The 115,343-nt window shown below is 71.4% G+C and carries 99 protein-coding genes and 1 tRNA gene (2 of these 100 running past the window's edge); 26 read left to right on the forward strand and 74 right to left on the reverse strand.

The window, feature by feature from the left end; translation table 11 throughout:
- From ABZX65_RS03040 to ABZX65_RS03080, 9 genes are all read right to left on the reverse strand, one after another.
- A protein-coding gene (locus ABZX65_RS03040; protein WP_355333841.1) for a DUF2264 domain-containing protein crosses the window boundary here: on the reverse strand, nt 1-1,025 show its 5' portion. It extends 754 nt beyond the left edge of the window; only the first 1,025 of its 1,779 coding nucleotides appear in the window; the start codon lies at nt 1,023-1,025; its stop codon lies off the left edge, out of view.
- 163 nt (nt 1,026-1,188) lie between these two features.
- On the reverse strand, nt 1,189-1,530 hold the full coding sequence (locus ABZX65_RS03045) for a metal-sulfur cluster assembly factor (RefSeq protein ID WP_188284432.1): 342 nt from the start codon (nt 1,528-1,530) through the stop codon (nt 1,189-1,191).
- Entirely contained in the window at nt 1,527-2,009 is a 483-nt protein-coding gene (gene sufU / locus ABZX65_RS03050) for a Fe-S cluster assembly sulfur transfer protein SufU (protein ID WP_188284431.1), read from the reverse strand. Before sufU ends, ABZX65_RS03045 begins: the two co-directional genes overlap by 4 nt.
- A 10-nt stretch (nt 2,010-2,019) precedes the next feature.
- Nucleotides 2,020-3,267, reverse strand: a complete 1,248-nt coding sequence (locus ABZX65_RS03055; protein WP_355334677.1) for a cysteine desulfurase — start codon at nt 3,265-3,267, stop codon at nt 2,020-2,022.
- A 26-nt stretch (nt 3,268-3,293) separates the two neighbouring features.
- Nucleotides 3,294-4,088: a Fe-S cluster assembly ATPase SufC gene (sufC, locus tag ABZX65_RS03060; RefSeq protein WP_355333844.1), complete on the reverse strand. Its 795-nt coding sequence runs from the start codon at nt 4,086-4,088 to the stop codon at nt 3,294-3,296.
- A 7-nt stretch (nt 4,089-4,095) separates the two neighbouring features.
- Nucleotides 4,096-4,434: a non-heme iron oxygenase ferredoxin subunit gene (locus tag ABZX65_RS03065; protein ID WP_355333847.1), complete on the reverse strand. Its 339-nt coding sequence runs from the start codon at nt 4,432-4,434 to the stop codon at nt 4,096-4,098.
- Complete coding sequence (sufD, locus tag ABZX65_RS03070; RefSeq protein WP_355333849.1) at nt 4,434-5,600, reverse strand: Fe-S cluster assembly protein SufD; 1,167 nt, start codon at nt 5,598-5,600, stop codon at nt 4,434-4,436. Before sufD ends, ABZX65_RS03065 begins: the two co-directional genes overlap by 1 nt.
- 72 nt (nt 5,601-5,672) lie before the next feature.
- The gene (gene sufB, locus ABZX65_RS03075) at nt 5,673-7,094 is read right to left on the reverse strand and encodes a Fe-S cluster assembly protein SufB (RefSeq protein ID WP_355333852.1); all 1,422 of its coding nucleotides are present in this window, start codon (nt 7,092-7,094) and stop codon (nt 5,673-5,675) included.
- Entirely contained in the window at nt 7,091-7,915 is an 825-nt protein-coding gene (locus tag ABZX65_RS03080) for a metalloregulator ArsR/SmtB family transcription factor (RefSeq protein WP_355333855.1), read from the reverse strand. The genes sufB and ABZX65_RS03080 overlap by 4 nt, the downstream gene beginning before the upstream one ends.
- Before the next feature lie 178 nt (nt 7,916-8,093).
- Between ABZX65_RS03080 and ABZX65_RS03085 the strand changes: the two genes are divergently transcribed.
- Nucleotides 8,094-9,020: an ABC transporter ATP-binding protein gene (locus ABZX65_RS03085; protein WP_355333858.1), complete on the forward strand. Its 927-nt coding sequence runs from the start codon at nt 8,094-8,096 to the stop codon at nt 9,018-9,020.
- A gap of 66 nt (nt 9,021-9,086) precedes the next feature.
- Entirely contained in the window at nt 9,087-9,878 is a 792-nt protein-coding gene (locus ABZX65_RS03090) for an ABC transporter permease (protein ID WP_355333860.1), read from the forward strand.
- A 6-nt stretch (nt 9,879-9,884) separates the two neighbouring features.
- Here the strand turns inward: ABZX65_RS03090 and ABZX65_RS03095 are convergent, their stop codons facing one another.
- On the reverse strand, nt 9,885-11,195 hold the full coding sequence (locus tag ABZX65_RS03095) for a glycosyl hydrolase family 28-related protein (protein WP_355333863.1): 1,311 nt from the start codon (nt 11,193-11,195) through the stop codon (nt 9,885-9,887).
- A 145-nt stretch (nt 11,196-11,340) separates the two neighbouring features.
- Between ABZX65_RS03095 and ABZX65_RS03100 the strand changes: the two genes are divergently transcribed.
- On the forward strand, nt 11,341-12,336 hold the full coding sequence (locus ABZX65_RS03100) for a COX15/CtaA family protein (protein WP_355333865.1): 996 nt from the start codon (nt 11,341-11,343) through the stop codon (nt 12,334-12,336).
- Here the strand turns inward: ABZX65_RS03100 and ABZX65_RS03105 are convergent.
- From ABZX65_RS03105 to ABZX65_RS03115, 3 genes are all read right to left on the reverse strand, one after another.
- Nucleotides 12,313-13,440, reverse strand: a complete 1,128-nt coding sequence (locus tag ABZX65_RS03105) for an amidohydrolase (protein ID WP_355333867.1) — start codon at nt 13,438-13,440, stop codon at nt 12,313-12,315. The two genes, ABZX65_RS03100 and ABZX65_RS03105, sit on opposite strands and share 24 nt — an antisense overlap.
- Before the next feature lie 86 nt (nt 13,441-13,526).
- The gene (locus ABZX65_RS03110; RefSeq protein ID WP_355333869.1) at nt 13,527-13,865 is read right to left on the reverse strand and encodes a hypothetical protein; all 339 of its coding nucleotides are present in this window, start codon (nt 13,863-13,865) and stop codon (nt 13,527-13,529) included.
- Nucleotides 13,866-13,917: 52 nt separating this feature from the next.
- A complete protein-coding gene (locus ABZX65_RS03115; protein ID WP_355334680.1) occupies nt 13,918-14,865 on the reverse strand; it encodes a heme o synthase in 948 nt (315 codons plus the stop codon).
- Between the two features lie 312 nt (nt 14,866-15,177).
- On the opposite strand from ABZX65_RS03115, the gene tkt reads away from it, so the two are divergent.
- Genes tkt through pgl form a run of 5 tightly spaced genes read left to right on the forward strand, consistent with a single transcriptional unit; the run spans nt 15,178 to nt 21,783 of the window.
- Nucleotides 15,178-17,280, forward strand: a complete 2,103-nt coding sequence (gene tkt / locus ABZX65_RS03120; protein ID WP_355333871.1) for a transketolase — start codon at nt 15,178-15,180, stop codon at nt 17,278-17,280.
- A 34-nt stretch (nt 17,281-17,314) separates the two neighbouring features.
- Nucleotides 17,315-18,433 carry a transaldolase gene (gene tal / locus ABZX65_RS03125; RefSeq protein ID WP_355333874.1) on the forward strand — a complete coding sequence of 373 codons (1,119 nt, stop codon included), beginning with the start codon at nt 17,315-17,317 and terminating at the stop codon, nt 18,431-18,433.
- Nucleotides 18,434-18,443: 10 nt separating this feature from the next.
- Nucleotides 18,444-19,973 (forward strand): glucose-6-phosphate dehydrogenase, encoded by a 1,530-nt coding sequence (gene zwf / locus ABZX65_RS03130; protein WP_355334683.1) that lies wholly within the window; start codon nt 18,444-18,446, stop codon nt 19,971-19,973.
- Nucleotides 19,970-21,007, forward strand: coding sequence for a glucose-6-phosphate dehydrogenase assembly protein OpcA (gene opcA / locus ABZX65_RS03135; RefSeq protein ID WP_355333876.1), 1,038 nt, complete (start codon nt 19,970-19,972; stop codon nt 21,005-21,007). Before zwf ends, opcA begins: the two co-directional genes overlap by 4 nt.
- Nucleotides 21,004-21,783: a 6-phosphogluconolactonase gene (pgl, locus tag ABZX65_RS03140; RefSeq protein ID WP_355333878.1), complete on the forward strand. Its 780-nt coding sequence runs from the start codon at nt 21,004-21,006 to the stop codon at nt 21,781-21,783. Before opcA ends, pgl begins: the two co-directional genes overlap by 4 nt.
- 84 nt (nt 21,784-21,867) lie before the next feature.
- Here pgl and pgi read toward each other — a convergent pair whose 3' ends face one another.
- From pgi to ABZX65_RS03160, 4 genes are all read right to left on the reverse strand, one after another.
- Nucleotides 21,868-23,526, reverse strand: coding sequence for a glucose-6-phosphate isomerase (pgi, locus tag ABZX65_RS03145; protein ID WP_355333880.1), 1,659 nt, complete (start codon nt 23,524-23,526; stop codon nt 21,868-21,870).
- A gap of 75 nt (nt 23,527-23,601) precedes the next feature.
- Nucleotides 23,602-23,724, reverse strand: a complete 123-nt coding sequence (locus ABZX65_RS03150) for a hypothetical protein (protein ID WP_355333882.1) — start codon at nt 23,722-23,724, stop codon at nt 23,602-23,604.
- A gap of 94 nt (nt 23,725-23,818) precedes the next feature.
- A complete protein-coding gene (locus tag ABZX65_RS03155) occupies nt 23,819-24,583 on the reverse strand; it encodes an SIS domain-containing protein (protein WP_355333884.1) in 765 nt (254 codons plus the stop codon).
- Between the two features lie 230 nt (nt 24,584-24,813).
- Complete coding sequence (locus ABZX65_RS03160) at nt 24,814-25,851, reverse strand: BadF/BadG/BcrA/BcrD ATPase family protein (protein WP_355333887.1); 1,038 nt, start codon at nt 25,849-25,851, stop codon at nt 24,814-24,816.
- A gap of 70 nt (nt 25,852-25,921) precedes the next feature.
- Here ABZX65_RS03160 and ABZX65_RS03165 point away from each other — a divergent pair, with 70 nt between their 5' ends.
- Nucleotides 25,922-26,788: a MurR/RpiR family transcriptional regulator gene (locus ABZX65_RS03165; protein WP_188284199.1), complete on the forward strand. Its 867-nt coding sequence runs from the start codon at nt 25,922-25,924 to the stop codon at nt 26,786-26,788.
- A gap of 108 nt (nt 26,789-26,896) precedes the next feature.
- Here ABZX65_RS03165 and ABZX65_RS03170 read toward each other — a convergent pair whose 3' ends face one another.
- The 11 genes from ABZX65_RS03170 to uvrA form a co-directional block, all read right to left on the reverse strand.
- The gene (locus tag ABZX65_RS03170; protein WP_073497103.1) at nt 26,897-27,232 is read right to left on the reverse strand and encodes an RNA polymerase-binding protein RbpA; all 336 of its coding nucleotides are present in this window, start codon (nt 27,230-27,232) and stop codon (nt 26,897-26,899) included.
- A gap of 170 nt (nt 27,233-27,402) precedes the next feature.
- Nucleotides 27,403-27,639 (reverse strand): preprotein translocase subunit SecG, encoded by a 237-nt coding sequence (gene secG, locus ABZX65_RS03175; RefSeq protein ID WP_355333892.1) that lies wholly within the window; start codon nt 27,637-27,639, stop codon nt 27,403-27,405.
- A 153-nt stretch (nt 27,640-27,792) separates the two neighbouring features.
- Nucleotides 27,793-28,578 carry a triose-phosphate isomerase gene (tpiA, locus tag ABZX65_RS03180; protein ID WP_355333894.1) on the reverse strand — a complete coding sequence of 262 codons (786 nt, stop codon included), beginning with the start codon at nt 28,576-28,578 and terminating at the stop codon, nt 27,793-27,795.
- 4 nt (nt 28,579-28,582) lie between these two features.
- Nucleotides 28,583-29,806: a phosphoglycerate kinase gene (locus ABZX65_RS03185; RefSeq protein WP_355333897.1), complete on the reverse strand. Its 1,224-nt coding sequence runs from the start codon at nt 29,804-29,806 to the stop codon at nt 28,583-28,585.
- A 143-nt stretch (nt 29,807-29,949) separates the two neighbouring features.
- Complete coding sequence (gene gap / locus ABZX65_RS03190; protein WP_355333900.1) at nt 29,950-30,954, reverse strand: type I glyceraldehyde-3-phosphate dehydrogenase; 1,005 nt, start codon at nt 30,952-30,954, stop codon at nt 29,950-29,952.
- Between the two features lie 180 nt (nt 30,955-31,134).
- Nucleotides 31,135-32,112 (reverse strand): DNA-binding protein WhiA, encoded by a 978-nt coding sequence (gene whiA, locus ABZX65_RS03195; protein ID WP_188284204.1) that lies wholly within the window; start codon nt 32,110-32,112, stop codon nt 31,135-31,137.
- Entirely contained in the window at nt 32,103-33,107 is a 1,005-nt protein-coding gene (gene yvcK, locus ABZX65_RS03200; RefSeq protein ID WP_355333903.1) for a uridine diphosphate-N-acetylglucosamine-binding protein YvcK, read from the reverse strand. Before yvcK ends, whiA begins: the two co-directional genes overlap by 10 nt.
- A 2-nt stretch (nt 33,108-33,109) precedes the next feature.
- Nucleotides 33,110-34,036 (reverse strand): RNase adapter RapZ, encoded by a 927-nt coding sequence (gene rapZ / locus ABZX65_RS03205; RefSeq protein WP_355333906.1) that lies wholly within the window; start codon nt 34,034-34,036, stop codon nt 33,110-33,112.
- Nucleotides 34,033-36,123: an excinuclease ABC subunit UvrC gene (gene uvrC, locus ABZX65_RS03210; protein WP_355333908.1), complete on the reverse strand. Its 2,091-nt coding sequence runs from the start codon at nt 36,121-36,123 to the stop codon at nt 34,033-34,035. The genes rapZ and uvrC overlap by 4 nt, the downstream gene beginning before the upstream one ends.
- Nucleotides 36,124-36,236: 113 nt before the next feature.
- The gene (locus tag ABZX65_RS03215; RefSeq protein ID WP_355333910.1) at nt 36,237-36,659 is read right to left on the reverse strand and encodes a Rieske (2Fe-2S) protein; all 423 of its coding nucleotides are present in this window, start codon (nt 36,657-36,659) and stop codon (nt 36,237-36,239) included.
- Nucleotides 36,660-36,850: 191 nt separating this feature from the next.
- Nucleotides 36,851-39,841, reverse strand: a complete 2,991-nt coding sequence (uvrA, locus tag ABZX65_RS03220; RefSeq protein ID WP_355333913.1) for an excinuclease ABC subunit UvrA — start codon at nt 39,839-39,841, stop codon at nt 36,851-36,853.
- Nucleotides 39,842-40,055: 214 nt separating this feature from the next.
- Between uvrA and ABZX65_RS03225 the strand changes: the two genes are divergently transcribed.
- Both ABZX65_RS03225 and ABZX65_RS03230 read left to right on the forward strand, forming a co-directional pair.
- Nucleotides 40,056-40,784 carry a maleylpyruvate isomerase family mycothiol-dependent enzyme gene (locus tag ABZX65_RS03225; protein ID WP_355333916.1) on the forward strand — a complete coding sequence of 243 codons (729 nt, stop codon included), beginning with the start codon at nt 40,056-40,058 and terminating at the stop codon, nt 40,782-40,784.
- Nucleotides 40,785-40,810: 26 nt separating this feature from the next.
- Nucleotides 40,811-41,467: an MBL fold metallo-hydrolase gene (locus ABZX65_RS03230; protein WP_355333919.1), complete on the forward strand. Its 657-nt coding sequence runs from the start codon at nt 40,811-40,813 to the stop codon at nt 41,465-41,467.
- Between the two features lie 111 nt (nt 41,468-41,578).
- Here ABZX65_RS03230 and ABZX65_RS03235 read toward each other — a convergent pair whose 3' ends face one another.
- The 6 genes from ABZX65_RS03235 to uvrB form a co-directional block, all read right to left on the reverse strand.
- Entirely contained in the window at nt 41,579-42,265 is a 687-nt protein-coding gene (locus ABZX65_RS03235) for a DUF3761 domain-containing protein (protein ID WP_355333922.1), read from the reverse strand.
- Nucleotides 42,266-42,366: 101 nt separating this feature from the next.
- Nucleotides 42,367-43,407, reverse strand: coding sequence for a cytochrome c oxidase assembly protein (locus ABZX65_RS03240; protein ID WP_355334686.1), 1,041 nt, complete (start codon nt 43,405-43,407; stop codon nt 42,367-42,369).
- A gap of 154 nt (nt 43,408-43,561) precedes the next feature.
- Nucleotides 43,562-44,560: a TerC family protein gene (locus ABZX65_RS03245; protein ID WP_355333925.1), complete on the reverse strand. Its 999-nt coding sequence runs from the start codon at nt 44,558-44,560 to the stop codon at nt 43,562-43,564.
- Between the two features lie 202 nt (nt 44,561-44,762).
- Nucleotides 44,763-46,697, reverse strand: coding sequence for a TerD family protein (locus ABZX65_RS03250; protein WP_355333927.1), 1,935 nt, complete (start codon nt 46,695-46,697; stop codon nt 44,763-44,765).
- Between the two features lie 81 nt (nt 46,698-46,778).
- The gene (locus tag ABZX65_RS03255; protein ID WP_355333929.1) at nt 46,779-47,357 is read right to left on the reverse strand and encodes a TerD family protein; all 579 of its coding nucleotides are present in this window, start codon (nt 47,355-47,357) and stop codon (nt 46,779-46,781) included.
- Between the two features lie 121 nt (nt 47,358-47,478).
- Complete coding sequence (uvrB, locus tag ABZX65_RS03260; RefSeq protein WP_355333931.1) at nt 47,479-49,575, reverse strand: excinuclease ABC subunit UvrB; 2,097 nt, start codon at nt 49,573-49,575, stop codon at nt 47,479-47,481.
- A 211-nt stretch (nt 49,576-49,786) separates the two neighbouring features.
- Here uvrB and ABZX65_RS03265 point away from each other — a divergent pair, with 211 nt between their 5' ends.
- Nucleotides 49,787-50,290, forward strand: a complete 504-nt coding sequence (locus ABZX65_RS03265; protein ID WP_355334689.1) for a methylated-DNA--[protein]-cysteine S-methyltransferase — start codon at nt 49,787-49,789, stop codon at nt 50,288-50,290.
- Nucleotides 50,291-50,364: 74 nt separating this feature from the next.
- A complete protein-coding gene (locus ABZX65_RS03270) occupies nt 50,365-50,520 on the forward strand; it encodes a hypothetical protein (RefSeq protein ID WP_355333933.1) in 156 nt (51 codons plus the stop codon).
- 81 nt (nt 50,521-50,601) lie between these two features.
- Here the strand turns inward: ABZX65_RS03270 and ABZX65_RS03275 are convergent, their stop codons facing one another.
- From ABZX65_RS03275 to ABZX65_RS03290, 4 genes are all read right to left on the reverse strand, one after another.
- On the reverse strand, nt 50,602-51,573 hold the full coding sequence (locus ABZX65_RS03275) for a slipin family protein (protein ID WP_355333936.1): 972 nt from the start codon (nt 51,571-51,573) through the stop codon (nt 50,602-50,604).
- A 5-nt stretch (nt 51,574-51,578) separates the two neighbouring features.
- A complete protein-coding gene (locus ABZX65_RS03280) occupies nt 51,579-51,947 on the reverse strand; it encodes a tetratricopeptide repeat protein (RefSeq protein WP_188283400.1) in 369 nt (122 codons plus the stop codon).
- Between the two features lie 91 nt (nt 51,948-52,038).
- Complete coding sequence (gene coaE, locus ABZX65_RS03285; protein WP_355333939.1) at nt 52,039-52,647, reverse strand: dephospho-CoA kinase; 609 nt, start codon at nt 52,645-52,647, stop codon at nt 52,039-52,041.
- 326 nt (nt 52,648-52,973) lie between these two features.
- A complete protein-coding gene (locus ABZX65_RS03290; RefSeq protein ID WP_188283398.1) occupies nt 52,974-53,903 on the reverse strand; it encodes a PAC2 family protein in 930 nt (309 codons plus the stop codon).
- Between the two features lie 182 nt (nt 53,904-54,085).
- Between ABZX65_RS03290 and ABZX65_RS03295 the strand changes: the two genes are divergently transcribed.
- Complete coding sequence (locus ABZX65_RS03295; RefSeq protein WP_355333942.1) at nt 54,086-55,081, forward strand: right-handed parallel beta-helix repeat-containing protein; 996 nt, start codon at nt 54,086-54,088, stop codon at nt 55,079-55,081.
- Between the two features lie 107 nt (nt 55,082-55,188).
- Here ABZX65_RS03295 and rpsA read toward each other — a convergent pair whose 3' ends face one another.
- Complete coding sequence (rpsA, locus tag ABZX65_RS03300) at nt 55,189-56,694, reverse strand: 30S ribosomal protein S1 (protein WP_188283396.1); 1,506 nt, start codon at nt 56,692-56,694, stop codon at nt 55,189-55,191.
- A gap of 283 nt (nt 56,695-56,977) precedes the next feature.
- On the opposite strand from rpsA, the gene ABZX65_RS03305 reads away from it, so the two are divergent.
- Nucleotides 56,978-57,850 (forward strand): class I SAM-dependent methyltransferase, encoded by an 873-nt coding sequence (locus ABZX65_RS03305; protein WP_355333945.1) that lies wholly within the window; start codon nt 56,978-56,980, stop codon nt 57,848-57,850.
- Nucleotides 57,851-57,915: 65 nt separating this feature from the next.
- Nucleotides 57,916-60,492 carry an ATP-dependent helicase HrpB gene (gene hrpB / locus ABZX65_RS03310; protein ID WP_355334692.1) on the forward strand — a complete coding sequence of 859 codons (2,577 nt, stop codon included), beginning with the start codon at nt 57,916-57,918 and terminating at the stop codon, nt 60,490-60,492.
- A 173-nt stretch (nt 60,493-60,665) separates the two neighbouring features.
- On the opposite strand, the gene ABZX65_RS03315 is transcribed toward hrpB, so the two are convergent.
- The 4 genes from ABZX65_RS03315 to polA all read right to left on the reverse strand — a co-directional run bounded on the left by ABZX65_RS03315 (nt 60,666) and on the right by polA (nt 66,310).
- A complete protein-coding gene (locus ABZX65_RS03315) occupies nt 60,666-61,691 on the reverse strand; it encodes a DUF3068 domain-containing protein (protein WP_355333948.1) in 1,026 nt (341 codons plus the stop codon).
- 61 nt (nt 61,692-61,752) lie between these two features.
- Nucleotides 61,753-61,887 carry an SPW_0924 family protein gene (locus ABZX65_RS03320; RefSeq protein ID WP_188282936.1) on the reverse strand — a complete coding sequence of 45 codons (135 nt, stop codon included), beginning with the start codon at nt 61,885-61,887 and terminating at the stop codon, nt 61,753-61,755.
- A gap of 196 nt (nt 61,888-62,083) precedes the next feature.
- Nucleotides 62,084-63,355: a lytic transglycosylase domain-containing protein gene (locus ABZX65_RS03325; protein ID WP_355333950.1), complete on the reverse strand. Its 1,272-nt coding sequence runs from the start codon at nt 63,353-63,355 to the stop codon at nt 62,084-62,086.
- Nucleotides 63,356-63,592: 237 nt separating this feature from the next.
- Nucleotides 63,593-66,310: a DNA polymerase I gene (gene polA, locus ABZX65_RS03330; RefSeq protein WP_355333953.1), complete on the reverse strand. Its 2,718-nt coding sequence runs from the start codon at nt 66,308-66,310 to the stop codon at nt 63,593-63,595.
- A gap of 167 nt (nt 66,311-66,477) precedes the next feature.
- Here polA and ABZX65_RS03335 point away from each other — a divergent pair, with 167 nt between their 5' ends.
- On the forward strand, nt 66,478-68,799 hold the full coding sequence (locus ABZX65_RS03335; RefSeq protein ID WP_355333955.1) for an FdhF/YdeP family oxidoreductase: 2,322 nt from the start codon (nt 66,478-66,480) through the stop codon (nt 68,797-68,799).
- 68 nt (nt 68,800-68,867) lie between these two features.
- On the forward strand, nt 68,868-69,353 hold the full coding sequence (locus ABZX65_RS03340; RefSeq protein ID WP_188282940.1) for a hotdog fold thioesterase: 486 nt from the start codon (nt 68,868-68,870) through the stop codon (nt 69,351-69,353).
- A gap of 24 nt (nt 69,354-69,377) precedes the next feature.
- Here ABZX65_RS03340 and ABZX65_RS03345 read toward each other — a convergent pair.
- Nucleotides 69,378-69,460 (reverse strand) — tRNA-Leu (locus tag ABZX65_RS03345).
- Nucleotides 69,461-69,551: 91 nt separating this feature from the next.
- Between ABZX65_RS03345 and ABZX65_RS03350 the strand changes: the two genes are divergently transcribed.
- A complete protein-coding gene (locus ABZX65_RS03350) occupies nt 69,552-70,193 on the forward strand; it encodes a response regulator (RefSeq protein WP_355333958.1) in 642 nt (213 codons plus the stop codon).
- Between the two features lie 87 nt (nt 70,194-70,280).
- Here the strand turns inward: ABZX65_RS03350 and ABZX65_RS03355 are convergent, their stop codons facing one another.
- The 6 genes from ABZX65_RS03355 to pyk all read right to left on the reverse strand — a co-directional run bounded on the left by ABZX65_RS03355 (nt 70,281) and on the right by pyk (nt 78,037).
- Nucleotides 70,281-70,997 carry an ABC transporter ATP-binding protein gene (locus tag ABZX65_RS03355; RefSeq protein WP_355333961.1) on the reverse strand — a complete coding sequence of 239 codons (717 nt, stop codon included), beginning with the start codon at nt 70,995-70,997 and terminating at the stop codon, nt 70,281-70,283.
- Entirely contained in the window at nt 70,994-71,887 is an 894-nt protein-coding gene (locus tag ABZX65_RS03360; protein WP_355333963.1) for an ABC transporter ATP-binding protein, read from the reverse strand. Before ABZX65_RS03360 ends, ABZX65_RS03355 begins: the two co-directional genes overlap by 4 nt.
- 7 nt (nt 71,888-71,894) lie before the next feature.
- Nucleotides 71,895-73,784 carry a branched-chain amino acid ABC transporter permease gene (locus ABZX65_RS03365; RefSeq protein ID WP_355333965.1) on the reverse strand — a complete coding sequence of 630 codons (1,890 nt, stop codon included), beginning with the start codon at nt 73,782-73,784 and terminating at the stop codon, nt 71,895-71,897.
- A 5-nt stretch (nt 73,785-73,789) separates the two neighbouring features.
- On the reverse strand, nt 73,790-74,719 hold the full coding sequence (locus ABZX65_RS03370) for a branched-chain amino acid ABC transporter permease (RefSeq protein ID WP_355333968.1): 930 nt from the start codon (nt 74,717-74,719) through the stop codon (nt 73,790-73,792).
- 111 nt (nt 74,720-74,830) lie between these two features.
- Complete coding sequence (locus tag ABZX65_RS03375) at nt 74,831-76,078, reverse strand: branched-chain amino acid ABC transporter substrate-binding protein (RefSeq protein ID WP_355333970.1); 1,248 nt, start codon at nt 76,076-76,078, stop codon at nt 74,831-74,833.
- A 522-nt stretch (nt 76,079-76,600) separates the two neighbouring features.
- Complete coding sequence (gene pyk, locus ABZX65_RS03380; RefSeq protein WP_355333972.1) at nt 76,601-78,037, reverse strand: pyruvate kinase; 1,437 nt, start codon at nt 78,035-78,037, stop codon at nt 76,601-76,603.
- A 307-nt stretch (nt 78,038-78,344) separates the two neighbouring features.
- On the opposite strand from pyk, the gene ABZX65_RS03385 reads away from it, so the two are divergent.
- A complete protein-coding gene (locus ABZX65_RS03385; RefSeq protein WP_355333975.1) occupies nt 78,345-80,174 on the forward strand; it encodes a 5'-nucleotidase C-terminal domain-containing protein in 1,830 nt (609 codons plus the stop codon).
- Here ABZX65_RS03385 and ABZX65_RS03390 read toward each other — a convergent pair.
- From ABZX65_RS03390 to pepN, 3 genes are all read right to left on the reverse strand, one after another.
- A complete protein-coding gene (locus ABZX65_RS03390) occupies nt 80,143-81,687 on the reverse strand; it encodes a SidA/IucD/PvdA family monooxygenase (protein ID WP_355333978.1) in 1,545 nt (514 codons plus the stop codon). The two genes, ABZX65_RS03385 and ABZX65_RS03390, sit on opposite strands and share 32 nt — an antisense overlap.
- On the reverse strand, nt 81,684-83,180 hold the full coding sequence (locus tag ABZX65_RS03395) for an aminotransferase class V-fold PLP-dependent enzyme (RefSeq protein WP_355333980.1): 1,497 nt from the start codon (nt 83,178-83,180) through the stop codon (nt 81,684-81,686). The genes ABZX65_RS03390 and ABZX65_RS03395 overlap by 4 nt, the downstream gene beginning before the upstream one ends.
- 612 nt (nt 83,181-83,792) lie before the next feature.
- Nucleotides 83,793-86,309, reverse strand: a complete 2,517-nt coding sequence (pepN, locus tag ABZX65_RS03400; protein ID WP_355333982.1) for an aminopeptidase N — start codon at nt 86,307-86,309, stop codon at nt 83,793-83,795.
- Between the two features lie 139 nt (nt 86,310-86,448).
- Between pepN and ABZX65_RS03405 the strand changes: the two genes are divergently transcribed.
- Nucleotides 86,449-87,378: a hypothetical protein gene (locus tag ABZX65_RS03405; RefSeq protein WP_355333984.1), complete on the forward strand. Its 930-nt coding sequence runs from the start codon at nt 86,449-86,451 to the stop codon at nt 87,376-87,378.
- 187 nt (nt 87,379-87,565) lie between these two features.
- Here the strand turns inward: ABZX65_RS03405 and ABZX65_RS03410 are convergent, their stop codons facing one another.
- The 11 genes from ABZX65_RS03410 to ABZX65_RS03460 all read right to left on the reverse strand — a co-directional run bounded on the left by ABZX65_RS03410 (nt 87,566) and on the right by ABZX65_RS03460 (nt 102,703).
- Nucleotides 87,566-89,029: a glutamate synthase subunit beta gene (locus ABZX65_RS03410; RefSeq protein ID WP_355333986.1), complete on the reverse strand. Its 1,464-nt coding sequence runs from the start codon at nt 89,027-89,029 to the stop codon at nt 87,566-87,568.
- A complete protein-coding gene (gene gltB, locus ABZX65_RS03415; RefSeq protein ID WP_355333988.1) occupies nt 89,022-93,587 on the reverse strand; it encodes a glutamate synthase large subunit in 4,566 nt (1,521 codons plus the stop codon). Before gltB ends, ABZX65_RS03410 begins: the two co-directional genes overlap by 8 nt.
- Nucleotides 93,588-94,007: 420 nt before the next feature.
- On the reverse strand, nt 94,008-94,739 hold the full coding sequence (locus ABZX65_RS03420; RefSeq protein WP_355333991.1) for a VIT1/CCC1 transporter family protein: 732 nt from the start codon (nt 94,737-94,739) through the stop codon (nt 94,008-94,010).
- Between the two features lie 176 nt (nt 94,740-94,915).
- A complete protein-coding gene (gene lgt / locus ABZX65_RS03425) occupies nt 94,916-95,887 on the reverse strand; it encodes a prolipoprotein diacylglyceryl transferase (protein WP_355333994.1) in 972 nt (323 codons plus the stop codon).
- A gap of 155 nt (nt 95,888-96,042) precedes the next feature.
- Entirely contained in the window at nt 96,043-96,852 is an 810-nt protein-coding gene (locus tag ABZX65_RS03430; RefSeq protein WP_355333997.1) for a thioredoxin domain-containing protein, read from the reverse strand.
- A 128-nt stretch (nt 96,853-96,980) separates the two neighbouring features.
- Nucleotides 96,981-97,802: a tryptophan synthase subunit alpha gene (gene trpA / locus ABZX65_RS03435; RefSeq protein WP_355334000.1), complete on the reverse strand. Its 822-nt coding sequence runs from the start codon at nt 97,800-97,802 to the stop codon at nt 96,981-96,983.
- Nucleotides 97,799-99,070, reverse strand: coding sequence for a tryptophan synthase subunit beta (gene trpB / locus ABZX65_RS03440; protein ID WP_355334003.1), 1,272 nt, complete (start codon nt 99,068-99,070; stop codon nt 97,799-97,801). The genes trpA and trpB overlap by 4 nt, the downstream gene beginning before the upstream one ends.
- A gap of 921 nt (nt 99,071-99,991) precedes the next feature.
- Entirely contained in the window at nt 99,992-100,798 is an 807-nt protein-coding gene (gene trpC / locus ABZX65_RS03445; RefSeq protein WP_355334006.1) for an indole-3-glycerol phosphate synthase TrpC, read from the reverse strand.
- Nucleotides 100,799-100,958: 160 nt separating this feature from the next.
- Nucleotides 100,959-101,432, reverse strand: coding sequence for a DUF2752 domain-containing protein (locus ABZX65_RS03450; RefSeq protein WP_355334009.1), 474 nt, complete (start codon nt 101,430-101,432; stop codon nt 100,959-100,961).
- An 87-nt stretch (nt 101,433-101,519) separates the two neighbouring features.
- Nucleotides 101,520-101,819: an HGxxPAAW family protein gene (locus ABZX65_RS03455; RefSeq protein ID WP_355334011.1), complete on the reverse strand. Its 300-nt coding sequence runs from the start codon at nt 101,817-101,819 to the stop codon at nt 101,520-101,522.
- 128 nt (nt 101,820-101,947) lie between these two features.
- Nucleotides 101,948-102,703, reverse strand: a complete 756-nt coding sequence (locus ABZX65_RS03460; RefSeq protein WP_355334014.1) for a TIGR02234 family membrane protein — start codon at nt 102,701-102,703, stop codon at nt 101,948-101,950.
- A 386-nt stretch (nt 102,704-103,089) separates the two neighbouring features.
- On the opposite strand from ABZX65_RS03460, the gene ABZX65_RS03465 reads away from it, so the two are divergent.
- Complete coding sequence (locus tag ABZX65_RS03465) at nt 103,090-104,316, forward strand: peptidase S8 (RefSeq protein WP_355334695.1); 1,227 nt, start codon at nt 103,090-103,092, stop codon at nt 104,314-104,316.
- A gap of 112 nt (nt 104,317-104,428) precedes the next feature.
- On the opposite strand, the gene ABZX65_RS03470 is transcribed toward ABZX65_RS03465, so the two are convergent.
- Nucleotides 104,429-105,952: an anthranilate synthase component I gene (locus ABZX65_RS03470; protein ID WP_355334017.1), complete on the reverse strand. Its 1,524-nt coding sequence runs from the start codon at nt 105,950-105,952 to the stop codon at nt 104,429-104,431.
- A gap of 9 nt (nt 105,953-105,961) precedes the next feature.
- On the reverse strand, nt 105,962-106,366 hold the full coding sequence (hisI, locus tag ABZX65_RS03475; RefSeq protein WP_355334019.1) for a phosphoribosyl-AMP cyclohydrolase: 405 nt from the start codon (nt 106,364-106,366) through the stop codon (nt 105,962-105,964).
- A 126-nt stretch (nt 106,367-106,492) separates the two neighbouring features.
- Here hisI and ABZX65_RS03480 point away from each other — a divergent pair, with 126 nt between their 5' ends.
- Nucleotides 106,493-107,437, forward strand: coding sequence for a hypothetical protein (locus ABZX65_RS03480; RefSeq protein ID WP_355334020.1), 945 nt, complete (start codon nt 106,493-106,495; stop codon nt 107,435-107,437).
- Between the two features lie 65 nt (nt 107,438-107,502).
- A complete protein-coding gene (locus ABZX65_RS03485) occupies nt 107,503-108,135 on the forward strand; it encodes a TIGR03085 family metal-binding protein (RefSeq protein ID WP_355334023.1) in 633 nt (210 codons plus the stop codon).
- A gap of 61 nt (nt 108,136-108,196) precedes the next feature.
- On the opposite strand, the gene ABZX65_RS03490 is transcribed toward ABZX65_RS03485, so the two are convergent.
- Nucleotides 108,197-108,568 carry a MarR family transcriptional regulator gene (locus ABZX65_RS03490; protein ID WP_355334025.1) on the reverse strand — a complete coding sequence of 124 codons (372 nt, stop codon included), beginning with the start codon at nt 108,566-108,568 and terminating at the stop codon, nt 108,197-108,199.
- A gap of 48 nt (nt 108,569-108,616) precedes the next feature.
- Here ABZX65_RS03490 and ABZX65_RS03495 point away from each other — a divergent pair, with 48 nt between their 5' ends.
- Nucleotides 108,617-109,438, forward strand: a complete 822-nt coding sequence (locus ABZX65_RS03495) for a zinc-binding alcohol dehydrogenase family protein (protein ID WP_355334027.1) — start codon at nt 108,617-108,619, stop codon at nt 109,436-109,438.
- A gap of 33 nt (nt 109,439-109,471) precedes the next feature.
- On the opposite strand, the gene ABZX65_RS03500 is transcribed toward ABZX65_RS03495, so the two are convergent.
- The 3 genes from ABZX65_RS03500 to ABZX65_RS03510 form a co-directional block, all read right to left on the reverse strand.
- Entirely contained in the window at nt 109,472-109,966 is a 495-nt protein-coding gene (locus ABZX65_RS03500; protein ID WP_355334029.1) for an FBP domain-containing protein, read from the reverse strand.
- A 52-nt stretch (nt 109,967-110,018) separates the two neighbouring features.
- Entirely contained in the window at nt 110,019-111,344 is a 1,326-nt protein-coding gene (locus ABZX65_RS03505; RefSeq protein ID WP_355334032.1) for an MFS transporter, read from the reverse strand.
- A 61-nt stretch (nt 111,345-111,405) separates the two neighbouring features.
- A complete protein-coding gene (locus ABZX65_RS03510; RefSeq protein WP_355334034.1) occupies nt 111,406-112,014 on the reverse strand; it encodes a helix-turn-helix domain-containing protein in 609 nt (202 codons plus the stop codon).
- Nucleotides 112,015-112,123: 109 nt separating this feature from the next.
- Here ABZX65_RS03510 and ABZX65_RS03515 point away from each other — a divergent pair, with 109 nt between their 5' ends.
- On the forward strand, nt 112,124-112,726 hold the full coding sequence (locus tag ABZX65_RS03515; RefSeq protein ID WP_355334037.1) for a class I SAM-dependent methyltransferase: 603 nt from the start codon (nt 112,124-112,126) through the stop codon (nt 112,724-112,726).
- Between the two features lie 58 nt (nt 112,727-112,784).
- Here ABZX65_RS03515 and hisF read toward each other — a convergent pair whose 3' ends face one another.
- The 4 genes from hisF to hisH form a co-directional block, all read right to left on the reverse strand.
- Nucleotides 112,785-113,540, reverse strand: a complete 756-nt coding sequence (gene hisF / locus ABZX65_RS03520; RefSeq protein ID WP_355334040.1) for an imidazole glycerol phosphate synthase subunit HisF — start codon at nt 113,538-113,540, stop codon at nt 112,785-112,787.
- On the reverse strand, nt 113,537-113,941 hold the full coding sequence (locus tag ABZX65_RS03525) for a Rid family hydrolase (protein ID WP_355334043.1): 405 nt from the start codon (nt 113,939-113,941) through the stop codon (nt 113,537-113,539). Before ABZX65_RS03525 ends, hisF begins: the two co-directional genes overlap by 4 nt.
- Nucleotides 113,938-114,663, reverse strand: a complete 726-nt coding sequence (gene priA / locus ABZX65_RS03530) for a bifunctional 1-(5-phosphoribosyl)-5-((5-phosphoribosylamino)methylideneamino)imidazole-4-carboxamide isomerase/phosphoribosylanthranilate isomerase PriA (RefSeq protein ID WP_355334046.1) — start codon at nt 114,661-114,663, stop codon at nt 113,938-113,940. The genes ABZX65_RS03525 and priA overlap by 4 nt, the downstream gene beginning before the upstream one ends.
- 110 nt (nt 114,664-114,773) lie before the next feature.
- Nucleotides 114,774-115,343 carry the 3' portion of an imidazole glycerol phosphate synthase subunit HisH gene (gene hisH, locus ABZX65_RS03535; RefSeq protein ID WP_355334049.1) on the reverse strand. Its footprint extends 78 nt past the window's final position, so only the last 570 of its 648 coding nucleotides appear in the window; its start codon lies beyond the right edge, outside the window — the gene reads right to left on this strand; its stop codon occupies nt 114,774-114,776.

Genomic DNA, 115,343 nt, shown 5'->3' on the forward strand with positions numbered 1-115,343 from the left:
AAGGCGTGGTCCGCGGGCAGGGCCAGCGGCAGGAACGCCTTCATCGCCCAGTACGGCGAGCCCGGCCCGTTGTACTGCTCCGCGACCGCCGGCTGCGGATAGCCGTACCCGATGGTCAGCACCCCGTCCGGCGACGTCAGCGCCGACCGCTCCCGCCACCAGCGCAAGTGCCGCGACAGCAGCCCCTTGGCCTCCCCCGGCGGCACGGCGTCCACCCCCGCGTACGGCAGCGCCCCCCAGAACGAGCCCTGCGCGAACCGGTACGTGAGACTGCGGCCGAACGGCACGGCGGCGCCGTCCGCCGCGAACCAGTGCCGGAAGCCCGGCGCGAAGTCGGCCGCCCGCTGCCGGAAGCGCGCCGCCCGCGCCGGGTCGCCGTCGCCCGCGAGCGCCGCGTAGATCAGGCCGTAGAAGTGCATGGCCCACGGGATGTAGTAGTCGCGCTGCGCGGTGTTCCCGTCGGCGTACCAGCCGTCCTGGCGCGCGTACGTCTCCAGCCGGTCCAGCCGGGCGTGCCGCGCGTCCCGGTCGTGCGCGTACCCCACCCGGTCCAGACCGAGGCTGACCAGCACCGGGAAGAAGTTCCAGTTGTTCTCGGGCGTGTCGGCCCCCAGGAAGCTCGCCAGCCAGGCACCCGCCCGGTCCCGTTCCTTGCCGCTGAGCGGGTCCCACAGCTTCTCCGGCGCCAGCGCCAGCGCGAATCCGACGGCCGCCGTCTCGACGGTCCGCTGGTCGATGCCGGTGGCCGTCCCCCAGTACTCGGGATGCCCCGGGTCCGTCCCCGCCGCCAGCCCCCGCGCCCACAGGTCCCAGTGCGCGAATTCCCCGCCCCCCGCCGCCAACGGCGCCAGCCCCCACAACGGCCGCGCGTATCCCTCCAGGTCGGCCGCGGTGTCGTCATGGTGCGCCGTGTTCACCCCCAGCCGTATCCGAGCGCCCCCCTCGCTCGCGTACCGCACCAGCGGATCGACCAACTCCCGCACATACGCCTGCATCTCCCCACGCGCGCCACTGCCGCTCGCCATCCCAACCGCCTCCCTCACGAAGTTGCGATAATTTTCGCAACACCCCCAAGAGACCGTCAACGGCCCGGACACGGCATCGGGCGGCCACCGCGTGAGACGCGGTGGCCGCCCGATGCCGTGGCGCGGAGCCCTGCGATGCCGAGGCGGAGAGCCCGGAGAAAGATCAGACGTTGAAGCCCAGGGCGCGGAGCTGGTCGCGGCCGTCGTCGGTGATCTTGTCGGGGCCCCACGGGGGCATCCAGACCCAGTTGATCTTGAGGTCGTTGACGATGCCCTCGGTGGCGGAGACGGCCTGTTCCTCGATGACGTCGGTGAGGGGGCAGGCCGCGGAGGTGAGGGTCATGTCGAGGGTGGCGACGTTGGAGTCGTCGACGTGGATGCCGTAGATGAGGCCGAGGTTGACGACGTCGATGCCGAGTTCGGGGTCGACGACGTCGTAGAGGGCCTCGCGGATCTCTTCTTCTGAGGCCGGAGTGGTGCTCAGGCCGTTCGGTACGGGGCTCATGAGGTCTTCCCTTCGGAAGCTTCCGAGGCTTCGGGACCGTCGGCCAGCGCTTGCGCCGTCGCGTCCTTCCACGCCATCCAGCTCAGCAGCGCGCACTTCACACGCGCCGGGTACTTCGAGACACCGGCGAACGCGACCGCGTCCTCCAGCACTTCCTCCATCGCGTCGTCCGGCTCGACCTGGCCCTTGGACTGCATCAGCTCCAGGAAGGTCTCCTGGATCTTCCGCGCCTGGGCCACGTCCTTGCCGACCAGCAACTCGTTCAGCACCGACGCGCTGGCCTGGCTGATCGAGCAGCCCTGGCCCTCGTACGAGATGTCGCCGATGACGGCGCCGTCCATCCGCACCCGCAGGGTGATCTCGTCCCCGCAGGTGGGATTGACGTGGTGCACCTCCGCCTGGCCGTCCCGCAGGCCGCGCCCGTGGGGGTGCTTGTAGTGGTCCAGGATCACTTCCTGGTACATCGAGTCGAGCTTCACAACACCACCATCACCCGAAGAAGTTCCGTACCTGCTCCAGCCCCTCGACCAGGGTGTCGACCTCGGCCGGGGTGGAGTACAGATAGAACGACGCCCGCGTGGTCGCAGGAATTCCGTACCGCAGGCAGACCGGCCGCGCGCAGTGGTGGCCGACGCGTACGGCGATGCCCTGTTCGTCGAGCACCTGGCCGACGTCGTGCGGGTGGATGTCGCCGAGCGTGAAGGAGATCGCGGCGCCGCGGTCCTCGGCCGTGGTGGGGCCGATGATCCGCAGGTCGGGAACCTCCAGCAGGCGGCCCACCGCGTAGTCGGTCAGCGCGTGCTCATGCGCGGCGATCTTGTCCATGCCGATCGCGGTCAGATAGTCCACGGCCGCGCCGAGGCCGACGGCCTGGGCGATCGGGGGCGTACCGGCCTCGAACTTGTGCGGCGCGGGCGCGTACGTCGAGGAGTGCATGGAGACGGTCTCGATCATCTCGCCGCCGCCGAGGAACGGCGGCAGGTCCTCGAGCAGCTCCTGGCGGCCCCACAGGACGCCGATGCCGGTCGGGCCGAGCATCTTGTGGCCGGTGAAGGCCACGAAGTCCGCGCCGAGCGCCTGCACGTCGAGCACCATGTGCGGCGCGGCCTGCGAGGCGTCGATCAGCACCAGGGCGCCGACGTCCTGGGCCCGGCGCACGATGGCCTCGACCGGGTTGACGGTGCCCAGGATGTTGGAGACCAGCACGAAGGAGACGATCTTCGTCTTCTCGGTGATGATCTGCTCGATGTCCGACAGGTCGAGCCTGCCGTCGTCGGTCAGCCCGAACCACTTCAGCTTCGCGCCGGTGCGCTGCGAGAGCAGCTGCCACGGCACGATGTTTGAGTGGTGCTCCATCTCCGTGATGACGATCTCGGTGTCGCTGTCGACGCGGTACGGCTCGTCGGCCCAGCCGAGCATGTTGGCCACGAGGTTCAGCGACTCGGAGGCGTTCTTGGTGAAGATCACCTCGTCACGGCTGGGCGCGTTGATGAAGGCGGCGATCTTGTCGCGCGCGCCCTCGTACAGCGCGGTGGCCTCCTCGGCGAGCACGTGGACGCCGCGGTGCACATTGGCGTTGTGCCGCTCGTAGTACTCGTTCAGCGCGTCGAGCACCTGGCGCGGCTTCTGCGAGGTCGCCGCGTTGTCCAGGTACACGAGCTTCTTGCCGTCGTGGACCAGGCGGTCCAGGACGGGGAAGTCCTTGCGGATCGCTTCGGTGTCCAGGAGGCCCGGCAGCACCCGGCCGACGGACGAGGGGACTGTCACGCGGCGTCCCCCTCGGAGTTCGCTCCGCTGCTCACGGGGCCGCCCTTCACGTAGGACTCGTAGCCCTCTTCCTCCAGCTTGTCCGCCAGCTCGGCGCCGCCGGACTCGGCGATCCGGCCCTGCGCGAAGACATGCACGAAGTCGGGCTTGATGTAGCGCAGGATGCGCGTGTAGTGGGTGATCAGCAGGGTGCCGACCTCGCCGCTCTCGCGGACCCGGTTGACGCCCTCGGAGACGACCCGCAGCGCGTCGACGTCGAGGCCGGAGTCGGTCTCGTCGAGGATCGCGATCTTCGGCTTGAGCAGTTCGAGCTGAAGGATCTCGTGGCGCTTCTTCTCGCCGCCGGAGAAGCCCTCGTTGACATTGCGCTCGGCGAAGGCGGGGTCCATCTGAAGGCGTTCCATCGTCTCGCGGACCTCCTTCACCCAGGTGCGCAGCTTGGGCGCCTCGCCGCGGATCGCGGTGGCCGAGGTGCGCAGGAAGTTGGAGACGGAGACGCCGGGGACCTCGACCGGGTACTGCATGGCGAGGAAGAGACCGGCGCGGGCCCGCTCGTCCACGGTCATCGCCAGCACGTCCTCACCGTCGAGGGTGACGGTGCCGCCGGTGATCGTGTACTTGGGGTGGCCCGCGAGCGAGTACGCCAGGGTGGACTTGCCGGAGCCGTTGGGGCCCATGATGGCGTGGGTCTCACCCTGCTTCACGGTCAGGTCGACGCCGCGCAGGATCTCGCGGGGGCCGTTCTCGGCTTCGACGGTGACGTGCAGGTCGGTGATTTCAAGCGTTGCCATGGGTGCCTCAGGACTCCTGGGTGACGGAGACGAGCACGTCGTCCCCAACGATCTTTACGGGGTATACGGGGACCGGCCGCGTGGCCGGCAGCCCGGACGGCTTGCCGGTGCGCAGGTCGAAACTGGAACCGTGCAGCCAGCACTCGATCTGGCAGTCCTCGACCTCGCCCTCGGAGAGCGAGACGTTCGCGTGCGAGCAGATGTCGTTGATGGCGAACACCTCGCCCGCGGTGCGGACCACGGACACCGGGACGCCGTCCAGCTCGACCCGGCGGGGGGTGTCCTCCTCCAGGTCGCTGGCGGCGCAGGCGCGGACGAATCCGACCGTGCCGTTGTCGACGCTCATCAGACGGACGCCTCCAGCTCGGCGTCGATCTTGGTCATCAGCCGCTCTTCGAGGTCGGCGAGTCCGATCTGCTGGACCAGTTCGCCGAAGAAGCCGCGGACGACCAGGCGGCGGGCCTCGTCGGAGCGGATGCCGCGGGACTGGAGGTAGAAGAGCTGCTCGTCGTCGAAGCGGCCGGTCGCCGAGGCGTGGCCGGCGCCGACGATCTCGCCGGTCTCGATCTCCAGGTTGGGGACCGAGTCGACCCGCGCGCCGTCGGTGAGCACCAGGTTGCGGTTGAGCTCGTAGGTGTCGGTGCCCTCGGCCTCCGCCCTGATGAGCACGTCGCCGATCCACACCGCGTGCGCGTCCTGCCCCTGGAGCGCGCCCTTGTACGTGACGTTGCTGCGGCAGTGCGGGGTGTCGTGGTCGATGAAGAGCCGGTGCTCCTGGTGCTGGCCCTCGTCGGTGAAGTACAGGCCGAACAGCTCGGCCTCGCCGCCGGGGGCGCCGTAGATCACCCGCGGGTGCAGCCGGACCAGGTCGCCGCCGAAGGTGACGACCACCGACTTGAAGGTGGCGTCGCGGCCGACCAGCGCGGTGTGCTGGGCGACGTGCACGGCGGTGTCGTCCCAGTCCTGGATCGAGACGACGGTGACCTTGGCGCCGTCGCCGACCAGGACCTCCACGTTGGCGGCGAAGGTGCCGTCACCGGTGTGGTCGATGACGACCACGGCCTCGGCGAAGGCGCCGACCTCGATCACCTGGTGGCCGTAGACCGTGCCGCCCTCGCCGTGGACGGCGATCCGGACCGGCTCGGTGAGGACGGTGTCCTTGGGGATCGAGACGACCGAGGCCTTCTCGAAGGCGCTGAACGCCTGGGCGGTGACGCGGTCGGCGGGCTTGCCCGCCTTGCCGACGCGGGCGTCGGTGCGGTCCACGGTCTCCACGGTGACGCCCTCGGGCGCGGTCACCTCGACCCGGAGGGCGCCGGTGGCCTCGGCGGTGCCGTCGTGCAGGCCGCGCAGCCGCTCCAGCGGAGTGAAGCGCCACTCCTCCTCGCGGCCGTGCGGCACCGGGAAGTCGGCCACGTCGTACGACGGGGCCGCGCTGACCCGGGCGTCGGCGGGATGGCCCACCGTGATGGCACCGTCCGTGGTGCTGCCCGCAGGGGTGTTGTCAGCCATGGCTGTGCTGGTGCTCGCTTTCTGCCTTATTGTGTCCGGCCGGGGGGATGGTGGACGAGGAAGCCGTCGCGGTCAGCCGACCGAGCCTTCCATCTGGAGCTCGATCAGCCGGTTCAGCTCCAGGGCGTACTCCATGGGGAGTTCCTTGGCGATCGGCTCGACGAAGCCGCGCACGATCATCGCCATGGCCTCGAACTCGGTCATGCCGCGGCTCATCAGGTAGAAGAGCTGGTCGTCGGAGACCTTGGAGACGGTCGCCTCGTGACCCATCGACACGTCGTCCTCGCGGACGTCGACGTAGGGGTACGTGTCCGAGCGCGAGATGGTGTCGATCAGCAGCGCGTCGCACAGCACGTTGGACTTGGCGCCCGACGAGCCCTCGCCGATCTCGATCAGACCGCGGTAGGACGTCCGGCCGCCGCCGCGGGCCACCGACTTGGAGACGATGTTGGACGACGTGTTCGGCGCCATGTGCACCATCTTCGCGCCCGCGTCCTGGTGCTGGCCCTCGCCCGCGAAGGCGATGGACAGCGTCTCGCCCTTGGCGTGCTCGCCCATCAGGTAGACGGCCGGGTACTTCATGGTCACCTTGGAGCCGATGTTGCCGTCGACCCACTCCATCGTGGCGCCCTCGTAGGCGACCGCGCGCTTGGTGACCAGGTTGTACACGTTGTTCGACCAGTTCTGGATGGTCGTGTAACGGCAGCGGCCACCCTTCTTCACGATGATCTCGACGACCGCGGAGTGCAGCGAGTCCGACTTGTAGATCGGCGCGGTGCAGCCCTCGACGTAGTGGACGTACGCGTCCTCGTCGACGATGATCAGCGTCCGCTCGAACTGGCCCATGTTCTCGGTGTTGATCCGGAAGTAGGCCTGGAGCGGGATGTCGACGTGCACGCCCTTCGGCACGTAGATGAAGGAGCCGCCGGACCACACCGCGGTGTTCAGCGAGGCGAACTTGTTGTCGCCCGCCGGGATGACCGTGCCGTAGTACTCCTGGAACAGCTCCGGGTGCTGCTTGAGCGCGGTGTCGGTGTCGAGGAAGATGACGCCCTGCTCCTCCAGGTCCTCACGGATCTGGTGGTAGACGACCTCGGACTCGTACTGCGCGGCGACACCGGCGACCAGCCGCTGCTTCTCGGCCTCGGGGATGCCGAGCTTGTCGTAGGTGTTCTTGATGTCCTCGGGCAGGTCCTCCCAGGACTCCGCCTGCTTCTCCGTGGACCGCACGAAGTACTTGATGTTGTCGAAGTCGATGCCCGACAGATCCGAGCCCCAGGTGGGCATGGGCTTCTTGCCGAAGAGCTTGAGGCCCTTCAGCCGCATCTTCAGCATCCACTCGGGCTCGGACTTCTTCTGCGAGATGTCACGGACGACGGCCTCGGACAGGCCGCGCTTGGCCGCGGCGCCGGCCACGTCCGAGTCGGCCCAGCCGTACTCGTACGTACCGATGCCCTCGAGCTCCGGGTGAGTGGTCTCCGTGGGAGCAGTCATGCGGGGTTCCTCCCGGACGTGCTGGCAGATGCTGTGGGATCTTCGGGTGAGTTCTGGGGTGGGTCCGACGGGGTCCCCGGTGGTGTGTCAGGTGGGGCTCCCGACGGGATGGTGCTCGCGTGGTTGACCTGCGGGATGAACGTGGTGCACACCCCGTCGCCGTGGGCGATGGTGGCCAGCCGCTGGACATGCGTCCCGAGCAGGCGGGAGAAGACCTCGGCCTCCGCCTCGCAGAGCTGCGGGAACTGCTCGGCGGTGTGGGCCACCGGGCAGTGGTGCTGGCAAAGCTGCTCCCCGGCGGGGCCGGGGGCGCTTCGAGCCGTAGCAGCGTACCCGTCCGCGGACAGCGCCTGGGCCAGCGCGCGCGCGCGGTCCTCGGGCGCCGCCGCCTCGACGATGGGGCGGTACCGCTCGGCCTGGTCGGCCACCCGGGCGCGGGCGAAGGCCGACACCGCGGCCTCGCCGCTCTCGCCGCCGCCCGCGGACCTGGCGATCCAGTGCAGGGCGTCGGCGGCGAGCTGGTCGTACGCCTGGTCGAACGCGTCACGACCACAGTCGGTGAGCGCGAAGACCTTGGCGGGCCTGCCGCGGCCACGGTGGCCGTAGACCCGCTGGTCACGCGGCTCCACGACATTGTCCGCGTGCAGTGCGTCCAGATGGCGGCGGACGGCGGCCTGCGTGAGGCCGAGCCGTTCCGCCAGGTCGGCCGCGGTGGAAGGTCCGTGGTCCAGGATGGACCGGGCGACCCGGTTGCGGGTGCGCCGCTCCCCGGTCGTCTGCTCCTCCGCCGCCCTCCGGGCAGCACTGGTCCCGTATTCCACAACACCATTGTTGCGTAATTCCTCAGGAGCAGGCAAGCCGCGCCGGTCGCGATCACGGTGGGCTGCGTCACTTAGGGTTACCTAACCATGGGCGGTACGAGGCCGACCCGGAGCGGAGCGGGGAGCGCTTCGCGGGACCCGGGCACGGCCGGTCCTGCGCCGTCCCTAGACTCACAGCATGCGAAACGAGCCCGCGGTCGAGGTGACCGGTCTGGTCAAACGGTACGGGACAAGGACCGCGGTGGACGGCCTCGACCTGACCGTGGCCCGCGGCGGCGTCACAGCGGTGCTCGGCCCCAACGGCGCGGGCAAGACCACCACCGTCGAGGTCTGCGAGGGCTACCGGCGGCCGGACGGCGGCACCGTACGGGTCCTCGGTCTCGACCCGGCCGCGCGCGGCGCGCAACTGCGGCCCCGGATCGGCGTGATGCTCCAGTCCGGCGGTGTGTACCCCGGCGCGCGCGCCGAGGAGATGCTGCGGCACACCGCGACCCTGCACGCCGACCCCGTCGACCCGGCGCTGCTGATCGAACGGCTCGGTCTGGAGTCCTGCGGTCGCACCACCTACCGCCGGCTGTCCGGCGGCCAGCAGCAGCGCCTCGCGCTCGCCATGGCCGTCGTCGGCCGCCCCGAACTGGTCTTCCTCGACGAGCCCACCGCCGGTCTCGACCCGCAGGCCAGGCACGCGACCTGGGATCTCGTACGGGAGCTGCGCGCGGACGGCGTCACGATCGTGCTCACCACCCATTTCATGGACGAGGCCGAGCAGTTGGCCGACCAGGTGGTGATCATCGACGGCGGCCGGGCCATCGCCCGCGGCACCCCGGACGAGCTGTGCCGCGGCGGCGCGGAGAACACGCTGCGCTTCTCGGGACGCCCGGGGCTCGACCTGGTCTCGCTGCTCAACGCGCTGCCCGCCGACACCGCCGCGGCGGAACTGACCCCGGGCAACTACCGCATCGAGGGCAAGGTCGACCCCCAACTGCTGGCCACCGTCACCTCCTGGTGCGCCCAGCACGGCGTCCTCCCCGACCGCCTCTCGGTCGAGCGCCGCACCCTGGAGGACGTCTTCTTGGAGCTGACCGGCAAGGAGCTGCGCGGATGAGGAACCTGGCGGGCATGAAGGAGCTGCGCGGATGAGGAACCTGGCGGGCATGAAGGAGCTGCGCGGATGAGCGCCGAAGTGAGCGCCCCGACCGGGACCGGCGTCTTCGCCCCCGCCCCCGGAGCCGCGCCGCTCCCCCGGATGATCCGGGCCCAGGCGGCGCTGGAGACCAGGATGCTGCTGCGCAACGGCGAGCAGCTGCTGCTCACCGTGATCATCCCGGCGCTGCTGCTGGTGCTGTTCAGCGCCGTCGACATCGTGGACACCGGGGCGGGCAAGTCGGTGGACTTCCTGGCCCCCGGCATCCTCGCGCTCGCGGTGCTGTCCACCGCGTTCACCGGCCAGGCCATCGCCACCGGCTTCGAGCGGCGTTACGGCGTGCTCAAGCGCCTCGGCGCCTCGCCGCTGCCGCGCTGGGCGCTGATGACGGCGAAGACCTGCTCGGTGCTGGTCACCGAGGCGTTGCAGATCGCGCTGCTGGTGGTGATCGCCTTCGCGCTGGGCTGGTCGCCGCACGGCAACCCCTTCGCCGTCGTGCTGCTGCTCCTGCTTGGCACCGCCGCCTTCTCCGGGCTCGGGCTGCTGATGGCGGGCACGCTGAAGGCCGAGGCGACACTGGCCGCGGCGAATCTGGTCTTCATCCTGCTGCTGGTCGCGGGCGGCGTGATCGTGCCGCTGAGCAAGTTCTCCGGCGGCGTCCAGTCGGTCCTGAGGCTGCTGCCGATCTCGGCGCTGTCCGACGGGCTGCGGGACGTGCTCCAGCACGGCGCCTCGATGCCCTGGGGCGACCTGGGCATCCTCGCCGTCTGGGCGGTCGTCGGGCTGGCTCTGGCGGCCCGCTTCTTCCGCTGGGAGTAGCCGCCCTCACCCGCCCGCGGCCGGGATGCAGTCGGTGAACCGTACGAAGTCCCGGCCCTGCCCCTCGTCCAGCGCCAGGAACGCGGCCGGCGGGTGCGAGCCGAAGCGGCACATGTCGTAGCGCACGCACACCGGCGGATTGGCGTTCGCCGCCGTACGGAACTGGTGCGCGCCGACGAGCTGGCAGGAGTCGTAGCGGACCAGCGGGCCGTTGGCGCCGATCGTGTAGCGGTGGGCGCGCAGGTCGTCGGAGAAGTCCTTGAAGGCGTGCGCGGTGTCGTCGCAGTCGTTGAAGTGGACGGTGCCGCGGTTCCACGCGCAGTCGATGACGACGACCGAGGGGTCGCGCAGTTCGAAGCGGATGTCCTCGGCGTGGAAGCGCTGGGCGCCGTCGAAGTGCGAGGCGCGCGGGAAGCGGAAGAAGGCGCTCTCGAAGCCGTAGTCGGGGTGCGGGGTGGGGCGGCGCCCGGTGATGATGTAGCTGCCCGCGCGGCAGGTGACGGACCCGCCGTAGGGGAACTCCAGGAAGTTGCCCCACTCGTAGGTGACGTTCATGTCGGTGAACCAGTAGTTGAGGAACTGGTCCTGCTGCTCCAGGTTCTTGGAGTTCAGCGACAGCCCCGAGTAGAGGAACGCCTTGCGGTAGGCGCCGCCGACCCGGCACGCCTCCCAGCGCATCTCGGAGTTGGTGTTGCTGCCGTCGAGCGCGAGCCCGTACTCCCACTCCCCCATCCACTCGCAGTCCGAGAAGCGGTAGTTCGCGGCGCCGCCGGTCGAGTACGAGTAGAAGAAGGACGCGCCGGGCGTGGCGGAGGTGAAGCGCAGACCCTCGAAGGAGATGTTCTGCCAGGTGTCGATGTTGCGGCACAGATAGGCGTCGGACGCGTTCGGCGGGTCGAAGACGATGTCGCTGATCCGCAGCCCCGCGCCCCGGAACCGCAGCCCGTTGACCTGCCGGGTGGGCTTGTTGGCGTCGATGAAGGCGTACGGCTTGGTGATCCGGAACACACCGGGCGGCACGTCGATGACGGTACGGCCGGTGCCGCCGTCCGCGCGCGACTCGGCGTAGGCGTACGCGGCGGCGAAGGCGGCGCTGTCGTCGGTGTGGCCGTCGCCCTTGGCGCCGAAGTCGGCCACGACGTCGACGTATCCGGGGTGGTTCGCGGGCCCCGGGTGCGCGGGGTCCGCGGTGTCGGCCGCCGAGGAGTCCCAGGCGCCGCCCGCGTAGGCGGCGAGGCCCGTCCCCGCGAGGGCGGCTGCCGCGCCTCCGTAGAGCAGGTGCCTGCGGTTGACGGTCTCACGGTGTTCGCCGGTCATACGGCGCCTCCCGTCGTCGGTCCCCGTGCGTGAGCCCCGATGGTAGGGCCGTACCACCGGGTTCGGGTGGTTTCGGGGCGATCGGATCCGGCGCGTACACACCCCTCGTGAAAGCGTGCACAAGCGTGCCGCCTACCATGGGCGCGTGCCGAAGCTTCTCGAACTCGTGCGAAACCCCCTCGCCGCCATCGCAGAGCGGTGGACCCCGTCCCCCGCCACGGTCCGCAGGGCGACCCTGTCCGCGCTGGTCATGTCGGTCGTCATCGTGGTCACCGGCGGTGCGGTACGGCTGACCGGTTCCGGCCTCGGCTGCCCCACCGCGCCCCGCTGCGTGGGCGACAGTTGGGTGCCCACCTCGGCGATGGGCGTACACGGGGCGATTGAGTTCACCAACCGCATGCTGACGTACGTTCTCTGCGCCGCCGTCGGCTGGGCCATCATCGCGGTGCGGTCGCAGAAGCCGTACCGGCGCAGTCTGACCCGGCTCGGCTGGGCGCAGTTCTGGATGGTCGTGGCGAACGCGGTGCTGGGCGCCTTCACCGTGCTCACCGGGCTCAACCCGTACACCGTGTGCGTGCACTTCCTGCTGGCGTTCGTGCTGATCACCATCGCCGTGGTGATGTGGCGGCGGACCGCGGAGGGCGACAGCGCGCCGAGTCCGCTGGTCGGCAAGCCGGTGCAGCAGCTCGGCTGGATTCTGACCTGTGCGACCGGGCTGCTGGTCGCGGTGGGCACCGTCGTGACCGGCGCGGGGCCGCACGCGGGCGACTCCAGCGATGTGCACCGCGTCCCGGTGGACTGGAAGTCGGTGGCGCAACTGCACGCGGATCTCGCGTGGGTGGTGGTCGCGCTGACCGTCGCGCTGTGGTTCGTGCTGCGCGCGGTGGACGCGCCGGTCGGGCCGCGCAACAGCGCCCGCGACCTCTTCCTGGTGCTGATGTCCCAGGGCGTGATCGGCTACGTCCAGTACTTCACCGATCTGCCGGAGGCCGTCGTCGGCCTGCACATGTTCGGCGCGGCCATCGTGTGGATCGCGGTGCTGCGGGTGCTGCTGTCGATGCGCGAGCGGGCCGTCGACGTGCCCGACGCCACCGTGCCGGGGCCCGCGCAGGCCGGGTCAACGCTGAGCGTCGGCGTCTGACCCCTCAGGACCCGTCCACCGGTCCGCGTCGGCGGCCGGGTCGGGGCGGAAGACCCGGCGGGCGTTCCCGCCGCCGACCAGCGCGCTGACCCTGCGGCCGTCCGCGGCCGACCAGTCGCCGCCGGCCACCCGCTCGCCGACGAACCGGCCGAGCGCCGCGCCGAAGGTCCGCACCCCGGTCACGTACAGCTCGGGCAGCGCCACGGCGCCGCTGGCGTACAGCACCTTCGCGAAGGGCACCCGGTCGAGCACCGCCGCCGGTCCGGCGCCGAGCGCCACATGCACATGCGGGAGTACGGCCGCCAGGTCGGCCGCCGCGCCCTCGTGTCCGGGCCCCGGCAGCAGCACCACCTCGGTGCCCAGGCCCGCGGTGGCCCGCAGGAATCCCCCGGCCGCCGAGGGTCCCGCCCCGCCCGCGCCGTGCCGCAGCGTCAGCGGCACGCCGGTCGCCACCGCGTTCCACAGCAGATGGCGCAGGAGTACGGGGTCGGCGGGGCGCTCGCCGCCCGGCCGCCGGGCGAGCCAGTCGGCGGCGGCGTACCGCACGTGCGCGGTGTCCGGCGGTCCGGTGCCCAGCGCGTGGTCGGCGCCCGCGCGGAAGGGTCCGCCGTGCGGGCGGTCGGCGCAGGAGAAGCCGACCGTGTCGAGCGCGGCGGTGTGCACGGCCTCGGCGAGGTTGGCCAGGAAGCCGTCGACCGTGCCCGAGGTGTCGGCGACCTGCTGGGCCAGCGGTTCGAGGCGGACGATCTCGTGGGCCGCCGCGCCGCCCGCCGCGCCCAGCTCCTTGGGCGATGTGAGGTCGCCGGGCTCCCCGGTGTCGACGAGATACGCCTCGATGCCGGTGGCGCGCAGCAGCAGCCGGGTCGCCTCGTACGCGCCCAGCTCGCGGCGGCGGGCCAGGTAGCGGGCCGGGGAGCAGTGCGGTTCGAGGCCGAGCAGCGGCGCGCACCAGCGGCGCACCGCGAAGCCGGTGGGGCTGTCGAAGAGGGTGGTGTGCGGCGCGGCGACGCCGGGCAGCCGCGCCTCGAACGCGCCGAGGCCGAGGTCGCCGGGGAGCACCCCGTGGCAGTACGCGTCCACGAGGTGTGTCAGGTCCCCGGTCATCCGCCCGCTCCCTCGCCGTCGTTCCCGGTCTCCCGGCCTCCTGGCTTAACGGACGAGGGCGCCGTCAGGTGTGGGCGCGGCGGCGGTCAGGTGTTGGCCGGGCCGCCGATCTGCATCCCGGCCATCCGGGTCCACTCGTACGGGCCGGTGCGGACCCGGCCCGCGAACTCCCCGTCGAAGTCCTCGTGGACGGTGACGCCCGCGTCGGCGACGGCCGCCCGCGCCATGGCGTACGTCGGTGCGACGAGGTCGCCCCAGGCGCCGTCCGGCGCGACGAGCACGATGCGCGCGCCGCGCTCACCGATGTACGCGATGTTCGCCTCGGCGGCGCCGCCGTGCTTCTTGCCGAAGGCGTCGATCTGCCGGACGAGCCGGGCGGTGCGTCGCGCCTCGCGCGGGTTCTCCTGAACCGTGTCATCAGCCATACCGCTGATGCTACTTCCCGGTAACCGCCGAGGGCACCCCGCCGGAGGCGGCTCAGTGCAGGAAGGGGTCGACCGCCACCGCGACGAACAGCAGGGTCGCGTAGGTGATGGACCAGTGGAAGAGCCGCATCTCCTTGAGCTTCGCGCCGGTGACGCCCGCCTTGGCGCGGGCGTGCAGGCCGTGCGCCTCCTTGAGCCAGAACGCGCCGAGTACGGCCGCGACCACCGGGTAGAACCAGGAGGTCTCGCCCAGCGGCCACCACAGTGCCAGGGAGGTGATCACCATCACCCAGCTGTAGAGGACGATCTGCCGGGCCACGACCTGGTTGCCCGCGACGACCGGCAGCATCGGGACGCCGACCCGCTCGTAGTCGTCCTTGACCTTCATCGACAGCGGCCAGTAGTGCGGCGGCGTCCAGAAGAAGAGGACGAGGAAGAGGACGAAGGGCGCCCAGGCCAGCTCGTCGCGCACGGCGGACCAGCCGATGAAGACCTGGAGACAGCCCGCGACCCCGCCCCAGACGATGTTCTGCGCGGTACGCCGTTTGAGACCGAGGGTGTAGACGAAGACGTAATAGAGGATGGCCGTCAGCGACAGCCCGGCGGACAGCGGATTGACCAGCGTCCAGAACCAGACCGTCGAGACGACGGAGAGCGTGATGCCGAAGACGAGTCCTTCGCGCGGCGACACCAGACCGGTCACCAGCGGACGCTGCTCCGTACGGTGCATCAGCGCGTCGATGTCGCGGTCGATGTACATGTTCAGCGCGTTCGCACCGCCGGCCGACAGATAGCCGCCGACCACCGTGGCGATCACGAGCCACAGATCGGGCACCCCGCCGGCGGCGAGGAACATCACCGGAACCGTCGTGATGAGCAGTAGTTCGATGATCCGCGGCTTGGTCAGCGCCACGAAGCCCATCACACGGGCTCCGAACGGGCGGTGACCGGAGGAGCCCGTCCCGATGACCCCAGCGGGTCGGGATTCGACGGCCGTCACGAACACCCCAAGAGAAGAGATGAAGTCCAGCAAGTCCGGTCACCTGCGGAGGCGCGGGACCCGGTGAGACTTGCGCGTACCACGCCACTCTAGACGCAGGGAATACTCCGTCCGCTTTTGGGGGGTGGAGAGTGTCGCTCGACCCGGTTCACCAGGCGTTCACCGCGTTCAGGAGGCGAAGACCGGCGTACCGGGGCAGGATCGAAAAGGTGAGCGCCTGTACGGCGGTAGGCTCGACAACGCCGGGTAGGCACCACGTCACCGGCGTTTTCAACATGTGGACAAGCATGTGGAGAGGAGCCCTGACCCAGGGTGAGCAAGCAGCCGACCACCACAGACCTCGAGTGGACCGATCTGGACCGGCGGGCCGTTGACACCGCCCGCGTCCTGGCCATGGATTCCGTGCAGAAGGTCGGCAACGGCCATCCCGGCACGGCGATGAGCCTGGCCCCGGCGGCCTATCTGCTGTTCCAGAAGGTCATGCGGCACGACCCGGCGGACGCCGACTGGGTCGGCCGGGACCGCTTCGTGCTCTCCGCGGGGCACTCCAGCATGACCCTCTACACGCAGCTCTACTTCGCCGGTTACGGCCTGGAGCTGGCCGATCTGGAGGCGCTGCGGACCTGGGGTTCGCAGACCCCCGGCCACCCGGAGTACGGCCACACCAGGGGCGTCGAGACGACGACCGGGCCGCTCGGCCAGGGCGTCGCGAACGCGGTCGGCATGGCGATGGCGTCCCGTTACGAGCGCGGCCTGTTCGACCCGGACGCGGCGGCCGGCACCTCGCCGTTCGACCACACCATCTGGGCCGTCGCCGGTGACGGCTGCCTCCAGGAGGGCATCTCCGCCGAGGCGTCCTCGATGGCCGGTCACCAGAAGCTCGGCAATCTCGTCCTGCTCTGGGACGACAATCACATCTCCATCGAGGGCGACACCGAGACCGCCGTCTCCGAGGACACCGTCAAGCGGTACGAGGCGTACGGCTGGCACGTCCAGCGCGTCACTCCGCTGGAGAACGGCGACCTCGACGTGCACGCCCTGCACGCCGCGATGCTCGCCGCGAAGGCCGAGACCGAGCGCCCGTCGTTCATCGCGGTCCGCTCGATCATCGGCTGGCCCGCGCCGAACAAGCAGAACACCGGCGCCGCGCACGGTTCGGCGCTCGGCGAGGACGAGGTGCGCGCCACCAAGGAGATCCTGGGCTTCGACCCGGACAAGCACTTCGACGTGGCCGAGGACGTCATCACGCACACGCGTGCGGTCGGCGACCGCGGCCGCGAGGCCAAGGCGGAGTGGGAGAAGTCCTTCGCCGCCTGGCGGACCGCCAACCCCGAGCACGCGGCGACGTACGACCGGATCGAGGCCGCCGAGCTGCCCGAGGGCTGGGAGCAGCACATCCCCGCCTTCGAGACCGGCTCCTCGCTCGCCACCCGCGCCGCGTCCGGCAAGGTCCTGGAGGCGCTGGGCCCGGTCATCCCCGAGCTGTGGGGCGGCTCCGCCGACCTCGCCGGGTCGAACAACACGACGATCGACAAGAATTCGTCGTTCCTGCCGACGGGCAACCCGCTGCCGGGCGCCGACCCGTACGGCCGTACCGTGCACTTCGGTATCCGTGAGCACTCGATGGCCGCCGAGATGAACGGCATCACGCTGCACGGCAACACCCGGGTCTACGGCGGCACCTTCCTGGTCTTCTCGGACTACATGCGCAACGCGGTCCGGCTGTCCGCGCTGATGCACCTGCCGGTGACGTACGTGTGGACGCACGACTCGGTCGGTGTCGGCGAGGACGGTCCGACGCACCAGCCGGTGGAGCACCTGGCGTCGCTGCGCGCGATCCCCGGTCTCAACGTGGTGCGGCCCGCCGACGCCAACGAGACGGCCGTCGTGTGGCGCGAGGTGCTCAAGCGCTGGACGAAGGTGTTCGGCAAGGGCGCGCCGCACGGCCTGGCGCTGACCCGGCAGGGCGTGCCCACGTACGAGCGCAACGAGGACGCGGCGCGCGGCGGTTATGTGATGTTCGACGCGACGGACGCCGACGGCGCGGCGACCGCGCCGCAGGTCGTCATCATCGGCACCGGTTCCGAGGTGCAGCTCGCGGTGGGCGCGCGTGAGCAGCTCCAGGCGGCCGGGGTGCCGACCCGCGTGGTGTCGATGCCGTGCGTGGAGTGGTTCGACGAGCAGGACCAGGAGTACCGCGACAGCGTGCTGCCCAAGGACGTGAAGGCGCGGGTGGCGGTCGAGGCCGGTATCGGTCTGACCTGGCACCGCTTCGTGGGTGACGCGGGACGCATCGTCAGCCTTGAGCACTTCGGTGCCTCGGCCGACGGCAAGGTGCTCTTCCGTGAGTTCGGGTTCACCGCAGACGCGGTGGCCGCCGCGGCCCGGGAATCACTCGACGCCGTTGATCGCTGACGCAGGTAAACGACAAGTAGGAGATGCAAATCCCATGACAGACGCACTCAAGCGCCTCTCCGACGAAGGCGTCGCGATCTGGCTGGACGACCTGTCGCGCAAGCGCATCACGTCCGGCAATCTGGCCGAACTCATCGACGAGCAGCATGTGGTGGGTGTCACCACCAACCCGTCGATCTTCCAGAAGGCGATCTCCCAGGGCGACGGCTACGACCAGCAGCTCGCCGACCTCGCCGCCCGCCGGCTGACGGTCGACGAGGCGATCCGCATGATCACCACCGCGGACGTACGGGACGCGGCCGACATCCTGCGGCCGGTCTTCGACCGGACCGACGGCCAGGACGGCCGGGTCTCGATCGAGGTCGACCCGCGGCTGGCGAACAACACGAAGGCCACCGTCGCGGAGGCCAAGCAGCTCGCGTGGCTGGTCGACCGGCCGAACACGCTGATCAAGATCCCGGCGACGCCCGCGGGGCTGCCCGCGATCACCGAGGTGATCGGCAAGGGCATCAGCGTCAACGTCACGCTGATCTTCTCGCTGGAGCGCTACCGCGGTGTGATGGACGCGTACCTCTCCGGTCTGGAGAAGGCCAAGTCCGCCGGGCTCGACCTGTCGCTGATCCACTCGGTCGCCTCGTTCTTCGTGTCCCGCGTGGACACCGAGATCGACAAGCGGCTGGAGAAGCTGGGCACCGACGAGGCGAAGGCGCTCAAGGGCAAGGCGGCCGTCGCCAACGCGCGGCTGGCCTACGAGGCGTACGAGGAGGTCTTCTCCTCCGACCGCTGGCTGGCCCTGGAGAAGTCCGGCGCCAACAGGCAGCGCCCGCTGTGGGCCTCGACCGGCGTCAAGGACCCGGCCTACTCCGACACGCTGTACGTCACCGAGCTGGTCGCGCCGAACACGGTGAACACCATGCCGGAGGCCACGCTGGACGCCACCGCCGACCACGGCGAGATCACCGGCGACACCGTGACCGGCACGTACGCGCAGGCGAAGGCCGAGCTGGCCGCCGTGGCGGCGCTCGGCATCTCCTACGACGACGTCGTGCAGCTCCTGGAGGACGAGGGCGTCGAGAAGTTCGCGACGGCCTGGAACGAACTGCTGGCCTCCACCCAGGCGGAACTCGATCGGCTCGCTCCTTCGGAGGCCTGAGTTGTCCACGCTGACATCTTCGGAAGGCAACCCGCTGCGGGATCCGCTGGACCGGCGGCTGCCGCGGATCGCGGGCCCGTCCGGCCTGGTCATCTTCGGCGTGACGGGCGACCTGTCGCGCAAGAAGCTGATGCCGGCCGTGTACGACCTGGCCAACCGCGGTCTGCTGCCGCCGGGCTTCGCGCTGGTCGGCTTCGCCCGCCGCCAGTGGGAGAACGAGGACTTCGCCCAGGAGGTCCACGACGCGGTCAAGGAGCACGCGCGCACGCCCTTCCGTGAGGAGGTGTGGCAGCAGCTCGCCGAGGGCTGCCGCTTCGTGCAGGGCGACTTCGACGACGACACCGCCTTCGAGACGCTGAAGGCGACCATCGAGGAGCTGGACAAGGCGCGGGGCACGGGCGGCAACTTCGCCTTCTACCTGTCCGTACCGCCGAAGTTCTTCCCCAACGTGGTGCAGCAGCTCAAGAAGCACGGGCTGTCGGACGGCACCGGGGACTCCTGGCGGCGCGCGGTCATCGAGAAGCCGTTCGGCCACGACCTGGCGAGCGCGATGGACCTCAACCAGGTGGTGCACGAGGTCTTCCCGCCCAACGAGGTCTTCAGGATCGACCACTATCTGGGCAAGGAGACCGTCCAGAACATCCTGGCGCTGCGCTTCGCCAACACGATGTACGAGCCGATCTGGAACCGGTCGTACGTCGACCACGTCCAGATCACCATGGCCGAGGACATCGGCATCGGCGGCCGGGCCGGGTACTACGACGGCATCGGCGCCGCGCGCGACGTGATCCAGAACCACCTGCTGCAACTGCTGGCGCTGACCGCGATGGAGGAGCCCGGCTCCTTCCACCCGAAGGCGCTCACCGCGGAGAAGCTGAAGGTGCTCAGCGCGGTCGTCCTCCCCGACGACCTCGGCAAGAACACCGTGCGCGGCCAGTACGCGCACGCCTGGCAGGGCGGCGAGGAGGTGCTCGGGTACCTGGAGGAGGACGGCATCGACCCCAAGTCCAAGACCGACACCTACGCGGCCGTGAAGCTGGAGATCAACAACCGGCGCTGGGCGGGTGTGCCGTTCTACCTGCGGACCGGCAAGCGGCTGGGCCGCCGCGTCACCGAGATCGCGGTGGTCTTCAAGCGGGCGCCGTATCTGCCGTTCGAGTCCGGGGCCACCGAGGAGCTGGGGCAGAACGCCCTGGTCATCCGGGTGCAGCCGGACGAGGGCGTGACGGTGCGGTTCGGTTCGAAGGTGCCCGGCACCTCGACCGAGGTCAGGGACGTGACGATGGACTTCGCGTACGGCGAGTCCTTCACCGAGTCCAGCCCGGAGGCGTACGAGCGGCTCATCCTCGATGTGCTGCTCGGTGACGCCAACCTCTTCCCGCGCCACCAGGAGGTCGAGATCTCCTGGACGATCCTCGACCCGATCGAGGAGTACTGGGACAAGCACGGCAAGCCCGCCCAGTACGCGTCCGGCACCTGGGGACCGGTCGAGGCGGACGAGATGCTCGCACGAGACGGCAGGAGCTGGCGTCGGCCATGAAGATCGATCTGACGGACACCACGTCCGCGAAAATCAACTCGGGTCTGATCCAGGCCCGGCGGGCGATCGGCACTCCCGCGGTCGGGATGGTGCTGACCCTGGTCATCGTCACCGACGAGGGCAGTGCCTACGACTCGCTCAAGGCCGCCACCGAGGCGTCCAAGGAGCACCCGTCGCGGATCCTGGTCGTCGTCAAGCGGCCGGGCCGTTCGCCGCGGGACCGGGCGAGCGCCCGGCTCGACGCGGAGGTGCTGGTCGGCTCGGAGGCGGGCACCGGCGAGACCGTGATGCTGCGGCTGCACGGCGAGCTGGCCAACCACGCCGAGTCGGTGGTGCTGCCGCTGCTGCTGCCCGACGCCCCCGTGGTCGTCTGGTGGCCGGACAACGCGCCGGACAACGCGGCGGAGGACCCGCTGGGTCGCCTCGCGCAGCGCCGGATCACGGACGCCGCGGCGGCCGAGGACCCGGTGGCGTCGCTCGGCGTCCGCGCGGCCAGTTACTCGCCCGGCGACACCGACCTGGCCTGGACCCGGATCACCCCGTGGCGTTCGATGCTCGCGGCGGCCCTGGACCAGAAGCACTCGAAGATCACCGACGCGATCGTCGACGGCGAGGCGTACAACCCGAGTACGGAACTGCTCGCGCTGTGGCTCGCGGACCGGCTGGGTGTGCCGGTGGAGCGCAGGGTCTCCGACGGCCCCGGCATCACCGCGGTGCGGCTGGCGACGGCCGACGGCGACATCTGCCTCGACCGGGCGGACGGCGCGCTGGCGGAGCTGGCGATGCCGGGTCAGCCGGACCGGCATGTGGCGCTCAAGCGGCGTGAGACCTCCGAGCTGATCGCGGAGGAGCTGCGCCGTCTGGACCCGGACGACATATACCGCTCCACCGTGCAGTTCGGGGTCAAGCACCTGGTCAACAACCCCGGCGGCGCGGAGACGGTGAGCCCGGACGGCACCGTCACGGCGAAGGACAAGACGCCCAGCGCCGCCAAGCGGGCCGCCGTGGCCAAGAAGGCGGAGAGCGCGAAGTGAGCACGCCACAGGTGGTCGTCCACCGGGACAAGGAGCTGATGGCGCAGGCCGCGGCGGCCCGGCTGATCACCAAGGTCGTGGACGCCCAGGCCGCCCGTGGCACCGCTTCGGTGGTGCTCACGGGCGGGCGCAACGGCAACGCGCTGCTCGCCGCCCTCGCCGCGTCCCCCGCGCGTGACGCGGTGGACTGGGCGCACCTGGACCTGTGGTGGGGCGACGAGCGGTTCGAGCCGGACGGCGACCCGGAGCGCAATGTCACGCAGGCCCGCGCGGAGCTGCTGGACGCGGTCCCGGTCGATCCGTCGCGGGTGCACGCCATGCCCGCCTCGGACGGGCCGTACGCCGACGCCGACGAGGCGGCCGAGGCGTACGCGGCGGAGCTGGCCGCGGCGGCGGGTCCCGAGGACCGGCTGCGGGTGCCGGCCTTCGACGTGCTGATGCTGGGGGTGGGGCCCGACACGCATGTGGCGTCGCTCTTCCCCGAGCACCCCGCGGTGCGGGAGAGCGAGCGGACGGTCGTCGGTGTGCACGGCGCTCCGAAGCCGCCGCCGACCAGGATCTCGCTGACGCTGCCCGCGATCCGCGCAGCCCGCGAGGTGTGGCTGCTGGCGGCGGGCGAGGACAAGGCTTCGGCGGTGGCCCTGGCGCTGTCGTCCCCGGGTGAGTTGCAGGCGCCCGCCTCGGGCGCCTACGGGCGGTCCAGGACCCTGTGGCTGCTGGACCGGACCGCGGCGGCCAAGCTCCCGCCGCAGCTGTATCCGCCGGCCTCGTCGTAGGCCGTCCGAGCGGCCCTCGGCCTGGTCGCTCGCCACCGCGGCGGTTCACCGGATCTCCGGTGAACCGCCGCGGTGCGTGGTGCCTCAGCGACCGCGCAGCTCGCGGTACTTGGCGACCAGGGCCGTGGTGGAGGCGTCCAGGCCGGGGACGGCGGTGCCCTCGGCGAGGGCGGGCTCGACGCGCTTGGCGAGGACCTTGCCCAGCTCGACGCCCCACTGGTCGAAGGAGTCGATGTTCCAGACCGCGCCCTGGACGAACACCTTGTGCTCGTAGAGGGCGATGAGCTGGCCGAGGACGGACGGCGTCAGCTCGGTGGCCAGGATGGTGGTCGTGGGGTGGTTCCCGCGGAAGGTCTTGTGCGGGACCAGCTCCTCGGGCACGCCCTCGGCCCTGACCTCGTCCGGCGTCTTGCCGAAGGCCAGCGCCTGGGTCTGCGCGAAGAAGTTCGCCATCAGCAGGTCGTGCTGGGAGGCGAGCGGCCCGAGTTCGTCGACCGGGCGCGCGAAGCCGATGAAGTCCGCGGGGACGAGCTTGGTGCCCTGGTGCAGCAACTGGTAGTACGCGTGCTGCCCGTTGGTGCCCGGCGTGCCCCAGACGACCGGACCCGTCTGCCAGGTCACCGGGTTGCCCTGCCGGTCCACGGACTTGCCGTTGGACTCCATGTCGAGCTGCTGGAGGTAGGCGGTGAACTTGCTCAGGTAGTGGCTGTACGGCAGCACCGCGTGCGACTGCGCGTCGTGGAAACCGCCGTACCAGACGCCGAGCAGGCCGAGCAGCAGCGGGACGTTCTCCTCCGGCGGCGCGGTCCTGAAGTGCTCGTCGACCAGGTGGAATCCGGCCAGCATCTCGCGGAAGCGGTCGGGGCCGATGGCCAGCATCAAGGAGAGGCCGATGGCCGAGTCGTAGGAGTACCGGCCGCCGACCCAGTCCCAGAACTCGAACATGTTCTGGGTGTCGATGCCGAAGTCGGCGACCTTCTCCGCGTTGGTGGACAGCGCCACGAAGTGCTTGGCGACCGCGGACTCGTCGGCGCGCAGCTCGGTGAGCAGCCAGTCGCGGGCGGAGGTGGCGTTGGTGATGGTCTCGATGGTGGTGAAGGTCTTGGACGCGATGATGAACAGCGTCTCGGCCGCGTCCAGGTCGCGGACCGCCTCGTGCAGGTCGGCGCCGTCCACGTTGGACACGAAACGGACCGTCAGACCGCGGTCGGTGTAGGCGCGCAGCACCTCGTAGGCCATCGCGGGGCCGAGGTCGGAGCCGCCGATGCCGATGTTGACGACATTCCTGATCCGCTTGCCGGTGTGGCCGGTCCACTCCCCCGAGCGCACCCGGTCGCAGAAGACCTGCATCTTGTTGAGCACGGAGTGCACGGCGGGCACGACGTCCTGGCCGTCCAGCTCGATCACCGCGGAGCGCGGGGCGCGCAGAGCGGTGTGCAGGACCGCCCGGTCCTCGGTGACATTGATCCGCTCGCCGCGGAACATCGCGTCACGAAGCTCGAACACCCCGGTCGCGGCGGCCAGTTCGCGCAGCAGCCGGAGCGTCTCGTCCGTCACGAGCTGCTTGGAGTAGTCCAGGTGGAGGTCACCCACTTGGAGGGTGTAACGGCTGCCCCGCTCGGGGTCGGCCGCGAACAGATCCCGCAGGTGCGCGTCCGCCAGTTCCTCGCGGTGCTTGCCGAGCGCGTGCCATTCGGCACGCTGGTCGAGAGCCTTCGGGCCCTGCGCGTTCGTTTCGGACATCAGTCCACTTCTCCTCGTCCTCGCTGCACGCCCCACGCTAATTGATGACACGCCGGAACGAGACGAGGGCGGGCATCAGGAAGGCGTGCGGTTGGCGGCGCTGACCCGGCCGAGCAGGTCCACCGGGGTGCGTTCCTGGAGGAGCGTCACCTCACTGACGTTCCGCACCGTGCCGAGAGCGCCGGATACGGCCGTCACGGTGACCGCGGCGGGCCGAGTCCGCCGCGCCGGGGCAGCGCGGCGGACTCGGCGAGCGCGGGCGGCTCGGTGGCGCGGGAGAAGTGGCGGCGGGTCAGAAACCGCCGCGGTGCAGGCGGCCCGCGTAGCGCTCCTCCAGGACGGCGTTGCGCTCGAAGCCGCCGGGCAGATTCGCGGAGATGTAGACCGGGGCCTCGTGCCCCTCGGCGGTGAGCAGGCCCACGCACTCGGCGACGACCATCTGGACCAGCAGGGCCGAGGTGATGGTGGAGACACCGCACAGCGCGCCGCCGTCGGGCAGCGGGAGCAGGGCGTCACCGGCGGGCGCGCAGTTGTCGAGGACGGCGTCGGCGATGTCCGCGAGCCGCTTGCCGCTGGGGTGCAGAGCGGGCACGGCGCGGGTGTGGGTCAGCGAGGTGAGGGCGACCAGCGGGTGCCCCGCCTCCTTGACCTGGAGCGCCATGTCCACCACGGAGTTGTTCACACCGGAGTTGGAGACGATCACGAACAGGTCCCGCGGGTGCGGCGTCGACAGGTCGTACAGCCGCCTGGCCAGGCCGGGGGAACGTTCCAGCAGCGGGTCGTCGAGCACCGAGCGGTCCTCGCCGCCGCGCAGCACGAGGTCGGCGAGGCCGATCCGGTTGGTGGGGATCAGGCCGCCCGCGCGGCCGACGATCTCCAGGACGGTGGCCTGGGAGTGGCCGGTGCCGAAGCCGTGGATCACACCGTCGGCGGCCACGCAGTCGGCGAAGAGCCGTCCCGCGGCGGCGACGGAGTCCTTGTTGGCCGCGATGGCGCGCTCGACGGCGGCGCGCCCCTCGTCGGCGAACCGGGCGGCGCTGAGCTGTGCGTCGGCCATGGCCGAGCCCCCTTGGTGGGTCGGGTGGTGAGATCGGTGGCCGGTTCGGCTCGATCAACCATCTTTGAGATGGTCCGATGAAACAATGAACCACCCTTCGCGCCGCCGTCAAGACACCCCGGCGCCGCCGCGACCCCGCGAGGAACCCGGCCTCACCACAGGAGACCCCTCGCCCCAGAAGGCCCCGCCCTCACACCAGCGGCCCCCGGCCTCACAGCAACAGCCCGCCCTCACAGCAACAGCCGTGCCAGCGCCGCCGCCCCCACTCCCCCGTTCGCCACCGGGAAGACCCGCAGCGCGAGCCCGTCGAGCCGGGCGACGACCCGGTCGAGCAGCGGACCGCCGGGCCCGAGCAGTCCGCCGGTGAGCACCAGCGGCTCCCCCGGCCGCGGCTCCAGCGCCCGTACGGTCGCCACCAGCAGGTCGGCCGCGCCGTCCAGCAGCCGCAGCGCCACCGCGTCGCCCTCGTCCGCCGCCTCCACCGCCTGCCTGCTGAGCTGCGCGAGCCGGGCCGGCGTCTGCTCGTACGCGCTGGTCACGATGGCCTCGCTGAGATCGGCGCGCGCCTCGCCGTCGGGCAGTGGCCGTTCCGCGCCGTCCAGGCGCCCGGTGCCGCCCAGCCGCTCGTACGCGCCCGGCGGCAGATAGTGCGCGGCGACCCTGGCGACCAGCGAGGTCCAGGGGCCGCGGCCGTCCAGCGCCTCCAGCGCCGCCCGCACCGCCCGGCCGCCGAGCCAGAAGCCGCTGCCCTCGTCGCCGAGCAGCCAGCCGTGGCCGTCCACGACCGCGGAGCGGCGTCTGCCGGTGAGCCGGGTGGCGATGGCGCCGGTGCCCGCGATCAGCACCAGGCCGTCGCCGGGCGCGCCGGGCGCGGAGGCCAGCGCGACCTCGGTGTCGCCGCCGACGCCGATCGCGGCGCCCGTGATGCCGTTGGCGGCCAGCGCGTCGGCCAGACAGGACAGCGCGAGGCCGTGGCCGCGCTCGGCGCCGAGCCCTTCCGCGGCGCCCGCGAAGCCGCCGTAGACCGCGGCGACCCGCCCCCGCAGGTCGGCCGGGACCGCCTGGGCGACCGCGTCCGTCAGGTGCCGGGTCAGTTCGGCCCGGCCGACGCTCAGCGCGTTGCCCGGCCCCCCGGTGCCGCGGCCGAGCACGACGACCTCCGCCGGGCCCCCGGCCGTCTCCGGCGCCGCCTCCGCCAGATACGCGCGGCTGCTGGTACCGCCCGCGTCGATGCCGATCACAAGCGGTCGGCTGTAGATTTCACTCATTGCCACGAATGGTGGTTGATAGATTCACCCGCAGGCAAGTCCTCAAGCCGTCCAGCCGAGACGAGTCACCATGATCACCGCGTTGATCCGCTCCGAACTGCCCCGGATGTCCGGTTCCCTGCGCAAGGTGGGCGAGCTGGTGCTGGCCGACCCGGTCGCGGCGACGCACGGCTCCGCGGCCGAGCTGGGTCGGCGCACGGGCACCTCGCAGGCCACCGTCACCCGCTTCTGCCGGGCGCTCGGCCTGGACTCGTACCAGCAGCTCCTGATCGAACTGGCGCAGGAGCAGGGCCGCAGCGAGGCGGAGCCCCGTACGGCGGCGCTCGGGCCGCAGATCGGGCCCGAGGACGACCTGGAGCAGGTGATCGGGGTGGTCGCGGAGGCCGATCTGCGGGCGCTGCGGCAGACCGCCGACCGGCTGGACCGCGAGGCACTGGAACGGGCCGCGCAGACGCTCGCGAAGGCCCGCAGGATCGACGTCTACGGCGTCGGCGGCTCGGGGATCGTGGCCAGGGAGACCGAGGCGCGGCTGTACGGCATCGGCTGCGCCGCGCACGCCTGGACCGAGGTGCACGCGGCGGAGACCTCCGCGGCCCTGCTGACGCCCTCCGACGCGGTGGTGGCCATCTCGCACTCGGGCGCCACCCGGGAGGTGCTGGAGCCGCTGCGGCTGGCCGCGGAGCGCGGCGCCGTCACCGTGGCCGTCACCGGCGACCCGCGCTCGCCGATCGCCCAGGCCGCCGACGTACGCCTCACGTCCACCTCGGGCGAAACCAGCTTCAGGCGCGGCAACTTCGGCACCCGCCACTCCGTACTGCTCATCGTGGACTGCCTGTACGCCCGCGTCGCGCAACTCACCTACGAACGGGCTACGGCCTCCATCGCGTTGACGGGCCATATCGCGGACGCGCACGCGGCCCGGCCGCGCCGCCGCTGAGACGCCCGCCGCGGAGCGTGCCGTGAAAACAGAAAGCCCTCGGTCGCCGGGCGGGCTCAGAGGTCTGAGCCCGCCCGGCAACCGAGGTCCGGGACTTCCCTGATCTCGCTAGATCTCGCCGCGGAGCTTCGCCAGCGCCTCGGCGAGGATCGCCTCGCCGTCGGCGGCGCTGCGCCGCTCCCGCACGTAGGCGAGGTGGGTCTTGTACGGCTCGGTACGCGGCGGCGCCGGCGGATTCTCCTCGTCCTGCCCCGCCGGGAAGCCGCAGCGTGGGCAGTCCCAGGTCTCCGGGATCTGCGCGTCGCTGGCGAAACTCGGCTGGGTCTCGTGCCCGTTCGAGCACCAGAAGGAGATGCGGAGGCGCGGCGCGGACTCGCCGCGCTCGGCCTCTCCCATCGGCCCCGCTCCGACCCGACTTCCACGGATCGCGTTGCCACTTGCCACGGTCGTAACTCCCTGCGTGATGGTGCTGCGAGGTCGCCAGTTTACGAAAACCTTACGTGCCGTCCAGTGGCAGGCGCTCGACCTGTCCCCCGAGGACGTCTCCCCATAGTAAGCCGGGGTGGCGACGAGGCGTCAGTTCTCCCTGGATGCGCGGGAGTCGAACGTCGGCCCTACTTCTGGAACTTCATCACCAGGCCAAGGGTGACAATGCAGGCGAACCACAGCAGACCGACCACGACGGTGATCCGGTCGAGGTTGCGCTCGGCCACCGAGGAGCCGCCGACGGAGGACTGCATGCCGCCGCCGAACATGTCCGAGAGGCCGCCGCCCTTCCCCTTGTGCATCAGCACGAGCAGCAGAAGCAGCAGGCTGAAAATGATGAGGGCGATGGAGAACCCGATGACCACGGCTGGACCAACTCTCTCGACTACATGACAACGGCGCGGGGCCGGACGGCGCGGTCACGCCGGTCCGGCCCCGACAGGGTACTTCCTGAGGGGCGTGTCAGCCCACTGCCCGGTGCCCCGGCTCACCGTCCGTCGCCGCGGGCCCCGGTTCCGTCACTGGTCGCGGAACCGGACGATCTTGACGAACTCCTCGGCGTCCAGTGCCGCGCCGCCCACCAGGGCGCCGTCCACGTCCGGCTGCGCCATGATCGCGGCGACGTTGCCGGACTTCACGGAGCCGCCGTACTGGATGCGCACGGCGTCCGCCAGCTCCTGGTCGTACAATTCGGCCAGCCGCCCGCGGATCGCCCCGCAGACCTCCTGCGCGTCCTCGGGGGTGGCCACCTCGCCGGTGCCGATCGCCCAGACCGGCTCGTACGCGACCACGATCGTGGCGGCCTGCTCGGCGGGGATGTCCTTCAGGGCGCCGTCGAGCTGCGCGAGGGTGTGCGGGACCTGCTGGCCGGCCTTGCGGACGTCCAGGCCCTCACCGACGCACAGGATCGGGGTGAGGCCGTTCCTGTAGGCGGCCTTCACCTTGCCGTTGACCACGGCCTCGTCCTCGCCGTGGTACTGGCGGCGCTCGGAGTGCCCGATCGCCACGTACGCGCACTTCAGCTTGGCCAGCATCGATCCGGAGATCTCGCCGGTGTACGCGCCGGAGTCGTGCGCGGACAGGTCCTGGGCTCCGTACTTGATCTTCAGCTTGTCGCCGTCGACCAGCGTCTGTACGGAGCGCAGGTCGGTGTACGGCACCAGGACGGCGACCTCGACCGCGTCGTAGTCCTTGTCGGTGAGCGCGAAGGCGAGCTTCTGGACGTGCGCGATGGCCTCGAGGTGGTTGAGGTTCATCTTCCAGTTGCCCGCCATCAGCGGGGTGCGGGTGCTCTGCTCGGTCATCTGCTCACTTCTCCAGTGCGGCAAGGCCGGGGAGCGTCTTGCCCTCGAGGTATTCCAGGCTCGCGCCGCCGCCGGTGGAAATATGGCCGAAAGCGTTCTCGTCGAAGCCGAGGATGCGGACGGCCGCGGCCGAGTCGCCGCCGCCGACCACGGTGAACGCGTCGGAGTCGATCAGCGCCTGGGCGACCGCGCGGGTGCCGTCGGCGTAGTCCGGGTGCTCGAAGACGCCCATCGGGCCGTTCCAGAAGATGGTGGCGGCGTCGGCGAGCTTGGCGGCGAAGAGCTTGCGGGACTCGGGGCCGATGTCCAGGCCGATCACGTCCGCGGGGATCGCGTCCACCGGCGCGTTGACCGGCGAGGACGGCGCCTTGGTCTTCAGGTCGGGGAACTCGGTGGCGCCGACGACGTCGACCGGCAGGACGAATTCCACGCCCTTGGCCTTGGCGCGCTCCAGGTACTCCTTGACCACGGGGATCTGGTCCTCCTGGAGCAGGCTCTTGCCGACCTCGTGGCCCTGGGCCTTGAGGAAGGTGAAGACCATGCCGCCGCCGACCAGGATGCGGTCGGCCTTGTCCAGCAGGTGGTCGATGACGCCGAGCTTGTCGGAGACCTTGGAGCCGCCGAGCACCACCGCGTAGGGGCGGGAGACGTCCTCGGTGAGCTTCTTCAGGACGCCGACCTCGGTGGCGATCAGTCCGCCCGCGGCGTGCGGGAGGCGGGCCGGGAGGTCGTACACCGAGGCGTGCTTGCGGTGCACCGCTCCGAAGCCGTCGCCGACGTAGGTGTCGGCCAGCTCCGCGAGCCGGTCGGCGAAGGCGCCGCGCTCGGCGTCGTCCTTGCTGGTCTCGCCCGCGTTGAAGCGCAGGTTCTCCAGCAGCGCGACCTGGCCGTCGGCCAGGCCCGCCACGGTGGCCGCGGCGCTCTCGCCGACGGTGTCGGCCGCGAACACCACCTCGTGACGGCCTTCGCCGAGCAGCTCGCCCAGGCGCGCGGCGACCGGCGCGAGCGAGAACTTCGGGTCGGGCTCGCCCTTGGGGCGGCCGAGGTGCGAGGCCACGATCACCTTGGCGCCCGCCTCGGCGAGCTTGGTGATGGTGGGGACGGCGGCGCGGATCCGGCCGTCGTCGGTGATGCGCTCCCCGTCGAGCGGGACGTTGAGGTCGGCGCGGACGAACACCCGCTTGCCGGCGATCCGCCCCTCGCTGATCAGGTCGTCGATCGTCTTCATCTGTACGGTCTCCTACGGGTACGGCTGCGGGTACTGACGGGTACGGGACTGCGGAGTGGGCAAGGGACAGGGCCCGGACCGGCGCTTCGTCGCACCCGTCCGGACCCTGTCGCTCACATCGCTGTGCGTCGGCCGCTACGGCGTCAGAGCTGGCCGCCGACGAAGACCGTGAGGTCCACGAGGCGGTTGGAGTAGCCCCACTCGTTGTCGTACCAGCCGATGACCTTGACCGTCTTGCCCTGGACCATGGTCAGGGAGGAGTCGAAGGTGCAGGAGGCCGGCCAGTTGACGATGTCCGAGGAGACGATCGGGTCCTCGGTGTACTCCAGCAGGCCCTTGAGCTGACCCTCGGACGCCTTCTGGAAGGCGGCGTTGACCTCGTCCTTGGTGACCTCGCGCTCGAGGTCGACGACCAGGTCGGTGACCGAGCCGGTGGGGACCGGGACGCGCATCGCGATGCCGTCCAGCTTGCCCGCCAGCTCGGGGATGACCAGCGCGGTGGCCTTCGCGGCACCCGTGGTGGTCGGGATGATGTTCTCCGCGGCGGCGCGGGCGCGGCGCAGGTCCTTGTGCGGGAAGTCCAGGATGCGCTGGTCGTTGGTGTACGCGTGGACCGTCGTCATCAGGCCCTTGACGATGCCGAAGTTCTCCAGCAGCACCTTCGCCATCGGCGCCACACAGTTCGTGGTGCACGAGGCGTTGGAGATGATGTGGTGGTTCGCGGCGTCGTACTTGTCCTGGTTGACGCCCATCACGATCGTGATGTCCTCGCCGGTGGCGGGCGCCGAGATGATGACCTTCTTGGCACCGCCCGCGATGTGCTTGCCCGCGTCGGCGGCCTTGGTGAAGATGCCGGTCGACTCGATGACGACGTCGACGCCCAGCTCGCCCCACGCGATGGCGGCGGGGTCGCGCTCGGCGAGCACCTTGATGGTCTTGCCGTCGACGGTGATGGAGTCCGCGGTGTGGGTGACCTCGGCCTTGAGGCGGCCGAGGATGGTGTCGTACTTCAGCAGGTGCGCCGTCGTCGCGGTGTCACCCAGGTCGTTGACAGCCACGATCTCGATGTCCGCACCCTGCTCCAAGGCGGCGCGGAAGAAGTTACGACCGATGCGGCCAAAGCCGTTGATGCCTACCCGGATCGTCACGAACCGATCTCCTCGCTCATTCGCCGGAGCCCTCTCCGGCTGCGAAATATGGGATGTCCCCGACCAGGGACGAGCCTACCCGGCCAGGGGCGCGGAGGTGACATCGGGCCGAGGCCCCTCCGCCTCCGCCCCGTCCGCCGCCGCGCGCGTGCCGGCCGGGGCCTGTCCGGCGGACAGGCCCTAGCCGACCATCTCGTCGGTGAGGTTGGCGTCGGTGCCGGGCAGGCCGAGGTCCGAGGCGCGCTTGTCGGCCATGGCCAGCAGGCGGCGGATCCGGCCGGCGACCGCGTCCTTGGTCAGCGGCGGCTCGGCGAGGGAGCCCAGCTCCTCCAGGGAGGCCTGCTTGTGGTCCATGCGCAGGCGCCCGGCCGCGGCGAGGTGTTCCGGTACGTCGTCGCCGAGGATCTCCAGCGCGCGCTGCACACGGGCTCCGGCGGCGACGGCGGCGCGGGCCGACCTGCGCAGGTTGGCGTCGTCGAAGTTGGCGAGCCGGTTGGCGGTGGCCCGGACCTCGCGGCGCATGCGGCGCTCTTCCCAGGCGAGCACCGAGTCGTGGGCGCCGAGCCGGGTCAGCAGCGCGCCGATCGCGTCGCCGTCCCGTACCACCACACGGTCCACATTGCGGACCTCGCGGGCCTTGGCGGGGATCTGGAGCCGGCGGGCGGCGCCGACCAGGGCCAGGGCGGCCTCGGGTCCCGGGCAGGTGACCTCCAGCGACGAGGAGCGGCCGGGCTCGGTGAGCGAGCCGTGCGCGAGGAAGGCACCGCGCCAGGCGGCCTCCGCGTCGCAGGTCGCGCCGGAGACGACCTGCGGGGGCAGACCGCGGATCGGCCGGCCGCGGCCGTCCACCAGGCCGGTCTGCCGGGCGAGCTGGTCGCCGCCCGCCACCACGCGCACCACGTACCTGCTGCCCCTGCGCAGCCCGCCGGGCGCCATCACCACCAGGTCGGAGGAGTGCCCGAAGATCTCCAGGATGTCCTTGCGCAGCCGCCTGGCCGCGATCCCGGTGTCCAGCTCCGCCTCGATCACGATCCGGCCGCTCACCAGGTGGAGGCCGCCGGCGAACCGCAGGATCGACGAGACCTCCGCCTTCCGGCAGCAGGTCCGGGTGACGGGAAGCCGGGAGATCTCATCCTTCACCGCTGCCGTCATCGCCATGGGCCGATCCTTCCACGCATACGAAAAATCCTGTCATACGCGGCGGCCAACAGCTCCGGGTCGTGCCGCGGCCCGTCGGGGGCGGCGACCGGTGCCAGCTCGACCGTGCCGCCCAACCGCTGTGCGGCCTCGGAGAGGCTGTCACGGTCGGGTACGGCGGCCTCGTCGGCGAGAACCACGTCGATGGTGAGTTTAGGGGCGTGTCGGGCCAAAACCTCCAAGTGACGCTGCGGAGAAAATCCGTCGGTCTCACCTGGTTGCGGCGCGAGGTTCAGCGTGAGGACCCGGCGCGCCCTGGTCGTCATGAGGGCGTCGACCAGCTCGGGGACGAGCAGATGCGGGATCACCGAGGAGAACCAGGAGCCGGGGCCGAGCACCACCCAGTCCGCGTCGAGGACCGCCTGCACGGCCTCGGGAACGGCGGGCGGATCGGCCGGGACGACCTGCACTTCCTGCACCTCACCGGGGGTGAGGGCGACCGTGGCCTGGCCGCGGACGGTGCTGATCTCGTCGGGCCTGTCGGGGTCGTGGCCGCGGACGATGGCGTGCAGGTCGAGCGGGACCGCGGACATCGGCAGCACCCTGCCGTGGGCGCCCAGCAGCCGCCCGACCCACTCCAGCGCGGCGACCTCGTCGTTGAGCTGTTCCCACAGCGCGACGATCAGCAGATTGCCGACCGCGTGCCCGTGCAGATCACCCTCGCTGGTGAAGCGGTGCTGGACCACTCGGGCCCATGTGCGCCCCCATTCGTCGTCCCCGCAGAGCGCGGCGAGCGCCTTGCGGAGGTCTCCCGGCGGCAGTACGCCCATCTCCTGGCGGAGTCTGCCGCTGGAGCCGCCGTCGTCCGCGACGGTGACCACCGCGGTCAGATCGCCGGTGATCCGGCGCAGTGCGGCGAGGGAGGCGGCCAGGCCATGTCCCCCGCCGAGGGCGACCACCTTGGGCGGCACCCCGGCGCGGCGGCCCGTACCCCGGCGCCGCCGCCGACCCGTCATGATCACTCGCGCCCCATGTCCCTGTGCACTGTCACGGTCTCCACCCCATCCGCGGCCAGCCGTGCGGCCAGCCGTTCCGACATCGCCACGCTGCGGTGCTTGCCGCCCGTGCAGCCGACCGCGATCGTCACGTACCGCTTGCCCTCGCGCCGGTATCCGGCGGCGATGATGTGCAGCAACTCGGCGTAGCGGTCGAGGAATTCCTTCGCGCCCGGCTGGTTGAACACATACTGCGCCACCTCGTCGTTGAGCCCGGTGAAGGGCCGCAGCTCCGGCACCCAGTGCGGGTTGGGCAGGAAGCGGCAGTCCACCACCAGGTCGGCGTCGACGGGCAGGCCGTACTTGAATCCGAACGACATGACCGTGGCGCGGAGTTCCGGCTCCTCCTCGCCCGCGAACTGGGCGTCCAGCTTGGCGCGCAGCTCGTGCACGTTGAGGCTGGAGGTGTCGATCACCAGGTCGGCGTCGCCGCGCAGCTCGCGCAGCAGGTCGCGCTCGGCCGCGATGCCGTCCACGATCCGGCCCGAGCCCTGGAGCGGGTGCGGCCGGCGGACCGACTCGAAGCGGCGGACCAGGGCCTCGTCTGAGGCTTCCAGATAGATGATCCGGCGCTTGACGCTGCGGGTCGCCAGGTCGGCGAGGGACTCGCGCAGATTGTCGAAGAAGCGGCGTCCGCGGACGTCCACGACCACGGCGATCCGGGCGACGTTGCCCTGCGAGCGCGCGCCGAGATCCACCATGGTGGGGATCAGCGCGGGCGGCAGATTGTCCACCACGAACCAGCCGAGGTCCTCCAGACACTTGGCCGCGGTGCTGCGGCCCGCTCCGGACATGCCGGAGATGATCACCAGTTCGGGGATGGCCTCCACGGCCTCCCCCGCTCCGCCGGTTGTCACGTGCGTTCCGTCCTGTTCGTCCTGGTCGCTCATGTGCTGATCCCCCGATGGTGGGACGGGTCCGCCCCGGGCGGGGTCCCGTCGGCCTCTTCGATGATCTCTCCTGTCGCGGTGTTCACCGCGGGTGCGGCCGGAGCCGCGGCTGCCAGGGTCGCCGCGACCGTCTCCGCCGTACGGCGGCCGATCCCCGGGACCTCGCAGATCTCCTCGATCGTCGCCGCCCGGAGCCGTTTCAGCGAGCCGAAGTGCTTCAGCAGCGCCTGCCTGCGGGTCTCGCCGAGCCCCGGCACGGAGTCCAGCGCGCCGGCCTTCATCGACTTGGAGCGCTTGCTGCGCTGGTACGAGATCGCGAACCGGTGCGCCTCGTCGCGGACCCGCTGGAGCAGGTACAGGCCCTCGCTGGAGCGCGGCAGGATCACCGGGTCGTCGTCGCCGGGCAGCCAGACCTCTTCCAGGCGCTTGGCGAGGCCGCACACGGCGACGTCGTCTATGCCCAGCTCCTCCAGCGCGCGCCGGGCGGCGGCCACCTGCGGCTGTCCGCCGTCGACCACGACGAGCTGCGGCGGGTACGCGAATTTGCGCGGCCGTCCGGTGTCGGGGTCGATGGGGCCGGACGCCTGTTCCTCGTGGTCCACGGGAACATCGCCGTGGTTCGCGGGGACCTCGCCGGACTCGCCCTCCCACTCGCCGGTCTTCTGCTTCTCCAGCAGATAGCGGCGGAAGCGGCGGGAGATCACCTCGTGCATCGACCGGACGTCGTCCTGCCCGGCGAAGGACTTGATCTGGAAGCGGCGGTACTCGCTCTTGCGGGCCAGGCCGTCCTCGAAGACCACCATGGACGCGACCACGTCGTCGCCCTGGAGGTGGCTGATGTCGTAGCACTCGATCCGCAGCGGCGCGGTGTCGAGGTCGAGCGCGGCGGCGATCTCCTCCAGCGCGCGGGAGCGGGTGGTGAGGTCGGAGGCGCGCTTGGTCTTGTGCAGCGCGAGGGCGTGCTGCGCGTTGCGCTGCACGGTGGCCATCAGGTCCTTCTTGTCGCCGCGCTGCGGTACGCGCAGGCTGACGTGCGAGCCGCGGCGGTCGCTGAGCCACTGCGCGACCGGCTCCGACGGTGCGGGCAGCGCCGGGACCAGCACCTCCTTGGGCACACCGCCGCTGCCGCCGGAGCGCTCGGCGTCGCCGCGCTCGTCGCCGTAGAGCTGCTGGAGGGCGTGCTCGACCAGGCCCGCGGTGTCGACCGCCTCGACCTTGTCGGTGACCCAGCCGCGCTGGCCGCGGACCCGGCCGCCGCGTACGTGGAAGATCTGCACGGCGGCTTCCAGCTCGTCCTCGGCGACGGCGATCAGGTCGGCGTCGGTGGCGTCGGCGAGCACCACCGCGTTCTTCTCCATGGCGCGGCGCAGCGCCTCCAGGTCGTCCCGCAGCCGGGCGGCCTGCTCGTACTCCATCTCGCTCGCCGCGTCCTTCATGCGCTGTTCCAGGCGGCGCAGGTAGGTGCCGGTGTGTCCGGCCATGAAGTCGCAGAATTCCTCGGCCAGTTCGCGGTGGTCGTCGGCGCTGATCCGGCCGACGCAGGGCGCGGAGCACTTGCCGATGTAGCCGAGCAGACAGGGGCGGCCGATCTGCGCGGAGCGCTTGAAGACCCCGGCGGAGCAGGTGCGGACCGGGAAGACCCGCAGCAGCAGGTCGACGGTCTCGCGGATCGCCCAGGCGTGCGCGTACGGACCGAAGTAGCGCACGCCCTTGCGCTTGGGGCCGCGCATGACCTGCACGCGCGGGAACTCCTCGTTCATCGTCACCGCGAGGGACGGATAGCTCTTGTCGTCGCGGTACTTGACGTTGAACCGCGGGTCGAACTCCTTGATCCAGGAGTATTCGAGCTGGAGCGCCTCCACCTCGGTGGAGACCACCGTCCACTCGACGGCCGCCGCGGTGGTCACCATCGTGGCGGTCCGCTGGTGGAGGTTGGTGATGTCCTGGAAGTACGAGGAAAGCCGCTGGCGCAGGCTCTTCGCCTTGCCGACGTAGATCACCCGACCGTGCTCGTCCCGGAACTTGTAGACCCCCGGGGAGTCGGGGATCTGGCCCGGCTTCGGTCGGTAGCTGCTGGGGTCCGCCATGTCTCCCACCCTACTGGCGGGATGCGACATTCCCGGGCCAGGCCGGGCAGTGCCGACCGGTGCGGATACCGGCGGGCGGGACCGCCGGTTCGCGGGTGCCGGACTGCCGGTGGTCAGCTCGCCGGACCGGCGGTGAGCTTGCCGCCGGAGGCGGTGACCTGCACGGCGGGCAGCGGCTTGGTCGCCGGGCCCTGGAGCACGGCGCCGGTGTCCGCGTCGAACTGGCTGCCGTGGCAGGCGCAGGTGATCGTCGTGCCGTCCACCGAGGTGACGACGCAGCCCGCGTGCGTGCAGACCGCGCTGAACGCCTTGAAGGTGCCCTCCTTCGGCTGCGCCACGACCACCTTGTCGTTCCGGTAGAGCTTGGCGCCGCCGACCGGTACCTCGGTGGCGGCGCCCAACTCCACGGCTTTGGCGGGCCCGTCGGACGAACCGCCGCCGGAGCCGCCGCACGCGGTGAGGCCGAACCCGGCGGCTCCGGCCAGGGCCGCGCCTCGCAGGACGGTACGGCGGCAGGCGGGCAGTTCGGTGGTCATGTGCGCTCCAGGTCGGGGAGGTGGGGAGGTCTCGCGACCCGTAACCCTACGTCCCCCACCTGTCCGCTTCCTCTGTGCCACTCCCGGACGCCCACTGCCTGACGACCGCGCCTGACGACCGCTGCCTGACGACCGCGCCTCGACGGCGTGCCGCCGCGCCCGCGCCGACCCGTCCTTGACCTTCCTCGGTGCTACGCCTTGCCCGCCGTCCGCTTGCGCGGCGCCGGGGTCTTCTTCGCGGCGGCCGTCGTGCCCTTCTTGGCCGCGGCGGCCGTCCCCGTGGCCTTCTTGGGGGCGGGCACCCGCTTCTTGGGCGCGGGCACCGACGCGTCGCTGATCCGCTCCGCGCCCAGGACGTCCCGCAGGAACTTGCCGGTGTGGCTGGCCGGGACGGCCGCGATCTGCTCGGGGGTGCCCTCGGCGACGACCAGTCCGCCGCCGTTGCCGCCCTCGGGGCCCATGTCGACCACCCAGTCGGCGGTCTTGATGACATCGAGATTGTGCTCGATGACGATCACGGTGTTGCCCTTGTCGACCAGGCCCTGGAGCACCTTGATCAGCTTGCTGATGTCCTCGAAGTGCAGACCGGTGGTCGGCTCGTCCAGGACGTAGACCGTACGGCCGGTGGAGCGCTTCTGGAGCTCGGAGGCGAGCTTCACGCGCTGCGCCTCGCCGCCGGACAGCGTCGGCGCGGACTGCCCCAGGCGTACGTATCCCAGGCCGACCTCGTAGAGCGTGCGCAGGTGCCGGGCGATGGCGGGCACCGCCTCAAAGAAGTCCAGCGCCTCCTCGATCGGCATCTCCAGCACCTCGGCGATGGACTTGCCCTTGTAGTGCACTTCCAGCGTCTCGCGGTTGTAGCGGGCGCCGTGGCAGACCTCGCACGGGACGTAGACGTCCGGCAGGAAGTTCATCTCGATCTTGATCGTGCCGTCGCCCGAGCAGTTCTCGCAGCGACCGCCCTTGACGTTGAAGGAGAAGCGGCCGGGCAGATAGCCGCGGACCTTGGCCTCCATCGTCTCCGCGAAGAGCCGCCGCACATGGTCGAAGACACCGGTGTACGTGGCCGGGTTGGAGCGCGGGGTGCGGCCGATCGGCGACTGGTCGACGTGCACGACCTTGTCCACCAGGTCGTCGCCGTCCACCCGGGTGTGCCGGCCGGGGACGCTGCGCGCCCCGTTCAGCTCGCGGGCCAGGTGGGTGTAGAGGATGTCGTTGACCAGCGTCGACTTGCCGGAGCCGGAGACGCCGGTGACGGCGGTGAGCACTCCGAGCGGGAAGGACACGTCGATGTCCTGGAGATTGTGCTCGCGGGCGCCGTGCACGGTCAGCCGCCGCTTGCGGTCGATCGGGCGGCGTACGTCGGGGGTGACGATGACGCGCTTGCCCGAGAGATACTGCCCGGTCAGCGACTCCTCGTTGACCAGCAGCTCCTTCAGCGAGCCGGAGTGCACCACCTTGCCGCCGTGCTCACCGGCGCCGGGGCCGATGTCGACCACCCAGTCGGCGGTCTTGATGGTGTCCTCGTCGTGCTCGACGACGATCAGCGTGTTGCCCAGGTCGCGCAGCCGCACCAGGGTCTCGATCAGCCGGTGGTTGTCGCGCTGGTGCAGGCCGATCGACGGCTCGTCCAGCACGTACAGCACGCCGACCAGGCCCGAGCCGATCTGGGTGGCGAGCCGGATGCGCTGGGCCTCGCCGCCGGACAGGGTGCCCGCGGCGCGGTTGAGCGAGAGGTAGTCCAGGCCGACGTCGACCAGGAACTTCAGCCGTTCGTTGACCTCCTTGAACACCCGCTCGGCGATCTTCTTGTCGCGGGCGTCCAGCTTCATCCCGCCGAGGAACTCGGCGCAGTCGCTGATCGACATGGCGGAGACGTCCGCGATGGAGCGGTCCTGGACGGTGACGGCCAGCACGATCGGCTTGAGCCTGCTGCCGTGGCAGGTGGGGCAGGGCACCTCGCGCATGTACCCCTCGAAGCGCTCCCGGCTGGAGTCGCTCTCGGAGTCCTGGTGCCGCCGCTTCACGAACGGGATGGCGCCCTCGAAATGCGCGTTGTACGCGCGCTCGCGGCCGTACCTGTTCTTGTACGCGACCCTGACCTCGGCCTTGTGGCCGTAGAGCAGCGCCTTCTTCGCGCGGGCGGGCAGCCCGGCCCAGGGAATGTCGGTCCTGAAGCCCAGCTCCCCCGCGAGACCTTCGACCAGCCGCTCGAAGTAGCCCTTGGACATGCCGCCGGTCCAGGGCGCGATGGCGCCCTCGGCCAGGGACTTCTCCTCGTCGGGGACGATCAGCTCCGGGTCGACCTCCATGCGGGAGCCGATGCCGGTGCAGTCGGGACAGGCGCCGAAGGGCGAGTTGAAGGAGAAGGAGCGCGGCTCCAGCTCCTCGAAGGACAGGTCGTCGTACGGGCAGTACAGGTGCTCGGAGAACATCCGCTCGCGCTGCGGGTCGTCCTCGGGCAGGTCGACGAAGTCCAGGATGACCATGCCGCCGGACAGGCCGAGCGCGGTCTCGACGGAGTCCGTGAGGCGGCGCTTGGCGCTGTCCTTCACCGTGAGGCGGTCGATGACCACCTCGATGGTGTGCTTCTCCTGCTTCTTCAGCTTGGGCGGGTCGGTGAGCTGGATCGTGGCCCCGTCGACCCGGGCACGGCTGTAGCCCTTGGTCTGGAGGTCGCCGAAGAGGTCGACGAATTCGCCCTTGCGCTCACGGACCAGCGGGGAGAGCACCTGGAAACGGCTGCCCTCCTCCAGCTCCAGCACCCGGTCGACGATGGCCTGCGGCGACTGCCGGGAGATCGGGCGGCCGCACTCGGGGCAGTGCGGCTTGCCGATCCTGGCGAAGAGCAGCCGGAGGTAGTCGTAGACCTCGGTGATGGTGCCCACCGTCGAGCGCGGGTTGCGCGAGGTGGACTTCTGGTCGATGGAGACCGCAGGGGACAGGCCCTCGATGAAGTCCACATCGGGCTTGTCCATCTGGCCGAGGAACTGGCGGGCGTAGGAGGAGAGCGACTCGACGTACCGGCGCTGCCCCTCGGCGAAGATCGTGTCGAAGGCGAGGGAGGACTTGCCCGATCCGGACAGCCCTGTGAACACGATGAGGGAGTCCCGCGGCAGGTCGAGCGACACGTTCTTCAGATTGTGCTCGCGAGCGCCACGGACGGTGAGTCGATCGGCCACGCCAGTGCGCACCTTTCATAGAGACGGGGGGAGAGTCGGCACCCCCAGTCAGCCTAAACGGGGTGCGCTCGGGTTTTCTTCCGGTTCGCCGCGTTCTCAGAAGTTGCGACACACCGACCATATAGCACGTGCATTCGATTTACGGGCGCGCTCTGACCACTTCACCCGATCGTGTGTCCTGCGCGAGCGCGGGGTGACGCGCTAGCGTCGGTACGTGACCGTCCAACGACCGGATCCCGTACTCGATGCGGTTGCCGTCCGGGAAGCCACCGACCGATTCGTCGCCGCGGTGTCCGCGCTCCCCGCCGACGGCGTCGCCGAACCCTCGCTGCTGCCCGGCTGGACCCGCGGGCATCTGCTGACCCATGTCGCCCGCAATGCCGACGCCCTGGCCAATCTGCTGATCTGGGCGGGGACCGGCGTGGAGACCCCGATGTACGCGGACGCGACGTCCCGCGACCGGGCCATCGAGGAGGGCGCGGGCCGTCCCCTCGACGACCACCTCGCCGATCTGCGGGCCTCGGCGGAGCGGTTCGAGCGGGCCGCCGCGCAGGTGCCGCCGTCGGGCTGGGCGACGCAGGTCACGCTGCGCTCCGGCCGGGTGATCGCCGCCGCCGAGGTCCCCTGGCGGCGGCTGGGCGAGGTGTGGCTGCACCTGGTCGACCTCGGCATCGGCCCCACCACCGCCGACCTGCCCGCCGACTTCGCCGCCCGTGAGCTGGCCTCCCTCGCCGACGGCCTCACCGGCCACGAGGGCATCGCCGCGGTCCGCCTGGAGGACGCCGAGTCCGGCGCGTCCTGGACGATCGGCGCCGCCGCGGAACCCGACCTCACCGTCAGCGCCGCCACCCGCCCCCTGCTGGCCTGGGTCTCCGGCCGCGGCCCGTACGAGGGCCTGACCGTGACCCCCGACGGCCCGCTGCCCGTACTGCCTCCGCTCTAGGCACCCCGAGCCTCTAGGCTGGCGGCATGGCGTACAGCGGAGAAGTGACGGTGGGCGGGACCCCCGACGTGCATGAACTGGAAGACCTGATCATCACCAAGGTCGCGGTCGGGCCGATGAACAACAACGCGTACGTGTTGCGCTGCCGGGCCACCGACGAGCAGCTTCTGATCGACGCGGCCAACGACGCGCAGACGCTGCTGGAGGTCGTCGGCGACGCCGGGCTCGGCGCCGTCGCGACCACCCACCAGCACGGCGACCACTGGCAGGCGCTGCGCGCGGTGATCGACGCGACCGGCGCGCGTACCTACGCGGGCCGCGAGGACACGGTGGGCATCCCGGTCCCCACCGATGTGGCGCTGGACGACGGCGACACCGTGACCTTCGGCCGCGTCAGCCTCACCGCGCGGCACCTGGTCGGCCACACCCCGGGCAGCATCGCCTTCGTCTACGACGACCCGCACGGCGCCCCGCACGTCTTCACCGGCGACTGCCTCTTCCCGGGCGGCGTCGGCAACACGCACGACGACCCGGCCGCCTTCACCTCGCTCCTCGACGACGTCACGGCCAAGCTCTTCGACGTGCTCCCGGACGAGACCTGGGTCTACCCCGGCCACGGCAACGACACGACCCTCGGCGCCGAGCGCCCCCACCTCAAGAAATGGCGCGAGCGCGGCTGGTAGCGGTCGGCGCGCACACCCCGGCCCGGCGGGGGCGAGCAGCGGATTGCCGCCGGCTCGCCCCCGCCCCGCGCTCCCCCGGAGGTCCGTACGGTCGCCGTACGGCCGGGCGGGCTACTTGTACCAGACGGCCACGCCGTGGTGGTGCGAGCACGTGCCCCGGTGGTGCTGCGAGTAGGACAGCGTGCCGTCGTTGCAGAGGGCGGTGGCGCCGTCGTGGTCGTTGACCGGGGGCTCGGTGTACCCGACGGTCGGCTTCGGCTTCGGCTTGGGTTTCGGCTTGGGCTTCGGGGTCGGCTTGTGGGTGACGGTGGTGGGGCGGGGCTTGGGCGTCGCCTTGTGCGTGGCGGTCGGCGACGGCGCCGTGGTGCGGGTGACCGTGGGTGTGGGTGACGGCGCCGGGGTGCCGTCCGCGGGCGGGCAGATCTCGGCGATCTTGACGACGGCGAGGTCGACCGGGTCGGACAGCGCCGCGGGCCCCTGGCCGGGCTGCTGGAAGCACACCTTCCAGTCGCCGTCCGAGACCTGGGTGCGCTCGGCCCCCGTCGCGTCGTGCGCGGCGATCCGGGTGAACCCGGCGTCGTCGGCCATGGTGCGCGCGGCGAGCAGCGGCATCCCGGTCAGGTTGGGCAGTTGGCCGGTGAGCGCGGCCTGCGTGGTGGTGGGCGCGGCCGTGGGTGTGGCCGAGACCGAGGCGGCGGCGCCCGATATGTCGTCGGTCCCCCCGTCGCCGTCGCATCCCGCGAGCGCGAGCCCCGCGACGGCCAGTAAACAGGCAGCGGTGATGGCACGTTGACGCAATTTGTCCCCCCAGGACAGGTATGAGGGGGAGAGCGTGACACGCGCCGACTCGTGACGTGGTGCCCGTAACGCAGTTGTGACCCCGAGCCGCCGCGGACCGCTCAGCGACCGCGCCGCATGCGCTCGCCGACCTCGCCCTGATCGGTCTCCCACCAGGGGCGGGTCATCTCCGGAACGGGCGCGGCGGCGGACGCGGGGGCGGACGCGGGGGCGGACGCGGGGGCCTTTGTGGAGGCGGACGCGGCAGAGGCACCGGCGGCAGCACCAGCACCGGCACCAGCACCGGACATCGCGACGACGGCCTCGCGGTCCAGCCGCGCGTCGAGTTCCGCCGTCTTCTCCCGCTCGGCCCGCCACCACTCGAAGAAGACCAGGATCAGGAAGGGCAGCGCGACGAGTTCGGCGAGGGTGAGCATCAGGCCGCCGCCGAGCATCTGGTCGTGCTGGACGCTCGGCCCCCAGGAGCGCGGGTGCGCGGCGTACCAGTGCCCGGCCACCAGCGTGCCGCTGGTCATGACGACGATGCCGGGCACGGAGTCGAAGAGCCCGTCGAAGAAGACCAGCGCGGCCCTGACCGGATGGCCGCACCAGGACGGCAGCAGGTCCTGACGGCTGAGCATCGGCAGCACGAACAGGCAGCCGGTGAGCAGCAGTTGCAGGTGCATGAGCTGGAGCACGAGCCCGTTGCCGAGGGCGGTGGAGAAGTACGGCGTGAAGTAGATCGTCAGCTCGGAGGCGAGCACCAGCACCGAGCTGACCAGCGGATACATCAGCAGTCGTACCGTACGGCCGGTGAAGGCGCGGCGCAGTCGGCTGTCGGGTGCGGCGAGCGCGAGCGGGTCGCCGAGCGCCAGGCCGAGCGGGGCGAAGAGGTCGAGCAGGATGTTCTGCACGGCGGCGGGCCAGAACAGCACCCGGTCGTAGACGGCGAGCGAGGACATCGTCGCGACGACGAGGGTGCCGAGACCGAGGACGTAGAACGCGGCGGTGCGCCACAGCGGCCACCGCTCCCCCGCGCGCCGCTTGCGCCGTACGCCCAGCGCGTACGCGACGCCGAGCAGGACGACGGCGGTCAGCGCGACCGCGTCGAGCCGCCAGGCGTCGAAGAACCGCGCGCCGGTCAGCTCGGGAAGGACCACCATGCCGCTCGCCACCATCCGCGCCTTCCCACACGCCACGCACAACCGCTCCGTTACGAGGGCCACGGTAGCCCTCGTGACGGAGCGGTCTGCGCGAAGGGGTCGGTACGGAGGGGTCGGTATGGAGGGGGTTACGGAGGGAGTGCGGAGGGACCGGTCAGCGCACCGGCGTCGCGGGGCGCTCCTCGTCCTCGGAGGCGGCGGCCTCGGCCTCCGCCTGCCGCTTGGAGGCGACCAGGCTGGTGGCGGTGGTGACCGCGAGGACGAGGACGATGACGCCGAGCGAGACGGGGATGGAGATCTCCGGGACGTGCACACCGGACTCGTGCAACGCGTGCAGCACCAGCTTGACGCCGATGAAGCCGAGGATCACCGACAGCCCGTACGACAGGTGGACCAGCTTCTTGAGCAGGCCGCCGATCAGGAAATAGAGCTGGCGCAGGCCCATCAGGGCGAAGGCGTTGGCGGTGAAGACGATGTACGGGTCCTGGGTGAGGCCGAAGATCGCGGGGATCGAGTCGAGCGCGAAGAGCACGTCGGTGGTGCCGATGGCGAGCATCACGACGAGCATCGGCGTCATCAGCCGCTTGCCGTTCTCCGTGATGAACAGCCGGGTGCCGTGGTACTTGTCGGTGGACGGCACGCGCTTCTCGACCGCCTTGAGCAGCCGGTTCTCCTCGAATTCCTCGTCCTCGTCGTCCGAACGGGCGTCCTGGATGAGCTTCCAGGCGGTCCAGATGAGGAAGGCGCCGAAGATGTAGAAGACCCACGAGAAGCTGGCGATGATCGCCGCGCCGCCCGCAATGAACACCGCGCGGAGCACCAGCGCTATCAGCACGCCCACCAGCAGTACGCGCTGCTGGTACTGGGACGGCACCGCGAATTTGGACATGATCAGGACGAAGACGAAGAGGTTGTCGACGCTCAGCGACTTCTCGGTGATGTAACCGGCGAAGAACTCGCCCGCCGGCTGGCCGCCGGAGAAGACGAGCAGGCCGAGCCCGAAGAGCCCGGCGAGTACGACCCAGACGATCGTCCAGGCCCCTGCCTCCTTGACGGAGACGTCGTGCGGGGTGCGGCCGATGACGAAGTCAACGGCGATCAGGGCGATCAGTCCGGCGATGGTGAGCGCCCAGAGGGCGAGGGAGACATCCACAGGTCCTCCGGCAATTCGATACGGCAACTGTCAGCGTCGTCGCTGCCGGAGGTCCCCACCACTTGAGTCCGTTCAGGGGGAGGTTTCACTCCGCACCAAGAACAGTACACGAATTGCCCAAGAGTTAGTAAAGAATCGCACAAGAGTGCAGGTCAGAGCCGTAAAGCCGGTAAAGCACCGGCGCAGGACCCGGCACGACCGGTCAGGGGCCGTAGGCCGGGCGGGCCGCCGCGATCTCCCTGAGCACCTGCGTGAGCACCTGGCTGCCCGGCGGCACCAGCGACGGCTCGAACGTCCAGGCGTGCCCCACCCATGGGTCGGCCAGGTGGTCGCTGGGCAGCGGGGTGAGCCGCAGCAGCGAGCGCCACAGCGGATCGAGCACCGGCCCGTACGCGGACGCGTCCTCGCGGTCGGCGACCAGCAGCAGGTGCACCCCGGCGCGCGGTCCCTCGTCGGCGAGATAGCGCAGTTGGGTGACCGCCCGGTCGTCGAAGCCGTACGGGAACTCGTTGACGATCAGAAGCTGCTCGGCGGTGTCGAAGCCGGGCGGCAGCGAGTCGGCGGCGCCGCCGCGCAGCGCCATCTGGAGCAGATCGACGCGTTCGGTCAGCCGGTTCAGCACCTCGCCGACCCCGGCCGCGCCCCCGGCCGACGGCATCAGCACGGCGCCGCTGCCGGTGAGCGGGGTGAGCGCGGCGGAGCCGGAGCCCGCGGGGTCGAGGGCGTGCACCGCGAAACCGCCCACCGGGTACGAGGCGAGCAGCCGGGCGGCGATCGCCACGGCGGTGTCCATGGCGACCCCGCGGTCCTCCTCGCTGTCGATCCACAGACCGCGGTCCAGCGGCAGCCGGGCCAGCAGCGGGATGCGCAGTTCGGGCGCCTCGGGCAGGTAGAGGCCGCCGAGCCGTACGGCGAGCGGCGGCTGGTCGGGCACCCGGTAGGCGTGCCACACCGGATTCTCCCAGCCCGCGAAGGCGGCGGGCAGCGCGGGCTCGACGACCTCGGCCTCGGCGACGAGCTGCGCGATGTCCCGGTCGAGCACGGCGCGGGCCTGGTCGACCAGCGCGAACTGCCGGGTCTGCGCCTGGTCGCGGGCGGCGTCCGCGGCCTGTCCGCCGCGGGTCGCGGGGTCGGCGAGCAGCCGGTCGAGCTCCTGCTCGAAGCGGGACTCGGCGAAGTCCACCGCGCTGCGGTAGGCGGCGATGGTGCGGGCCAGGTCCTCGAACATGCCCCACACCTGATTGTGCAGTCGCTCCTCCATCGTCCAGCCGGAGGCGTCGCCCGCGACGGGGACGGGCGGGGTGCCGGGCGGCGTGCTGGGCTGCCCGTCGGAGGACGGCCGCGGCGCGGCGGGCGGGGCGTCGTACGGCGAGCCCGGCCGGCCCTGGGCCGGTCCCTGAGCGGGCGGGGGCGGCGCGGTGGCGGCGGCCTCGCGCCGCGGGTGCCGGTAGTCGACCGGTCCTGAGGACGCGGTGGTCCGGCCGTCGCCCGGAGCGGCGGCCGGGGCCGCGGTTTCCGGCCGCGGCGGCGGGACCGTACGCGGCGCGGCGGGCAGGTCGACCGAGCGGGACAGCTCGCGCCCCACCGCCTCGTCGATGCCCGCGGCCACCCCGGCGGGCTCCGGGACACCCTGGTCGAGCAGCAGCGCGGGCAGACCGCCCTCGTACCCCTGGCCGACGGCGCGCACCTTCCAGGCGCCCTGCCGCCGGTACAGCTCGATGGCCAGCAGGGCCGTCTCGGGGCCGAGGCCGGTCATGGTGAATCCGGCGACGGCCTCGCCCTCGGTGGTGGTGACGGCGAGATGCGGGGCGGGGGCGGCGCCGAAGGCGGCGGGCGCGCCGGGGCGGCCCGCGGCGCCCGGAAGGGCGAGCAGAACGTGCACCCGGTGCACCTGCGGCGGCATCGCGCCGAGGTCCACCGCGAGCCGGTGCTCGGCGGCGGCCTGCCGGGGCACCTCGACGCCGGGGAGCTGCGGCGCGCCGGGGTGCGCCAGCCACTGCGAGGAGTCGCCGACGACCCGCCCCCGCTCGTCCCCGAGGGTGACCGCGGCCACCACCGGGGTGCCCGCCGACACCCGGATCTCCATCCGGGTGCCCGGCAGCGGATGGTTCTGTCCCCGGACCAGTTCGGCCGTCATGTCCGCCGCCCCCCGTTCCCGTTATGCGTGTGTACGTGTTCCGGCCCGCGGGCCGGGGGCCGCGTCAGCGGCCGTGCGGCCTCAGAGCGCGGGCAGAATGGCCGGAATGAGGTCCTGGAACGTCCGGCCGTTGGCCGCCGTGCCGATGGCCGTCATCGACCAGCCGGTCGCGCCGCGCTGCACCTTGGCCATGATCTGCGCCGTGTACTGGCCGCCGCCGGTCAGCGTGTAGCGGGCCAGCTCCTGCCCGTTGGTCTCGTCGACCAGGCGGCAGAACGCGTTCTGCACCTCGGCGAAGGTCTGGCCGGTGAAGGAGTTCACCGTGAAGACGATCTGGTCGACATGGACCGGTACGCGCTGGAGGTCGACGATGATCGACTCGTCGTCGCCGCCCTGGCCCGCGCCGCCGACCAGATTGTCACCGGTGTGCCGGACCGAGCCGTCGTCGCTGGTCAGGTGCTGGAAGAACACCACGTCGACCGGCTGCTTGTCCGCGAAGAGCACGGCCGAGGCGTCCAGGTCGATCTCCCGGGTGCGGGACCCGAACAGTCCGCGGCGCGGCGCGGCCTGCCAGCCCAGCCCCATCCGGATCGCCGTCAGCGTCCCTCCGTCGGACTTGCTCAGGCTGATCTTCTGGCCCTTGGTCATGTTGACCGTCACGCGCTGTCCCCTCTCACCCGTGTGTGCGGTTGTCCCGCACCCTAACAAGACGCCGTGCAACGGTATCCCGGTTCGCCGCATGGCGATTCCTGGCGAACACCGGCCGGTCGCCGGTCCCGCGTCACGCCATTCCCGCTTCTCTCATCTGGCGCAACTCCTTCTTCAGCTCGCCCAGTTCGTCCCTGAGCCGGGCGGCCACCTCGAATTGCAGCTCGCCGGCCGCCGCGTGCATCTGGTCGGTGAGCTGAGCGATCAGGTCGGCCAGCTCCTCGGCGGGCAGCGTCTTCGCACCGCGCTTCTCGCCCGCGCGGGCGGACAGTCCTGGCACCGGCGCCTTGCCCCGCGAGCGCTGCCGCCCGGAGCCCAGCAGCTCCTCGGTGTCGGCGTCCTCGCGGGCGAAGGAGTCCAGGATTCCGGCGATCTTCTTCCGCAGCGGCTGCGGGTCGACGCCGCGTTCCTTGTTGTACGCGATCTGCTTCTCGCGGCGCCGGTTGGTCTCCTCGATGGCCTTCTCCATCGCCGGGGTGATCCGGTCCGCGTACATGTGGACCTGGCCCGACACGTTACGGGCGGCGCGGCCGATGGTCTGGATCAGCGAGGTGCCCGAGCGCAGGAAGCCCTCCTTGTCGGCGTCGAGGATCGCGACCAGCGACACCTCGGGCAGGTCAAGGCCCTCACGCAGCAGGTTGATGCCGACCAGGACGTCGTACTCACCGGCCCGCAGTTCGCGCAGCAGCTCGACGCGGCGCAGGGTGTCGATGTCGCTGTGCAGGTACCGCACCTGGATGCCCAGTTCGAGCAGGTAGTCGGTGAGGTCCTCGGACATCTTCTTGGTGAGGGTGGTGACCAGGACGCGCTCGTCCTTCTCCGTGCGCAGCCGGATCTCGTGCACCAGGTCGTCGATCTGGCCCTCGGTGGGCTTGACGATGACCTCGGGGTCGACCAGGCCGGTCGGGCGGATGATCTGCTCGACCACGCCGTCGCCGCGGGACAGCTCGTACTTTCCGGGTGTCGCGGACAGGTAGACGGTCTGGCCGACGCGGGTCAGGAACTCCTCCCACTTCAGCGGCCGGTTGTCGAGCGCGGACGGCAGCCGGAAGCCGTGGTCGACCAGGGTGCGCTTGCGGGACGCGTCGCCCTCGTACATCGCGCCGATCTGCGGCACGGTGACGTGCGACTCGTCGATGACCAGCAGGAAGTCCTCGGGGAAGTAGTCGATGAGGGTGTCGGGCGCGGAGCCCTGCTCGCGGCCGTCGATATGCCGCGAGTAGTTCTCGATGCCGGAGCAGGTGCCGATCTGCCGCATCATCTCGATGTCGTACGTGGTGCGCATCCGCAGCCGCTGGGCCTCCAGCAGCTTGCCCTGCTTCTCCATCAGGGCGAGCTGGCCCTCCAGCTCCTTCTCGATGCCCGCGATGGCGCGTTCCATCCGCTCGGGGCCCGCGACGTAGTGGGTGGCGGGGAAGACGTAGATCTGCCGGTCCTCGGTGATCACCTCGCCGGTGAGCGGGTGCAGTGTGTAGAGCGCCTCGATCTCGTCGCCGAACATCTCGATGCGGACGGCCAGTTCCTCGTAGACCGGGAAGATCTCGATGGTGTCGCCGCGTACCCGGAAGGTGCCGCGGGCGAAGGCCACGTCGTTGCGCGCGTACTGGATGTCGACGAATTTCCGCAGGAGCTGGTCGCGGTCGATGACGTCGCCGACATTGAGCCGCACCATGCGGTCGATGTACTCCTGCGGGGTGCCGAGGCCGTAGATGCAGGACACGGAGGCGACCACGACGACATCGCGCCGGGTCAGCAGCGAATTGGTGGTGGAGTGCCGCAGCCGCTCCACCTCCTCGTTGATCGAGGAGTCCTTCTCGATGTACGTGTCCGTCTGCGGGACGTACGCCTCGGGCTGGTAGTAGTCGTAGTACGAGACGAAGTACTCGACCGCGTTGTTCGGCAGCAGCTCGCGGAATTCGTTGGCGAGCTGGGCGGCGAGCGTCTTGTTCGGCGCCATGACCAGGGTGGGGCGCTGGAGCCGCTCGATCATCCACGCGGTGGTCGCGGACTTGCCCGTACCGGTCGCGCCGAGCAGCACGACGTCCTGCTCGTCACCGCGGATCCGCTTCTCGAGGTCGTCGATGGCGGTGGGCTGGTCGCCGCTGGGCTGGTAGGGGCTGACGACCTCGAAGGGCGCCACACTGCGTTCGATGTCTGATACGGGCCGCATGTCACCACCGTACGACCCACCACCGACAATCGTCCGGGCCCGGACGGGCGGGCCGCCGCCGGGGCGGCCACTTCCCCTCGTGTGACCGCCCGGTCACTTCCGGTGACGGGCCTTGCGGCGGCCGTGCTTGCCGGGCGGATCGCGGCGGCGGGGCGTTGTCGGACCCCCGATCTAGGCTGGCCGCGTGACGAACGACACCGCCTGGACGGTCATGGAGACCCCGATCGGGCCGCTGCTGCTGGCGGCGACCGACGAGGGGCTGGTCAATGTCGGTTTCCGGGCGGACGAGGCGGCGGTACGGCGCGCGGTGGCGTCGATGGGGCGGCGGCTGGGCGGCGAGCCGGTCGAGGACGCGGCCCGGCTGGCGCCGGTCACCGAGCAGATGGAGGCGTACTTCGCGGGTGCGCTGAAGGAGTTCTCGCTCGCTCTGGACTGGTCGCTGATCACCGGCTTCAACCGCCGGGTGCTGCGCGAGCTGGCGGCCGGGGTGCCGTACGGCACGGTCGTCGGGTACCAGGACCTGGCCGACCGGGTGGGCGAGCGCGGGGCGGCCCGCGCGGTCGGGACGGCGATGGGCGCGAATCCGATACCGCTGGTGGTGCCGTGCCACCGGGTGGTGGAGAGCGACGGCGGCATAGGCGGCTTCGGCGGCGGCCTGGAGATCAAGCGCACGCTGCTGGCGCTGGAGGGCGTGCTGCCCGCACCGCTGTTCTGATGATCTGAGCAGGCTCCGCACGTCCGCCCCCGCGCCGCGCGGCGGCAGGGACGTCACGGTCAACGACCGCTCCGGTGCCGGTCCGCAAGGGCGACCGGGTGACGATGCTCGGCCACGACCGGCCGCTGGACCGGGAGTTCGACGGCGGCACGCTGACCGTACGGGTGCCCGCGGCGGCGCGGGCGAAGGGGCGGTACGCGTGGGTGTTCAAGATCGACTGGACGCGCTGACGCGGGGCTGACGCGCGGGAGCGGGCGGAGTGACCCGCCCGCTCCCGTCCCGTTCCTGCCCTGCCGCTACGGCTTCGTCGCTCACTCCTCGGACGTGCGCGGGTCCGGGATCTGAATCGGGCCCGGCGGCTTCCGGTCGATCGCGGGCGGCTCGTCGGCCGCGGCCTCGACGGCGGACCGCGGTTCCGCGTCCGTCAGTTCGTCCGTCGCCGCGGGCGCCGCCGTCTTCTCGACCGGCTTCGTGTCCTGGCTGCCGCCGGTGTTCGCACCGGAGTTCGCACCGGAATTCGCGCCGGAATTCGCGGCCCGGTCGAAGAAGCGCAGCATCTCGACGGGGAAGGGCATCACCAGGGTCGAGTTCTTCTCCGCCGCGACCTCCACCACCGTCTGGAGGAGGCGCAGTTGGAGGGCGGACGGGTTGGCGTCCATGGTCCTGGCCGCCTCGGAGAGCTTCTGGGACGCCTGCAACTCACCGTCGGCGGTGATGATCCGGGCCCGCCGCTCCCGGTCCGCCTCCGCCTGCCGGGCCATCGACCGCTTCATGGACTCCGGCAGCGCCACGTCCTTGATCTCGACGCGGTCGATGTGGACGCCCCAGCCGGTGGCGGGCGTGGACAGCATCAACTCCAGCCCCTCGTGCAGGCGTTCGCGGCCGGACAGCAGATCGTCGAGTTCGCTCTTGCCGATGATGGAGCGCAGCGAGGTCTGTGCCACCTGCAACATCGCGAACTGGTAGTTCTGCACGTCCACGGTGGCCCGGATCGGGTCGATGACCCGGAAGTAGAGCACCGCGTCGACCCGTACCGACACGTTGTCGCGGGTGATGCCGTCCTGGGACGGCACCGGCATGGTGACGACCTGCATGTTGACCTTGGTCATCTTGTCCACGAACGGCACCAGCATGCGCGGGCCCGGCTCCTTGGGGAGCCGGTTGACCCGGCCGAAGCGGTAGATCACCCCGCGCTCGTACTGCTTGACCACCCTCAGACTGCTGGACACGCCGATCAGGGCGACCACCGCGATGATGATCAGCAGCACCACGACGACTTCCACGGCCGTCAGCCGGCGTCGTCGAAACGGGCTGCGGCCAGATAGTCCGGCCGGGGGTCGAGTGCGGCGGCGAGCCGGAAGTGGCGCTGGGCCTCGTCGGCGCGGTTCGCGCGTTGCAGCGTACGGGCCAGCGCGAAGTGGGCGAAGGCGTTGTCCGGCTCGCGCTCCAGCACTATCTGGAACTCCAGCTCCGCCGGACGCAGTTGGGCCGCGGCGAAGAACGCGCGGGCGCGCAGCAGGCGGGCCGCGGTGTTCTCCGGATGGGCCGAGATCACCGGGTCGAGGAGTTGTACGGCGCCGCGCGGGTCACGCGCCTCCAGCAGTTGCTCCGCGGCGCGGAAGTCGATGACGTGCGTCTCTGGGGTCCGCTCGTGCAAGGCCGCCTCCCTGAATTCGGGCACGGGTGACGACTGATCGTCTGGTCTGACATACCCAACGTCGTCGTCGGCAACCGCATTCCCCGGGCGACTACGCCGTCCCGGCCGCCGCCAGCTCCCGCAGCCGCTGCCACGCCGCGCGGACCTGGGGCTCCAGCTCCTCCAGCGGGCCGTCGTTGTCGATCACCAGATCCGCGACGGCGATGCGCTCCTCGCGGCCGGCCTGCGCCGCCATCCGCGCCCGCGCCTCGTCCTCGGTCATCCCGCGTGTCCGCACCAGGCGCTCGATCTGCGTGGCCGGGGCCGCGTCCACGACGATCACGAAGTCGTAGAACGGGGCCAGGTCGTTCTCCGCCAGCAGCGGTACGTCGTTGACGACGATGTCGTCCGGGGCCGCCGCCGCCCGCAGCTCCTGCGACCTGCGGCCGACCAGCGGGTGCACGATCGCGTTCAGCGCCTGGCGCCGGGCCTCGTCCGCGAAGACGATCGCGCCGAGTTTCGGGCGGTCCAGTGTCCCGTCCGCCGCCAGCACGTCCGGGCCGAACTCGGCCGTCACCGCCGCCAGGCCCTCCGTGCCGGGTTCCACCACTTCGCGGGCGATGCGGTCCGCGTCCACCAGGATCGCGCCGTGTGCCACCAGCAGTTTCGCCACGGAGCTTTTTCCTGACCCGATTCCACCGGTCAGCCCGACGTTCAGCATGCCGCCAGCTTACGGGCCCTCCGGCCCTCCGCGGGTGCCTCCCAGGGGCGCGGGGAACTGCGCACTCAGCCACCAACGGTGGCGCGGCCGTCGAAAACCGGCCCCAGCGGGGCAGATGCTGTGAGTTTTCGGGCTGGCAGCCCGGTGGGGGCGGGCCGCGCAGTTCCCCGCGCCCCTAAAAACCAGGCCCTGCGCAAGCAACCGTCCAGGGGCCGCGCCCCTGAAAACCAGGCCCTGCGCGAGCGCGGCGCGCCTTGCGGAGGGGAAGCGGAAGAGGGCCCGCGCCCTGGGGACGCGAACCCTCTTTCGTGAGCGCGCCGCAGGCGCTAGTCGTCCTCGCGGTCGGCGAGGAAACGTTCGAACTCGGCGGCGAGATCGTCGGCGGAGGGAAGCTCGACGGCCTCGGCGATGAGACTCTCGCGGGACTGGGACCCGGCGACGGCGTCGTACTGGGACTCGAGGCCGCGGACGACGGAGACGAGTTCGCCGTCGCCTTCGGCGACCTGGCGGTCGATCTCGACGCGGACGGTGTGCGCCTCATTGCGCAAGGCGTGGGCGATCTCGGGCAGCACGAGGCCGGTGGCGGCGGTGATCGTCTCCAGGACGGCGAGGGCGGCGTCCGGGTAGGGCGAACGCGCCAGGTAGTGCGGGACGTGGGCGGCGACGCCGAGCACGTCACGGCCGGCCTCGGCGAGCCGCAGCTCGATGAGGGAGGCGGCGCTGCCGGGGACCTGGGCCTCCTCGAACCAGGCGCGGTGGCCGGGCATGAGGTCGACCCGGTTGCCGTGCGGGGTGAGGCCGACGGGCCGGGTGTGCGGCACGCCCATCGGGATGCCGTGGAAGTTGATGGCGAGGCGTACGCCCAGGCGTTCGATGACCTGGAGCACGGCGGTCGCGAACCGTTCCCACTCCACGTCCGGCTCGGAGCCGGTGAGCAGCAGGAAGGGGGTGCCGGTGGTGTCCCGCACCAGATAGAGGTCGATCTCCGGTGCCTCGTAGGAGGTCCAGTGGTCGCGCTCGAAGGTCATCAGCGGGCGGCGGGCGCGGTAGTCGACCAGCCGGTCGGCGTCGAAGCGCGCGACGAGCTGGTTGTCCAGGCGGTCCAGCAACTGCTCGCTGATCTGCTCGCCGGTGTCCCCGGCGTCCATGTACCCCTCGAAGTGGTACAGCAGTACGGGACCTGCGTCTCCGACCGCTGCGTCGACGGCCTCGGCCCCGCCCGGCACGTATTCGTACAGCCCTTGCGGATCCAGCACGATGATCGTCCTCCTCGCTCTCTCCCCCCTCAACGAACGTACCCGCCCGGCCATTCCCACGCGTCCGCCCGGAACCCGGACGTCTTGACGGTCCGTCGGGTGGGCCCTACCTTCTCTCGTTACGTCCATGTGTTCACATGGACGACCAAGATTCACATACTTGGAACGATGGAAGGACGCGGATGCGACCCCACACGCTTCTGACCCTGCCGGTGGCCCTGCCCGTCGCGGCACTGCTCGCCGGGCTGCTCTCGTACGCGACGCCGGCCGGTGCGGCAACGGCCGGTGCGTCGACGGCCGCCGCGGCGACCACCGTCGAGGTGACCACGGCCAAGGAGCTGAAGGCGGCGCTGACCGCCGCCGCCCCCGGCCAGACGATCCATCTCGCCGACGGCACGTACACCGGCAACTTCAAGGTCACCGTGTCCGGCACGGCCGCCGACCGGATCACGCTCACCGGCTCCTCGAACGCCGTGCTCACCTCCTCCGGCGGCTACGGCCTCTATCTGAACGGCGCGAGCTACTGGACCGTCAAGGGGGTCAGCGTCACCGGCGGCCAGAAGGGCATCGTCACCGACGCCGCCGCGCATGTCGTCATCGACTCGGTGACCGTGCACGGGCTCCAGATGGAGGGCGTGCACTTCCGTACCTCCAGCACGGACGGCGTGATCAAGAACTCGCGGATCTACGACACCGGGCTCCAGCGGCCGGGATACGGCGAGGGCGTCTACGTCGGCACCGCCAACACCCTGACCGACAAGAGCGACCGGGTGCAGATCCTCAACAACGTCATCGGCCCCAACATCGGCGCCGAGAACATCGACCTCAAGGAAGGCACCACCGGCGGCCTGGTCTCCGGCAACACCTTCGACGGCAGCGGCCTCAGCATGACCAACTACGACGACTCCTGGGTCGACGTCAAAGGCAACGGCTACACCATCACCGGCAACACCGGCACCCGCACCCTCAACGACGGCTACCAGACCCACACCCAGCAGCCCGGCTGGGGCTGCGGCACCGTCTTCCGCGACAACGCCTCCGACCTCACCGGCGCCACCGGCGCCACGCAGACGGCGATCTACGTCACCAACTACTCCGCCGACTGCCCCACCACCGTCTACGCCTCCAACAAGCGCACCGGCGGCAAGGCCCTGACCAACATCCCCGTGACCCCGTAGCCCCCCGCGCCGCCCAAGGCCCCACGGTCACCGGGAAAGCACCGCGGTCCCGCACCCCCTGAGGGGTGCGGGACCGCGGTGTTGTGACTGGGCCTAGCGGAGAGCCGTCAGCTCTGGCCGCCCGCGAGCTTCTCGCGGAGGGCGGCGAGGGCCTCGTCGGAGGCGAGGGCACCGGAGGTGTCGTCGGACTCCGAGGAGTACGAGCCACCGGAGACGCCCGGGCCACCGGTCGCGGCGGGGGCGGCGGAACCGGCCTCGGCCGCGGCCTGCTCGTCGGCCTCGCGGGACTTGATGACCTGCGCCTGGTGCTGCTCGAAGCGGGTCTGGGCCGTGGCGTACTGGCCCTCCCACTCCTCGCGCTGCTTGTCGTACCCCTCGAGCCAGTCGTTGGTCTCGGGGTCGAAGCCCTCGGGGTAGATGTAGTTGCCCTGGTCGTCGTACGACGCGGCCATGCCGTAGAGCGTCGGGTCGAACTCGACCGAGGCCGGGTCGGCACCGAAGGACTCGTTGGCCTGCTTGAGCGACAGCGAGATGCGGCGACGCTCGAGGTCGATGTCGATGACCTTGACGAAGATCTCGTCGTTGACCTGGACGACCTGCTCCGGGATCTCCACGTGGCGCTCGGCCAGCTCGGAGATGTGCACCAGGCCCTCGATGCCCTCGTCGACGCGGACGAACGCGCCGAACGGGACGAGCTTGGTGACCTTGCCGGGGACGACCTGCCCGATCTGGTGGGTCCGGGCGAACTGCTGCCACGGGTCTTCCTGCGTCGCCTTCAGCGACAGGGAGACACGCTCGCGGTCCATGTCCACGTCGAGAACCTCGACGGTGACTTCCTGACCGACCTCGACGACCTCGGACGGGTGGTCGATGTGCTTCCAGGACAGCTCGGAGACGTGCACGAGACCGTCGACGCCGCCGAGGTCCACGAACGCACCGAAGTTGACGATCGAGGAGACGACGCCGGACCGCACCTGACCCTTCTGGAGGGTGGTGAGGAAGGTCTGGCGGACCTCGCTCTGCGTCTGCTCCAGCCAGGCACGGCGGGACAGGACCACGTTGTTGCGGTTCTTGTCCAGCTCGATGATCTTGGCCTCGAGCTCCTTGCCCACGTAGGGCTGGAGGTCGCGCACGCGGCGCATCTCGACGAGCGACGCCGGCAGGAAGCCACGGAGGCCGATGTCGAGGATGAGACCACCCTTGACGACCTCGATGACGGTGCCGGTGACGATGCCGTCCTCTTCCTTGATCTTCTCGATGGTGCCCCAGGCACGCTCGTACTGAGCGCGCTTCTTCGAGAGGATCAGGCGGCCTTCCTTGTCCTCCTTCTGGAGAACAAGGGCCTCGATCTCATCGCCCACGGCGACGACCTCGTTGGGGTCGACGTCGTGCTTGATGGAGAGTTCGCGGGAGGGGATGACACCTTCGGTCTTGTAACCGATGTCGAGCAGGACCTCGTCCCGGTCGACCTTCACGATGACGCCGTCGACGATGTCGCCGTCGTTGAAGTACTTGATCGTCTCGTCGATCGCGGCGAGGAAGGCTTCCTCGTTGCCGATGTCGTTGACCGCCACCTGCGGGGTGGTGCGAGGGGCCTCGGTGCTGCTCGTCATTAGGGAAAGGACTCCGGTACGGACAGTAAGTCGTAGGTACTGCTACGCCGTAAGCCCTTTTCGCTCCTGCCGAATTCCGGACAGCCGTGGGGCCGAGGGGTATGCAACAGATTCCGAGCGCAGCCTGCTCTGTCTGAGGCGCGCAGGCTCGCAGCGCAACTTGTAGCATACGGGGGCAGCCGGGCACGGTCAACGCACGAAGAGCCCACCGGGCGCGTAACGGACCGAACCGGCACAAGTCACCCAGTGCCAGGTCTTCTCAGAGAGTACGACGACTGCCGCGATGATCCAAGGACCCGATCCCCGGGACGTACGCCGGGAAGCGCCCCGAGAGGCACACGAGGAACCGGAGGCCACCCGCCGTAGCGCGGGGGTCACGGAGAGCAGCCGGGCCAACCGCCGGTGGTGGGACCGCAACGCGGACGACTACCAGGTGGAGCACGGCGACTTCCTGGGCGACGCCCGCTTCGTCTGGGGCCCTGAGGGTCTGGACGAGGCGGACGCGGGGCTGCTCGGCCCGACGGCGGCCCTGAAGGACAAGGACGTGCTGGAGATCGGCGCGGGCGCCGCCCAGTGCTCGCGCTGGCTGGCCGCCCAGGGCGCCCGGCCGGTCGCCCTCGACCTCTCCTTCCGGCAGCTCCAGCACGCGCGGCGGATCGACGACGAGTCCTCGGCCGACGGCGCGCCGCTGGTGCCCCTGGTCCAGGCCGACGCGGGCGCGCTGCCCTTCGCCGACGGCTCGTTCGACCTGGCGGTCTCCGCGTACGGCGCGCTCCCCTTCATCGCCGACACCGCGCGCGTCCAGCGGGAGGTGCGGCGGGTGCTGCGGCCCGGCGGGCGCTGGGTCTTCTCGGTCACCCACCCGGTGCGCTGGGCCTTCCCCGACGAGCCGGGGCCCGAGGGCCTGACGGCCGTCGCCTCCTACTTCGACCGCACGCCTTACGTGGAGGAGGACGACCGGGGCATCGCCGTGTACGTCGAGCACCACCGCACCCTGGGCGACCGCGTCCGCGAGATCGCGGCGGCTGGCCTGCGGCTGGTCGACCTCGTCGAGCCCGAGTGGCCGGAGTGGAACGACCAGGAGTGGGGCGGCTGGTCCCCGCTGCGCGGGCGGCTGTTGCCGGGCACGGCGATCTTCGTGTGCGCGGCGGAGTGAAGGCCGACGGACAGGACGGTCGGGCGGCCGGCGGGGAAGCCGGCGGGAGCGCCGGTACGTACGCGATCCGGGCCGAGGGGCGCGCGCTGCCGGTGGCCTCCGTCGTACCGGAGCTGCTGGCCGCGCTGCGGTCGCCGGGCTGCGCCGTCCTGGCCGCGCCGCCCGGCACCGGCAAGACCACGCTGGTCCCGCTGCTGATCGCCGACGCGTTCGGCGGGCGGGTGCTGGTCGCGGAGCCGCGGCGGATGGCGGCGCGGGCGGCGGCCCGGCGGATGGCCTGGCTGCTCGGGGAGCGGGTCGGCGAGACCGTCGGTTTCACGGTCCGCGGCGAGCGGCGGGTCTCGGCCCGCACCGCGGTCGAGGTGGTCACCACCGGTGTGCTGCTGCAACGGCTCCAGCGCGACCAGGAACTGCCGGGCGTGAGCACGGTGATGCTCGACGAGTGCCACGAGCGGCATCTGGACGCCGACACGTCCATGGCGTTCCTGCTGGACGTACGGGCCCTGCTGCGTCCGGAGTTGCGGCTGGTCGCGGCGTCCGCGACGACGGACACGGCCGCGTGGGCGGCGCTGCTGGGCGGGGCCGACGGGCCGCCCGCGCCCGTGGTCGAGGCGGACGGGGTCCTGCACCCGGTGGCCGTGGAGTGGGCGCCGCCGCCCGGTCCCGTACGGGCGACGCACGCCGGGGGCCGGGTGGACCGGGCGCTGCTCGACCATGTGGCGACGGTGGTGCGGCGGGCGCTGCGGGAGCGCGACGGGGACGTGCTGTGCTTCCTGCCGGGCGTCGGGGAGATCGCGCGGGTCGCGGGTCTGCTCGGGGACCTCGCGGATTCCGGCGGCGCGGGCGGCGGCATCGAGGTGCTCCAGGTGCACGGCCGCGCCCCGGCCGCCGTCCAGGACGCGGCGTTGGCGCCCGGTGAGCGGCGGCGCGTGCTGCTCGCGACGTCCGTGGCCGAGTCCAGTCTGACCGTGCCGGGCGTGCGGGTCGTGGTGGACAGCGGGCTGGCCCGCGAGCCGCGCATGGACCACGCGCGGGGCCTCGGCGCGCTGGTCACCGTACGGGTGTCGCGGGCCGCCTCCGACCAGCGCGCCGGGCGCGCCGGGCGTGAGGGCCCCGGCACCGTCTACCGCTGCTGGCCGCCGGCCGAGGACGCCCGCAGGCCCCGGCACCCCTCCCCCGAGATCGCGCTCGCCGACCTCACGGCCTTCGCGCTCCAGGCCGCCTGCTGGGGCGATCCGGACGCCTCCGGGCTCGCCCTGCTGGACGCCCCGCCGCAGGGCGCGATGGCCGCGGCCCGCGACACGCTGCGCGGCCTCGGCGCCGTCGACGCCTCGGGCCGCGCCCTGGACCGGGGCCGCCGGCTGGCCCGGCTCGGGCTGCACCCCCGGCTCGCCCGCGCCCTCCTCGACTCCGCGCCCGTGCTCGGCGCCCGCCGCGCCGCCGAGGTCACCGCGCTCCTCAGCGAAGAACTCCCCCACTCCTACGGCTCCGACCTCACCGCCGCCTGGCACACCGCCCGCCGCGGCGGCGACCCGTACGCGGCGCGCTGGCGCGCGGAGGCCGACCGGCTGCGCGGCACGGTGACGGAAGGGAGCCCGCCCGCGACGGACACCGCCGTCCCGCGCTCCGCGGCCCGCCCGTCCCCCGCGAGCCGCGCCGCGGGCGGGGGCCTGTCGGACGACGCGGCGGCCGGGCTCGTCGTCGCCCTGGCGTTTCCCGAGCGGGTCGCGCGGCGGCGGGGCGGCGACGGATACGTGATGGCGTCCGGGACCGGCGCGGAGGTCGGCGGGGGCGTGGGCGGGGCGGAGTGGGTGGCGGTGGCCGTGGCGGACCGGGGCGTCGGGCGGACGGACGCGCGGGTGCGGGTGGCCGCGGTGATCGACGAGGGCACCGCGCGGGCGGCGGCGGCCGGGCTGCTGGAGTCGTACGAGGAGGTGGCCTGGCGCGGCGGGGACGTGGTGGCGCGCCGGGTGGAGCGGCTGGGCGCACTGGAGCTGTCGGCGGCGCCGCTGCGCCGGCCGGACCGGAACGCGGTGCGGGCCGCGCTGCTCGACGGGCTGCGGCGCGAGGGCACCGGTTTGCTGCACTGGTCGCGGGAGGCCCGTGAGGTACGGCAGCGGCTGGCCTTCCTGCACCGGGAGTTGGGCGGGAACTGGCCGGACGTCTCGGAGCGGGCGCTGGTGGAGCGGGCCGAGGAGTGGCTGGGGCCCGAGCTGGCGCGGGCCGGGCGGCGGGCGGATCTGGAGCGGATCTCGGCGGGCGGCGCGCTGCCCCGGCTGCTGCCGTGGGCCACGGGCGAGGCCGCCCGGTTCGGTGAGCTGGCACCGGAGCGGTTCGAGGTGCCGAGCGGTTCGCGGATCCGGATCGACTACGGCGGGGACCAGCCCGTACTGGCCGTGAAGCTCCAGGAGTTGTTCGGGCTGCGGGCGACGCCCGAGATCGCCGGGGTGCCGCTGCTGGTGCATCTGCTGTCGCCCGCGGGGCGGCCCGCGGCGGTGACCGCGGACCTGGCGTCGTTCTGGCGTGACGGCTACCGCGCGGTGCGCGCCGAGCTGCGGGGCCGCTACCCGCGCCACCCGTGGCCCGAGGACCCGGCGACGGCCGAGCCGACCAAGCGGACGAACAACAGCCGCCGCGCGTAGGCAGCCCGCCCGGCCCGTACGGCGTCCGGGACAGATCGGCCGGTGCGGGGTCCCGGCACGGCTCGGACCGTACGGGGTCCGGGCCGTGGGTCAGACCGGTACGGGGTCCGGGACAGGTCGGCCGGTGCGGGGGTCCGGGCACGGCTCGGACCGTACGGGGTCCGGGCCGTGGGTCAGACCGGTACGGGGTCCGGGTGGTCGGGGGCGCGGTCGGGGTCGGGCTCCCGGCCGCCCACCGGGTCGGCGGGCCGCCGTCCGCGCGCTTCGAGCAGCAGCGACAGCGCCAGCAGCGCGGCGGCGAACCCGCCGAAGCCCCACGGCAGGTAGCTGGTGAGCAGCAGCACCAACTGCCGTTGCGTCTTGACCAGATGGACGATGGAGTCGATGTAGTCGGGCCGCATCTTCACGTCGCCCGCGAAGGCGGTGACCGGTGCTTTGCCGGTCGAGGCGGGAAAGCGCAGCTCCTCGGTGTGGATCTCCTCGCCGTTGACGGGCGCGCCGGTCGTCGGGTCGACCCAGAACATCCGCTTGGTGGTGTACCAGCGCTGGATGCCGGTGGCCTTGACCGTCTCGGGGGTGAGCGCGGGAGCGCCGGGCGCGATCTCGGGCAGTTTCTTGGGCAGCGGGACCCGCTGCCAGGGCACGGTCTGCTCGAAGTAGTAGACCTTCAGGCCGTGGAAGCGCTGGGTGCCCGCGTAGTGGATCGGCGCGGAGGTGCGGCTCTGCGCGTCGAAGTAGTAGTAGTCGCGCTTCTGGGTCAGGAAGGGGAACTTGAACTCGATGCCCTGCCGGGTGACCGGATCGCCGTCGACCGACTCGCTCGCGGTGTGCACCGGCTCCTGGGTGTGCGCGTCGAAGACGTACCGCTCGGGGATCTCCGAGACCATCTTGCCGTCCGGGCCCGCGACGTAGGAGAGCGCGTCCCAGACCACGACGTCCTTGCCGGTCTCGGCCTTGACCTGCCGGGCCGCCGTCACATTGCCCTTGAGGGTCTGCACGATGCTGACCTTGGAGACCTTCTTGGCGGTGAGGCTGGAGTAGTCGACGAGGGTGGCGTTCTTCGCCTCGAGGACGGCGACCTGGTACTCGCTCGGCGGCACTTTGGCCAGCCGCGGGTAGGCGTACCAGCGCAGCATGGGCGCCAGGGTCGCGAAGAAGACGGCGAGGGCGAGCAGCACCAGGCTGGACTTGCGGCGCATCGCGGCTCCAGACGGCTCAGGGGTGGCTGGCTCAGAGGTGACCGGCTCAGGTATGACCGGCTCAGGGGTGGCTGGGGACCGTGGTCAGCAGGGGTTTCGGCGAGGTGTGACCCGCGGGCGCGCCGATCGCGGTGACGGTGAAGACCAGGGCGAGGGCGGCGGCGAGTCCGATCGCCGCCGCGGCGAGAGCGCGCATGGCCTGACCTCCCTCGGGCACGGGCCGACGCGGTCGTCGGCCGGGGCCGGGGCACCGTAGCAACCGGGAGGTGAGATGAGAACACGTTTCACCGGGGACGTTCGTGAGGCTTTCGCCTGAACGTCCCCGGTGCGTGGGAGTGTTGCCGGCGCGCGGGGCGCCGGGGGTGCCGTGTCGGGGAATGCCCCGTCGCGGGTTACGGCTTCGCGGTGACGGCGGCGCCCGTGGCCGCGCTGGCGGTCGCCTCACCGCTGGGGGTGGGGGTGTCCGTCGGCGTCGGGGTGTCGGTGGCGCAGGGGTCGGGCGTGCCGGGGGTGTCCGTGGGAGTCGGCGTCGCGGTCGGGCTGGGGCTCGCGCTGTCGGTCGGCGAGGGCGACGGGGACTGCGTCGGACAGCCGGGGGTCGTCGGGGTGTCCGTCGGCGTGCCGGTCGGAGTTCCCGTGGGGGTGCCGGTCGGCGACGACGGCGACGACGGCGGCGGGGTCTTGCCGGGGCCGGTCGACGGGGTGCCCGCGGTCGGCGGGACGATGCCGCCGCTCGGGTGGGTGCCGGACGGCGAGGGCGACGGTGTGCCGCCGGGGGCCGACGCGGACGGACTGGTCGACGGCCGCGGGGTGTTGGCGAACGGCGGCGCGCCCGCGCCCGGTGTGCCCGGGCGGTCGGGCACGGAGACCGCGTCGCCCTGCCGGAAGTGCTCGTACCAGGACTTCACCAGGTCGAGGTAGGCCTGCGAGTGGTTGTAGCCGAGGATCGCGCGGTCCATGTCCCGCGGTACGGCCAGGTCGCGGCCGTCGGCGCACAGGTAGTGGGCGGCGGCCAGCGCGGCGTCGTACACGTTGTCGGGGTCGGCGACTCCGTCGCCGTTGCCGTCCGCGCCCCAGTTCGCCCACGTCGAGGGGATGAACTGCATCGGGCCGACCGCGCGGTCGTGGACCGGGTCGCCGTCGTAGCGTCCGCCGTCGGTGTCGCTGATGTTCGCGAAGCCGTTGCCGTCGAGCACCGGGCCGAGGATCGGGGTGTACGTCGTCCCCTTGGCGTCCACGGCGCCGCCGCGGGCCTGGCCGGACTCCACCTGGCCGATGGCGGCGAGCAGTTGCCACGGCAGGTGGCAGCCGGGGTTGCTGGCGGCGACGCTCGCCTCGGCGCGCCGGTAGGCGTCCAGGACGGTCGCGGGCAGCGAGCCGCCGGACGGCAGCGGGGTGACGACCGGGCCGCCGGAGGGCGTGGCGGTCGGATTCGTGAGGTCCGTCGGGGTGTTCAGCGGCGGCACATCGGTGATGTACGGCGAACCGCCGTCGATCGCGGGGCCGGGCGGCGGGGCCACGGTGGTCGTCTGCCGCGCGGCGGCGTGCGCCACCGGGATGAGTCCCGGCGCCTGCGAGGCGCCCAGCGCCGCCATCGCGGCGGCGGCGACCGCCGTACCCGCCGCTCCCCTGCGTAGCCTTCGGCCGTACCGCCGCGCTGACATGTCCGCGGTCCTCCCCAGGTGCGAGATGGGCGCGTGGCCGCGCCACAACTCGATTGACCCTACGGCAACTTCAGCCCCCCGACCACAGTCGGGGAAGACGCGATCCAGGGCAAATCCCGGCAATCCGCCGAGGTTTCCGGCCCCTCGGCGGACCTTTCACCGAGGGGTCGCGACTCGTTCACACAGCCCGGTCACAGACTCGCGCGGTCGCGCGGTCGCGCGGGCGGCGGGGTGGGGTCAGTGCGCGGCCGACTCCCAGTCGGTGCCGTCGCCGACCGACACGTCCAGCGCGGCGCGCAGCGGATACGCGCCCGCCATCTCGCGGCGGACCAGCGTCTCGACCTTCTTCCGCTCGCCGGGCGCGACCTCCAGCACGATTTCGTCGTGCACCTGGAGCAGTATCCGCGACTCCAGCTTCTCGTCGGTGAGCGCCTGGTCGACCTTGAGCATCGCGATCTTCACGATGTCGGCGGCCGAGCCCTGGATCGGCGCGTTGAGCGCCATCCGCTCGGCCATCTCACGACGCTGCCGGTTGTCGCTGTTGAGGTCGGGCAGGTAGCGGCGGCGGCCGAGCAGCGTCTCGGTGTAGCCGGTGTTCCTGGCCTCCTCGACCACCCGGTGCAGATAGTCCCGCACGCCGCCGAACCGCTCGAAGTACGTCTCCATCAGCCCGCGCGCCTCCGCGGCCTCGATGTTGAGCTGCTGGGACAGGCCGAAGGCGGACAGGCCGTACGCCAGCCCGTACGACATCGCCTTGATCTTGCGGCGCATCTCGGCGTCCACCGCGTCCCGTGCGACGCCGAAGACCTGGGAGCCGACGGTGGTGTGCAGATCCTCGCCGGAGGCGAAGGCGGCGATCAGTCCCTCGTCCTGCGACAGGTGGGCCATCACGCGCAGTTCGATCTGGCTGTAGTCGGCGGTCAGCAGCGATTCGTAGCCCTCGCCGACGACGAAGCCGCGGCGGATGGCCCGGCCCTCGTCGGTGCGGACCGGCACATTCTGCAGGTTGGGGTCGGTGGACGACAGGCGTCCGGTGGCCGCGACGGTCTGGCTGAAGGTGGTGTGGATGCGTCCGTCCGGGGCGATCGTCTTGACCAGCCCCTCGACGGTGACCCGGAGCTTGGCCTGCTCCCGGTGGCGCAGCATGATGACCGGCAGTTCGTGCTCGGTCTGCGCGGCCAGCCAGGCCAGCGCGTCGGCGTCCGTGGTGTAACCGGTCTTGGTCTTCTTGGTCTTGGGCAGGCCCAGCTCGCCGAAGAGGACTTCCTGGAGCTGCTTGGGCGAGCCGAGGTTGAACTCGTGGCCGACCGAGGCGTGCGCCTCGCCGACCGCGTGCTGCACGGCCGCGGCGAACTGCTGTTCCAGACCTTCGAGATGGGCCCGGTCGGCGGCGATCCCGGAGCGTTCCATCCGGGCCAGCAGCGCCGAGGTGGGCAGTTCGACCTCGTGCAGCAGCTCGGTGGCGCCGACCTCGGGCAGCCGCTCGCCGAAGACCTCGGCGAGGTCGAGGACGGTACGGGCCTGCACCATCAGCGCGTCGGCCGCGGCGGCGCCCTCGTCCTCGCCCTCCTCGCCGAAGGCGAGCTGTCCGCCCGCGGCGTCGGCCGGGGCCAGCTCGCGGCCCAGGTACTCCACCGACAGCACGTCGAGCGCGAAGGAGCGGCGGCCGGGCTTGATGAGATACGCGGCCAGGGCCGTGCACATCGTCACCCCGGCGACGCTCCAGCCGTGCTCGGCGAAGACCCGCTCGACGTTCTTCGCGTTGTGCAGCACCTTGGGGCGGGCGGGGTCGGCGATCCAGGCGGCGAAGGACTTCTCGTCCGCCTCGTCCAGCTCCGCGGGGTCGAACCAGGCGGCCACCTCCGGTGAGGCGAGCGCGATCTGGGTGACGCTGCCGCTGCCCAGCGCCCAGGTGTCGACGCTGGCCAGGCCGAGCGGCGCGCCGCCGTGCTCGTCGAGCCAGCCGGGCAGGTCGCCCGCGGCGAGCACGGTGCCCTCCACGGCGACGCCCTCGGCGATCTCCGCCTCTTCCTGCTCGGCGCCGGGATCGACGGCGAACAGCCGCTCCCGGAAGTTGGAGTTGCGGAATTCCAGCACGTCCAGCACGCCGACCAGGGCCGTCCTGTCGTACGGCTCCCTGGCCAGGCCCTCGGGGCCCGACGGCAGGCTCACGTCGCGCACCATCTCGGTCAGCCGCCGGTTGAGCTTCACCGCGTCCAGGTGCGCCCGCAGATTCTCACCGGCCTTGCCCTTGACCTCGTCGGCCCGCTCGACCAGGTCGGCGAAGGACCCGAACTGCGTGATCCACTTGGCCGCCGTCTTCTCGCCGACGCCGGGGATGCCGGGCAGATTGTCCGACGGGTCGCCGCGCAGCGCCGCGAAGTCCGGGTACTGCTGGGGCGTCAGGCCGTACTTCTCCTCGACCTTCTCCGGGGTGTAGCGGGTCAGCTCGGAGACGCCCTTGGTGGGGTAGAGCACCGTCACGTTCTCGGTGACCAACTGGAACGAGTCCCGGTCGCCGGTGACGATCAGCACCTCGTAACCGAGCGCTTCCGCCTGGGTGGCGAGCGTGGCGATCACGTCGTCCGCCTCGAAGCCCTCGACCGCGAAGCGGCTGACGCCCATCGCGTCCAGCAGCTCGCCGATCAGCTCGACCTGGCTGCGGAACTCGTCCGGCGTCTTCGAGCGGTTCGCCTTGTACTCGGGGAACTCGTCGAACCGCCAGGTCTTGCGGGAGACGTCGAAGGCGACGGCCAGGTGCGTCGGCCGCTCGTCACGCAGCGTGTTCGCCAGCATGGACGTGAAGCCGTAGATCGCGTTCGTCGGCTGGCCCGTGGCGGTGTTGAAGTTCTCCACGGGCAGCGCGTAGAACGCCCGGTACGCCAGCGAGTGCCCGTCCAGCAGCAGCAGGCGGGGGCGGTCGGTCGTCTTCGATGCGGATGCGTTGTCTGCCACGTCTCCGATCCTCCCACGCGGGTACGACAACGAAGGACGCCTCCCGCCGCGGGCACGCCGTGCGGGGGGGCGGCGGGGCCGGGAGCCGGGCGGGCGGCTCGGCGGGCCGATCAAGCCGGGCGCCGCCCGCCGGCTCCCCCGCCGCGCAAAGGCGGTACAAAGGACGTATGGCAAAGAAGCCCCCTTCAGGTGACCCCGTCCAGGACGCTCCGCAGGTCTCCGCGCCCAAGCACAGTGCGGCGGGCCTGCCCGCCATCGGGCACACGGTCAAGATGGCCGGGCAGCAGATGGGGGTGCGGCGGGCCACGTTGACGCTGCTGAAGGTCAACCAGAAGGGCGGCTTCGACTGTCCGGGCTGCGCCTGGCCCGAGCCGGACCACCGGCATGTCGCCGAATTCTGCGAGAACGGCGCGAAGGCGGTCGCCGAGGAGGCGACGCTGCGCCGGGTGACCCCGGACTTCTTCGCCGCGCACCCGGTCTCCGACCTCGCGCGGCGCAGCGGCTACTGGCTGGGCCAGCAGGGCCGGATCACGCAGCCGATGTATCTGGCGGAAGGCGCCGACCACTACGAGGCGGTGCCGTGGGAGCGGGCCTTCTCGATCGTCGCGGACGAACTGACCGCCCTGGACACCCCGGACGAGGCGGTCTTCTACACCTCGGGCCGCACCAGCAACGAGGCGGCGTTCCTCTTCCAGCTCTTCGCCCGCGAGCTGGGCACCAACAATCTGCCGGACTGCTCCAACATGTGCCACGAGTCGTCGGGTTCCGCGCTGACCGAGACGCTGGGCGTCGGCAAGGGCAGTGTGCTGCTGGAGGATCTGTACCGGTCGGACCTGATCATCGTCGCCGGGCAGAATCCGGGCACCAACCACCCGCGGATGCTGTCCGCGCTGGAGAAGGCCAAGCAGGGCGGGGCGACGATCGTGTCGGTCAACCCGCTTCCGGAGGCGGGTCTCGAGCGGTTCAAGAATCCGCAGAACGCCTCGGGTCTCGCCGGTTCCGGCACCGTGCTGACCGATCTGTTCCTCCAGATCAGGCTCGGCGGCGACCAGGCGCTGTTCCGCGCGCTGGGCCGGCTGCTGATCGAGGCCGGCGCGCTGGACCGCGACTTCATCGCGGAGCACACCCACGGCTTCGCGGAGTACGAGGCCGCCGCGCTCGCCACCGACTGGGACGAGGTGGAGCGCGCCACCGGTCTGGCGCGGGCCGAGATCGACAGGCTGCTCGCCCTGGTGCTGGACGCCAAGAGCGTCGTGGTGTGCTGGGCGATGGGCCTGACCCAGCACAAGCACGCGGTGCCGACCATCCGCGAGGTGGTCAACTTCCTGCTGCTGGGCGGCAACATCGGCCGCCCCGGCGCCGGGGTCTGCCCGGTGCGCGGGCACAGCAATGTGCAGGGCGACCGGACGATGGGCATCTTCGAGCGGCCCCCGGCGGCGTTCCTGGACGCGCTGGAGAAGGAGTTCGGCTTCGCGCCGCCGCGCGAGCACGGCTTCGACGTGGTGCGCGCGATCCGGGCGCTGCGCGACGGGACGGCGAAGGTGTTCTTCGCGATGGGCGGCAACTTCGTCGCCGCGTCCCCCGACACCGACGTCACGGAGGCCGCGATGCGCAAGGCGCGGCTGACCGTCCATGTGTCCACCAAGCTGAACCGTTCGCACGCCGTCACCGGCGCCCGCGCGCTGATCCTGCCGACGCTGGGCCGTACGGAGAAGGACCGGCAGGCGGGCGGCCCGCAGTTCGTCACCGTCGAGGACTCGATGGGCATGGTGCACGCCTCGCGCGGCGGTCTGGACCCGGCCTCGCCGCATCTGCTGTCGGAGCCCGCGATCGTGACCCGGCTGGCCCGCGCCGTCTTCGGCGACCGGAGCGTGGTGCCGTGGGCGGACTTCGAGCGGGACTACGACGCGATCCGCGACCGTATCTCGCGGGTCGTCCCCGGCTTCGCGGACTTCAACGCCAAGGTGCGGCGCCCGGGCGGCTTCACGCTGCCGCACGCCCCGCGCGACAGCCGCACCTTCCCCACCGCGACGGGCAAGGCCAACTTCACGGCCGCGGCCGTCGAGTACCCGGCGGTGCCCGAGGGGCGGCTGCTGCTCCAGACGCTGCGCTCGCACGACCAGTACAACACCACCATCTACGGTCTGGACGACCGCTACCGCGGCATCAAGAACGGCCGCCGCGTCGTCCTGCTGCACCCCGAGGACGCCGCGGCCAACGGTCTGGCCGACGGCGACTACGCCGACCTGGTCGGCGAGTGGAAGGACGGCACGGAGCGGCGCGCGGAGGGCTTCCGGGTCGTGCACTACCCGACCCCGCGCGGGTGCGCGGCGGCGTACTACCCGGAGACCAATGTGCTGGTCCCCCTCGACCACACCGCGGACACCAGCAACACCCCCGCCTCGAAGTCGGTGGTCATCCGGCTGGAGCGGACCGCGGCGGACGCCCCCCGACGCACGGCCGACACGGGCCGTCCGGTAGAAAACTGATCAGTACACGGAAAACGCGTACGGGCACACCGGATCAGGCCGGACGAGGACGATCGGAGCACCACCCCATGGGCGAGCGGACCACCACCTACTTCCCGCCGGAGATCCTGGAGCAGTACGCCGGGCTCGGCGTCGATCTGCGGGGTCTGTTCTCCGGCGGTCACCTGGGTGAGCGGATGGGCATCCGGATCCTGGAGGCGGCGCCGGAGAAGGTGGTCGGCACGATGCCCGTGGAGGGCAACACCCAGCCGATGGGGCTGCTGCACGGCGGCGCGTCCGCGGTGCTCGCCGAGACCCTCGGCTCGGTCGGCGCGATGCTGCACGGCGGTCCCAGCAAGATGGCCGTCGGCGTGGACCTCAACGCCACCCACCACCGCGGTCTGCGCTCCGGTCTCGTCACCGGCACCGCGACCCCGGTCCACCGGGGCCGCTCCTCGGCGACCTATGAGATCGTCATCACGGACGAGGCGGACAAGCGGGTCTGTACGGCCCGGCTGACCTGCATGCTGCGCCCGGCGACTCCCACGGGCACGACCGCTCCCCCGGCGAACTGAGGGGATACGGGGGGATTTCAGAGGTGCCGGGTGCGGGATTCGAACCCGCACGCCCTTTCGGACAGATGTGTTTGAGACATCCGCGTATGCCATTCCGCCAACCCGGCCAGGTCGCGTGCACAGCGTACCGTGTAGGTGCGCGCCGTCGCAGCTAGGTAGGCTCAGGTGTGCAGTACCCCGCCTGATACGAGGAGCACCGTGAGCGCGCCCGACGAGTCCGCCGCCCCGCTCGACGACGAGCAGTCGAAGTCCCACGTCCCTCCCCTGACGACCCGCGTGGTCATCGCCGAGGACGAGGCGCTGATCCGCCTCGACCTCAAGGAGATGCTGGAGGAGGAGGGCTACTCCGTCGTCGGGGAGGCCGGGGACGGCGAGACCGCGGTGAAGCTCGCCGAGGAGCAGCGTCCCGATCTGGTGATCCTGGACGTGAAGATGCCGGTGCTCGACGGGATCTCGGCGGCCGAGCGGATCGCCGCGGACAAGATCGCGCCGGTGCTGATGCTGACCGCGTTCTCGCAGCGCGAGCTGGTGGAGCGGGCCAGGGACGCGGGCGCGATGGCGTATCTGGTGAAGCCGTTCAGCAAGAGCGATCTGGTGCCCGCGATCGAGATGGCGGTGAGCCGGTTCCAGGAGCTGAAGGCGCTGGAGGCGGAGATCGCCGACCTGTCGCTGCGGCTGGAGACCCGCAAGCTGGTCGACCGGGCCAAGAGCGTCCTCCAGACCAAGTACGGGCTGACCGAGCCCGCCGCCTTCCGCTGGATCCAGAAGACGTCGATGGACCGCCGGATGTCGATGCAGGCGGTCGCGCAGGCCGTGATCGAAGAGGTCTCCGAGAAGTAGGCGCCCGCGGACGGGACACGGCGCAGGGCCCGCACCCCGGTCGGGGTGCGGGCCCTGCGCCGTGTTCCGGGCCCGGTCGGGCGAGCCTCAGTCCTCGCCGAGGTACGTCTTGCGGACGCCGTCGTCGTGCAGCAGGTCCTGGCCGGTGCCGGAGAGCTTGATTGTGCCGATCTCCATCACATGGGCCTGGTCGGCGAGCGAGAGCGCGGCCTGCGCGTTCTGCTCGACCAGCAGGATCGTGGTGCCCTGGGCCTTCAGCTCCACGATGGTCGTCATGATCTTCTGCATCATGATCGGCGACAGACCCATCGAGGGCTCGTCGAGCATGAGCAGCTTGGGCCGCGACATCAGCGCGCGGCCCATGGCGAGCATCTGCTGCTCGCCGCCGGACAGCGTGCCCGCGGCCTGCCTGCGGCGCTCCCCGAGGATCGGGAAGAGGTCGTAGGCGCGCTGGATGTCCTTGGCGATGGCCGCCGTGTCCTTGCGGAGGAAGGCGCCGAGCTGGAGATTCTGCTCGATGGTGAGCCGGGGGAAGATGTGCCGGCCCTCCGGGGAGTGCGCCAGGCCCAGGGCGACGATCCGGTGCGCCGGGACGCGGGTGAGCACCTTGCCGTCGAAGCTGACCCGGCCGCCGATCGGCTTGAGCAGCCCGCTGAGGGTGCGCAGCGTGGTGGTCTTGCCCGCGCCGTTGGTGCCGATCAGGGTGACGATCTGGCCCGCCTCGACGGTGAACGAGATGCCCTTGACGGCCTCGATCTTGCCGTAGGCGACCCGGAGGTCCTCGACTTCGAGCAGTGCGGTCATCGGTCGTTCTCCTGCTCCTCGGCCCCGGCTTCGGCCGCGGCCGCTTCCACTGCGGCGTCGCCCTCACCGGTGGGCGCGCCTTCGAAGGGTTCACCGAGGTAGGCCGCGATGACCCGTTCGTCCTGCTGGACCACGTCGGAGGTGCCCTCGACCAGTTTCTCGCCCTGGACGAGGACGGCGACGCGGTCGCACAGGTTGAAGATGAACCGCATGTCGTGCTCGATGACCAGGACGGCGATGCCCTGGTCGCGGATGGCGAAGACCAACTCCTCGGTGGCCCTGGTCTCCTGCGGGTTCATACCGGCCGTGGGCTCGTCCAGCAGCAGCAGGCCGGGCTCGCTGGCCAGCGCGCGGGCGATCTCCAGCTTGCGCTGCTCGCCGTAGGGGAGGTTGCGCGAGAGGTGGTCGGCCTTGCCGGCCAGGCCGATGAACTCCAGGATCTCCATGGCCCGCGCCCGTGACCGGGCTTCGGCCTTGTGGTAGCCGGGGCCGCGGATGAGGGCGGACAGCAGTCCCTCGCGGGTCCTGGTGTGCCTGCCGACCAGCACGTTCTCCAGCACGGTCATGTTGGAGAAGAGCCGGATGTTCTGGAAGGTGCGGGCGAGTCCGGCCTGGGTGACCAGGTGCGGTTTGGGCGGCAGCACCTCGCCTCGGTAGGTGACCTTGCCCTCGGTGGGGACGTACAGGCCGGTGAGGCAGTTGAAGAAGGTGGTCTTCCCGGCGCCGTTGGGGCCGATCAGTCCGACGATCTCACCGCTGTTGACGGTGAGGTCGACGTCGCGGACGGCGGTGAGGCCGCCGAACCGCATGACGACGCCGCTGGCCTGGAGCAGCGGGCCGCCGTCGGAGGCCGCTGCCGGGGTCGGCTGCTCTTGGCTGATGATGGTCATGTGTCTCTCACGCCCCTGCCGGGCTGGCCGGGACGGTGTCGTCGCCGAGCGGGCGTTGCTCGGGGATGAGCACTTCGTCCTGGTGGAATTCGAGCTGGCGGCGCCGGTTGGGGATGATGCCCTCGGGCCGGAAGCGCATGATCAGGATCAGGGCGAGGCCGAACGCGAAGAGTTCGTACCGCTCCAGGAAGCCGAGCTTCTCGGGGAGCAGGTAGAGCAGCGCCGCGCCGAGGATCGGGCCGCTGACCGTACCCATGCCGCCGAGGACGACGGCGGCGAGCAGGAAGGCCGAGTTGGGCGGGGCGGCGCCCGCGAACTGGTACGGGTTGGGCACCACGTTGTACGTGACGTGGGCGCTGACGGTGCCCGCGAGTCCGGCGAGCGAGGCGCCGAGGGCGAAGGCGATCAGCTTGACCCGGAAGCCGTTGATGCCCATGGCGGTGGCGGCGGTCTCGTCCTCGCGGATGGCGACCCAGGCGCGGCCGATCCGGGAGTCGGCGGCGCGGGTGAAGATCAGCACCACGATGACCGTGATCAGCAGCATCAGCAGGTAGTAGTTGGCGAACCGGCCGAGGGTGACGGAGCCGATGTCGTGCGAGGCGCCGAGGTTGTACCCGAAGATCGACAGGTCGGGGATCTGCGAGATGCCGTTGGGGCCGTTGGTGACCTTCGGGCCCGATACGCCGTCGAGGCTGTTGACGACGATGCGGAAGATCTCACCGAAACCGAGCGTGACGATGGCCAGGTAGTCGCCGCGCAGCCGCAGGGTGGGGGCGCCGATGAGGACGCCGAAGACCAGTGAGGCGGCCATGCCGGTGAGGGCGGCGGCCCAGAACGGGAACTGGACGCCGGACCAGATCGAGAACGGCGAGCCGGAGACCAGGGCGGCGGCGTACGCGCCGACGCCGAGGAAGGCGACGTAACCGAGGTCGAGCAGGCCGGTGAGGCCGACGACGATGTTGAGGCCGAGGGCGACGGTGCCGAAGATCAGGATGTTGACGCCGAGGTTGGCGTAGTGCTCGTCGTTCTGCGCGAAGGGGTAGGCCAGCGCGGCCAGGAAGCCCATCGTGTTGGCGAACGAGCGGTGGGCGGCGGTGAGTCCGGAGAACTGCCGGAGCAGACCGGCCGCGCTCAGCGCCCAGATGGTGAAGACCACGACGATGAGGAAGCCGAGGAAGATCTCGGTGTAGCCGGTGGCGAGGCCGTAGGTGAAGACCTCGAGGCCGATCGCGGCGGCCACGGTGATGATCAGCCGCTGGACCCAGCCGGGCAGCTTCGTCGGGTCGGCGACCGGGAGATCGCTGTGGTGGGGGCGCAGTTCGCGCAGCCACTTGTACGTGCCGACGACCGGGCCGACCGTGGAGAAGCGGCCGAGTTCGAAGTACTCGGTGTCGTGGGTCTCCCGCGGGTGCCGGTGGATCGGCAGTGCGAGGGCGCCGATCACCAGGACCAGGCTGCCGATCGCGGCGACGAAGCCGCCGGGGTCGAGGTTGGCCAAGCCGCCGAGCTTCTCGGCGATGGCGATCACCGTGTACCAGGTGGTGCCCAGGGTGCCGAGGGCGAGCAGCAGCACCGGGTTGTTGGAGCGGTTGGGGGTGAGCCAGCGCAGGCCCTTGAGGCCGAAGGCGCCGAGCGCGAACAGGCCGGTGACGATGGCGCCGACCAGGGTGAGGACCTGGAGACCGCCGGGGTAGCCGGAGACGGTGAGGTCGCCGGGGAACTCGGTGGTGTACGTCCAGGACATGAAGGTGGAGGCGATGGTCGCCACGGCGCCGACGAGGGTGACCGCCTGGGCGGCGGTCCGCGGCAGCGGTACGAAGGGGGCGACCCTGCGTCCGGCCGGTTTCGCGGTGTCGACGGCGATGGACTCCGCGGCGCTTACGGGGATGTCGGTCATCGGTGTCACGCCCTGTCCGCGACGCGCTCGCCGAGCAGACCTTGCGGCCGGACGAGCAGGACGACGATGAGGAGCACGAAGGCCCAGACGTTCGCCCAGCTTCCGCCGCCGAGCTGCTGCATGCCGGGGATGTTGGAGATGTAGGCGGAGGCGCAGGACTCGGCGATGCCGAGGACGAGGCCGCCGAGCATGGCGCCGTAGATGTTGCCGATGCCGCCGAGGACGGCCGCGGTGAACGCCTTGAGTCCGGCCTGGAAGCCGATGTCGTACTTGACCTGGCCGTACTTGAGGCCGGAGGCGAGTCCGGCGACGGCGGCGAAGAAGCCGCCGATGGCGAAGGCGATGACGATGATGCGGTTGGTGTCGATGCCCATGAGCTGGGCGGTGTCCGAGTCCTGCGCGGTGGCCTGCATGGCGCGGCCGGTGCGGCTGGTGCGGACGAAGGCGGCGAGGCCGACCATGCAGATCACGGCGGCGGAGACCAGGAAGATGTCACCGCTCTGGATGTTGATCGATCCCACGTGGAAGGGGCCGCCGGGCAGTTGCGGGAAGCTCTTGGCGTTGTCGGCGCCCGGGTACCAGAGGAAGATCGCCTGCTGAAGTGCGAGGGAGAGGCCGATGGCGGTGATCAGTGGTGCCAGCCGTGGTGCGCCGCGCAGTGGCCGGTACGCGAATCGCTCCGCGGCCACGGCGATGAGCACGGACACGATGGCGCCGCCGAGCAGCATCAGGGGCAGTGCGAGCCAGATGGACGTGCTGTCGGGGAGATTCGTCCAGACCGCGAGCGCGCCGAAGGCTCCGGTCATGTAGATCTCGCCGTGGGCGAAGTTGATGAGCTGGACGATGCCGTACACCATCGTGTAGCCGATGGCGATGAGCCCGTACATCGAGCCGATGAACAGCCCGTTGGCCAGCTGTTGCGGCAGGGTGTGCACCGCATGGCCTCCATGTCACTGAGGGAGCAGGGGGGAAGGTACGCCGGGGGTAAGCGGGGGGCCGCGCGGTCGGGGTGACCAGCCGCGCGGCCCTGGGTGCTACGGAGTCGGTCAGCCGCTGTAGGTGCCGCTCTTCACGGCCTCCCACTTGCCGCTCTTGACCTGGTAGACGGTGAGCTGCTTGTTGGTGGTGTCGCCGTACTGGTCGAAGGAGACGTGACCGGCGATGCCGTCGAAGTCGCTCTTCTGGACGGCGTCGACGAGCTTGGAGCGGGCGTCGGCCATGGCGGGGAGCTTGCCGCCGTTGGCGTCCATGACGGCCTTGACGCCCTTGATGATCGCGGTGGCGGCGTCGTACGAGTAGCCGCCGTAGGTGCCGTAGTCACCGGGGTAGTTCTTCGCCTTGTACGTGGCGATGAAGTCCTTGGCCGCCGGGAGCGTGGTGACCGGGACGCCGACGGAGGTGGCGAGGTCGCCTTCCGAGGCCGCACCCGCGGTCTTGATGTAGGTGTCGGAGAACATGCCGTCGCCGCCCATGAGCGGGATCTTCACGCCGGCCGCCTTGAGCTGCTTGGTGAGCTGCTCCGACTCGTCGTACTGGCCGCCGTAGTAGACCATGTCGGCCTTGGCGTTCTTGATCTTGGTGACGAGCGTGGAGAAGTCGTTGTCACCGGTGTTGACGTGGTCGGTGCCGGCGATCTTGCCGCCGAGGGACCCGAACTTGTCCTTGAAGATGCCCGCGAGACCCGCGCCGTAGGTCTGCTTGTCGTCCACCACGAAGGCGTTGGTCTTCTTCAGGGTGTTGTAGGCGTAGTCCGCCGCGAAGCCGCCCTGGAGGGCGTCGGTGGTGGCGGTACGGAAGTAGGTCTTGAACGGCCGGACCTTGGTGCCGGTGTTCCAGTCCTTGCCCTGGGTCAGGGTGGGGTTGGTGTTGGACGGCGAGATCTCGACCATGTTCGCGGTGGTGAACACCTGCTGCATGGACTGGGCGACGCCGGAGTTCAGCGGGCCGACGGCGGCGATCACGCTGCTGTCCGCGACCAGGGCCGTGGCGTTCTGCTGGCCGGTGGCGGGCAGCGCCTTGTCGTCCAGGGCCTTGATCTTGAAGGTCACCCCGGGGACGAGGTTGTTCTTGTTGGCGTCGTCGACAGCGATCTGCACGCCGTACTGGATGCCGAGGCCGGTGGCCGAGTTCTGCCCGGTAAGCGGAGCGTCGACACCGATGACAACGGTCGTCTTGGCGGCGCCGCTGCTGTCCCCGCTGCCCTTCTTGTCGTCGCTCCGCGATCCGCAGGCGGTGAGGGTGAGGGCTCCAGTGGTGAGTACGGCGGTCAGTACAAGCAAGGAACGGTGTCGCACGATCAGTCCTTTCCCCTGGCGCGGCCGTCTCTGATGAGACGCCGAGTCGCGCGCTGGAACCCGAACTGACAAATCCGGAGGCGCGGTGACTGGCCGTGACTCTAGGCGCGTGGAGCTGAGTCAGGCAGAGGTGAAGGGAAGAGTGTGACTGTCTTGTTATGCCGGAAGGAAACTCTTGAGGTTCTACTGAGGTTGGCGGAGGGATTTGGGTGCTTTGCTCCGGCGTCCGCATGATGAGAACGCGCACTTCCGGCCAAGGGTAGGGGACTTGGGGGCGGCCGGGAGGCGATGTGACCGCGGCAGGAATGTCAGGAGATTCAGAGGGTAAGCACCTGTCGGAGTACCGCCCTGATTCCGTATTGCGTTCGCGTTACATAGCGTTAAGTTTTTCGATTCGCCGGCCAAAGGCCCCGCCATTGCCGCTGCCGAAATCGGCGGCAAAGGCGGCCGACGACGACGCCCCGCCCGGCGAATGCCGAACGGGGCGTGATGGGCGCGGCGGGTGAATCCGCGCCGTACAGGTCAGGATTTCGGCGAATCGTCCTCGCCGATGTGGTGGACCCGGACCATGTTGGTGGTGCCCGGCATGCCGGGGGGCGAACCGGCCGTGATCACCACGATGTCGCCCTTCTTGCAGCGGCCGATCCGCAGCAGCTGCTCGTCCACCTGTTGGACCATCTCGTCGGTGGTCTGCACCATCGGGCCGAGGAAGGTCTCCACTCCCCAGGTCAGATTCAACTGCGAGCGGGTCGCGGGCTCCGGGGTGAAGGCGAGCAGGGGGATCGGCGAGCGGTAGCGGGACAGCCGGCGGACGGTGTCGCCGGACTGGGTGAAGGCGACCAGGAAGCGGGCGCCGAGGAAGTCGCCCATCTCGGCGGCGGCGCGGGCCACGGCGCCGCCCTGGGTACGGGGCTTGTTCTGGTCGGTGAGCGGCGGCAGGCCGGTGGCGAGCACCGCGTCCTCGGCCGCGGACACGATCCGCGACATCGTCTTGACGGTCTCGATCGGATACTTGCCGACGCTGGTCTCGCCGGAGAGCATCACCGCGTCGGTGCCGTCCATCACGGCGTTGGCGACGTCACTGGCCTCGGCGCGGGTGGGGCGGGAGTTGTCGATCATCGAGTCGAGCATCTGCGTGGCGACGATGACCGGCTTCGCGTTGCGCTTGGCGAGCGTGATCGCGCGCTTCTGCACCATCGGGACGGCTTCCAGCGGCATCTCGACGCCGAGGTCGCCGCGCGCGACCATGATCCCGTCGAACGCGTCGACGATCCCTTCGAGGGCGTCGACCGCCTGCGGCTTCTCGACCTTGGCGATCACCGGGACCCGGCGGCCCTCCTCGGCCATGATCCGCAGCACGTCCTCGACGTCCCGGCCGGTGCGGACGAAGGACAGCGCGATGATGTCGGCGCCGATCCGCAGGCCCCAGCGCAGGTCCCTGATGTCCTTGTCGGACAGCGCGGGCACCGACACGGCGACACCGGGGAGATTCAGCCCCTTGTTGTCGGAGACCATCCCGCCCTCGATGACCATGGTGTGCACCCGCGGTCCCTCGACGTCGGTGACCTCCAGGGTGACGCGCCCGTCGTCCACCAGGATGCGCTCGCCGCGGGCGACGTCCGCGGACAGTCCCTTGTACGTCGTCCCGCAGATCTGCTGGTCGCCCTCGATGTCGTCCACGGTGATCGTGAACTCGTCGCCGCGTTCGAGTAGTACAGGTCCTTCGGCGAAACGTCCGAGCCTGATCTTCGGGCCCTGAAGGTCAACCATGATGCCCACGCTGCGACCGGTCTCGTCCGCGGCTTTGCGGACTCGTCGGTAGCGGTCCTCGTGCTCCGCGTACGCTCCATGGCTCAGATTCAGTCGTGCCACGTCCATTCCGGCCTCGACCAGTGCTTTGATCTGGTCGTAGGAGTCGGTGGCGGGGCCCAGTGTGCAGACAATTTTGGCTCGGCGCATGTGTCGAGAGTATGACCTACTCGTTGGTAGGGAACACGCTCACGGCAACTGCCCAACGACGTCTGGATTAACGCTTGTTGACAAGTGTCGAAGTGTGCGGCCCCCCGCTCCGATGAGCACTCCTGTCACCCCCGCACCCGCTGAGCACGTCTTACGCGCCCGGAATCGCGCGTCGGCCGCACCGTGCGTGTCACGCGCGGGACATCTTCCGGTTACGTGTGGGGGGTGTCGCCGGGTGGGGCGGGCGGTGCAGAATCTACGCGCGTTGTTCCCGCACCGGGAGCAGACGGGAACGAGGAGACGACAGATGGCGCTCAACCGCAGGGACTTCATCAACCGCTCGGCCGCCACGGGGGCGGGCGTGGCGCTCGCGGGCACCGCCGGGGCGGTCGTGGGGGCGAGCCCCGCGGAGGCCGCCGACCGGCACCACGGACACGGCCACGGGAAGCCCAAGACGTTCAGCCTGCGGGTGCTGGGCACCACCGACCTGCACGGACACGCCCTGAACTGGGACTACTTCACGAACGCCGAGTACGACGACGCGACCCACAACGACATCGGCCTCGCCAAGGTCTCCACCCTCGTCGCGCACGCCCGCGCCGAGAAGGGCCACGACCGCACGCTGCTGATCGACGCGGGCGACATCATCCAGGGCACGCAGCTCTCGTACTACTACGCGCGGGTCGAGCCGATCACCGGCGCGCGCCGCGGCCCCAAGCACCCGATGGCGCTGGCCATGAACCACATGAAGTACGACGCGGCGGCGCTGGGCAACCACGAGTTCAACTACGGCATCCCGCTGCTGCGCGCCTTCCAGGACCAGTGCGACTTCCCGCTGCTCGCCGCCAACGCGGTGGACGCCAAGACCCTCAAGCCCGCCTTCCCGCCCTACCTGGTCAAGGAGATCCGCGTCCAGGGCGGCCCCCCGGTCAAGGTCGGCATCCTCGGCCTGACCAACCCCGGCATCGCCATCTGGGACAAGGCCAACGTGCAGGGCAAGATGGCCTTCCCCGGCCTGGTCGAGCAGGCGAGGATCTACGTGCCCAAGCTCCGCGCCCTCGGCTGCGACGTGGTGATCTGCACCGACCACTCCGGCCTGGACGGCAGCACCTCCTACGGCGACGCGATCCCGTACCCGGAGAACGCCTCCTCGCTGGTGGCCCAGCAAGTGCCCGGCATCGACGCGATCCTGGTCGGCCACACCCACGTCGAGCGCCCGCAGACGCTCGTCGTCAACGAGAAGACCGGCAAGACCGTCGTGCTGTCCGAGCCCCTGATGTGGGGCATGCGGCTGAGTGTCTTCGACATCGACCTGGAGTTCAGCCGCGGCCGGTGGGAGGTCACCTCCGTCAAGGCCGAGGTGCGCAACGCCAACACCGTCGCCGAGGACCCGGTCGTGGCCAAGCTGGTGCGCGACGAGCACAACAAGGTCGTCGCGTACGTCAACCAGATCATCGGCACCTGCACCGCGACGATGTCCGCGGCCGAGTCCACGTACAAGGACACGCCGATCATCGACTTCCTCAACCTGGTGCAGGCCGACACGGTGAAGGCGGCGCTCGCCGGTACCGCGTACGCCGACCTGCCGGTGCTCTCCGAGGCGTCGCCGTTCTCCCGCACCGCCGCGATCCCGGCGGGGCAGGTCTCGCTGCGCGACGTGGCAGGGCTGTACGTCTACGAGAACACCCTGGACGCCAAGCTGCTCACCGGCGCCCAGGTCAAGGACTACCTGGAGTGGTCGGCGGCGTACTACGCGCAGACCGCGCCGGACGCGCCCGTCGACGTCACCAAGATCACCAACGCCAACAACACCCCCGACTACAGCTACGACATCCTCAGCGGCGTGTCGTACGACATCGACATCGCGCAGCCGGTCGGCTCCCGGATCGTCAACCTCACGCACGGCGGCGCGCCGGTCGACCCGGCCGCGCGGTTCGTGCTCGCGGTCAACAACTACCGCTCCGGCGGCGGCAGCAACTACCCGCACGTGGCCACCGCCCAGTCGGTGTGGTCCAACTCGGACGAGATCCGCAACACGATCATCGCCTGGGTGCAGGCGCACGGTACGATCGACCCGACGACGTTCGGCGGCGACGAGTGGCGCCTCACCCGCGCCGGAGTGCCGCTGTTCGCGTAGGGACGTCACTGGCGGCGGCGCCGTCGAGACCGAAGGTGGTGAAGGCCGTCCTGGCCGGCAGCGGGTAGTGCTCCGCGCCGGTCAGGAGGCCGGTCAGGTCGTTGAGGATGACCGCGGAGCGCCAGGCCGCCAGGCCCAGGTCGGGCGCGCCGATCCCGTGGCTGTGCCGCTCCGCGTTCTGCACGTAGATCCGGCCGGTGACCGCCCGGTCCAGCTCCAGCCGGTGCCGCGCGTCGATCCGCGGCCGGTTGGCGGAGTCCCGCTTCAGGTACGGGTCGAGCGGCGCGAGCAACTGGTCGAGCGGGCGCTCCCGGTAGCCGGTCGCCAGCACCACCGCGTCGGTCATCAGCCGGGTACGGGTGCCCTGTTCGACGTGTTCCAGGTGCAGTTCGATGCTCTGGGTGCCGATCCGGCCCGCGGTCCGCACGGTGACGCCGGGCGTCAGCACCGCGTCCGGCCAGCCGCCGTCGAGCGTACGGCGGTACAGCTCGTCGTGGATCGCGGTGATCGTGGCGTCGTCGATGCCCTTGTGCAACTGCCACTGCCGCGGCACCAGTCGGTCGCGCACCGGCTCCGGTAGACCGTGGAAGTACCGCGTGTAGTCCGGGGTGAAGTGTTCGAGGCCCAGTTTGCTGTACTCCATCGGCGCGAAGGCGGGCGTACGCGCCAGCCACGTCAGCCGCTCCCGGCCGGCGGGACGCGCCCGCAGCAGGTCGAGGAAGATCTCGGCGCCGGACTGTCCGGAGCCGACGACGGTGATGTGCTCGGCGTCCAGCAGCCGTTCGCGCTGCTTGACGTAGTCCGCGGAGTGCACGACGGGTACGGTCGGCGCCTGCGCGAGCGGGCGCAGGGGCTCCGGTACGTAAGGGGCCGTGCCGATCCCCACCACCAGGTGCCGGGCGTACGTGCGGCCCAGCGCCTCGGCCTCGCCGTGCTCGTCCAGGTGCGTGTGGTCGACCTCGAAGTGGCCGCGCTCCGCGTTCCAGCGCACGGCGTCGACCTGCTGCCCGAAGTGCGTACTGGGCAGCCCCTCGGCGGCCCACCGGCAGTAGGCGTCGTATTCGGCGCGGTGCACATGGAAGCGCTCGGCGAAGTAGAAGGGGAACAGCCGCTCGCGGGTCTTGAGCCAGCTCAGGAAGGACCAGCGGCTCGCGGGGTCCGCGAGGGTCACCAGGTCGGCCAGGAAGGGGACTTGGAGGGTGGCGCCGTCGATCAGCAGACCGGGGTGCCACTGGAAGGAGGACCGCTGGTCGTAGAAGGCGGCGGTGAGGTCGGGCACGCCGTCGGCGAGGGCGGCGAGCGAGAGGTTGAACGGGCCGATGCCGATACCGAGCAGGTCGAAGGGGGGCGGCTGCGATTCGGCGGGGGGCGCGGCGGGGGCCGGGGCGCGGTCGGGTCCTTGCGCCTGTGCGGGAACCGTCGTCGGGTGGGGGACCGGCGCGGGGGCCGGGGCGCCGGCTGGTCGCGCCGTTCCGCGGGCCTCGTGCGAGGCGTCGTCGTGCGAGGGCGTCATCGGGGGGTGGTGCCTTCCGTGGTCAGGGGAGGTGTCGGGTGCGGCAAGCGGGCCTCGGGGGCCGGTGGCTCGGCGGACTCGGCGGGCGCAGCGGGCTCCGTGGGCGCAGCGGGCTCCGGGGGCTCGGCGGCCAGGGCGACGAGCGCGTCGAGGTCGGCCGCGGTGAGGTACGGGTTGAGCAGCGTCGCCTTGAGCCACAGCCGCCCGCCGACGTGGGCGCGGCCCAGCACCGCCCGGCCGTCGTACAGCAGGCGGCGGCGCAGCGCGGCGATCGCCTCGTCGGTGGCGCCGCGCGGCCGGAACAGCACGGTGCTGATGGCGGGGTGCGCGTACAGCGTCAGGTCCGGGTGGCGTTCGATCCGCTCCGCCAGCTCACGGGCCGACGCGCAGACGGCGTCGACCAGCTGCCCCATCCCCTCGCGGCCGAGCGCCCGCAGGGTGACGGCGATCTTCAGGACGTCGGGGCGGCGGCTGGTGCGCAGCGAACGGCCCAGCAGGTCGGGCAGCCCGGCCTCGGTGTCGTCGGCCGCGTTCAGATAGTCGGCGCGGTGGTCGAGCGGGTGCAATGCGGCGGCATCGGGTACGACCAGCAGGCCCGCGGCGACCGGCTGCCAGCCGAGCTTGTGCAGGTCGACGGTGACCGAGACGGCCTGGTCGAGGCCCGCGAGCTTGGCCGCTTCGCGGTCGCTGAACAGCAACGGGCCGCCGTACGCGGCGTCCACGTGCAACTCGGCGTCGTGCCGGGCGGCGGCGGCTGCCAGCGCGGGCAGCGCGTCGATCGCACCGGTGTCCGTGGTGCCCGCGGTCGCGACCAGCAGCACGTGCGGCGCGAGGCCGCGCAGGACGGACTCCACGGCCGCCGGGTCCAGTACGCCGCCGGGTGTGGCGAGCACCACCGGGCGGGGCAGGCCGAGCAGCCAGGTCGCGCGGGCCACGCTGTGGTGTGCGTTCGACCCGCACACCACCTGCACCGGGCGGCGGCCCGCACGCGCCGCACGCTCCCTGGCCAGCAGCAGCGCGAGCTGGTTCGACTCCGTGCCGCCGGTCGTGACCAGCGCGTCGGGAGCGTCGTGGCCGGGGTACACCAGGGCCGCCAGGGCCGCCGTGACGCGGGCCTCCAACGCCGTGGCGGCCGGGGCCTGGTCCCAGGAGTCCATGGACGGGTTCAGTACGGACGCGGCGAAGTCGGCCGCCGCGGCCATGGCCAGGGGCGGGCAGTGCAGATGCGCGACGCAGCCCGGTTCCGCCGGGTCGGCGGCGCCCTCCGCGACGGCGCGCACCAGTGTGCGCAGGGCTTCTTCCGCTCCGGTGCCGGTGCGGGGCAGCGGCGGGCCCGTCCGGGCCAGCCGCGCCGCCACCGCGGCGGGGCCGCCGCTGGGCAGGGGGCCGCCGCGGGTCGCCGCGCCTTCCGCGAGGGCCGCGCGGGCCGTTTCGAGCAACGGCCCGAGTTCTGCGGGTCCTTGGCGGCCCCCGGCCAGTTGTGGCTTCGCCATGAGTCGTTGCCGCCTGTCGTCGCCGGTACCTCTCCGTACTCAACGACGCCGAACGCCAACGGGTATCGCCCTCCGTACCTTCGCCCTGCGCAGGCCCCTGTTTCCAGCCGCGCCCCCCGTGCGCCCACCTCGCGCCGGACGCTGCTTTCGGGGGCGCCCCCCGGCGTCCACCTTGCGCAGGGCCTTGTCTTTAGGGGCGCGGGGAACTGCGCGACCAGCCCCCACCGGGCTTTCAGCCCGAGAACAACAGCGACTGCCCCGCTGGGGCCGGTTTTCACCCGCGCCACCGCGCAGGCTGAGCGCGCAGTTCCTCCCCAGCTAACGCTGGGAGGTGCCCCCAGCGCCCCTAAAAGACCGGCGTGCCGCCTAGCGCAAGGGAACCGCCCTGGCGCGCGAGGCCGCGCAGTTCCCCGCGCCCCTGGAAAGACCGGCCCACCGCACCCGGCAAAGCGACCGTCCTGGGGCGCGAGGCCGCGCAGTTCCCCGCGCCCCTAAAAACACGTGGCCGGCGCCCCCGGCAAAACGACCGTCCTGGGGCGCGAGGTCGCGCGGGTCCCCGCGCCCCAGATCGGCCCACCGGGCCCGGTGAAGGAGCCGTCTCGGGGGGCTGGGCTACCAGGTGGACCTGATGCGCGCGGCACGCGAGAGGTCGTCGAGGCGGTCGGTGAGGGCGCGGCGGAGAGCGGGGATGAGGGTCGGGTCGGAGAGAGCGGTGCGGCCGAGTTCGAGGGCGGATTCGGTGACGACCTCCGAGGGGAAGCCGTAGCGGCTGATGGCCTCGGCGATGGCCGCGCCCCGACGGCCGGTGACGGCGATGGCATCGGGGTAGAAGCGCGGGACGAACGGGCTGAGCAGGGCGTCCTGTTCGGGGTGCCAGAAGCCCTGGGCGGTGGCCGCGAAGAGGTAGTTGGACAGGGTGTCGTCGTGGAACATCGACGCCCAGGCGGCCTCCTTGGCCGCCTCGTCCGGCAGGGCGGCCCGGCAGCGGGCGGCGCCCTCACGACCGGTGCCGCTGGGGTCGCGGGCCAGCTCGGCGTCGATGTCGGCGGCGGTGGCGTGCCCGAGGACGGCGAGCCGCAGCAGCGCCTTCCAGCGCAGCTCGGCGTCGAGGTCCGCGGCGCCGGGAATCTTGCCGTCGTCGTACCACTCGCGCAGTACGGCCGCCTCGCCCGCGGTGACGGCGCTGTCGATGAGCGTGCGGGTGGCGGTGAGCCGGACCCCGGGGCCGCCGTCGGCGAGCAGCGCCCGGCTGGTGGCGGCGAGCTTGCCGAGGGCGTCGGGGCGCAGTGCCGGGTCGAGGTAGCGGTCGGCGACCTGCGTACGCGCGAAGGTGAGGACCGCCTCGACCAGCGCCGGGTCGGTCTCGGCGGGCAACTGCCGTGCGACCAGGGCCAGATAGTCGCGCGGGGCGATCTTCGCGTCGCGTACGAGATCGCGGGCCGCGCACCAGGTGACGGCCCGGCTGAGCGGTTCGGGCAGCCCGCTGAGCGTCTCCTCCAGCGTCTCCCAGGTGTGTTCGTCGAAGCGGACCTTGGCGAAGGAGAGGTCGCCGTCGTTGAGCAGCACCACATCGGGCCGGGTGCCGGGCAGTTCGTGCGCGCTGACGGCGGCGTTCGCGTCGATGTCGACGGTGAGCCGGTCGCGCGGCACGAGCCGCGCGGGGTCGTCGGCGGCCCGGTCGTACAGGCCGACGGCGATCCGGTGCGGGCGGTCTCCGCTGTGGCTGATCTCCAGCCGCCAGCCGCTGTCGGAGGTGGCCACGGTGGCGGGTGTGAGCGTGTCGACGCCGCTGGTGCGCAGCCAGGCGGCGGCCCAGCCGGGCACGTCGCGTTCGGTGGCGCCGGCCAGCGAGTCGATGAAGTCGGCGAGGTTGGCGTTGCCGAAGCGGTGCCGGGCGAAGTGCTCGTTGATCCCGGCGAGGAAGTCCTCCTGGCCGAGCCAGGCGACGAGTTGGCGCAGCGCGGAGGCGCCCTTGGCGTACGAGATGCCGTCGAAGTTGTTGAGCGCGGAGGCGGTGTCGGGGACGGCCTCGGGGTCGGGGGCCACCGGGTGGGTGGAGGGCCGCTGGTCGGCGTCGGTGCCCCACGCCTTGCGGGCGACGGCGAAGTCGGTCCAGGTGCCGGTGAAGTCGGTGGCCTCGGACAGGACTTGGAAGCCCATGTACTCGGCGAAGGACTCGTTCAGCCAGATGTCGTCCCACCAGCGCAGCGTCACCAGGTCGCCGAACCACATGTGCGCCATCTCGTGCGCGATGACGACGGCCCGGAATTGCGCCTCGGTGGGCGTGAAGGCCGAGCGGAAGACGAACTCGTCGCGGAAGGTGACCAGTCCGGGGTTCTCCATCGCGCCCGCGTTGAACTCGGGGACGAACGCCTGGTCGTAGGAGTCGAAGGGGTACGGCTCCGCGAACAGCTCGTGGTAGCGGTCGAAGCAGCGGCGGGTGATGTCGAACAGCTCGTCGGCGTCCCGGTCCAGGTGCGGGGCGAGCGAGCGGCGGCAGTGCAGGCCGAAGGGCAGCCCGGCGTGCTCGGTGCGTACCGAGTGCCAGGGTCCCGCGGCGACGGCGAGCAGATACGTGGAGATCGGCGGGGTCGCGGCCATCGTCCAGCGCCCGTCGCCCGCGGGCGTCTGGCCGGTACGGGAGGTGAGCGCGTTGCCGAGGACCGTCCACTGCGGCGGCGCGGTCACCGTGACCTCGAACACGGCCTTGAGGTCCGGCTGGTCGAAGGCGGCGGCGACGCGCTGCACGTCTTCCATGAAGAGCTGGGTGTAGACGTACGTCTCCCCGTCGGCGGGGTCGGTGAAGCGGTGCATGCCCTCGCCGGTGTGCGAGTACCGCATGTCGGCCTCGACCCGCAGTTCGTGGTCCCCGGCGGCGAGGCCGGGCAGCGGGAGGCGGTTGTCGTCCAGCGTGGCCGGGTCGAGTTCCGTGCCGTCGAGCACGACGCGGCGCAGTGCGGCGGGCTTGAGTTCCGCGAAGGTGTCGCAGGCGCGGTCGGCGGTGAAGGCGATCACCGAGGTCGAGCCGAAGACGTCCTCCCCTCGGGTGAGATCGAGGTCGATCGCGTAGTGGCGGACGGTCAGATCGCTGGCGCGGGTCTCGGCCTCGGCGCGGGTCAGAGCAGGCATGTCGCACATGCTGCCGCACGTCGGCGGCTCCGTCACCTGGTACCCCCGCGAGGCCGCCGTCGCGGGACGCCGAGGCCGCCGATGGCGGCGACAACGGCGCGGGCCGACGCGTAGGCTCGGTGGGTACGGGGAGGTGTTCATGGCCGAGCAGGCTGGACCCAGCGCGTCGTCGACGGCCGGTGGCGGGGCCATCGTGCACGGTTTCCCGCACATCGACACGGTGCGGTCCGCGCTCACCGCGCTCTACCGGCGGCTGTCGGGCGACGGGGTGGCCAGGTTCGCCACCAGCGTCCATCCCGAACTGGTGGACTTCCCCGCGGACGAGGACCTGTATCTGGGCGCGCAGCGGGTGGCGCGCGTCATGGTGCAGCACTTCCGGCTGCCGGACGCGCGGATGGTCGTGAGCTTCCGCGACATGGTGCACGCGGGCAATGTGGAGCTGGCCGCGGGGCCCGAGTACTTCATCGAGCTGCACTCGCGGTTCAGGACCGACCGGCGCGATGTCGGGGCGGCGCTCGCCCACGAGGTCATGCACGTCTACCTGCACCGGCTCGGTCTGGAGTTCCCCGGCACCCGGGACAACGAGATTCTGACCGACACCGCCACGGCGTATCTGGGCGCGGGCTGGCTGCTGCTGGACGCGTACCGCGAGGAGGCCGCGATCCGCGGCGAGCGGCTGATGATGTCGGCGTACAAGCTCGGCTATCTCACGCCGGAGGAGTTCGGCTACGTGCTGGCCAAGCGCGCGGCGGCCTTCGGCGACGACATCGAGCCGTGGTTCCGCAGCGCCCAGGCCCGCGACGCCTACCGTGCGGGGCTGGCCCGCGCCCAGCAGGACGTGCGCCGCGCTCCTCTGGCCGCTTCGGGCTGGGCGGCCCGCCGCCGGTACGCCAAGGACCGCCGCGCGCTGGCCTCCGGCCCGGACTACACGTTCGAGGCCGCGCCCTCGGGCACGGTACGGGTCTCCTTCCCGTGCCCCACCTGCTTCCAGCGCATCCGCGTCCCCTGCCGGGGGCGTCTGCGCGCCCGGTGCGCCCTGTGCAAGACGGAGCTGGACGTCGACACGTGACCCTGCCGGGGGCGCGCTGTTCGCACGGCGGGTTCGTGCCCCAAAGAACGCGGCACCGCCCCGCCGCGAGGGGAAAAGCACAACGCCCGCCTCCTTGGTCGGGGAGTGGCGGGCGCTGCGGTGTTGCGCGCTCCGCACGCCATTGTGCGGAGCGGGGTGGGACAGTCGGGACCGTCCGGACGCGACGTCAGACCATGAGGGGCCGGTCGGTCGGGCGGATGGGGGCGTGCAGGGCCGAGGCCAGGCCGGTGAGGTAGGAGTCGACGGCCTTCGCGGCGGAGCGGCCCTCGGCGATGGCCCAGACGATGAGCGACTGGCCGCGCCCGGCGTCACCGGCGACGAAGACACCGTCGACGTTGGTCGCGTACGAGGCGTCGCGCGCGATGTTGCCGCGGGCGTCCAGCGCGAGACCGAGCTGGTCGACCAGGCCGTTGGACTGGTCGGTGCCGGTGAAGCCCATCGCGAGGGTGACCAGCTCGGCGGGGATGACCCGCTCGGTGCCCTCCTGCGGGACGAACTTCCCGTCCTGGAAGGCCACCTCGACCAGGTGCAGCGCCTTGACGTTGCCGTTCTCGTCGCCCTCGAACTTCATGGTGTTGACGGCGTAGACCCGCTCGCCGCCCTCCTCGTGCGCCGAGGTCACCTTGTAGACGGCGGGCATCGTCGGCCACGGCTGGCCCGCGGGCCGGTCGTCGGACGGCCGCGGCATGATCTCGAGCTGGGTGACCGAGGCCGCGCCCTGCCGGTGGGCGGTGCCGACGCAGTCCGCGCCGGTGTCGCCGCCGCCGATGACGACGACGTGCTTGCCCTGCGCGGTGATCGGCGGGGAGACGAAGTCGCCCTCCTGCACCTTGTTGGCCAGCGGGAGGTACTCCATCGCGAAGTGGATGCCGCCCAGCTCACGGCCGGGTGCGGGCAGGTCGCGGGAGACGGTCGCGCCGGCCGCGATGACCACCGCGTCGTACCGCTTGGCGAGCTTGGCCGCGTCGAGGTCGACGCCGATCTGCACTCCGGTGCGGAATTTGGTGCCCTCGGCGCGCATCTGCTCGATGCGCCGGTTGATGTGCCGCTTCTCCATCTTGAACTCGGGGATGCCGTAGCGCAGCAGTCCGCCGATCCGGTCGGCGCGCTCGTAGACCGCGACGGTGTGCCCGGCGCGGGTGAGCTGCTGGGCGGCGGCCAGGCCCGCGGGGCCCGAGCCGATCACGGCGACGGTCTTGCCGGACAGCCGGTCCGGCGGCTGCGGGGTGACGTCGCCGTTGTCCCACGCCTTGTCGATGATGGTGACTTCGACGTTCTTGATGGTGACGGCGGGCTGGTTGATGCCCAGCACGCAGGCCGACTCGCACGGCGCGGGGCACAGCCGCCCGGTGAACTCCGGGAAGTTGTTGGTGGCGTGCAGCCGCTCGCTGGCCTCTGTCCAGTCCTCGCGGTAGGCGTAGTCGTTCCACTCGGGGATCAGATTCCCCAGCGGACAGCCGTTGTGACAGAACGGGATGCCGCAGTCCATGCAGCGTCCGGCCTGCTTGCTGATGATCGGCAGCAGGCCGCCGGGGACGTAGACCTCTTTCCAGTCCTGCCGGCGCTCCTCGACCGGGCGGGTCGGAGCGGTCTCACGCGGGGTGGTGAGGAAGCCCTTGGGGTCAGCCATTTGCCGCCTCCATCATCTTCGCGGTGGTCTCGGACTCGGAGAGTCCGGCCTGCTCGGCGGCGTTCTTGGCGGCGAGCACTGCCTTGTAGTCCCTCGGCATGACCTTGCCGAAGCGGGTGAGGGCGCCGCCCCAGTCGGCGAGCAGCCGCTCGGCGACGGTGGAGCCGGTCTCCTCGAAGTGGCGGCGCACGACATCGTGCAGCCACGTGATGTCGCCCGCGTCCAGCGACTCGACGCCGACCATCCCGAAGTTGACGGCGCCGGGGTCGAGGTCGAGGACGTAGGCGATGCCGCCGGACATACCGGCCGCGAAGTTGCGCCCGGTGGCGCCGAGGACGACGGCCCGGCCGCCGGTCATGTACTCGCAGCCGTGGTCGCCGACGCCTTCGGAGACGACGGTCGCGCCGGAGTTGCGGACGCAGAACCGCTCGCCGGTACGGCCGCGCAGGAACAGCTCGCCGCTGGTCGCGCCGTACGCGATGGTGTTGCCCGCGATGGTGGAGTACTCGGCGAGGTGGTCGGCGCCGCGGTCGGGGCGGACGATGACCCGGCCGCCGGACAGGCCCTTGCCGACGTAGTCGTTGGCGTCGCCTTCGAGCCGCAGGGTGACGCCCCGGGGCAGGAACGCGCCGAAGGACTGGCCGGCGGAGCCGGTGAAGGTGACGTCGATGGTGTCGTCGGGCAGGCCCGCGCCGCCGTACTTCTTGGTCACCTCGTGGCCGAGCATGGTGCCGACCGTGCGGTTGACGTTGCGGATCGGCACCTGCGCGCGGACCGGGGCGCCGGACTCCAGCGCCTCGGCGGCGAGCCGGATCAGCTCGTTGTCCAGGGCGCGGTCCAGGCCGTGGTCCTGCTCGACGGTACGGTGCAGCACCGCGCCCTCGGGCAGCTCCGGCACGTACAGCAGCGGGGCGAGGTCGAGGCCCTGCGCCTTCCAGTGCTCCACGGCGTGGTCGGCGTCGATCAGCTCGGCGTGGCCGACGGCTTCCTCGATGGAGCGGAAGCCCAGCTCGGCGAGGATCTCGCGGACCTCCTCCGCGATGAACTCGAAGAAGTTCACGACGAATTCGGGCTTGCCGGTGAAGCGGTCGCGCAGCACCGGGTTCTGGGTGGCGACGCCGACCGGACAGGTGTCGAGGTGGCAGACGCGCATCATGACGCAGCCGGAGACCACCAGCGGCGCGGTCGCGAAGCCGAACTCCTCGGCCCCGAGGAGCGCGGCGATGACGACGTCCCGGCCGGTCTTGAGCTGGCCGTCGGTCTGCACGACGATACGGTCCCGCAAGCCGTTGAGCAGCAGCGTCTGCTGGGTCTCGGCCAGGCCCAGCTCCCAGGGGCCGCCCGCGTGCTTGAGCGAGGTGAGCGGCGAGGCGCCCGTACCGCCGTCGTGTCCCGAGATCAGGACGACGTCCGCGTGGGCCTTGGACACACCGGCCGCGACGGTGCCGACGCCGACCTCGGAGACCAGCTTGACGTGAACGCGCGCCTTGGGGTTGGCGTTCTTCAGGTCGTGGATGAGCTGGGCGAGGTCCTCGATGGAGTAGATGTCGTGGTGCGGCGGCGGCGAGATCAGGCCGACGCCCGCGGTGGAGTGCCGGGTGCCGGCGATCCACGGGTAGACCTTGTGGCCGGGGAGCTGACCGCCCTCGCCGGGCTTGGCGCCCTGGGCCATCTTGATCTGGATGTCGTCGGCGTTGACCAGGTACTCCGACGTCACGCCGAAGCGGCCGGAGGCGACCTGCTTGATGGCGCTGCGCCGGGCCGGGTCGTACAGCCGGTCGGCGTCCTCGCCGCCCTCACCGGTGTTGGACTTGCCGCCGAGCTGGTTCATGGCGATGGCCAGCGTCTCGTGCGCCTCGCGCGAGATCGAGCCGTACGACATGGCGCCGGTGGAGAAGCGCTTGACGATCTCGGAGACCGGCTCGACCTCGTCGATCGGGACCGGGCCGCGGTCGTTCTTCAGCCCGAACAGGCCGCGCAGCGTCATCAGCCGCTCGGACTGCTCGTTCACCCGCTGCGTGTACTGCTTGAAGATGTCGTAGCGCCGGGTGCGGGTGGCGTGCTGGAGCCGGAAGACGGTGTCGGGGTCGAACAGGTGCGGTTCGCCCTCGCGGCGCCACTGGTACTCGCCGCCGATGTCGAGCCTGCGGTGCGCGGCGGCGATGCCGGACAGCGGGTACGCCTTGGCGTGCCGGGCGGCGACCTCCTGCGCGACGACGTCGATGCCCGCGCCGCCGATCTTGGTGTCGGTGCCGTGGAAGTAGCTGTCGACGAAGTCGGACTCCAGGCCGACCGCCTCGAAGACCTGCGCGCCGCGGTAGGAGGCGACGGTGGAGATGCCCATCTTGGACATGACCTTCAGCACGCCCTTGCCGAGCGCCTTGATCAGGTTCTTCAGCGCGGTCTCGACCTCGACGCCGGGCAGGAAGGTGCCCGCCCTGACCAGGTCCTCGACGGACTCCATGGCCAGGTAGGGGTTGACGGCCGCGGCGCCGTAGCCGATGAGCAGCGCCACGTGGTGCACCTCGCGCACGTCGCCCGCCTCGACGAGGAGGCCGACCTGGGTGCGCTGCTTGGTGCGGATCAGGTGGTGGTGCACGGCGGAGGTGAGCAGCAGCGACGGGATCGGCGCGTGCTCGGCGTCGGAGTGCCGGTCGGAGAGCACGATCAGGCGGGCGCCGTCCTCTATGGCGGCGTCGGCCTCGGCGCAGATCTCGGCGAGCCGGGCGGCCAGTGCCTGGCCGCCGCCGGTGACCCGGTAGAGGCCGGACAGGGTGGCGCCCTTGAGCCCGGGCAGGTCGCCGTCGGCGTTGACGTGGATGAGCTTGGCCAGCTCGTCGTTGTCGATCACCGGGAACGGCAGGGTGATGTTGCGACAGGAGGCCGGGCTGGGCTCCAGCAGGTTGCCCGACGGGCCGATGGTGGAGATCAGCGAGGTGACCAGTTCCTCGCGGATGGCGTCCAGCGGCGGGTTGGTGACCTGCGCGAAGAGCTGGGTGAAGTAGTCGAAGAGCAGCCGGGGGCGCTCGGAGAGCGCCGCGATCGGCGAGTCGGTGCCCATCGAGCCGAGCGGTTCGCCGCCGGTCCTGGCCATCGGCGCGAGGATGATCCGCAGCTCTTCCTCGGTGTAGCCGAAGGTCTGCTGGCGGCGGGTGACCGAGGCGTGGGTGTGCACGATGTGCTCGCGCTCGGGCAGGTCGGAGAGGTTGATCAGCCCGGCTTCCAGCCAGTCGGCGTACGGGTTCTCCGCGGCGATGCCCGCCTTGATCTCGTCGTCCTCGACGATCCGGTGCTGGACGGTGTCGACCAGGAACATCCGGCCGGGCTGGAGGCGGCCCTTGCGGGTCACCTTCTCCGGGGCGATGTCCAGGACGCCGGACTCGGAGGCGAGCACGACCAGGCCGTCGTCGGTGACCCAGTAGCGGCCGGGGCGCAGTCCGTTGCGGTCCAGGACCGCGCCGACGACGGAGCCGTCGGTGAAGGTGACGCAGGCCGGGCCGTCCCAGGGCTCCATCAGCGTGGAGTGGTACTGGTAGAAGGCGTGCCGCGCCGGGTCCATCGACTCGTGGTTCTCCCACGCCTCGGGGATCATCATCAGCACGCTGTGCGGCAGCGACCGGCCGCCGAGGTGCAGCAGTTCCAGCACCTCGTCGAAGGACGCGGTGTCGGAGGCGCCGGGCGTACAGATCGGGAAGATCCGCTCCAGGTCGCCGCCCTGGCCGCCGCCCGCCGGGCCGAAGAGGTCGCTGGCGAGCTGCGACTCGCGGGCCCGCATCCAGTTCCTGTTGCCCTTGACGGTGTTGATCTCACCGTTGTGCGCGACGAAGCGGTACGGGTGGGCGAGCGGCCAGCTCGGGAAGGTGTTGGTGGAGAAGCGCGAGTGGACCAGCGCGATGGCGGTGGCGAACCGGGGGTCGGACAGGTCGGGGAAGAACGGTTCGAGCTGCCCCGTGGTCAGCATGCCCTTGTACACGATCGTGCGTGCGGACAGCGACGGGAAGTACACGTCGGCCTCGCGCTCGGCGCGCTTGCGCAGGACGAAGGCGGGCCGGTCGAGGTCGATGCCGGAGGCGGCACCGGCGCTGTCGGCGACGAAGAGCTGCGAGAAGTACGGCATGGTCGAGCGGGAGGTGGTGCCCAGCAGCTCGGGGGCGACCGGGACCTCGCGCCAGCCGAGTACGGTCAGGCCCTCTTCCGCGGCGATCCGCTCGATGGCGTCGACGGCCTTGGCGCGGTCCTCGGTCTCGACCGGGAGGAAGGCGAGGCCGACCGCGTAGTGGCCCTGGTCGGGCAGCGCGAAGCCGGCGGCCTCGCGCAGGAAGGCGTCCGGGATCTGGAGGAGGATGCCCGCGCCGTCACCCGAGTCGGGCTCGGCGCCGGTGGCACCACGATGCTCCAGATTGCGCAGAACGGTCAGCGCCTGCTCCACGAGCCCATGGCTCGCCTCGCCGGTGAGGGTGGCCACGAAACCGACGCCACAGGCGTCGTGCTCGTTGCGGGGGTCGTACATCCCCTGCGGGGCGGGGCGCCCGTCCATGAACGCGGAACGCGAACGCATGGCTCTCCCGTCGTCGTCTTTGGCTTGTATGCATTGCCTGTTCCCAGGCATGCGCAACAGGGACGACGTTGGCCCTCTGCGATTTCGTGCAGGTTACATGATGGACGAGTGTTCGAGAAGCGGATACTCAGTTCCAGCATGTGGACATGATGAGGGGTGGAGCGAACAGATCAGGCCAGCGCCGTGTCGGAGGTTTTCCGGCCGGGTCCAGCGCGCCACCGGGCCGCTTTCTGCCGGTGCGCCACCGGGTAATGCCCCGTGCGACGGCTACTGAAACGACGGGGAAACATGAGGCTTGTGGCCGCTGGTTTCCTGTGGGTTTCCCGAGTCCGGTGGAGCGGGCGCACGGCACATCGCCGATCACCCGATCGGACCAGTGGGCCGACCGCACCGGTCGGCCGTTCAGACCGTTCGGAGTGGTCAGCCGACCGCTGTGCCGATAAGCGCGCCCAATACGAAGGTAACCCCGCCGGCCGCCGCGCCCAACAGCAGCTGCCGAACCCCGCTGTACCACCAGGAACGCGCGGTCACCCGGGCCACGGCCGCACCACAGCCGAAGAGTCCGGCCAGCGCGAGGACGGCCGCGGGCCACAGCGAGTCGCCGCCGAGCAGATACGGCAGTACGGGCAGCAGGGCGCCCAGCGCGAAGGCGACGAAGGAGGAGGCCGCCGCGACCAGCGGCGACGGCAGGTCGGTCGGGTCCACGCCCAGTTCCTCGCGGGCGTGTATCTCCAGCGCCCGCTCCGGGTCGACGGAGAGCTGCCTGGCCACCTCGCGGGCGAGCTTCGGCTCCACACCCCGCGAGACGTACAGCTCGGCCAGCTCCCGCAGCTCCGCCTCCGGGTGGCGGCGCAGCTCGATCCGCTCGATCTCCAGCTCGGCCTCGACCAGCTCCCGCTGGGAGGCCACCGACGTGTACTCCCCCGCCGCCATCGAGAAGGCGCCCGCCGCCAGGCCCGCGAGCCCGGTCACCACGATGGTGCGCGACGAGACGTCGCCGCCCGCCACTCCCGTCATCAGCGCCAGATTCGACACCAGGCCGTCCATCGCCCCGAACACCGCCGGGCGCAGCCAGCCACCGCTCACGTCACGGTGCGAGTGGTGCGGTACGTGATACGGCGCCGCCGTCGTCTCCTCGACAGCCGTTGACATCCGTCCCCACCCCTCCCCAGGCAGCCTCCCGCGAGGCCGCACGACCACGAATCCATTCGACCGTACGCTCGAATGCGACGCGCCGCCAGCAAGGAAAGCCTGCCCTGACCTGCCCTTTCTCCTCCTGGAGAAGGAGCGCCGCCACTGCGCGTGACGGGCTCTTCAGGGGCGCGAGATCAGAGCGCCTCGGAGGCTCGCTTCGGGTCGACGGAACCGACGGAAGCCTCGTCCTCGACGGAGGAGGAGTCGACCGCGTCGTCCGCGTCCGCTTCCGCTTCCGGGTCGGACGACGGCGGCAAGGCGTCGTCGGGGCCTTCGCCGGAGGCGAGAGGCTCGATGTTCTCCTCGCGGCCGGGCCGCTTGCGGCCGACGACGACGAGGTAGACGACGGCGCCGATGAAGACGACGATCGCGGTCCAGTCGTTGAGCCGCATGCCGAGGATCTGGTGGGCGTAGTCCACGCGCATGTGCTCGATCCAGGCGCGGCCCACCGTGTACGCGGCGACGTAGAGGGCGAAGGCCCGCCCGTGGCCGAGCTTGAAGCGGCGGTCGGCCCAGATGACCAGCAGGGCGACGCCGACGCACCACAGGGACTCGTACAGGAACGTCGGGTGGTACGTGGCGATGTCCGGCGTGCTCTCCGGCCGGTGCGCGGGGTCGATCTTCAGGCCCCAGGGCAGCGTGGTCGGGCCGCCGTACAGCTCCTGGTTGAACCAGTTGCCCCAGCGGCCGATCGCCTGGGCGAAGGCGATGCCCGGCGCGATGGCGTCGGCGTAGACCGGCAGCGCGATCCCCCGGCGGCGGCAGGCGATCCAGGCGCCGAGCGCGCCGAAGGCGATGGCGCCCCAGATCCCCAGGCCGCCCTGCCAGATCTTGAAGGCGTCGACCCAGTCCTTGCCACTGGTGAAGTACAGCTCGTAATCGGTGATCACGTGGTACAGCCGGCCGCCGACCAGACCGAAGGGCACCGCCCACACGGCGATGTCCGCGACCGTGCCCGCCCGGCCGCCGCGGGCGATCCAGCGCTTGCCGCCGAGCCATACGGCTACGAAGACACCGATGATGATGCAGAACGCGTAGCCGCGCAGCGGAATGGGTCCGAGGTGGACGACTCCGTGCGACGGGCTGGGAATGAATGCGAGTTCCATGGCAATGACCGACGCTACCTTGCCGGGCGGGAAGTGCGGCAACCCGCCCGGCTACGTATGGATAACGGCCGGGACTCCTCCGGCCCCTCCGGGGGATTCCCCGCGGACGCCGAAAGGCCCGGAATCAAGCCTCGGCAGGCCCCTCAGCGGGCCTGTCAGGAGGCCGGAGCGGTGGTCACCGCACCCGCCTTTTTGCCCTTGTTCGCGTCGGTGACCATCTGCTTCAGCGAGTCGGGCGTGAGATTGCTGCCGCTCCCGTAGACGCTCTTGCCGTTGAGCAGGATCGTCGGCGTCGAGTTGAAGCCGGACTTCCCGAAGGCGCTGTTCGACGCCTTCACCCAGCTGTTGTGGGTGCCGCCGTTGACGCACGCGGTGAAGGTCGGCGTCTTCAGACCGCTGACCTTGCCCGCCAGGTCGAGCAGGTGGTTCTTGTCGGAGAAGGTGTCGCTCTGCTCCTCCGGCTGATTGTCGTACAGCACATCGTGGTAGGCGCGGAATTTGCCCGCGTCCTGGGCGCAGGCGGCGGCATTGGCGGCGTTCAGCGAGCCGGAGCCGCCGAGATTGCCGTCGATGAGCGTCACCAGGTGGTATTCGGTGCGGATCTGCCCGCTGTCCTCAAGGCTGTGGATGGTCGGGGTGAACGCCTTCTCGAAGGCGTCGCACGCCGGGCAGCGGAAGTCCTCGTAGATCGTCAGCACCGAGGGCGCGTCGGCGGCGCCGACGGGGATGACGAGATTGTCCTTGCCGATGGCGCCCTTGGGCGCGGCGGCCGGAGTGGAGCCGCCGCCGCTGTCCTTGTGGTCGGCGACCACCACCCCGATCACGGCGGCGATGGCCAGCACGGCGACCACCGCGCCCGCGACCACCATGGTGCGCCTGCGTCGGGCGCTGGCCTTCTCTTTTTCACGCTGTTCGTACAGGGCCTCGCGGGCGCTGCGCTTTCCGTCTCGGTTCTTCTGGCTCACATCCCTGACCAACGGTGCGGGAGGGCACTTCAGCGCCTTCCCGCACCGCGATTCGCCCCATCGTGTTACGCCGGGGCCGGTCGTACGGGGCGCGGCCGGTTCCTTTCGTACGGTCGCGGCCGGTGCCGTCAGCCGCGCTTGCGGACGCCCGCGGCCAGTTCCGCCGCCAGTTCCCGTACGGCCGTGAGGGCCGCGGGCAGGTCGCCGTCCGCGTCGAGGATGCGCTTGACGAAGGCCGAGCCGACGATCACACCGTCGGCGAAGGCCGCGACCTCGGCGGCCTGCACCGCGTTCGACACGCCCAGGCCCACGCAGACCGGCAGGTCCGTGGTGGCGCGGGTGCGGCGCACGAGGTCGGACGCCTGCTCGCCGACGCTCTCCCGCGTGCCGGTGACACCCATCAGGGAGGCCGCGTAGACGAAGCCGCTGCCCGCCGCGGTGATCTTCGCCAGCCGCTCGTCACGGCTGGAAGGGGCGACGACGAAGACGGTGGCTAGGCCCTGCTGCTCGGCCGCCTTCCGCCATCCCTCGGACTCCTCGACCGGCAGGTCGGGCAGGATGCAGCCCGCGCCGCCCGCCTCGGCCAGCTCGGTCGCGAACCGCTCGGCGCCGTAGCGGTCCACCGGGTTCCAGTACGTCATGACCAGCACCGGCTTGCCGGTGGCCTGGTGCGCCTCGCGTACGGTGCGCAGCACGTCGGCGATCCGCACGTGGTTCTTGTTGAGCGCGATGTCGTCGGCGGTCTGGATGACCGGCCCGTCCAGCACCGGGTCGCTGTGCGGCAGCCCGACCTCGACGATGTCCGCGCCGCCTTCGAAGGCGGCCTTCACGGCCTCGATCCCGCCGTCCACGGTCGGGAAACCGGCGGGCAGATACGCCACGAGCGCGGCCCGCCCCTCGGCCTTGGCGTCGGCCAGCGCCCGGTCCAACAGCTCTACGTTCCCGCTCACTTGACCGCCACCTCGTTGTCCTCGTCGACCTCGGCGGTCGCGTCGTACAGCCCGAAGTAGCGGGCCGCCGTGTCCATGTCCTTGTCGCCGCGGCCGGAGAGGTTCACCAGCACCAGGCCCTCGGGGCCCAGCTCGCGGCCGATCTCCAGGGCCCCGGCCAGGGCGTGCGCGCTCTCGATGGCGGGGATGATGCCCTCGGTACGGGACAGCAGCCGCAGGGCCTGCATCGCCTCGTCGTCGGTGACCGCGCGGTATTCGGCGCGGCCGATGTCCTTGAGGTACGAGTGCTCGGGGCCGACGCCGGGGTAGTCCAGACCCGCCGAGATCGAGTACGGCTCGGTGATCTGGCCCTCGTCGTCCTGGAGGACGTAGGAGCGCGAGCCGTGCAGGATGCCCGGCTCGCCCTCGGTGAGGGTGGCCGCGTGCTCCCCGGTGGCCACGCCGTGGCCCGCGGGCTCGCAGCCGACCAGCCGGACCCCGGTGTCGGGCAGGAAGGCGTGGAAGAGGCCCATGGCGTTGGAGCCGCCGCCGACGCAGGCGACGGCGGCGTCGGGCAGCCGGCCGGTGCGCTCCAGGAGCTGGCGGCGCGCCTCGACGCCGATCACCCGGTGGAAGTCGCGGACCAGCGCGGGGAAGGGGTGCGGTCCCGCGACCGTGCCGAACAGGTAGTGCGTGCGGTCCACGTTGGCGACCCAGTCGCGGAACGCCTCGTTGATGGCGTCCTTCAGCGTCCGGCTGCCGGAGGTCACCGAGACCACCTCGGCGCCGAGCATCCGCATCCGCGCGACGTTGAGCGCCTGGCGCTGGGTGTCGATCTCGCCCATGTAGATCGTGCAGTCGAGGCCGAACAGGGCGCAGGCGGTCGCGGTGGCGACGCCGTGCTGGCCCGCGCCGGTCTCCGCGATCACGCGGGTCTTGCCCATCCGCTTGGTCAGCAGCGTCTGACCCAGCACGTTGTTGATCTTGTGCGAGCCGGTGTGGTTCAGGTCCTCCCGCTTGAGGAAGACCCGTGCCCCGCCCGCCTGCTCGGCGAACCGGGGGACCTCCGTGAGGGCGCTCGGGCGGCCCGCGTAGTTGGCCATCAGGTCGTTCAGCTCGGCCGCGAAGGCGGGGTCGGTCTTCGCCTTCTCGTACTCGACGGCCACCTCGTCCACGGCGGCGACCAGCGCCTCCGGGATGAACTTGCCGCCGAACGCGCCGAAGTAGCCCGCGGGGGTGGGGACGGATCCGTCCGGATCCGGATGGAAGAAGTCGTGCGTTTCTGACATGGGGTATCCCTGGCTGTGCGCCGTCAGGCGCGGGTGAAAGGGGGGACGCGTACGCGTGTCCGTGTCGTGCGTACGTGGCTCTGCTCGCGGCTCAGCCGCGGCGCCATCGCCTGCCGTTCACCTGGCCGGGCTCGCACCCGATCACATACCGCACCCGGCGCCCCAGCACCTTGCGCGCCGGCGCGCGGCAGCCGCGGGGGCGGCAACCGGGGGCGAGACGCGCGGCGAGGGACATGCGCCCGAGTCTAGCCCTCCGGGCAGGTCCCCCCACTCCATGCCCGGCCCCCGCGCGCGTTCAGCCAACACAGCGCCTCGCCTTGAGGACCCCGGTACCGCGCAGGGCCTCGCTTTTCGGGGCGCGGGGAACTGCGCGCCCAGCCCCCACCGGCCGGTGGTCCGGCGACAACCGAACTGCCCCGCCGGGGCCGGTGGTGACCAGCGAGAGCATCGCGGCGGGCCGCGCAGTTCCCCGCGCCCCTCAAAAGACCGGCTCACCGCCCGAACGAAAGACGGCCGCCCCGTCAGGGGCGCGAGGAACTGCGCGAGCAACCCCCAGCGGCCGGTGGTCCGGACACCACCGAACTGCCCCACCGGGGCCGGTGGTGACCTGCGGGAGCATCGTGGCTGGCCGCGCAGTTCCCCGCGCCCCTCAAAAGACCGGCTCACCGCCCGGACGAAAGACGGTCGCCCTGTCAGGGGCGCGAGGAACTGCGCGAGCAACCCACCACCGGCCGGTGGCCCGGACACCACCGAACTGCCCCGCCGGGGCGGGTGGTGACCTGCGGGAGCATCGTGGCTGGCCGCGCAGTTCCCCGCGCCCCTGACGGGGCACGTCCTTGACGGGGAACCGCCCCGCGAGGTGCGGCTCACGCGCCCTGACGGGGCACCGTAAGGGGTGTGAGGCCCTCCCCCGGAGGGGGGTTAGCGGCCGAAGCGGAGGGCGGGATGGGCGCCGGCAGCCACAAGATCGGCGACCGCGGCACGCGGATCCTTGCCGGTGACGAGCGACTCGCCCACGAGCACGGCGTCGGCGCCGTCATTGGCGTAGGCGATCAGGTCGTGGGGACCACGCACCCCGGACTCGGCGATCTTCACGATGTGGTCGGGAATCTCGGGCGCGACGCGGGCGAAGTTCCCGCGGTCGACCTCAAGGGTCTTGAGATTACGCGCGTTGACCCCGATGATCTTCGCCCCGGCGTCCACCGCCCGCTCGACCTCCTCCTCGTCGTGCACCTCGACGATCGGGGTGAGGCCGATCGACTGGGCGCGCTCGACGAGCGAGACGAGGGCGTCCTGGTCGAGCGCGGAGACGATCAGCAGGGCGAGGTCGGCACCGTAGGCGCGGGCCTCCCAGAGCTGGTACGCGGTGACGATGAAGTCCTTGCGCAGGACCGGGATGTCGACCTTGGCGCGGACCGCTTCGAGGTCGGCGAGGGAGCCGCCGAACTTCCGCTCCTCGGTGAGGACGCTGATGACGGCGGCGCCGCCCGCCTCGTAGTCGGCGGCGAGCCCCGCGGGGTCGGCGATGGCGGCCAGCGCGCCCTTGGAGGGGCTGGACCGCTTGACCTCGCAGATCACCTTGACGCTGTCGCCGCGCAGGGCGGCCACCCCGTCCTTGGCGTCGCGCGCCTTGGTGGCCCGCTCCTTGAGTTCGTCGAGGGTGACGCGGGCCTGCCGCTCGGCGAGGTCAGCGCGGACTCCGTCGATGATCTCGTCGAGCACACTCACGCGAGAGCTCCCCTTCCGGACCGGGTTCGTACAGCGAAATGATCAAGCCAATGGTGGGAACCACCGACACTCCGATGGTATCGGGCGCCGGGCGCAGCGCCCGCATCCGGGGATTCGCGGTCCCACCACCTGGACAAGCATGCCCCGGAAGGCGGGCGGGTCACGGGATCAGCGCCGCGCCGAACGGCAGGTTCCGGACAACGGTGAAGACCAGCGCCAGGGCGAGGAGCGCCTTCCCGTACGCCGGGCGCAGCACGGGTTCGAACGGTCTGCCGCGCAGCCTGCGGGTGAACCAGACGGCCCACACGACGGCGAAGACGACGTATCCGGCCACCGCGAGGGCGTTGCAGCCCAGCGCCGTGCCGAGGTGGCCGTGGGCGACGGCGTGGGCGCTGCGCAGGCCGCCGCAGCCGGGGCAGTAGATCCCGGTGTAGTGCAGCAGCGGGCAGGCCGGGTAGTGGCCGGGCGTGTTGGGGTCGACGGCGCCGACGTACGCGAAGGCGCCCGCCACCGCGCCGAGGAGGGCGAGCGGTACGGCGGCGCGCGAGAGGGCGCCGAGGGCCGCTCCGGGAGTCGTCCCGCGCGCCGCCGCGGGGGCCCGGCCTGCGGCCCGACCTGCTGTGTCGTGAATCACATCGCCGATTCTGCCCCCGGACGCACGAAGGCGCAGCGCGCGGACCCGGAGGTCGGCGGCTGCGCCCGGCGGGCGGGACCGGTGGGGTCAGGCGCTGGCGGGCGCCTCAGCGGGCGACTCCGTGTGCGTCGTCCCCTCCGGGGTGCGGACCTCCTGCGCGGCGTGGGCGCGGGCGACCCGTACCTCGGGTGACTCCTTGCTGCCCAGGCCCATGAGCTTCATCGCACCGCCGACGACGGGGCCGAGCAGTATGACGCCCATGCTCGCCCAGAAGGGGACCGGCTGGGCGGCGACCATGAACACGCCTCCGGCACAGAAGCCGATGAACGAGATGATCGAGCCGGTCCACGCGGCGGGGGTGTGGCCGTGGTCGTGATGGACCGCCATGAGTGCTCCCTGAATCCTCTCGGTCGGCGGCGTCCTTTCGCCGCCGACTTCGTCTTCCATTGTTGCGCGTGTTCCGGGGTTGCCGTGCACGGGGGTGGAACGGGCGGTCGCGGCACGCGCGGGACCGGTCAGCCGGGGGCCTGCGTGGGGTCCTCGCCCCGGTCCAGCGCCTTCCACAGGTCCTCGGCCCGGTCGGGGTCGATCGGCGCGGGCGCGGCGGCGGCCCTGCCGCGCAGCGAGGGGCGGCTGCCCGGCCGGTCGTAGCGGCTGGACATCGCGGGCCAGGCGTGGCCGTAGCGCAGTGCGAGCAGGCCCGCGAGGAGCAGCAATACGCCGCCCGCGACGGCGACCAGCGGCCAGCCGGTGGTGCTCGTGTGGCCCGCGGTGGCGCGGGTGAGGCCGGACGCGGCGGCGGCCCGTTCGTTGAGGGCGCCGGTGGCCGCGCGGCGGGCGAGCACGACGACGACCACGCCGAGGCCGGAGAGCGCGAGCAGCCCGGAGACGACGTAGCGGCCGATCCGGCGCACGGCGAAGACGGCGACGAGCGCGGCCAGGCCGACCAGGGCCAGCGCGCCGGGCAGCGCGGTGGCCTGGCTGCCGGTGGCGTGCACCGGGAGGGTGCCCTGGCCGAAGGCGACGGTGCCGCGCGCCCAGGTCTTGCCCGCCGCGAGCAGCACGACGCTGGCGCCGATCACGCCGCACGCGAGCGCGACGGCGAGGACGCGCGTGGCGGTGCGCCGCGCGGCCGAGGGCGCGGCACCGGGGCCGGTCCCGCGTTCGGGCCCGGCTTCGGTCGCCCGGCCGGGTTCGACCCCGGTCTCGCGGTCGGTCGCGGCTTCGGTCTCGACGGCTTGGTCAGCGCGGGGCTGAGGGACGGCACTCACCCCACCACTATCGCCTGTCGGTGCGGCGGGCCGTCCGGCGGGGGCACCGGGCGGCCGGACCGGGGGTCGCGGCGCGCGGCTGAAAACACGCCGTGGCGATCGGTCCCGAATGGTACCGAAGCGGTACGGAACGGCCGTCGCACACCACACCGGGACGACTCGATTTCACACCTGCCGGGAGGTCAGCACCAGGCAATGCCTTGCCCAACTCCCTTATGCCACAAGTAAAGCGGAGGTATAGCTTCCAGCCCCCTCCTTGTTGGCGTGCGCTCGTCACCATACGTTCTCGGCCGTCCCACTGATGTCAACTCGCACCAATGGCACCACCTGTCACGCATCCCACAAGCCCCCGGTTCACCCCCCACAGGAGGCAATAGTTGCGTTCGATCACCCTCACACCCACCGCCCGCCGCACCGCGCTCGCGGTCACCGCCGCCGCCGGACTGGCCCTGTCAGGGCTGGCCCTGGCGCCGTACGCCGGTGCCTCCCCCGCCGCGCACGGCGTCAGCACCGCGCGCTCCTGCGCCGTCAGCACCCATCCGGACGTGATGGCGTGCAAGGCGCTCAAGGTCACCCAGGGCGTCAACACGCTCAAGAAGTCCACCGGTTCGGTGAACCCGGCCGCGGCCCCCTCCGGTTTCGGCCCGGCCGATCTCCAGAGCGCGTACGCCCTGCCCTCCTCCGGCGGGTCCGGCGCGACCGTGGCGATCGTCGACGCGTACGACGACCCCAACGCCGAAGCGGATCTGGCCACTTACCGCTCCACGTACGGCCTGCCCGCCTGCACCACCGACAACGGCTGCTTCTCGAAGGTCGGCCAGTCCGGCAGCGCCTCCTCGCTGCCGAGCGCCGACGCGGGCTGGGCCGAGGAGATATCGCTCGACCTCGACATGGTCAGCGCCGCCTGCCCCGACTGCCACATCCTCCTGGTCGAGGCCGACGACTCCTCGATGACCAACCTGGGCGAGTCCGTCAACACCGCGGTGTCGCTGGGCGCGAAGTACGTCTCCAACAGCTACGGCGGCGGCGAGTCCTCCTCGGACCCGTCGTACGACAGCTCGTACTTCGACCACCCCGGTGTCGCCATCACCGTCAGCGCCGGTGACAGCGGCTACGGCGCCGAGTACCCGGCCGCCTCCCAGTACGTCACCGCCGTCGGCGGCACCTCGCTCACCAGCGACTCCTCCAGCCGCGGCTGGACCGAGTCCGTCTGGACGGGCACCGGCTCCGGCTGCTCCTCCTACGACGCCAAGCCGTCCTGGCAGACGGACGCCGACTGCGGCAAGCGCACCATCGCCGACGTCTCGGCGGTCGCCGACCCCGCGACGGGCGTCGCCGTCCACGACACGTACGGCTCGGACACCGGCTGGGAGGTCTTCGGCGGCACCAGCGCCTCGTCGCCGCTGATCGCGGCCGTCTACGCCCTCGCCGGGGCGCCCTCGGCCGGGTCCTACCCCGCCTCGTTCCCCTACGCGCACGCCGACGCGCTCAACGACGTGGCCGGCGGCTCGAACGGCTCGTGCGGCGGCTCGTACCTGTGCACCGGCGTGAGCGGCTTCGACGGCCCGACGGGCCTCGGGACGCCGAACGGCACGGCGGCCTTCGCGGGCTGACGGCACCCACAAGGGCGCGAGGAACCGCGCGACGAGCCACGACGCGCACGCACGTCGTGGCTCGTCGCTCACGCCTGTCGAAGACCGGCTGACCGCCTCCGGAAGGCGACCGTCACAGGCGGTTGGCGGTGGCCACCGCGCGCAGGACGGCGGCGGCCTTGTTGCGGCACTCGGTGTCCTCGGCCACCGGATCGCTGTCGGCGACGACACCGGCCCCGGCCTGGACGTAGGCGGTGCCGTCGCGGAGCAGCGCCGTACGGATGGCGATGGCGGTGTCGGAGTCACCGGCGAAGTCGAGGTAGCCGACGCAGCCGCCGTACAGACCGCGCCGGGACGGCTCCAGCTCCTCGATGATCTGCATGGCGCGCGGCTTGGGGGCGCCGGAGAGGGTGCCCGCGGGGAAGCAGGCGGTGAGCACGTCGAAGGCGGTACGGCCCTCGGCGACCTGGCCGGTGACGGTCGAGACGATGTGCATGACGTGGGAGTAGCGCTCGACGGACATGAAGTCGACGACCTCGACGCTGCCGGGTTCGCAGACGCGGCCCAGGTCGTTGCGGCCGAGGTCGACCAGCATCAGGTGCTCGGCGCGTTCCTTGGGGTCGGCCAGCAGTTCCTCGGCGAGCGCGGTGTCCTGGCGCGGGGTGGCGCCGCGCGGGCGGGTGCCCGCGATCGGGTGGACCATGGCGCGGCCGTCCTCGACCTTGACCAGGGCCTCGGGGCTGGAGCCGACGACGTCGAAGTCGCCGCCCTCGCCGCCGGGGAAGCGGAAGAGGTACATGTACGGGCTGGGGTTGGTGGCCCGCAGGACCCGGTAGACGTCGAGCGCGCTGGCCGTGCAGGGGGTCTCGAAGCGCTGCGAGGGGACGACCTGGAAGGCCTCACCCGCGCGGATACGTTCCTTGATGTCGTCGACCGCGCGCTGATAGGCGGCGCCGCCCCACAGGGCGGTGTATTCGGGCAGTTCCGACGGCGGCAGCTCGACGGGGACGTATTCGACCGGCTTGGCCAGGTCGGCCTGCATGGCGTCGAGGCGGGCGACGGCGTCCGCGTGGGCCTCGTCCACTCCGGTGTCGCGGTCGTTGTGGTTGATCGCGTTGGCGATCAGCAGGACCGTGCCGTCCCAGTGGTCGAGGACGGCGAGGTCGGAGGTGAGCAGCATGGTCAGTTCCGGCAGCCGCAGGTCGTCGCGGGTCCGCTCGCCGATCCGCTCCAGGCGGCGCACGATGTCGTAGCCGAGGTAGCCGACCATGCCGCCGGTGAAGGGCGGCATCCCCGCCGCCAGGTCGCGCGGGGTGTGCAGGGCGTCGACGGTGACGCGCAGCGCCTCCAGCGGGTCGCCGTCGACCGGGACGCCGACCGGCGGCGTGCCGAGCCAGTGCGCCTGGCCGTCGCGCGCGGTGAGCGTGGCGGCCGACCGGACGCCGACGAAGGAGTAGCGCGACCACGTACGGTCTCCCCCGGAGCCTTCGGCCTGGGAGGTGCCTCCGTCCGCCGACTCCAGCAAGAACGTTCCCGTCCGCTCCCCCGCGAGCTTGCGGTACAGCCCGACCGGAGTGTCGCCGTCGGCGAGCAGCCTGCGCGTCACGGGAATCACCCGGCGGTCGACCGCCAGCTTGCGGAAGGTCTCAAGGTCCATGAGCCGAGATTAGTGGTCACGGCCGGGCGCCGGCAGCGGCCGGTACGGCGAAGGGCGGACCGGCTGGCCGAGCGGCAGCACGTCGGCGTCGAAGCACGTGCGGTCGCCGGTGTGGCAGGCGGCGCCGACCTGGTCGACCTTCACCAGCAGGGTGTCGCCGTCGCAGTCCAGCGCGACGGACTTGACGTGCTGGACGTGGCCCGAGGTGTCGCCCTTGACCCAGTACTCCTGGCGGCTGCGGCTCCAGTAGGTGCAGCGGCCGGTGGTGAGGGTGCGGTGCAGGGCCTCGTCGTCCATCCACCCCAGCATCAGCACTTCACCGGTGTCGTATTGCTGGGCGATGGCGGGTACGAGTCCGTCGGCCGTGCGCTTGAGGCGGGCGGCGACTGCTGGGTCGAGTGCGGTGGCGGGCATGGTGACCATTCTGCCGCCGAATATCAAGAACTCGAAAAGGGTCAATAACCGGCAAAGAGGGCAAGTGAGTTGACCACCATCCGGTTGTCGCTCGCTCATGTCACCCGTATGGGGCATCCTGCCTGCATGGGTTTTCCACCACCGCCGCAAGAAGGACCGCCGCCGCCTCCGGATCAAGGAGGCGGTTTCGGGCCACCGCAGGGCTTCGGCCCCCCTCCTCCCCCGCCGCCCGCTGACGGCGGCTATGGCTATCCGCAACAAGGCGGCGGTCAGAACTACGGTTATCCGCAGGAGCCGACGCAGGCCGCGCCGGGTCCTTACGGCCAGCAGGGCTACGGTCAGCAGGGCGGCTACGGCCAGCCGGGCCCGCCCGGACCGCCCGCCCCGCCCGGTGGCTACGGCTACCCGCAGGGCCCCGGCGGCTACCCGCCGCCCCCGCCGCCGCCGAACAACACCAAGCGCAATGTGCTGATCGCGATAGCCGCGGTCGTGGTGATCGGCGGTATCGGCACCGCGGTCGCCGTCTCCGGCGGCAGCGACAGCAAGAACGACGCGAAGCCGACGCCGTCGATCAGCGGTCTGCCGTCAGGACTGCCGTCCATGCCGTCCTTCACGGAGCCGACGCCCAGCTTCACGCTGCCGTCGGACACCCCGACGTTCGACACCCCGACCGACGACCCGTTCACCGACTTCCCGAGCATCACCCCGACCGAGAAGGTCGTGCCGTACGTGGTGCTCTCGCCGGGCAAGTGCTTCGACGCGCCGACCCTCACGCCGACCGTCGACACGGTGACCACCAAGTCGTGCAGCTCCGCGCACGACGGCCAGGTCGTCGCCAACGAGACGCTGTCCGGCACCTTCAGCACCGACTCGGAGATCCAGTCGAAGGCGCTGGAGCTGTGCACGGCCGACGCCAAGAAGCACCTTCCCGCGGACGGGCGGCTGTACTACCCGTACGCGCTCTTCCCGAAGCTGACCACCTACGAGCTCCAGGGCCGCAAGACGGTGACCTGCTCGCTCACGCTCAACAACGGCACCAACAGCAAGAAGCTCTACGCTCCGCTGGGCTGACGCCTCACGGGGGCGGCAGGGGCGGGGAGCGGACGTATCGGCCAAGGGGCCGTTAATCTGGGGTCATGTCGACACATGCCCAGCGCGAACGTCTGCTCCTCGCCGATCTGCTGGAGCAGTCAGGACCCGACGGCCCGACGCTGTGCGAGGGCTGGTCCACCCGCGACCTGGCCGCGCACGTCGTGGTACGCGAACGGCGCGGTGACGCGGCGGCGGGGCTTGTCATCCCGCAGCTCAAGGACCGTGCGGAACGGGTCCGCAAGGAGTACGCGCGAAAGCCGTACGAAGAGCTGATCCAGCTCATCAGGACCGGCCCGCCGCGGATGTCGCCCTTCACCATCAAGCAGGTGGACGAGGCTTCCAACACCGTCGAGTTCTACGTCCACGCCGAGGACGTCAGGCGTGCCACGCCCGACTGGACGCCGCGTGCCATCGACCCCGTCTTCGCCGACACGCTGTGGGCCCGGCTGGAGCGTGCCGCCCGGCTCGCGGGCCGCCGCTCCCCGGTCGGCCTGGTGCTGCGCCGTCCGAACGGCCAGACCGCCGTCGCCCGCAAGGGCTCTCCCGTGGTGACCGTGACCGGTGAGCCGTCCGAGCTGACGATCTTCGTCTTCGGCCGCCAGGACGCCGCCGAGGTCGAGGTGGACGGCGACAAGGACGCGGTGGCACGGCTGTACGCGGCGAAGCTCGGACTGTGACGCGGTAGGCGGCAGCGCGTCCGCCGCCCCGGCGGGCGACAGCCCCTCGGCCCCGTGCTTCTCACAGCGCGCTGTTGCCGGACACCACAGCGCTCGCCAGCACGGACAGGGCGGCGCGCTGCTCGTCGGTGAGGCCGACCGCGAGCGCGCGGATCCGCCGGTCGGCGTCGGCCTCCAGCGCCCGGGCCGCCGCCCGCCCTTCGTCGGTCAGTGACACCTGTACGGCGCGGCCGTCGTGCGGTGCGGGGGTGCGGCGGACCAGACCGCGGCGCTCGGCCCGGTCGACCAGGCCGGTGATGCTGGATTTGTCCAGCTCCAGATGGCGGGCGAGTTCCCGCATGCCCGGCTCCCGGTCCCTGAGCACGCCCAGCAGGCGCAGCTGGATGACCGACAGGCCCAGCTCGGCCGCGACCTTCCCCAGCGCGTTCTGCACGAGGAACGAGAGCTGCGCCAGAGCGTCGACGATTCCCAGGTCAGCCGCGTGCGCGGACGGTTCGTCGTGCGCTCGTGCGGACGGTGCGGCGGGGGCGGCGTCGGGCGGCTGGCCGACGGCAGCGCGGTGTACTTCGTGGTCGACGACGACGGGCCCGGCACCATGGCCGAGCGGGCGCTGGTCGACCCGCGGCGCGCCGTACCGCTGCCCGCGGACGCCGACCCGGTGGTCGTCGCGGCGGCGATGAACCCCGCCCTGTCCTCGTGGGTCGCGCTGCGCCGCCGGATCTCCTTCCGGGCGGGCCAGAGCGTGCTGGTGCTCGGCGCGACGGGGAACGCCGGGCAGATGGCCGTCCAGATCGCCCGGCACCTCGGCGCCGAGCGAGTCGTGGCCGCCGGGCGGTACGCCGACCGGCTCGCCCTGCTCGGCGGCCTCGGCGCCACCGACGTGGTCTCCCTCGCGGGCGACCCCGCGGAGGCCGCCGACCGGCTCGGCGAGGCCGCGGCGGACGTGGACGTCGTGATCGACTACACCTGGGGCGCGCCGACCGAGCGGGCCCTCCCCGTGCTGCTCACCCGCCGCACCGACCGTGCCGCCGCCCTCGACTGGATCCAGATCGGCTCCACGGCCGGACCCGACATCACCCTGCCGTCCTTCGTCCTGCGCGCCGCCAACCTCCGCGTCTTGGGCAGTGGCCTGGGCTCCGTCACCGCCGCGGGCATCGTCGCCGAACTTCCTTCGCTGGTCGCTCGGCTCACGGCCGGGGTCTTCTCCGTCGCGGCCGACGCCGTATCCCTCTGCGAGGTCGAGCGCGCCTGGACGGCTCCCGTCGGGCCGGGCCGCCGGCTCGTCCTCACGCCGACCGCGTGACCCGGCTTCTCCGGCGCACCGCCGTTCGTCCGGCTAGGCGACGACCTTGGCGAGGAAGCCGTCGAGGTTGCGGAGGGTGCGGGCGATCTGTTCGTCGAGGGTGAGGGTCTCCTCAAGCCGCTTGACCAGGACGGAGCTCTTCTTGCCGCGGACGTAGAGGGAGCAGGCGAGGTCGGCGCACATGTAGAGGGCGACGGTGTTGCCCTGGCGGCCGGCGGCGCCCGCGAGCGGGGCCGCCAGGAGGTCGACGCCGCCGCCGGAGTGGCCGGTGAGGCAGAGGGAACAGAGGCTGCTGCGCATCAGATTGCGCCGGGCGCCGGGGGCGATCCGCAGGACGATGCCCACGGGCTCGTCGCCGGGCCGCACCAGATAGGCGCGGTCGCGGGCGCCGGGGTCGCGCCAGCCGAGGAAGTCCAGGTCGCTCCACGGCAGGTCGCCCAGATCCCTGGGCAGGCTGATCCGCTTCGCCTCCCCCTTGGAGCAATTGACGAACGAGCCGCGAATCTCTGCATCACCGAGCGGGTCCATGAGCGCGAAGCTAACAGGAGGCCCCCGCGCACGTCACAGCATTTTCTCGGCGTCAGTCCCGGCCCGCGGCCACCGGCTCGGCGGGAGCCGTCACGTCCGCCGCCGGGCGCGGCGACCGCTTCCCGCGGGGAAGTTCCGCGGTGCGGATCGCGGGGGTGGCGAGGCCGACGACGCCTCCGGTCATGGTGAGGACGGCGCTGGTGAGGAAGACGGGGGCCGGGCCCCAGGCGGCGACGGCGGCGCCGAAGAGGGGGTAGGCCAGGGGGGCGAGGCCGAAGCTGCTGAGGCTCATCACCGAGGTGACGCGGCCGAGGTAGCCGGGGTCGGCCGCCGACTGGATGAGGGCGTACGCGAGGCTGCCGCAGATGCCGCAGAACAGGCCGCTCAGCGCGGCGACGGCGACCGCGAGGGCCGGCGAGGGCGCCACGCCGATCAGGCCGACGCCCGCGGCGCCCGCGAACAGGGCGCCGATCTGGACGGCCCCGGCCCGCGGCAGACGGCCCCGTACGGTCAGCAGCAGCGCGCCGCACCCGGCGCCCGCGCCGAAGCCCGCGATGATCCAGCCGTAGCCGGACGAGCCCCAGCCGCGGTGCTGGGCGAGCAGGATCATGCCGACGTTCAACGGGCCGACCAGGCCCAGTTCGCAGATGGCGGCGGACAGGACCAGCGGGCCGACGAGCCGGTGGCGGCGGACGTACCGCAGTCCGTCGAGCAGATCCCGCCAGGCGCTCGCGCCCTCCTCGGACCGGTCGCTCCCGGCGGGCGCCTCGGGCAGCGGGCTCATGCGGGTGGCGATCAGCAGCGGTACGGAGACCGCGAAGAGCGCGCCCGCCAGGGCGAAGGCGGCCGTGGCGCCGCCGAGCCCCATCGCGAGGCCGCCGACCGGCGGTCCGACGATGGTGCCGAAGCGGATGGTGAGGGACCGCATGCCCTGCAAGCGGGTGAGCTGGTCGGCGGCGACGATCCGCGGCGGCAGCGCGCCGACGGCCGGCATGAACAGCGCGTCCACGACGCCGAAGAGCAGCGAGACGACGACCAGCAGCCACAGCCCGGGCGAGGAGAGCGCCAGCGTCGCCGCGGCGCCGAGGATCAGCGCGCAGCGCACCGCGTCGCTCCCGATCACCACCTTGCGCGGCCCGAACCGGTCGGCGATCACTCCCCCGCCGAGCATCAGCACCGCGCGCGGCACCGCGCCGACCGCCATCACCAGGCCCACCTGCGTCGGCGGCGCCACCTTGGCGGCGGCGAAGCCGAGGGCGAGGAAGTAGACGCAGTCGCCGAGCATGGACGCGGTGTACGCGATCAGCCAGCGCAGGACGTTCCCGTCCTTGTGCGCGGGCCTGCCGTGCGGTGTTGCGGGTATCGCGGTCGCCGTCATGGTGGCGGCCCTCCTCTGGTCTCGACGTCGGGTCGGGCGCGGTCTCAGGGGCCTTCCGCGGTCACTCCCGGAACGGGAATCCGTACATCTGCACGGCCACCAGCTCCCGGCCCTCGGTGTCGCCCGCCTCGACCGCCGCCTTGCCGCGGTCGATCCAGCGGCGCATGAGCGCGGTGATCTCCTCGTCCATCTCGTGGAGTTCGGCGGCGCTGAGCCGCGGCATGTACTCGGAGCTGAAGGAGGCGTCGGTCCACTCCCCCGCCCAGGCGGCCTGCTGGGCCAGGTAGCGCTCGTACCGCTCGTAGCGGCTGGCCAGGAGCTGCCTGGTGACCTCGTTGACGACGGCTGCGCCCTCGGGCCGGTCCGTGAAGTCCCCGCTGCGGAAGGAGAAGCCGCGCTCGGCGGAGACCTTCCACCAGCGCTCGCGGCCGTCGGTGCTCTTCTCGGGGGCCTCGACGATGAAGCCGTGGGCGGCGAGCTTGCGCAGGTGGTAGCTGACCAGGGACACCGCCTCGTCCACCTGGTCGGCCAGGTGGGAGGCGGTGGCGGCACCCGAGGTGACCAGGTGGCGGTAGAGCTGGATGCGCAGCGGGTGGGTGAAGACCTTCAGCGCGTCGAGGTCGGTGATGCGCTGGGCCCGGGGCCGGGGGGCGTCGTCTTTTTCTGGCACGACCACCAGCCTAGATAGGAAAGAAAAGTTGCGCAATCTAATTTGTGCAACTTCTCTTTCTCATCTGTTCACCGGCAGTGGACCGGGCGCCCCCGGCAGGATGTCGGGCATGTCACTCGACGGCACCCGCGCGCACCTCCGCGGCCCCGGCGACCTGCCCCCGCTGGTCGAACGCGCCGCCCGCACCGCACAGCAGCTCGGCTTCCCCTACTCCTGCCGCCCCGAGCAGGGCCGCCTGCTGCGCGCGCTCGCCGCGGGCGCCACCCGTATCGGCGAGACCGGTACCGGACTCGGAGTGGGGCTCGGCTGGCTGGTCACGGGCATGCGGGACGACGCCACCGCGGTGAGCGTCGAGCGCGATCCGGGGCGCGCGGAAACGGCCGCCTGGCTGTTCTCGGACCTCGCGCCGCAGGTCACCGTCGAATGCGGCGACTGGAAGGACATCGCCGCGCACGGCCCCTTCGACCTGCTGGTCCTGGACGGCGGCGGCCAGGGGAAGGGGGACGAGGCGGCCGATCCCGTGGAGCTGCTGCGGCCCGGCGGCGTCCTCGTCGTGGACGACTTCACGCCCGCCGACCGGTGGCCGCCGCTGCACGAGGGCAGCCCCGATTTGGCCAGGCTGCACTGGCTGGAGCACCCGACGCTGCGCTCGGTGGAGATACCGCTCGCGCCGGACCTCGCGGCGCTGGTCTGCACCCGCCGCCAGGACTGAGCCGCTGAAAAGCGGAGCCGCCGCACATGGAGAGCGGCGGCCGACGGAAACCCCGTGCTCAGCGCACCGGGTGCCCGGCCTCCCGCAGCGCCGTCTTGACCTCGCCGATCCGCAGGTCGCCGAAGTGGAAGACGGACGCGGCCAGTACGGCGTCGGCGCCCGCCGCCACCGCGGGCGCGAAGTCGGCGAGGCGGCCCGCGCCGCCGGAGGCGATCACCGGGACCGTCACCAGCTTGCGGACGGCCGCGATCATCTCCGTGTCGTAGCCGTCCTTGGTGCCGTCCGCATCCATCGAGTTGAGCAGGATCTCGCCCGCGCCCAGCTCGGCCGCGCGCTGCGCCCACTCCACCGCGTCGATGCCGGTGCCGCGCCGCCCGCCGTGCGTGGTGACCTCGAAGGAACCCGAGGGGGTGCGCCGCGCGTCCACCGACAGCACCAGCACCTGCCGGCCGAACCGCTCGGCGATCTCCCGGATCAGCTCGGGCCTGGCGATGGCCGCCGTGTTGACGCCCACCTTGTCGGCGCCCGCGCGCAGCAGCAGGTCCACGTCCGTGACCGTCCGCACACCGCCGCCCACGGTGAGCGGGATGAAGACCTGCTCGGCCGTACGGCGGACGACGTCGTACGTGGTCTCCCGGTCGCCGGAGGACGCGGTGATGTCCAGGAAGGTCAACTCGTCGGCGCCCTCGGCGTCGTAGAGCTTGGCCATCTCCACCGGGTCGCCCGCGTCCCGCAGATTCCGGAAGTTGACGCCCTTCACGACGCGGCCGTTGTCCACGTCGAGGCAGGGGATGACACGGACCGCGAGGGTCATCTGCCGGCTCCTCGGTAGGCTTCGATCTCCACCTCGACCAGGACGCGGGAGTCCATGAAACCGGCCACCACGACCATGGTGGCGGCGGGCCGCACGGCCCCGAACAGCTCCCGGTGGGCACGCCCGACGTCGTCGGCGTCCCTGGCGTGGCTCATGTACATACGGGTGCGGATCACGCTGTCGGGCCCGAGGCCGAAGGGCTCGATCGCCGCCAGCGCGTTCCCGAAGGCGAGCAGGGCCTGTTCGTACGGGCTGCCCTCGCCGCGCACCTCGCCGTCGACGAGGGGCATCGTGCCGGACACCAGGACCAGGTCCCCCGCCGCGACGGCGCGGGCGAAACCGATGGTCTCCTCCAGCGGGCTTTCGGACTGGTCGCGCCGTACTGCGGGGGTCTCCGTCATCGTGATACCGCCTCCAGGGCTTCTTCCAAGGTGAACGCCTTGGCGTAGAGCGCCTTTCCGACAATCGCGCCTTCGACACCCCGCGGCACGAGAGTCGCGATGGCGCGCAGGTCGTCGAGGGACGAGACGCCGCCGGACGCGACGACCGGCCGGTCGGTGGCGGCGCAGACCCCGGCGAGCAGTTCCAGGTTGGGGCCCTGGAGCGTACCGTCCTTCGCGATGTCGGTGACGACGTACCGCGCGCAGCCCTCGGAGTCCAGCCGGGCCAGCGTCTCGTAGAGGTCGCCGCCGTCGCGGGTCCAGCCCCGGCCGCGCAGCGTGGTGCCGCGCACGTCGAGGCCGACCGCGATCCGTTCGCCGTGCTCGGCGATGACCTTGGCGACCCACTCCGGGGTCTCCAGCGCGGCCGTGCCGAGGTTGACGCGGGTGCAGCCGGTGGCCAGCGCGGCGGCGAGCGTGTCGTCGTCGCGGATGCCGCCGGACAGCTCGACCTTGATGTCCATCGAACGGGCCACCTCGGCGATCTGCGCCCGGTTGTCGCCGGTGCCGAAGGCCGCGTCGAGGTCCACCAGGTGCAGCCACTCCGCGCCCGCCGCCTGCCAGGCCAGCGCGGCGGCGTGCGGGTCGCCGTAGGACGTCTCGGATCCGGACTCGCCGTGCACGAGGCGTACGGCCTGGCCGTCCCGGACGTCGACGGCGGGGAGGAGTTCGAGCCTGTTCATCGGGTGCGTCCTACGTCGTAGAAGGGAGGAGGTGAAAGCGGACGGTGGAAGGGGGCCAGGCGGCGAGTGAGAGGGACTAACGGGTCGAGCGGTTGACGCGTGAGACCGCGTTAGAGGGTGTCCAGCCAGTTGGTGAGCAACTGGGCGCCCGCGTCGCCGGATTTCTCCGGGTGGAATTGGGTGGCCCACAGCGCGCCGTTCTCCACCGCGGCCACGAACGGCTCGCCGTGCGTGGCCCAGGTGACCTTCGGCGCGCGGATCGCCGCGTTGTGCGTGTCGAATTCCCACTCGCGCACCGCGTAGGAGTGCACGAAGTAGAAGCGGGCGTCGGTGTCCAGGCCCGCGAACTGCCGTGAGTCGGCGGGCGGCCGTACGGTGTTCCAGCCCATGTGCGGGACGACGGGCGCCTTCAGCGGCTCGACCGTGCCGGGCCACTCGTCGAGCCCTTCGGTCTCCACGCCGTGCTCGATGCCGCGGGCGAAGAGGATCTGCATGCCGACGCAGATGCCCATGACCGGCCGTCCGCCGGCCAGCCTGCGGCCGACGATCCAGTCGCCGCGTACGCCCTTCAGGCCCGCCATGCAGGCGGCGAAGGCGCCGACGCCGGGCACCAGCAGCCCGTCGGCGTTCATCGCCCGGCCGAAGTCGGCGGTGATCTCCACCTCGGCCCCGGCGCGCGC

Origin of the sequence: Streptomyces sp. NPDC003300 (assembly GCF_040610915.1) — a bacterium.
Taxonomy (GTDB): Bacteria; Actinomycetota; Actinomycetes; order Streptomycetales; family Streptomycetaceae; genus Actinacidiphila.

Bases quoted from the DNA above. Each gene is read 5' to 3' on its own strand.
- sufB (WP_355333852.1), bottom strand. From the start codon at position 7,094: ATGACTGCTCCCACGGAGACCACTCACCCGGAGCTCGAGGGCATCGGT.
- tal (WP_355333874.1), top strand. From the start codon at position 17,315: ATGACAGACGCACTCAAGCGCCTCTCCGACGAAGGCGTCGCGATCTGG.
- ABZX65_RS03455 (WP_355334011.1), bottom strand. From the start codon at position 101,819: ATGGCGGTCCATCACGACCACGGCCACACCCCCGCCGCGTGGACCGGC.
- ABZX65_RS03185 (WP_355333897.1), bottom strand. From the start codon at position 29,806: ATGAAGACGATCGACGACCTGATCAGCGAGGGGCGGATCGCCGGCAAG.
- ABZX65_RS03065 (WP_355333847.1), bottom strand. From the start codon at position 4,434: ATGAGCGTCGACAACGGCACGGTCGGATTCGTCCGCGCCTGCGCCGCC.
- opcA (WP_355333876.1), top strand. From the start codon at position 19,970: ATGAAGATCGATCTGACGGACACCACGTCCGCGAAAATCAACTCGGGT.
- ABZX65_RS03320 (WP_188282936.1), bottom strand. From the start codon at position 61,887: ATGCGCGCTCTCGCCGCGGCGGCGATCGGACTCGCCGCCGCCCTCGCC.
- rapZ (WP_355333906.1), bottom strand. From the start codon at position 34,036: ATGAGCGACCAGGACGAACAGGACGGAACGCACGTGACAACCGGCGGA.
- ABZX65_RS03470 (WP_355334017.1), bottom strand. From the start codon at position 105,952: ATGGACCTTGAGACCTTCCGCAAGCTGGCGGTCGACCGCCGGGTGATT.
- pyk (WP_355333972.1), bottom strand. From the start codon at position 78,037: ATGCGCCGAGCCAAAATTGTCTGCACACTGGGCCCCGCCACCGACTCC.
- rpsA (WP_188283396.1), bottom strand. From the start codon at position 56,694: ATGACGAGCAGCACCGAGGCCCCTCGCACCACCCCGCAGGTGGCGGTC.
- ABZX65_RS03155 (WP_355333884.1), bottom strand. From the start codon at position 24,583: ATGGCCGACGCACAGCTCAGCGCCGCCCGGTTCGCCGACGAGGGGCGC.
- ABZX65_RS03090 (WP_355333860.1), top strand. From the start codon at position 9,087: ATGAGCGCCGAAGTGAGCGCCCCGACCGGGACCGGCGTCTTCGCCCCC.
- ABZX65_RS03405 (WP_355333984.1), top strand. From the start codon at position 86,449: ATGGCCGAGCAGGCTGGACCCAGCGCGTCGTCGACGGCCGGTGGCGGG.
- priA (WP_355334046.1), bottom strand. From the start codon at position 114,663: ATGAACAGGCTCGAACTCCTCCCCGCCGTCGACGTCCGGGACGGCCAG.
- ABZX65_RS03515 (WP_355334037.1), top strand. From the start codon at position 112,124: ATGTCACTCGACGGCACCCGCGCGCACCTCCGCGGCCCCGGCGACCTG.
- ABZX65_RS03250 (WP_355333927.1), bottom strand. From the start codon at position 46,697: ATGACGGCCGAACTGGTCCGGGGACAGAACCATCCGCTGCCGGGCACC.
- ABZX65_RS03340 (WP_188282940.1), top strand. From the start codon at position 68,868: ATGGGCGAGCGGACCACCACCTACTTCCCGCCGGAGATCCTGGAGCAG.
- ABZX65_RS03505 (WP_355334032.1), bottom strand. From the start codon at position 111,344: ATGACGGCGACCGCGATACCCGCAACACCGCACGGCAGGCCCGCGCAC.
- gltB (WP_355333988.1), bottom strand. From the start codon at position 93,587: ATGCGTTCGCGTTCCGCGTTCATGGACGGGCGCCCCGCCCCGCAGGGG.
- ABZX65_RS03480 (WP_355334020.1), top strand. From the start codon at position 106,493: ATGGGTTTTCCACCACCGCCGCAAGAAGGACCGCCGCCGCCTCCGGAT.
- ABZX65_RS03485 (WP_355334023.1), top strand. From the start codon at position 107,503: ATGTCGACACATGCCCAGCGCGAACGTCTGCTCCTCGCCGATCTGCTG.
- ABZX65_RS03230 (WP_355333919.1), top strand. From the start codon at position 40,811: ATGGCGTACAGCGGAGAAGTGACGGTGGGCGGGACCCCCGACGTGCAT.
- hisI (WP_355334019.1), bottom strand. From the start codon at position 106,366: ATGCCCGCCACCGCACTCGACCCAGCAGTCGCCGCCCGCCTCAAGCGC.
- whiA (WP_188284204.1), bottom strand. From the start codon at position 32,112: ATGGCGATGACGGCAGCGGTGAAGGATGAGATCTCCCGGCTTCCCGTC.
- coaE (WP_355333939.1), bottom strand. From the start codon at position 52,647: ATGCTGAACGTCGGGCTGACCGGTGGAATCGGGTCAGGAAAAAGCTCC.
- ABZX65_RS03395 (WP_355333980.1), bottom strand. From the start codon at position 83,180: ATGGCGAAGCCACAACTGGCCGGGGGCCGCCAAGGACCCGCAGAACTC.
- ABZX65_RS03215 (WP_355333910.1), bottom strand. From the start codon at position 36,659: ATGACCACCGAACTGCCCGCCTGCCGCCGTACCGTCCTGCGAGGCGCG.
- uvrB (WP_355333931.1), bottom strand. From the start codon at position 49,575: ATGCGGCCCGTATCAGACATCGAACGCAGTGTGGCGCCCTTCGAGGTC.
- ABZX65_RS03365 (WP_355333965.1), bottom strand. From the start codon at position 73,784: ATGACCGACATCCCCGTAAGCGCCGCGGAGTCCATCGCCGTCGACACC.
- ABZX65_RS03045 (WP_188284432.1), bottom strand. From the start codon at position 1,530: ATGAGCCCCGTACCGAACGGCCTGAGCACCACTCCGGCCTCAGAAGAA.
- ABZX65_RS03165 (WP_188284199.1), top strand. From the start codon at position 25,922: ATGATCACCGCGTTGATCCGCTCCGAACTGCCCCGGATGTCCGGTTCC.
- ABZX65_RS03325 (WP_355333950.1), bottom strand. From the start codon at position 63,355: ATGTCAGCGCGGCGGTACGGCCGAAGGCTACGCAGGGGAGCGGCGGGT.
- uvrC (WP_355333908.1), bottom strand. From the start codon at position 36,123: ATGGCGGACCCCAGCAGCTACCGACCGAAGCCGGGCCAGATCCCCGAC.
- yvcK (WP_355333903.1), bottom strand. From the start codon at position 33,107: ATGACGGGTCGGCGGCGGCGCCGGGGTACGGGCCGCCGCGCCGGGGTG.
- ABZX65_RS03420 (WP_355333991.1), bottom strand. From the start codon at position 94,739: ATGTCAACGGCTGTCGAGGAGACGACGGCGGCGCCGTATCACGTACCG.
- ABZX65_RS03390 (WP_355333978.1), bottom strand. From the start codon at position 81,687: ATGACGCCCTCGCACGACGACGCCTCGCACGAGGCCCGCGGAACGGCG.
- pgi (WP_355333880.1), bottom strand. From the start codon at position 23,526: ATGTCCGAAACGAACGCGCAGGGCCCGAAGGCTCTCGACCAGCGTGCC.
- ABZX65_RS03295 (WP_355333942.1), top strand. From the start codon at position 54,086: ATGCGACCCCACACGCTTCTGACCCTGCCGGTGGCCCTGCCCGTCGCG.
- ABZX65_RS03110 (WP_355333869.1), bottom strand. From the start codon at position 13,865: ATGGCTGATGACACGGTTCAGGAGAACCCGCGCGAGGCGCGACGCACC.
- sufD (WP_355333849.1), bottom strand. From the start codon at position 5,600: ATGGCTGACAACACCCCTGCGGGCAGCACCACGGACGGTGCCATCACG.
- ABZX65_RS03105 (WP_355333867.1), bottom strand. From the start codon at position 13,440: ATGACCGGGGACCTGACACACCTCGTGGACGCGTACTGCCACGGGGTG.
- ABZX65_RS03160 (WP_355333887.1), bottom strand. From the start codon at position 25,851: ATGAGTGAAATCTACAGCCGACCGCTTGTGATCGGCATCGACGCGGGC.
- ABZX65_RS03305 (WP_355333945.1), top strand. From the start codon at position 56,978: ATGATCCAAGGACCCGATCCCCGGGACGTACGCCGGGAAGCGCCCCGA.
- tpiA (WP_355333894.1), bottom strand. From the start codon at position 28,578: ATGACCGAGCAGAGCACCCGCACCCCGCTGATGGCGGGCAACTGGAAG.
- pepN (WP_355333982.1), bottom strand. From the start codon at position 86,309: ATGCCTGCTCTGACCCGCGCCGAGGCCGAGACCCGCGCCAGCGATCTG.
- ABZX65_RS03335 (WP_355333955.1), top strand. From the start codon at position 66,478: ATGGCAAAGAAGCCCCCTTCAGGTGACCCCGTCCAGGACGCTCCGCAG.
- ABZX65_RS03525 (WP_355334043.1), bottom strand. From the start codon at position 113,941: ATGACGGAGACCCCCGCAGTACGGCGCGACCAGTCCGAAAGCCCGCTG.
- ABZX65_RS03085 (WP_355333858.1), top strand. From the start codon at position 8,094: ATGCGAAACGAGCCCGCGGTCGAGGTGACCGGTCTGGTCAAACGGTAC.
- ABZX65_RS03240 (WP_355334686.1), bottom strand. From the start codon at position 43,407: ATGGTGGTCCTTCCCGAGCTGACCGGCGCGCGGTTCTTCGACGCCTGG.
- ABZX65_RS03500 (WP_355334029.1), bottom strand. From the start codon at position 109,966: ATGGACCCGCTCGGTGATGCAGAGATTCGCGGCTCGTTCGTCAATTGC.
- ABZX65_RS03360 (WP_355333963.1), bottom strand. From the start codon at position 71,887: ATGACCATCATCAGCCAAGAGCAGCCGACCCCGGCAGCGGCCTCCGAC.
- trpB (WP_355334003.1), bottom strand. From the start codon at position 99,070: ATGTCAGAAACGCACGACTTCTTCCATCCGGATCCGGACGGATCCGTC.
- ABZX65_RS03355 (WP_355333961.1), bottom strand. From the start codon at position 70,997: ATGACCGCACTGCTCGAAGTCGAGGACCTCCGGGTCGCCTACGGCAAG.
- ABZX65_RS03095 (WP_355333863.1), bottom strand. From the start codon at position 11,195: ATGACCGGCGAACACCGTGAGACCGTCAACCGCAGGCACCTGCTCTAC.
- ABZX65_RS03315 (WP_355333948.1), bottom strand. From the start codon at position 61,691: ATGCGCCGCAAGTCCAGCCTGGTGCTGCTCGCCCTCGCCGTCTTCTTC.
- ABZX65_RS03265 (WP_355334689.1), top strand. From the start codon at position 49,787: ATGGAGACCCCGATCGGGCCGCTGCTGCTGGCGGCGACCGACGAGGGG.
- ABZX65_RS03410 (WP_355333986.1), bottom strand. From the start codon at position 89,029: ATGGCTGACCCCAAGGGCTTCCTCACCACCCCGCGTGAGACCGCTCCG.
- lgt (WP_355333994.1), bottom strand. From the start codon at position 95,887: ATGGAACTCGCATTCATTCCCAGCCCGTCGCACGGAGTCGTCCACCTC.
- ABZX65_RS03385 (WP_355333975.1), top strand. From the start codon at position 78,345: ATGGCGCTCAACCGCAGGGACTTCATCAACCGCTCGGCCGCCACGGGG.
- hisF (WP_355334040.1), bottom strand. From the start codon at position 113,540: ATGACCCTCGCGGTCCGTGTCATCCCCTGCCTCGACGTGGACAACGGC.
- sufC (WP_355333844.1), bottom strand. From the start codon at position 4,088: ATGGCAACGCTTGAAATCACCGACCTGCACGTCACCGTCGAAGCCGAG.